110 protein-coding genes, 3 tRNA genes, 2 pseudogenes and 1 riboswitch (2 of these 116 running past the window's edge) are annotated in these 111659 nt (G+C 71.8%); of the genes and pseudogenes, 73 read left to right on the top strand and 42 right to left on the bottom strand.

Translation table 11 applies throughout. The features are described 5' to 3' along the window. The 4 genes from GJQ66_RS04425 to GJQ66_RS04410 form a co-directional block, all read right to left on the bottom strand. Positions 1-84, bottom strand: the 5' portion of a protein-coding gene (locus GJQ66_RS04425) for an NADP-dependent oxidoreductase (protein ID WP_155048134.1). 891 nt of this gene lie to the left of the window's left edge; 84 of the gene's 975 nt are visible here — the first part of the coding sequence; its start codon is at positions 82-84; its stop codon lies beyond the left edge, outside the window. Between the two features lie 95 nt (positions 85-179). After that, complete coding sequence (locus tag GJQ66_RS04420; RefSeq protein ID WP_155048133.1) at positions 180-809, bottom strand: hypothetical protein; 630 nt, start codon at positions 807-809, stop codon at positions 180-182. A gap of 155 nt (positions 810-964) precedes the next feature. Further along, positions 965-1417 (bottom strand): MarR family winged helix-turn-helix transcriptional regulator, encoded by a 453-nt coding sequence (locus GJQ66_RS04415; RefSeq protein WP_368732657.1) that lies wholly within the window; start codon positions 1415-1417, stop codon positions 965-967. Continuing rightward, positions 1414-3132 (bottom strand): MDR family MFS transporter, encoded by a 1719-nt coding sequence (locus GJQ66_RS04410; RefSeq protein ID WP_368732656.1) that lies wholly within the window; start codon positions 3130-3132, stop codon positions 1414-1416. The genes GJQ66_RS04415 and GJQ66_RS04410 overlap by 4 nt, the downstream gene beginning before the upstream one ends. A gap of 88 nt (positions 3133-3220) precedes the next feature. Here GJQ66_RS04410 and GJQ66_RS04405 point away from each other — a divergent pair, with 88 nt between their 5' ends. The 10 genes from GJQ66_RS04405 to GJQ66_RS04360 all read left to right on the top strand — a co-directional run bounded on the left by GJQ66_RS04405 (position 3221) and on the right by GJQ66_RS04360 (position 13779). Beyond that, on the top strand, positions 3221-3973 hold the full coding sequence (locus GJQ66_RS04405; RefSeq protein ID WP_155048132.1) for a YqaJ viral recombinase family protein: 753 nt from the start codon (positions 3221-3223) through the stop codon (positions 3971-3973). Between the two features lie 277 nt (positions 3974-4250). Then, entirely contained in the window at positions 4251-4766 is a 516-nt protein-coding gene (gene rplJ, locus GJQ66_RS04400) for a 50S ribosomal protein L10 (RefSeq protein ID WP_155048131.1), read from the top strand. Between the two features lie 53 nt (positions 4767-4819). Next, complete coding sequence (gene rplL, locus GJQ66_RS04395) at positions 4820-5203, top strand: 50S ribosomal protein L7/L12 (protein WP_155048130.1); 384 nt, start codon at positions 4820-4822, stop codon at positions 5201-5203. A gap of 192 nt (positions 5204-5395) precedes the next feature. Then, positions 5396-6724, top strand: a complete 1329-nt coding sequence (locus tag GJQ66_RS04390; protein WP_155048129.1) for an ABC transporter substrate-binding protein — start codon at positions 5396-5398, stop codon at positions 6722-6724. A 3-nt stretch (positions 6725-6727) separates the two neighbouring features. After that, on the top strand, positions 6728-7861 hold the full coding sequence (locus GJQ66_RS04385; RefSeq protein ID WP_166320016.1) for a carbohydrate ABC transporter permease: 1134 nt from the start codon (positions 6728-6730) through the stop codon (positions 7859-7861). After that, positions 7861-8790 (top strand): carbohydrate ABC transporter permease, encoded by a 930-nt coding sequence (locus tag GJQ66_RS04380; RefSeq protein ID WP_155048128.1) that lies wholly within the window; start codon positions 7861-7863, stop codon positions 8788-8790. The genes GJQ66_RS04385 and GJQ66_RS04380 overlap by 1 nt, the downstream gene beginning before the upstream one ends. 165 nt (positions 8791-8955) lie before the next feature. Then, a complete protein-coding gene (locus GJQ66_RS04375) occupies positions 8956-10683 on the top strand; it encodes a glycoside hydrolase family 13 protein (RefSeq protein WP_368732655.1) in 1728 nt (575 codons plus the stop codon). A gap of 37 nt (positions 10684-10720) precedes the next feature. Then, positions 10721-12337: a glycoside hydrolase family 13 protein gene (locus tag GJQ66_RS04370; RefSeq protein ID WP_155048127.1), complete on the top strand. Its 1617-nt coding sequence runs from the start codon at positions 10721-10723 to the stop codon at positions 12335-12337. Between the two features lie 88 nt (positions 12338-12425). Next, the gene (locus GJQ66_RS04365) at positions 12426-13121 is read left to right on the top strand and encodes a DUF3105 domain-containing protein (protein ID WP_155048126.1); all 696 of its coding nucleotides are present in this window, start codon (positions 12426-12428) and stop codon (positions 13119-13121) included. A 4-nt stretch (positions 13122-13125) separates the two neighbouring features. Next, positions 13126-13779 (top strand): DUF305 domain-containing protein, encoded by a 654-nt coding sequence (locus tag GJQ66_RS04360; protein ID WP_368732654.1) that lies wholly within the window; start codon positions 13126-13128, stop codon positions 13777-13779. Positions 13780-13795: 16 nt separating this feature from the next. Here the strand turns inward: GJQ66_RS04360 and GJQ66_RS15260 are convergent, their stop codons facing one another. Next, positions 13796-16417, bottom strand: a complete 2622-nt coding sequence (locus tag GJQ66_RS15260) for a sigma-70 family RNA polymerase sigma factor (RefSeq protein WP_196215811.1) — start codon at positions 16415-16417, stop codon at positions 13796-13798. Between the two features lie 444 nt (positions 16418-16861). On the opposite strand from GJQ66_RS15260, the gene GJQ66_RS04350 reads away from it, so the two are divergent. The 3 genes from GJQ66_RS04350 (at position 16862) to GJQ66_RS04340 (ending at position 21198) form a co-directional block, all read left to right on the top strand. Beyond that, positions 16862-18778, top strand: a complete 1917-nt coding sequence (locus tag GJQ66_RS04350) for a S1 family peptidase (RefSeq protein ID WP_155048124.1) — start codon at positions 16862-16864, stop codon at positions 18776-18778. A gap of 167 nt (positions 18779-18945) precedes the next feature. Beyond that, the gene (gene glyA / locus GJQ66_RS04345) at positions 18946-20244 is read left to right on the top strand and encodes a serine hydroxymethyltransferase (RefSeq protein ID WP_155048123.1); all 1299 of its coding nucleotides are present in this window, start codon (positions 18946-18948) and stop codon (positions 20242-20244) included. 66 nt (positions 20245-20310) lie between these two features. After that, entirely contained in the window at positions 20311-21198 is an 888-nt protein-coding gene (locus GJQ66_RS04340) for a bifunctional methylenetetrahydrofolate dehydrogenase/methenyltetrahydrofolate cyclohydrolase (protein ID WP_155048122.1), read from the top strand. Between the two features lie 58 nt (positions 21199-21256). On the opposite strand, the gene GJQ66_RS04335 is transcribed toward GJQ66_RS04340, so the two are convergent. After that, entirely contained in the window at positions 21257-22723 is a 1467-nt protein-coding gene (locus GJQ66_RS04335; protein WP_155048121.1) for an XRE family transcriptional regulator, read from the bottom strand. A gap of 131 nt (positions 22724-22854) precedes the next feature. On the opposite strand from GJQ66_RS04335, the gene GJQ66_RS04330 reads away from it, so the two are divergent. Beyond that, positions 22855-24711 (top strand): phosphoenolpyruvate carboxykinase (GTP), encoded by a 1857-nt coding sequence (locus GJQ66_RS04330; protein WP_155048120.1) that lies wholly within the window; start codon positions 22855-22857, stop codon positions 24709-24711. A gap of 102 nt (positions 24712-24813) precedes the next feature. Here the strand turns inward: GJQ66_RS04330 and GJQ66_RS04325 are convergent, their stop codons facing one another. From GJQ66_RS04325 to GJQ66_RS04270, 12 genes are all read right to left on the bottom strand, one after another. Continuing rightward, the gene (locus tag GJQ66_RS04325) at positions 24814-26673 is read right to left on the bottom strand and encodes an ABC transporter ATP-binding protein (RefSeq protein WP_155048119.1); all 1860 of its coding nucleotides are present in this window, start codon (positions 26671-26673) and stop codon (positions 24814-24816) included. Between the two features lie 86 nt (positions 26674-26759). Then, entirely contained in the window at positions 26760-28142 is a 1383-nt protein-coding gene (locus GJQ66_RS04320) for an MFS transporter (protein WP_155048118.1), read from the bottom strand. A gap of 237 nt (positions 28143-28379) precedes the next feature. Next, complete coding sequence (locus tag GJQ66_RS04315; protein ID WP_155048117.1) at positions 28380-28730, bottom strand: Fe-S protein; 351 nt, start codon at positions 28728-28730, stop codon at positions 28380-28382. A gap of 490 nt (positions 28731-29220) precedes the next feature. Further along, a complete protein-coding gene (ribH, locus tag GJQ66_RS04310) occupies positions 29221-29694 on the bottom strand; it encodes a 6,7-dimethyl-8-ribityllumazine synthase (protein WP_155048116.1) in 474 nt (157 codons plus the stop codon). 4 nt (positions 29695-29698) lie between these two features. Further along, positions 29699-30982, bottom strand: coding sequence for a GTP cyclohydrolase II (ribA, locus tag GJQ66_RS04305; RefSeq protein ID WP_155048115.1), 1284 nt, complete (start codon positions 30980-30982; stop codon positions 29699-29701). Next, on the bottom strand, positions 30979-31614 hold the full coding sequence (locus GJQ66_RS04300; protein ID WP_155048114.1) for a riboflavin synthase: 636 nt from the start codon (positions 31612-31614) through the stop codon (positions 30979-30981). Before GJQ66_RS04300 ends, ribA begins: the two co-directional genes overlap by 4 nt. Next, positions 31614-32633 carry a bifunctional diaminohydroxyphosphoribosylaminopyrimidine deaminase/5-amino-6-(5-phosphoribosylamino)uracil reductase RibD gene (ribD, locus tag GJQ66_RS04295; protein ID WP_155048113.1) on the bottom strand — a complete coding sequence of 340 codons (1020 nt, stop codon included), beginning with the start codon at positions 32631-32633 and terminating at the stop codon, positions 31614-31616. The genes GJQ66_RS04300 and ribD overlap by 1 nt, the downstream gene beginning before the upstream one ends. Positions 32634-32689: 56 nt before the next feature. Then, a riboswitch (FMN riboswitch) is annotated at positions 32690-32828 on the bottom strand. Positions 32829-32877: 49 nt separating this feature from the next. Then, positions 32878-33426 carry a GNAT family N-acetyltransferase gene (locus GJQ66_RS04290; RefSeq protein ID WP_368732653.1) on the bottom strand — a complete coding sequence of 183 codons (549 nt, stop codon included), beginning with the start codon at positions 33424-33426 and terminating at the stop codon, positions 32878-32880. Then, entirely contained in the window at positions 33419-34423 is a 1005-nt protein-coding gene (gene trpS / locus GJQ66_RS04285) for a tryptophan--tRNA ligase (protein ID WP_368732652.1), read from the bottom strand. The genes GJQ66_RS04290 and trpS overlap by 8 nt, the downstream gene beginning before the upstream one ends. Positions 34424-34432: 9 nt before the next feature. Next, positions 34433-35404, bottom strand: coding sequence for an NUDIX domain-containing protein (locus GJQ66_RS04280; RefSeq protein ID WP_155048254.1), 972 nt, complete (start codon positions 35402-35404; stop codon positions 34433-34435). Beyond that, positions 35404-37593 carry an RNA degradosome polyphosphate kinase gene (locus GJQ66_RS04275; protein WP_155048111.1) on the bottom strand — a complete coding sequence of 730 codons (2190 nt, stop codon included), beginning with the start codon at positions 37591-37593 and terminating at the stop codon, positions 35404-35406. The genes GJQ66_RS04280 and GJQ66_RS04275 overlap by 1 nt, the downstream gene beginning before the upstream one ends. Positions 37594-37647: 54 nt before the next feature. Beyond that, positions 37648-38361, bottom strand: coding sequence for a DNA-binding response regulator (locus GJQ66_RS04270; protein ID WP_368732651.1), 714 nt, complete (start codon positions 38359-38361; stop codon positions 37648-37650). Between the two features lie 168 nt (positions 38362-38529). Between GJQ66_RS04270 and GJQ66_RS04265 the strand changes: the two genes are divergently transcribed. From GJQ66_RS04265 to GJQ66_RS04245, 6 genes are all read left to right on the top strand, one after another. Next, positions 38530-38871 carry a hypothetical protein gene (locus tag GJQ66_RS04265; protein WP_155048110.1) on the top strand — a complete coding sequence of 114 codons (342 nt, stop codon included), beginning with the start codon at positions 38530-38532 and terminating at the stop codon, positions 38869-38871. Positions 38872-38892: 21 nt separating this feature from the next. Then, entirely contained in the window at positions 38893-39027 is a 135-nt protein-coding gene (locus GJQ66_RS15180; protein ID WP_268866060.1) for a hypothetical protein, read from the top strand. A 91-nt stretch (positions 39028-39118) separates the two neighbouring features. Next, positions 39119-39724 (top strand): FABP family protein, encoded by a 606-nt coding sequence (locus tag GJQ66_RS04260; RefSeq protein WP_155048109.1) that lies wholly within the window; start codon positions 39119-39121, stop codon positions 39722-39724. Beyond that, the gene (locus GJQ66_RS04255) at positions 39724-40827 is read left to right on the top strand and encodes a folate-binding protein YgfZ (RefSeq protein WP_155048108.1); all 1104 of its coding nucleotides are present in this window, start codon (positions 39724-39726) and stop codon (positions 40825-40827) included. The genes GJQ66_RS04260 and GJQ66_RS04255 overlap by 1 nt, the downstream gene beginning before the upstream one ends. A gap of 12 nt (positions 40828-40839) precedes the next feature. Next, positions 40840-41946 carry an aromatic acid exporter family protein gene (locus GJQ66_RS04250; protein ID WP_196215810.1) on the top strand — a complete coding sequence of 369 codons (1107 nt, stop codon included), beginning with the start codon at positions 40840-40842 and terminating at the stop codon, positions 41944-41946. Between the two features lie 31 nt (positions 41947-41977). Further along, positions 41978-42724, top strand: coding sequence for a phosphoglyceromutase (locus tag GJQ66_RS04245; RefSeq protein ID WP_155048107.1), 747 nt, complete (start codon positions 41978-41980; stop codon positions 42722-42724). 59 nt (positions 42725-42783) lie between these two features. Here the strand turns inward: GJQ66_RS04245 and phoU are convergent, their stop codons facing one another. After that, positions 42784-43467 carry a phosphate signaling complex protein PhoU gene (gene phoU / locus GJQ66_RS04240; protein ID WP_155048106.1) on the bottom strand — a complete coding sequence of 228 codons (684 nt, stop codon included), beginning with the start codon at positions 43465-43467 and terminating at the stop codon, positions 42784-42786. A gap of 194 nt (positions 43468-43661) precedes the next feature. On the opposite strand from phoU, the gene GJQ66_RS04235 reads away from it, so the two are divergent. Both GJQ66_RS04235 and GJQ66_RS04230 read left to right on the top strand, forming a co-directional pair. Further along, on the top strand, positions 43662-44855 hold the full coding sequence (locus GJQ66_RS04235; protein WP_155048105.1) for a cell wall metabolism sensor histidine kinase WalK: 1194 nt from the start codon (positions 43662-43664) through the stop codon (positions 44853-44855). Further along, positions 44852-45535 (top strand): response regulator transcription factor, encoded by a 684-nt coding sequence (locus GJQ66_RS04230; RefSeq protein ID WP_155048104.1) that lies wholly within the window; start codon positions 44852-44854, stop codon positions 45533-45535. Before GJQ66_RS04235 ends, GJQ66_RS04230 begins: the two co-directional genes overlap by 4 nt. A 63-nt stretch (positions 45536-45598) precedes the next feature. On the opposite strand, the gene GJQ66_RS04225 is transcribed toward GJQ66_RS04230, so the two are convergent. Continuing rightward, positions 45599-46132 carry a DNA modification methylase gene (locus GJQ66_RS04225; protein ID WP_196215809.1) on the bottom strand — a complete coding sequence of 178 codons (534 nt, stop codon included), beginning with the start codon at positions 46130-46132 and terminating at the stop codon, positions 45599-45601. A gap of 162 nt (positions 46133-46294) precedes the next feature. Between GJQ66_RS04225 and GJQ66_RS04220 the strand changes: the two genes are divergently transcribed. The 4 genes from GJQ66_RS04220 to rlmB all read left to right on the top strand — a co-directional run bounded on the left by GJQ66_RS04220 (position 46295) and on the right by rlmB (position 50420). Continuing rightward, positions 46295-46780 carry a CarD family transcriptional regulator gene (locus GJQ66_RS04220; RefSeq protein ID WP_155048103.1) on the top strand — a complete coding sequence of 162 codons (486 nt, stop codon included), beginning with the start codon at positions 46295-46297 and terminating at the stop codon, positions 46778-46780. Positions 46781-46845: 65 nt separating this feature from the next. After that, complete coding sequence (ispD, locus tag GJQ66_RS04215) at positions 46846-48042, top strand: 2-C-methyl-D-erythritol 4-phosphate cytidylyltransferase (RefSeq protein WP_368732650.1); 1197 nt, start codon at positions 46846-46848, stop codon at positions 48040-48042. Between the two features lie 31 nt (positions 48043-48073). Continuing rightward, positions 48074-49456, top strand: coding sequence for a cysteine--tRNA ligase (gene cysS / locus GJQ66_RS04210; RefSeq protein WP_368732649.1), 1383 nt, complete (start codon positions 48074-48076; stop codon positions 49454-49456). After that, positions 49449-50420, top strand: coding sequence for a 23S rRNA (guanosine(2251)-2'-O)-methyltransferase RlmB (rlmB, locus tag GJQ66_RS04205; protein WP_155048101.1), 972 nt, complete (start codon positions 49449-49451; stop codon positions 50418-50420). The genes cysS and rlmB overlap by 8 nt, the downstream gene beginning before the upstream one ends. 65 nt (positions 50421-50485) lie before the next feature. Here rlmB and GJQ66_RS04200 read toward each other — a convergent pair whose 3' ends face one another. Beyond that, positions 50486-51589: an ABC transporter ATP-binding protein gene (locus GJQ66_RS04200; protein WP_155048100.1), complete on the bottom strand. Its 1104-nt coding sequence runs from the start codon at positions 51587-51589 to the stop codon at positions 50486-50488. Positions 51590-51823: 234 nt separating this feature from the next. On the opposite strand from GJQ66_RS04200, the gene GJQ66_RS04195 reads away from it, so the two are divergent. From GJQ66_RS04195 to GJQ66_RS04175, 5 genes are all read left to right on the top strand, one after another. After that, a complete protein-coding gene (locus tag GJQ66_RS04195; RefSeq protein ID WP_196215808.1) occupies positions 51824-52684 on the top strand; it encodes a thioredoxin domain-containing protein in 861 nt (286 codons plus the stop codon). 27 nt (positions 52685-52711) lie between these two features. Continuing rightward, a tRNA-Thr gene (locus GJQ66_RS04190) sits at positions 52712-52784 on the top strand. Positions 52785-52899: 115 nt separating this feature from the next. Further along, complete coding sequence (locus GJQ66_RS04185; protein ID WP_155048098.1) at positions 52900-54621, top strand: nitrite/sulfite reductase; 1722 nt, start codon at positions 52900-52902, stop codon at positions 54619-54621. Then, entirely contained in the window at positions 54618-55361 is a 744-nt protein-coding gene (locus tag GJQ66_RS04180; RefSeq protein ID WP_155048097.1) for a phosphoadenylyl-sulfate reductase, read from the top strand. Before GJQ66_RS04185 ends, GJQ66_RS04180 begins: the two co-directional genes overlap by 4 nt. Positions 55362-55387: 26 nt before the next feature. Continuing rightward, positions 55388-56347, top strand: a complete 960-nt coding sequence (locus tag GJQ66_RS04175; protein WP_155048096.1) for a DMT family transporter — start codon at positions 55388-55390, stop codon at positions 56345-56347. Here the strand turns inward: GJQ66_RS04175 and msrB are convergent. Next, complete coding sequence (gene msrB, locus GJQ66_RS04170) at positions 56331-56732, bottom strand: peptide-methionine (R)-S-oxide reductase MsrB (protein WP_155048094.1); 402 nt, start codon at positions 56730-56732, stop codon at positions 56331-56333. The genes GJQ66_RS04175 and msrB overlap by 17 nt on opposite strands. A gap of 74 nt (positions 56733-56806) precedes the next feature. Between msrB and GJQ66_RS04165 the strand changes: the two genes are divergently transcribed. From GJQ66_RS04165 to groL, 5 genes are all read left to right on the top strand, one after another. Beyond that, a complete protein-coding gene (locus GJQ66_RS04165) occupies positions 56807-57775 on the top strand; it encodes a DUF2332 domain-containing protein (protein WP_155048092.1) in 969 nt (322 codons plus the stop codon). 47 nt (positions 57776-57822) lie between these two features. Beyond that, positions 57823-58107, top strand: coding sequence for a DUF3263 domain-containing protein (locus GJQ66_RS04160; protein ID WP_155048091.1), 285 nt, complete (start codon positions 57823-57825; stop codon positions 58105-58107). A gap of 22 nt (positions 58108-58129) precedes the next feature. Then, positions 58130-58675, top strand: a complete 546-nt coding sequence (locus tag GJQ66_RS04155) for a LytR C-terminal domain-containing protein (RefSeq protein WP_196215807.1) — start codon at positions 58130-58132, stop codon at positions 58673-58675. Between the two features lie 119 nt (positions 58676-58794). Beyond that, positions 58795-58998, top strand: coding sequence for a cold-shock protein (locus tag GJQ66_RS04150; protein ID WP_155048087.1), 204 nt, complete (start codon positions 58795-58797; stop codon positions 58996-58998). A gap of 184 nt (positions 58999-59182) precedes the next feature. Next, positions 59183-60805, top strand: a complete 1623-nt coding sequence (gene groL, locus GJQ66_RS04145) for a chaperonin GroEL (protein WP_155048086.1) — start codon at positions 59183-59185, stop codon at positions 60803-60805. A 73-nt stretch (positions 60806-60878) separates the two neighbouring features. Here groL and GJQ66_RS04140 read toward each other — a convergent pair whose 3' ends face one another. The 6 genes from GJQ66_RS04140 to GJQ66_RS04115 form a co-directional block, all read right to left on the bottom strand. Then, entirely contained in the window at positions 60879-61166 is a 288-nt protein-coding gene (locus tag GJQ66_RS04140) for a WXG100 family type VII secretion target (RefSeq protein ID WP_155048085.1), read from the bottom strand. Positions 61167-61286: 120 nt separating this feature from the next. Next, the gene (locus tag GJQ66_RS04135; RefSeq protein ID WP_368732648.1) at positions 61287-62966 is read right to left on the bottom strand and encodes a sensor histidine kinase; all 1680 of its coding nucleotides are present in this window, start codon (positions 62964-62966) and stop codon (positions 61287-61289) included. A 96-nt stretch (positions 62967-63062) separates the two neighbouring features. Continuing rightward, a complete protein-coding gene (locus GJQ66_RS04130) occupies positions 63063-63755 on the bottom strand; it encodes a response regulator transcription factor (RefSeq protein ID WP_155048084.1) in 693 nt (230 codons plus the stop codon). A gap of 73 nt (positions 63756-63828) precedes the next feature. Continuing rightward, on the bottom strand, positions 63829-65469 hold the full coding sequence (locus GJQ66_RS04125; protein WP_155048083.1) for a DNA repair helicase XPB: 1641 nt from the start codon (positions 65467-65469) through the stop codon (positions 63829-63831). Between the two features lie 42 nt (positions 65470-65511). Then, positions 65512-67197, bottom strand: a complete 1686-nt coding sequence (locus tag GJQ66_RS04120; RefSeq protein ID WP_368732647.1) for a helicase-associated domain-containing protein — start codon at positions 67195-67197, stop codon at positions 65512-65514. Then, positions 67194-67457, bottom strand: a complete 264-nt coding sequence (locus GJQ66_RS04115; protein WP_155048082.1) for a multidrug ABC transporter ATPase — start codon at positions 67455-67457, stop codon at positions 67194-67196. The genes GJQ66_RS04120 and GJQ66_RS04115 overlap by 4 nt, the downstream gene beginning before the upstream one ends. A gap of 112 nt (positions 67458-67569) precedes the next feature. On the opposite strand from GJQ66_RS04115, the gene GJQ66_RS04110 reads away from it, so the two are divergent. The 11 genes from GJQ66_RS04110 to GJQ66_RS04060 all read left to right on the top strand — a co-directional run bounded on the left by GJQ66_RS04110 (position 67570) and on the right by GJQ66_RS04060 (position 74878). Beyond that, positions 67570-67950, top strand: a complete 381-nt coding sequence (locus GJQ66_RS04110) for a cold-shock protein (protein ID WP_155048081.1) — start codon at positions 67570-67572, stop codon at positions 67948-67950. Beyond that, positions 67934-68464: a DUF3027 domain-containing protein gene (locus tag GJQ66_RS04105; protein ID WP_155048080.1), complete on the top strand. Its 531-nt coding sequence runs from the start codon at positions 67934-67936 to the stop codon at positions 68462-68464. The genes GJQ66_RS04110 and GJQ66_RS04105 overlap by 17 nt, the downstream gene beginning before the upstream one ends. A 25-nt stretch (positions 68465-68489) precedes the next feature. Continuing rightward, positions 68490-69599, top strand: coding sequence for a phosphoserine transaminase (gene serC, locus GJQ66_RS04100; protein WP_155048079.1), 1110 nt, complete (start codon positions 68490-68492; stop codon positions 69597-69599). A 78-nt stretch (positions 69600-69677) separates the two neighbouring features. Then, positions 69678-70376, top strand: a complete 699-nt coding sequence (locus GJQ66_RS04095; RefSeq protein WP_155048078.1) for a metal-dependent transcriptional regulator — start codon at positions 69678-69680, stop codon at positions 70374-70376. 205 nt (positions 70377-70581) lie between these two features. Next, positions 70582-71523 carry a M23 family metallopeptidase gene (locus GJQ66_RS04090; protein ID WP_230379262.1) on the top strand — a complete coding sequence of 314 codons (942 nt, stop codon included), beginning with the start codon at positions 70582-70584 and terminating at the stop codon, positions 71521-71523. 350 nt (positions 71524-71873) lie between these two features. Further along, positions 71874-72371 carry an HNH endonuclease gene (locus GJQ66_RS04085; protein WP_155048077.1) on the top strand — a complete coding sequence of 166 codons (498 nt, stop codon included), beginning with the start codon at positions 71874-71876 and terminating at the stop codon, positions 72369-72371. Between the two features lie 62 nt (positions 72372-72433). Next, complete coding sequence (locus GJQ66_RS04080) at positions 72434-72781, top strand: Lsr2 family protein (RefSeq protein WP_155048076.1); 348 nt, start codon at positions 72434-72436, stop codon at positions 72779-72781. 53 nt (positions 72782-72834) lie between these two features. Then, positions 72835-72907 (top strand) — tRNA-Arg (locus tag GJQ66_RS04075). Positions 72908-73349: 442 nt separating this feature from the next. Then, positions 73350-73898, top strand: coding sequence for a transposase (locus GJQ66_RS04070; protein WP_196215806.1), 549 nt, complete (start codon positions 73350-73352; stop codon positions 73896-73898). Continuing rightward, the gene (locus GJQ66_RS04065) at positions 73898-74509 is read left to right on the top strand and encodes an IS3 family transposase (RefSeq protein ID WP_196215815.1); all 612 of its coding nucleotides are present in this window, start codon (positions 73898-73900) and stop codon (positions 74507-74509) included. The genes GJQ66_RS04070 and GJQ66_RS04065 overlap by 1 nt, the downstream gene beginning before the upstream one ends. 126 nt (positions 74510-74635) lie before the next feature. Continuing rightward, the gene (locus tag GJQ66_RS04060; protein ID WP_155048073.1) at positions 74636-74878 is read left to right on the top strand and encodes a hypothetical protein; all 243 of its coding nucleotides are present in this window, start codon (positions 74636-74638) and stop codon (positions 74876-74878) included. Positions 74879-74907: 29 nt separating this feature from the next. Here the strand turns inward: GJQ66_RS04060 and GJQ66_RS04055 are convergent, their stop codons facing one another. Together GJQ66_RS04055 and GJQ66_RS04050 are read right to left on the bottom strand one after the other, a co-directional pair. Next, positions 74908-75309 carry an FHA domain-containing protein gene (locus GJQ66_RS04055; RefSeq protein ID WP_196215805.1) on the bottom strand — a complete coding sequence of 134 codons (402 nt, stop codon included), beginning with the start codon at positions 75307-75309 and terminating at the stop codon, positions 74908-74910. A 90-nt stretch (positions 75310-75399) separates the two neighbouring features. Further along, the gene (locus GJQ66_RS04050) at positions 75400-76239 is read right to left on the bottom strand and encodes a LuxR C-terminal-related transcriptional regulator (RefSeq protein ID WP_155048069.1); all 840 of its coding nucleotides are present in this window, start codon (positions 76237-76239) and stop codon (positions 75400-75402) included. Between the two features lie 140 nt (positions 76240-76379). On the opposite strand from GJQ66_RS04050, the gene GJQ66_RS04045 reads away from it, so the two are divergent. Further along, complete coding sequence (locus GJQ66_RS04045) at positions 76380-76730, top strand: DUF485 domain-containing protein (RefSeq protein WP_155048068.1); 351 nt, start codon at positions 76380-76382, stop codon at positions 76728-76730. Further along, a complete protein-coding gene (locus GJQ66_RS04040; RefSeq protein WP_155048065.1) occupies positions 76727-78340 on the top strand; it encodes a cation acetate symporter in 1614 nt (537 codons plus the stop codon). Before GJQ66_RS04045 ends, GJQ66_RS04040 begins: the two co-directional genes overlap by 4 nt. A 41-nt stretch (positions 78341-78381) precedes the next feature. Here the strand turns inward: GJQ66_RS04040 and GJQ66_RS04035 are convergent, their stop codons facing one another. Then, the gene (locus GJQ66_RS04035) at positions 78382-78999 is read right to left on the bottom strand and encodes a DNA-3-methyladenine glycosylase I (RefSeq protein WP_155048064.1); all 618 of its coding nucleotides are present in this window, start codon (positions 78997-78999) and stop codon (positions 78382-78384) included. 183 nt (positions 79000-79182) lie between these two features. Between GJQ66_RS04035 and GJQ66_RS04030 the strand changes: the two genes are divergently transcribed. Together GJQ66_RS04030 and GJQ66_RS04025 are read left to right on the top strand one after the other, a co-directional pair. Beyond that, positions 79183-82884, top strand: coding sequence for an AAA family ATPase (locus GJQ66_RS04030; RefSeq protein WP_368732646.1), 3702 nt, complete (start codon positions 79183-79185; stop codon positions 82882-82884). A gap of 5 nt (positions 82885-82889) precedes the next feature. Beyond that, positions 82890-83093, top strand: coding sequence for a hypothetical protein (locus tag GJQ66_RS04025; protein WP_230379261.1), 204 nt, complete (start codon positions 82890-82892; stop codon positions 83091-83093). Between the two features lie 55 nt (positions 83094-83148). Here the strand turns inward: GJQ66_RS04025 and mscL are convergent, their stop codons facing one another. The 3 genes from mscL to GJQ66_RS04010 all read right to left on the bottom strand — a co-directional run bounded on the left by mscL (position 83149) and on the right by GJQ66_RS04010 (position 84509). Then, complete coding sequence (mscL, locus tag GJQ66_RS04020) at positions 83149-83547, bottom strand: large conductance mechanosensitive channel protein MscL (RefSeq protein WP_368732645.1); 399 nt, start codon at positions 83545-83547, stop codon at positions 83149-83151. A gap of 62 nt (positions 83548-83609) precedes the next feature. Next, positions 83610-83888, bottom strand: a complete 279-nt coding sequence (locus GJQ66_RS04015; RefSeq protein WP_155048059.1) for an FmdB family zinc ribbon protein — start codon at positions 83886-83888, stop codon at positions 83610-83612. A 45-nt stretch (positions 83889-83933) separates the two neighbouring features. After that, the gene (locus GJQ66_RS04010) at positions 83934-84509 is read right to left on the bottom strand and encodes a 5-formyltetrahydrofolate cyclo-ligase (RefSeq protein WP_155048057.1); all 576 of its coding nucleotides are present in this window, start codon (positions 84507-84509) and stop codon (positions 83934-83936) included. 84 nt (positions 84510-84593) lie between these two features. Here GJQ66_RS04010 and galU point away from each other — a divergent pair, with 84 nt between their 5' ends. From galU to GJQ66_RS03995, 3 genes are read left to right on the top strand one after another with little or no spacing between them, the layout of a single operon-like run. Continuing rightward, the gene (galU, locus tag GJQ66_RS04005) at positions 84594-85481 is read left to right on the top strand and encodes a UTP--glucose-1-phosphate uridylyltransferase GalU (RefSeq protein WP_155048055.1); all 888 of its coding nucleotides are present in this window, start codon (positions 84594-84596) and stop codon (positions 85479-85481) included. A 40-nt stretch (positions 85482-85521) separates the two neighbouring features. Further along, positions 85522-86151 carry a GNAT family N-acetyltransferase gene (locus GJQ66_RS04000; protein WP_155048053.1) on the top strand — a complete coding sequence of 210 codons (630 nt, stop codon included), beginning with the start codon at positions 85522-85524 and terminating at the stop codon, positions 86149-86151. A gap of 35 nt (positions 86152-86186) precedes the next feature. Continuing rightward, positions 86187-87479, top strand: coding sequence for an amidohydrolase family protein (locus GJQ66_RS03995; protein ID WP_155048052.1), 1293 nt, complete (start codon positions 86187-86189; stop codon positions 87477-87479). 4 nt (positions 87480-87483) lie between these two features. On the opposite strand, the gene GJQ66_RS03990 is transcribed toward GJQ66_RS03995, so the two are convergent. Both GJQ66_RS03990 and GJQ66_RS03985 read right to left on the bottom strand, forming a co-directional pair. Continuing rightward, complete coding sequence (locus tag GJQ66_RS03990) at positions 87484-88431, bottom strand: PDR/VanB family oxidoreductase (protein WP_155048049.1); 948 nt, start codon at positions 88429-88431, stop codon at positions 87484-87486. Further along, the gene (locus tag GJQ66_RS03985; protein WP_155048047.1) at positions 88428-88985 is read right to left on the bottom strand and encodes a helix-turn-helix domain-containing protein; all 558 of its coding nucleotides are present in this window, start codon (positions 88983-88985) and stop codon (positions 88428-88430) included. The genes GJQ66_RS03990 and GJQ66_RS03985 overlap by 4 nt, the downstream gene beginning before the upstream one ends. A gap of 116 nt (positions 88986-89101) precedes the next feature. On the opposite strand from GJQ66_RS03985, the gene GJQ66_RS03980 reads away from it, so the two are divergent. From GJQ66_RS03980 to GJQ66_RS03935, 10 genes are all read left to right on the top strand, one after another. Continuing rightward, positions 89102-90328, top strand: a complete 1227-nt coding sequence (locus GJQ66_RS03980) for an amidohydrolase family protein (protein ID WP_155048046.1) — start codon at positions 89102-89104, stop codon at positions 90326-90328. After that, a complete protein-coding gene (locus GJQ66_RS03975) occupies positions 90325-91095 on the top strand; it encodes an ABC transporter ATP-binding protein (RefSeq protein ID WP_155048045.1) in 771 nt (256 codons plus the stop codon). Before GJQ66_RS03980 ends, GJQ66_RS03975 begins: the two co-directional genes overlap by 4 nt. After that, positions 91092-91937, top strand: coding sequence for an ABC transporter permease (locus GJQ66_RS03970; RefSeq protein ID WP_155048043.1), 846 nt, complete (start codon positions 91092-91094; stop codon positions 91935-91937). The genes GJQ66_RS03975 and GJQ66_RS03970 overlap by 4 nt, the downstream gene beginning before the upstream one ends. Before the next feature lie 29 nt (positions 91938-91966). Beyond that, complete coding sequence (locus GJQ66_RS03965) at positions 91967-93151, top strand: ABC transporter substrate-binding protein (protein ID WP_155048041.1); 1185 nt, start codon at positions 91967-91969, stop codon at positions 93149-93151. After that, positions 93148-94482 (top strand): FAD-binding oxidoreductase, encoded by a 1335-nt coding sequence (locus tag GJQ66_RS03960; protein WP_155048039.1) that lies wholly within the window; start codon positions 93148-93150, stop codon positions 94480-94482. Before GJQ66_RS03965 ends, GJQ66_RS03960 begins: the two co-directional genes overlap by 4 nt. Next, positions 94479-95258: a creatininase family protein gene (locus tag GJQ66_RS03955; protein WP_155048037.1), complete on the top strand. Its 780-nt coding sequence runs from the start codon at positions 94479-94481 to the stop codon at positions 95256-95258. Before GJQ66_RS03960 ends, GJQ66_RS03955 begins: the two co-directional genes overlap by 4 nt. Continuing rightward, positions 95255-95896, top strand: a complete 642-nt coding sequence (locus GJQ66_RS03950; protein WP_155048035.1) for a pyridoxamine 5'-phosphate oxidase family protein — start codon at positions 95255-95257, stop codon at positions 95894-95896. The genes GJQ66_RS03955 and GJQ66_RS03950 overlap by 4 nt, the downstream gene beginning before the upstream one ends. 73 nt (positions 95897-95969) lie before the next feature. Continuing rightward, entirely contained in the window at positions 95970-97685 is a 1716-nt protein-coding gene (poxB, locus tag GJQ66_RS03945) for a ubiquinone-dependent pyruvate dehydrogenase (protein ID WP_155048034.1), read from the top strand. Positions 97686-97761: 76 nt separating this feature from the next. Further along, the gene (locus tag GJQ66_RS03940) at positions 97762-98679 is read left to right on the top strand and encodes a large exoprotein (protein WP_155048032.1); all 918 of its coding nucleotides are present in this window, start codon (positions 97762-97764) and stop codon (positions 98677-98679) included. Between the two features lie 50 nt (positions 98680-98729). Continuing rightward, a tRNA-Ala gene (locus GJQ66_RS03935) sits at positions 98730-98802 on the top strand. A gap of 97 nt (positions 98803-98899) precedes the next feature. Here GJQ66_RS03935 and GJQ66_RS03930 read toward each other — a convergent pair. Then, positions 98900-99568 (bottom strand): heme oxygenase (biliverdin-producing), encoded by a 669-nt coding sequence (locus GJQ66_RS03930; protein ID WP_155048030.1) that lies wholly within the window; start codon positions 99566-99568, stop codon positions 98900-98902. On the opposite strand from GJQ66_RS03930, the pseudogene GJQ66_RS15175 reads away from it, so the two are divergent. The 3 genes and pseudogenes from GJQ66_RS15175 to GJQ66_RS03920 all read left to right on the top strand — a co-directional run. After that, positions 99477-99791 (top strand): annotated as a pseudogene (locus GJQ66_RS15175) (iron chelate uptake ABC transporter family permease subunit); the annotation flags it as partial. The gene GJQ66_RS03930 and the pseudogene GJQ66_RS15175 overlap by 92 nt on opposite strands. 82 nt (positions 99792-99873) lie before the next feature. Then, positions 99874-99963: pseudogene (locus GJQ66_RS15170) on the top strand (iron ABC transporter permease); the annotation flags it as partial. Between the two features lie 59 nt (positions 99964-100022). Next, positions 100023-100553: an ATP-binding cassette domain-containing protein gene (locus tag GJQ66_RS03920; protein ID WP_368732684.1), complete on the top strand. Its 531-nt coding sequence runs from the start codon at positions 100023-100025 to the stop codon at positions 100551-100553. Between the two features lie 93 nt (positions 100554-100646). Here GJQ66_RS03920 and bcp read toward each other — a convergent pair whose 3' ends face one another. Continuing rightward, positions 100647-101120: a thioredoxin-dependent thiol peroxidase gene (gene bcp / locus GJQ66_RS03915; protein ID WP_155048026.1), complete on the bottom strand. Its 474-nt coding sequence runs from the start codon at positions 101118-101120 to the stop codon at positions 100647-100649. Positions 101121-101143: 23 nt separating this feature from the next. On the opposite strand from bcp, the gene GJQ66_RS03910 reads away from it, so the two are divergent. After that, positions 101144-101947 carry an alpha/beta fold hydrolase gene (locus GJQ66_RS03910; protein ID WP_230379259.1) on the top strand — a complete coding sequence of 268 codons (804 nt, stop codon included), beginning with the start codon at positions 101144-101146 and terminating at the stop codon, positions 101945-101947. 10 nt (positions 101948-101957) lie between these two features. Here the strand turns inward: GJQ66_RS03910 and rsgA are convergent, their stop codons facing one another. Together rsgA and aroA are read right to left on the bottom strand one after the other, a co-directional pair. Beyond that, positions 101958-103007 (bottom strand): ribosome small subunit-dependent GTPase A, encoded by a 1050-nt coding sequence (gene rsgA / locus GJQ66_RS03905; protein WP_368732644.1) that lies wholly within the window; start codon positions 103005-103007, stop codon positions 101958-101960. Positions 103008-103018: 11 nt separating this feature from the next. Then, positions 103019-104359, bottom strand: coding sequence for a 3-phosphoshikimate 1-carboxyvinyltransferase (gene aroA, locus GJQ66_RS03900; RefSeq protein ID WP_155048022.1), 1341 nt, complete (start codon positions 104357-104359; stop codon positions 103019-103021). A 117-nt stretch (positions 104360-104476) separates the two neighbouring features. On the opposite strand from aroA, the gene GJQ66_RS03895 reads away from it, so the two are divergent. From GJQ66_RS03895 to GJQ66_RS03880, 4 genes are read left to right on the top strand one after another with little or no spacing between them, the layout of a single operon-like run. Next, complete coding sequence (locus GJQ66_RS03895) at positions 104477-105082, top strand: sigma-70 family RNA polymerase sigma factor (RefSeq protein ID WP_196215804.1); 606 nt, start codon at positions 104477-104479, stop codon at positions 105080-105082. Beyond that, a complete protein-coding gene (locus GJQ66_RS03890; protein ID WP_166320200.1) occupies positions 105079-105333 on the top strand; it encodes a zf-HC2 domain-containing protein in 255 nt (84 codons plus the stop codon). Before GJQ66_RS03895 ends, GJQ66_RS03890 begins: the two co-directional genes overlap by 4 nt. A gap of 29 nt (positions 105334-105362) precedes the next feature. Then, entirely contained in the window at positions 105363-106655 is a 1293-nt protein-coding gene (locus GJQ66_RS15355) for a GNAT family N-acetyltransferase (RefSeq protein ID WP_368732643.1), read from the top strand. 8 nt (positions 106656-106663) lie between these two features. Further along, positions 106664-107224: an MOSC domain-containing protein gene (locus GJQ66_RS03880; protein ID WP_155048020.1), complete on the top strand. Its 561-nt coding sequence runs from the start codon at positions 106664-106666 to the stop codon at positions 107222-107224. A gap of 4 nt (positions 107225-107228) precedes the next feature. On the opposite strand, the gene GJQ66_RS03875 is transcribed toward GJQ66_RS03880, so the two are convergent. Continuing rightward, positions 107229-108287, bottom strand: coding sequence for a hemolysin family protein (locus GJQ66_RS03875; protein ID WP_155048019.1), 1059 nt, complete (start codon positions 108285-108287; stop codon positions 107229-107231). Next, the gene (locus GJQ66_RS03870) at positions 108284-109618 is read right to left on the bottom strand and encodes a hemolysin family protein (RefSeq protein WP_155048246.1); all 1335 of its coding nucleotides are present in this window, start codon (positions 109616-109618) and stop codon (positions 108284-108286) included. Before GJQ66_RS03870 ends, GJQ66_RS03875 begins: the two co-directional genes overlap by 4 nt. Positions 109619-109907: 289 nt before the next feature. Between GJQ66_RS03870 and GJQ66_RS03865 the strand changes: the two genes are divergently transcribed. Then, positions 109908-111659, top strand: the start of a protein-coding gene (locus GJQ66_RS03865) for a multifunctional oxoglutarate decarboxylase/oxoglutarate dehydrogenase thiamine pyrophosphate-binding subunit/dihydrolipoyllysine-residue succinyltransferase subunit (RefSeq protein WP_368732683.1). Its footprint extends 1914 nt past the window's final position; the window shows 1752 of its 3666 coding nt (coding positions 1-1752); it begins with the start codon at positions 109908-109910; its stop codon lies off the right edge, out of view.

Here is a 111659-nt window from a genome sequence, read left to right as displayed (position 1 = left end):
GCCCGCGGCCGTCTCGACGATGCCGCGCATCGTGGCGGGTGGGGCGGAGACCGCCCGCGTCCGCGTTGGCGCCCAGTGTCTCATCCGCGTCCCCCTTCGTCGCGCGTCTGGTCTCATCCAACCGGGCGCGGGTTACGGCGGCGTCACGGGCGGCGTACGAGTTATCGTGCGCCGGGCCCCTACGGTGTCGGCAGTGTGACAACCCCGGCCCGCGCGGTGGCGAGGTTCAGCAGCGTGGCGGCGTCGATACCCGGCACGAGCCCCACGCGCCGCGCCGTGACGAAGTACCCGCCCGTGGAGGTGTCGGTGGGCAGGTCGTTGAGAACTGCGATGACGGGTGTAAGGAGGCCCTCCGCAATCCCGTTGAGAGCTGTCTCGACCGTTGCGATCTGTGTGTCTACCGGCCCTAGGTCGTCGCATGCAACGGTCGGTGCATCGGTCGCCTCCGACCACGTCCACACCGTGACGTCCGTGTTGGTGAAGAGCAACGCGTCACCGTCGTTCACGGCCGCCTGAAGCGTCAGCGTGCCCGCGATCGAGTCGCTCGTCGTGCGCATCCCGGCCAGACCGTAGGTCGGGTCGCTGGGCGTGAGGTCGGGGTTCGTGAAGGTGACGACGTTGGCGTTCGCCTGCGTCTCGCGCTCGACGAACGTGTTGTCTCCCGTGATGTCGCTCAGATCGTACGCATAGTGCTCGACCTCGCTCGATCTCGCTGCCGTCGTTGCCGTCTGCGGAGGTGGTGATCCACGCCGTGTCGGTCCAGGCGGCGAGGCTGAAGAGGCTGCCGACGGCGGCGAGGGCGGAGGCACTGACGATCGCGACGACCTTGGCCTAGCGACGCGAGCGCGAGCGCGACTGCGACATGGTGGGCTCCTGGGGTATTCGGGCCCCGCGGAACGCGGGTTAGTCCGATATACCCACATGCCAAGAGATTCGTCCAGGTTTTTCCCCGCAACACGCCAGGCTACGCGCGCGGGGGAGCCTCGTTGTTCGACAGGGCGTGGAGGAGGCGGGCGAGGAGCCGCAGCTCGTCGGAGGTCCACATGTCGACCGTGTCGCGGAGGTGCCCGGCGCGGCCCGCGCGCGCGGCGTCCAGCCGCGCGCGGGCTTCGTCGGTCGCCGACAGCAGCTGGACGCGTCCATCCTCCGGGGAGGGCGCGCGGGCGATGAGGCCCAGCTCGTCGAGCTCGCGCACCATGCGGCTCACGTGAGCCTTGTCGATCTCGACGCGCTCGACGATCTCGGTCGCCCGAATCGGGCCGTGTCGCTCGACGAACGTCAGGAGCTTGTATGCGCCGGGGTTGAGCCCCGGCGAGACCCGCTGCGCCGTCTCGGTCACGACGCGGCGGAAGTGGGCGAGGAGGTCCGAGAACTCGGATTCGAGCTCCCGGACCGCTTCGTCGTGGTCGTCGCTCACGCGCGGCCGCCCTCGGTCGCCTCGCGTGCCTGGCGGACGGCGTTCGCCGCGGGAACGGATCCGCTCGCCCCGACCGTCGGGACGGATCCTGTGGCCACGGCGCCCGCGCCGGCCAGGCTCGTGGCGGAGGCATCCTGCTCCGCGCGCTCCTCGAGGCGCTGGATGTTGTTCTGGCGGTTGAGCGGCGCGTTCGGGATGAACGCGATCGCGATGAGGCTCACGATCGCGAGCGGCACGCCGACGAGGAAGGCGTGGGAGATCGCGTTCGCCGCGATGTCCTCGATGATCGTCGCCACGACGCTCGGCATGTCGCGCGTCGTGGGCAGCGCGCCGGCGGCGAGCTCGGCGGCGATCGCCTGGCCCTGCTCGCCGAGCGAGGCGATCGCCTGCCCGATCTCGTTCATGCGGTCGGTGACCTGCTCGGTCATGCTCGCGGCGAGAACCGACCCCATCACCGCCACGCCGGCGGTGCCGCCGACGGAGCGGAAGAAGTTCACGCCCGAGCTCGCGACGCCCATCTGTGCCGGATCCGCGGCGTTCTGGACGACGAGGACGAGGTTCTGCATCGTCATGCCCGTGCCCGCGCCCAGGATGAACATGAACACGCCCACCATCCACAGCGGCGTGTCGACGTGGAGGGTCGAGAGCAGCGCCGTGCCGGCGATGAGGAAGACGCCGCCCGTGACGAGGTACGGCTTCCACACGCCCGTGCGCGAGACGATCTGGCCGACGATGGTCGACGCGCCGAGCATGCCCGCCGCCATGGGAATCGTGAGCAGGCCCGCCTCGGTCGGGCCGAAGCCGCGCGCGATCTGCAGGTACTGGCTGAGGTAGATCGCCGTGCCGAACATGGACACGCCGATGGAGATCGACGCGAGCACCGCGAGCGTGAAGGTGCGGTTGCGGAACAGCGTCATGGGGATGAGGGGCTCGGCCGTCTTGCGCTCGACGAGAACGAACACGATCGCCGCGACGACGCCGATGCCGACCATGTAGAGCGTCTCCCAGCTGGCCCAGCCGTAGTCGGAGACTTTCGAGACCCACACGAGGAGGAAGCCGGCGGCGACGCTCAGCAGGCCGATGCCGAGGTAGTCGATCCGCACCTTCCCCTGCCGCTGCTGGGAGATCTTGAGGGTGCGCATGATGACGATGAAGGCCACGATACCGAGCGGCACGCCGACGTAGAAGTTCCAGCGCCAGCCGATCGAGTCGGTGAGCAGGCCGCCGAGGAGGGGGCCGCCGACCGTGCCGATGGCCATGATGGCCGCCATGAGACCCATGTACTTGCCGCGCTCGCGGGGGCTGATGATGTCGGCCATGAGGATCTGCGCCATCGACTGCAGACCGCCGCCGCCGATGCCCTGGAGGGCGCGGAAGAAGATCAGCATCTCGACGTTCTGCGACAGGCCCGCGCCGGCGCTCGCGAGGACGAAGATCGTCAGCGCGAGGAGCATGAGGACCTTGCGGTTGAGCAGGTCGGCGAGCTTGCCCCAGATCGGGGTCGAGATCGCGGTCGTCAGCAGGGTCATCGTGACGACCCAGGTGTAGGAGGTCTGGGATCCGCCCAGCTCGGGGACGATGATCGGTAGCGACGTGCCGACGACCGTCATCGACATCATGGAGCAGAACATGGCGAGCAGGAGGCCAGAGAGGGCCTCGAGCACCTGGCGGTGCGACATGTTCGTGGAGACGGAGGTCGTGGGTGAAGAACTCACGCGCGTCCTTTCTGCGGGAGGAGACGGGAACGCGCGGCGACGCTGTCGCGCAGAAAGTTGATGAAAGTCAACTATAGGCGATTGGTTGATGTTCGTCAACCAATTCGGATCCGTCGCGTCGCTCCGGGACTTGTCGGATCCCTCGGCTATCGTCGGGGGCGTGTTCACCCCCGACCTCGAAGCCCGGATCGTCGCCGATTCGCGCGACCGGGTCGCGTGGCTGCGGGCGCGGTCGCAGGGGATCACGGCGACCGACGTCGCGCACCTCTCGACGCCCGCGTCGATCCTCCGTGCCGCGCAGCAGAAGCTGCGCCCGTCGAGCTTCTCTGGCAACGCGTATACCGACCACGGTCGGCGCCGTGAGCCCGAGATCGCGGCATGGGTGGAGCGCGAGCACGGCATCGCGCCCTCGAGCGCGCTGTTCTGCGCCGTCGTCGAGCGGCGCCACCTCGCGACCCCCGACGGGATCTCGCAGGACGCGGAGGGGCGGATCCTCCTCGCCGAGATCAAGACGACAAACAAGCCGTGGCGTACGATTCCGCGCCACTACCTGCGGCAGGTGTGGTGGCAGCAGCACGTCACGGGTGCCGAGCGCACGCTGTTCGCCTGGGAGGAGCACCGCGACTTCCGCCCGCTGCACGACGAGCCGAAGTCGGTCTGGATCGACCGCGACGACGCCGAGATCGCCACCCTCGTGACGATGGCGACTGCGCTCATCGACGAGCTCTACCGCATGACGACGGGGCAGTCGATCCCGCAGCACGACCTCTCGCCGCGCGAGCAGGCGATGCTCCGCGAGGCCACGGCCGACGCGTACCGCGCACTCGCGCTCATCGACTGACGCTGGGGGTTCGCCGGGAGCGCGCGGCCCCGATTTGGCGCAAGGCCGTGCGTGCCGTACGCTGGACGAAGCCGAAGACCGCCGGTCGTCGGTGCGTGTACACGTACCGAACGAAGCGCTGCAGATGCAGGGGCCCGCGCAGGTGTATCGAACTGCCTCCCGAATCCGGGATTCCCAGCTCCGTGCGCCTCGCGCCGGAGCTTTTTTCATGTGCGGCGGGCGGATCCGGCCGGCACCTCACCACCGTGAGGCGCCTCGTACGTATCAAGGAGTGGCCATGGCGCAGAAGGAAGCATCGGTCGCCGAGCTCACGAAGAAGTTCGAGAGCTCGACCGCCGTCCTGCTGACCGAGTACCGCGGCCTGACGGTAGCTGAGCTCAAGGAGCTCCGCACGAGCATTCGTCAGGACGCGGAATACGCCGTGGTGAAGAACACGCTGACCAAGATCGCCGCGGGCAACGCGGGGGTCGAGGGGCTCGACGACGACCTCCAGGGTCCGTCGGCGATCGCCTTCGTGCACGGTGACCCGGTCGCCGTCGCCAAGGGCCTGCGCACCTTCGCCAAGGCACACCCTCTTCTCGTGATCAAGAGCGGTTACTTCGACGGTAACCCGCTCACCGCTGAGGAAGTCGACAAGCTCGCCGACCTCGAGAGCCGTGAGGTCCTGCTGTCCAAGGTGGCAGGAATGATGAAGGCCTCGATGTCGAAGGCTGCCGCCGTCTTCCAGGCGCTGCCGTCGAAGACCGTCCGTACGGTCGAGGCGCTGCGCGAGAAGCAGGAGAACGCGGCCTAATCGCCGTCGTTCACACAGACCCCCTACCTACCTCAACAAACAGGAGATACATCATGGCGAAGCTCAGCACCGAAGAGCTGCTCAGCGCGTTCGAGGAGCTCACGCTCATCGAGCTCAGCGAGTTCGTGAAGGCGTTCGAGGAGAAGTTCGACGTCACCGCCGCGGCCCCCGCCGCCGTTGCCGTTGCGGGCGCTCCCGCCGCCGCCGCCGAGGCCGAGGAGGAGAAGACGGAGTTCGACGTCATCCTCGAGGCTGCGGGCGACAAGAAGATCCAGGTCATCAAGGTCGTGCGCGAGCTCACCTCGCTCGGCCTGGGCGACGCGAAGGGCCTCGTTGACGGCGCCCCGAAGCCGGTTCTCGAGGGCGCCGCGAAGGACGCTGCCGAGGCCGCCAAGGCGAAGCTCGAGGAGGCCGGCGCCACGGTTACCGTCAAGTAATCGAGGCTGACGCCTTTTTCGGCAGCGCCCCCGGAGCCCGACGGCTCCGGGGGCGCTGTCTGCGTTACGTGTCGGTCACGTCTCGCCCCCGGGGGGCGTGGGAGCGTTGCCACGCGCCGCCGTCGCGGCTATGTTCGTCGGCAAGGGGTGACGACGCCCCGTCAGTCAACGACAGCCGATGGGGGCACGACGATGACGCAACGACGAAACCGATGGATCCTGACGGGAGCCGGCTTCGCGGCCGCCGCTCTCACCCTCTCCGCCTGCACGGGCGGGCCGGGGACGGGCGGATCCGGTGGGTCCGGTGGTTCCGACGGGGACCAGGAAGTGACGATCTACGGCACGATCGTCGACACGGAGGCCGAGCTCCTCGAGGAGTCCTGGGCCGACTGGGAGGAAGAGACGGGGATCGACATCGTCTACGAGGGCTCCCAGGAGTTCGAGGCGCAGATCGCCGTCCGCGCACAGGGTGGAAACCCGCCGGACCTGGCCTTCTTCCCGCAGCCGGGCCTGTTCACCGACCTCGCGAGTCGCGGGTACCTCGTGCCCGTTTCGGACGGGGTCGCCTCGAACGTCGAGGAGTTCTGGAGCGAGGACTGGGCGTCCTACCTCACATACGAGGACGAGCTCTACGGATCCCCGCTGATGGCGAACATCAAGGGGTGGATCTGGTACTCGGTGCCGGCCTTCGAGGAGCACGGCTGGGAGACGCCGACCTCGTGGCAGGGCCTGCTCGACCTCACGGAACAGATCCGCCAGGACACGGGCGAGCCGCCGTGGTGCGTGGGCTTCGGATCCGACGCGGCAACCGGCTGGCCGGGCACCGACTGGATCGAGGACCTCGTGCTGCGCGCGCAGGGGCCCGACGTGTACGACCAGTGGGTCGACAACGAGGTGCCGTTCACGGACGACGCGATCGCGCAGGCGTTCGACGACGCGGGCCAGATCATGCTCGACGAGAACTACGTCAACGCGAGCTTCGGCGGCGTGAACTCGATCGACTCGACCGCGTTCGGCGACGTGTCGAACCCGCTCGTGTCGGGCGACTGCATCCTCTCGCACCAGGCTTCCTTCCTTGAGGGCTTCCTGATCGACGCGGGCGGCGAGGTCGCCGAGGACGGCGACGTGTGGGCGTTCATGACGCCGCCGTACGAGGACGGCGGCGAGACCGCCGTCACCGGCGGCGGCGAGCTCATCGGCGCGTTCAACGACGACGAGGCCACGGTCCAGGTGCAGGAGTACCTCTCGAGCGCCGAGTGGGCCAACTCCCGCGTCGAGCTCGGCGGCGTGATCAGCGCGAACTCGGGCCTCGACCCGTCGCTCGCGTCGAGCCCGATCCTCGAGGAGTCCGTCGCGCTCCTGCAGGACCCGGAGACGACCTTCCGCTTCGACGGATCCGACCTCATGCCGAGCGCCGTGGGCGCCGGCACCTTCTGGACGGGCATGCGCGACTGGGTCGGGGGATCCGACGTCGACACGGTGCTCGAGCAGATCGAGTCGGGCTGGCCGACGGGGGAGTAACCCGTGGCCTCCTTCCTCGAGTGGCTCAGCTGGCTGTCGCCCTGGGCTCAGATCCCGATCGTCATCGCGGTGTTCGCCGCCGCGGTGGGGGTGCTGCTGTTCTTCATCGAGATCGCACCGCGGCCGGGGCGGGTGTACACCCTCATCCGCCTCGCCGCGTGCGTCCTGATGCCGCTCGGGGTGCTGTGGGTCCTGCAGTCGTGGTGGTGGGCGATCCTCGCCGCCGGGGTGCTCGGGCTGCTGTTCTTCTGGCTCGACATGCGCGCGAAGGAGGGCGCGGGGTACCTGTTCCAGCTGGTCGGGTTCCTCGCGCCCGCCCTGGCGCTGCTCGCCGTGGGCCTTGTGCTCCCGGTGATCCAGACGCTCATCCAGTCGTTCATGAACTCGCGGGGCACCGACTTCATCGGGCTCGACAACTACCTCTGGATCGTGACGCAACCGCAGGGGATCCGGACCATCGCCAATACGATCGTGTGGGTGCTCGTCGCTCCCGTCGCTTCGACCGTGATCGGCCTCGTGTACGCGTACTTCATCGACAAGACGCGCGGCGAGAAGATCTATAAGACGCTGATCTTCCTGCCGATGGCGATCTCGTTCGTGGGCGCGAGCATCATCTGGCGCTTCATGTACACGGCGCGGCCGGCGGATCGCGAGCAGATTGGATTCCTCAACCAGGTGATCGTCTGGCTGGGCGGCGAGCCCGTCCGGTTCCTGCAGGTCGAGCCGTGGAACACGTTCTTCCTCATCGTCGTCTTTGTGTGGATCTACACGGGATTCGCGATGGTCGTGCTGTCGGCGGCCATCAAGGGCGTGCCGGCCGAGCAGCTCGAGGCCGCGCAGATCGACGGGGCGAACGCGTATCAGCGGTTCACGCGGATCGTCGTGCCGGGGATCCGCTCGTCGATCATCGTCGTGCTCACGACGATCGCACTGACGTCGATGAAGATCTTCGACATCGTGCGCACGATGACCGCCGGCGGCAACAACACGTCGGTCATCGCCAACGAGATGTACACGCAGTTCCGGAGCTTCGAGTCGGGGCGCGCGGCGGCCTACGCCGTGATCCTGTTCGTGCTCGTGTTGCCGCTGATCATCTACAACGCCCGCCAGATGAACAAGCAGAAGGAGGTGCGCTGATGAGTGAGACACGGAACCTCGTCACGGCGGGCACGAAGCCGCGGGCGCTCCGGGGCGCCAAAATGCGCCTGACGTCGCCGTGGGCGACGGTCGCCGCGCTCGTCATCGCGGTGATCTGGACGATCCCGACGTTCGGGATCCTCGTGTCGTCCTTCCGGCCGCGCACGGAGATCCAGACCACGGGCTGGTGGACGGCATTCGAGAACTGGGGGTGGACGTTCGAGAACTACTCCGAGGCGCTCTCGACCGCCACCGGCGGGCTGACGATGGCGCAGGCGTTCATCAACTCCTTCGCCATCACGCTGCCCGCCGCGATTATCCCGCTCATCGTCGCGACGCTCGCGGCGTACGGGTTCGCGTGGCTCGATTTCCCGGGCAAGAACGTCCTGTTCGTGTGCGTGTTCGCCCTCCAGATCGTCCCGATCCAGATGGCGTTCATCCCGCTCCTGCAGCTGTTCTCGCAGGGGGAGATCTTCGGCTTCCCCGTGATCCAGGCGTTCGGGAGCGCGGGGTACGCGCAGGTGTGGGTGGCGCACTCGATCTTCGCGCTTCCGCTCGCGATCTTCCTGCTGCACAACTTCATCGCGCAGATCCCGGCCGACGTCATCGAGGCGGCGCGCGTGGACGGCGCGGGGCACGGGCAGATCTTCTTCCGCATCGTGCTGCCGCTGTCGATGCCGGCGATCGCCTCGTTCGCGATCTTCCAGTTCCTGTGGGTCTGGAACGACCTGCTCGTGTCGTTGATCTTTGCCGACGGCAACGTCGCGCCGGTCACGAAGGTGCTCGCGCAGATGACGGGCCAGCGCGGCGAGGACTGGCACTTGCTGACCGCCGGCGCCTTCATCGCGATCATCGTCCCGCTCATCGTGTTCCTGCTCCTGCAGCGGTTCTTCGTCCGCGGCCTCCTCGCGGGCGCCGCCAAGGGCTAAGTCCACATTTCTCCGGCAAGTCTCCCCGGGATCCGGGGAGACTTGCCGGAGAAATGTGGACGTGATGGGGGTGGGGCGACACGCGGGGCGCGGCGCGTAACGCCGGCGCGCGGGCGGTGACAGGATCGGCCCTGACGCATCGCTCGCGAGCAGAGGGGGACAGCCGTGTCCGCAGCAGGATCCGAATGGTGGCGCGAGGCCGTCATCTACCAGATCTACCCGCGCTCGTTCGCGGACGCCTCGGGCGACGGCGTCGGCGACCTGGCCGGCGCGCTCCGGCGCATTGACGACCTGGCCGACCTCGGCATCGACGCCGTGTGGTTCTCGCCCTTCATGCGCTCGCCCCAGCACGACGCGGGCTACGACGTCGCCGACTACCGCGACATCGACCCGCTGTTCGGCACGCTCGCCGACTTCGACGCCTTCCTCGCCGCCGCTCACGAGCGGGGGATCCGTGTGATCGTCGATCTCGTCCCGAACCACTCCTCGGTCGAGCACGCCTGGTTCCGCGAGGCGCTCGCCGCCGCGCCCGGATCGCCCGAGCGCGACCGATACCTCTTCCAGGACGGCCGCGGCGCTCACGGCGAGCTGCCGCCCAACAACTGGGAGAGCGAGTTCGGCGGATCCGCGTGGGAGCGCATCGAGGAGCCCGACGGCACGCCCGGGCAGTGGTACCTGCACCTGTTCGACTCCTCGCAGCCGGACTTCAACTGGCGAAACCCCGTCGTGCGGGAGGAGTTCCTCTCCATCCTGCGGTTCTGGCTCGACCGCGGCGTCGACGGCTTCCGCGTCGACGTCGCCCACGGCCTCATCAAGAAGGAGGGGATGGCGGATCACCAGAAGCCCGAGAACGCGGGGCCCATGGGGAGCCGCGATGACCTGTCGCCCTACCGCGGCCAGCCCGAGGTGCACGAGATCTACCGGGAGTGGCACGACCTCCTCGCGACCTACGACGGCGACCGCGTGCTCTGCGCCGAGGCGTGGCTGCCGACGTCGGACAAGACCGCCCTGTGGGTGCGCAGCGGCGAGATGCACCAGGCGTTCAACTTCGCGTACCTCATGACGGCGTGGGACCCGGCGGCGCTGCGCGAGGTCATCACCGACTCCCTCCGCGCGTACCCGGCCGTGGGCGCGCCCGCGACCTGGGTGCTCTCGAATCACGACGTCATCCGCCACGCGACCCGCCTCATGATGCCGCCGGACCAGGACGACGGCATCGGGCCGCGCTCGCCGTTCATCCCCGCGGAGGGCTCGGGGCTCGCCCGTGCGCGCGCGGCGACGACGATCATGCTCGCGCTGCCCGGATCCGCCTACCTGTACCAGGGGGAGGAGCTGGGCCTGCCCGAGGTCGTCGACATCCCCGACGCGGACAGGCAGGATCCGACCTTCGCGCGCACCGCGGGGCGCCGGTACGGCCGCGACGGGTGCCGGGTCCCGATCCCGTGGGAGGCGGACGCGCCCGCCTACGGCTTCAGCGCGTCCGGCGAGAGCTGGCTCCCACAACCCGCGTCCTGGGCCGCACACGCCCGCGACGCGGAACGGGCGGATCCGCGCTCCACGCTGAACCTGTACCGGCGCCTCCTCGCCGAGCGGCGCGAGCACCGCCTCGGGCGCAGCGTGCTCGTCTGGGTCGACGACATGGGCGACGACGTGCTGGCGTTCCACAACCGCGACGTGACGGTCGTGGCGAACTTCGGCGCGGAGCCCCTGCCCCTGCCATCCGGGACGGTCGTCGCCGCCAGCGGGCCGCTCGTCGACCACCACCTCCCGACCGACACCGCCGCGTGGATCGACACGGGCGGCGTCCCGATCGGCCCCGAGACGGGCGGCGTCCCGATCGTGCGGGCCGACCTCGAGGACCTCCTCGAGCACTACGGCGACGGCGCGGCGTGAGCTTGCGCGCGCGGGCCCTTGCGGCGAGGATCGACGCATGACGACCCCCGGATCCGAGTGGTGGCGGACAGCCGTCATCTACCAGGTGTACCCGCGTTCCTTCGCCGACGCGGACGGCGACGGCATCGGCGATCTGCCGGGCGCGCTCGCGCGCATCGATCACCTCGCGGACCTGGGGGTGGACGCGGTGTGGTTCTCGCCGTTCATGCCCTCGCCGCAGAAGGACGCGGGCTACGACGTGTCCGACTACCGCGACATCGACCCCATGTTCGGCACGCTCGCCGACTTCGACGCGTTTCTCATCGCCGCCCACGAGCGGGGGATTCGCGTGATCGTCGACCTCGTCCCGAACCACTCGAGCGACCAGCACCCGTGGTTCCAGGAGGCGCTCGCCGCGGGTCCCGGATCCGCCGCGCGGGGCCGCTACGTGTTCGCGAAGGGGAAGGGGCGCGGCGGCGCGCAGCCACCCAACAACTGGCCGTCGTTCTTCGGCGGGCCGGCCTGGAGCCGGCTCCCGGACGGCGAGTGGTACCTGCACCTGTTCGACTCCTCGCAGCCCGACTTCAACTGGGACAACCCCGAGGTGCGGGAGGAGTTCCGCGACGTCCTGCGGTTCTGGCTCGACCGCGGGGTCGACGGCTTCCGCGTCGACGTCGCCCACGGGCTCGTGAAGGACGCGGCGCTCCCCGACCGCGTCGTCGACACCTCCGGGCAGATGGGCGGGCTCGGGAACGAGGCGCCGTACCTCGCGCAGCCCGGCGTGCACGACATCTATCGCGACTGGCGGGCGTTGCTCGACACCTACGACGGCGACCGGACGCTGTGCGCGGAGGCATGGCTGCCGACCCTCGAGCAGGTCGCCCTGTGGGTGCGCCCCGACGAGATGCACCAGGCCTTCAACATGAACTACCTCGGCACGCCGTGGGACGCCGAGCGCCTGCGCCACGTCATCGACGAGTCGCGCACCGTGTTCGGCGCCGTGGGCGCGCCGCCCACCTGGGTGCTGTCCAACCATGACGTGATCCGCCACCCGTCGCGCCTCGCGCTGCCGGAGGAGGAGCAGGCCGAGGGCATCGGGCCCGCCTCGAAGGTCCTGCCCGACCCCGTCGTCGCGCGGCGCCGGGGGCGCGCCGCGACCGCGCTGATGCTCGCGCTGCCCGGATCCGCCTACCTGTTCCAGGGGGAGGAGCTGGGGCTGCCGGAGGTCGTCGAGATCCCGGACGCGGCGCGCCAGGATCCGCGCTTCATCCGGACGGGCGGCGGCGAGTACGGCCGCGACGGGTGCCGCGTGCCCCTACCGTGGACCGCGGGCGGCCCCGCCTTCGGGTTCAACGACACGGGCGCCTCGTGGCTCCCGCAGCCCGAGGGCTGGGGCGCGCACGCCCGCGACGCGCAGGCGGGGGATCCGGCCTCCACGCTCTCGCTCTACCGTGCGCTGCTGCGGCTGCGCCGGGCGCACGGGCTCGGATCCGGCGACCTCGAATGGGACACCGACGAGGGTGACGTCCTCGCGTTCCGCAATGGCGACGTGCGGGTCGTGGCGAACCTCGGCGCGGATCCCGTCCCGCTCCCGCCGGGGGAGGTCCTCGTGCGCAGCGGCGGGCGCGCCGCGGATCCGCTCGGTACCGACGAGACCGCGTGGATCCGGGTGTGAGGAGACTCGCAGGGACGCTTTCGTTGCGTCTGCATAGAATTTAGCCAGCCCCGGATCCCCCGGGGATCGTCGACGCCCCGGGAGCGACATGGCGCAGGGACGCAGCGGAAACCCCGCGAAGCGCGCAGAGCACGAGCAGACCACGAAGCAGCGGCGCGAGGAGCGCCGGCAGGAGAAGCTGGCGGAGTATCAGCGCCAGCTGGCCCGCTCCCGGCGCACGAAGAAGTTCGCGTGGATCGGCGGATCCGTCGCGGCCGTCGCCGTGATCGCCGCGATCGTGACTCTGTACGTCACGGCTCCCGAGCCGCTCAACGACTACAGCGCGGGGTCCTCGGGCGCCGCGATCGAGGGCGTGGAGACCTTCAACAACGAGACCGAGCACGTCGAGGGCACCGTCGACTATCCGCAGTCGCCGCCCGCGGGCGGCCCGCACAACGCCTACTGGCTTAACTGCGGCGTGTACTCCGAGCCCCAGACGAACGAGAACGCCGTGCACTCGCTCGAGCACGGCGCCGTGTGGCTGACCTACGACCCCGAGCAGGTGTCCGAGGAGGACGTCGAGCTGCTCGAGTCCTACGCCCCCTCGAGCTACTCGATCCTGTCGCCGTACCCCGGCATGGACACCCCGATCGCCGTGAGCGCGTGGAACGCGCAGCTGAAGGTCGACTCGGCGAACGACGAGCGGATCCGCGACTTCTACGAGGAGTACTGGCGCTCGGGCGACGTCCCGGAGCCGGGCGCGCTCTGCTCCGGCGCCGTCGACGGCCCGGGCAAGGTGAGCTGACGCCGTGAGCGAGGGGCGGACCCGGCGCGCGGGCGTACCGCGGCTGGTCGTGCTCGTCGTGCTCGTCGCCGTCGCGGGGCTGGCGTTCACCGCGGGCCGGATCGTCGCCGTCGGAGGCGAGACCGACCAGGCGGGTCCGAACGAGGCCGACGCGGGCTTCGCGCGCGACATGCAGGTGCACCACACCCAGGCCATCGAGATGGGCATGATTGCCTATCGCGCGACCGGCGACGAGGCCGTGCGGCTCATGGCGTACGACATCGCGACGGCGCAGGCCGGCCAGCGCGGCCAGATGTATCAGTGGCTCGAGACGTGGGGGCTGCCGCAGGCGGGGGATCCGCTCATGACGTGGATGCGCGGATCCGCCCATGACCATGGGGCGCCCGCCACGGCGACCGAGGAGGAGCTGCTCGAGGAGATGGGCATGGCCTCCGCGGAGGACATGCGGCGCCTCGAGGCCGCGTCGGGCACGGAGCTCGATTGCCTCTTCGTCGACCTCATGACGACCCACCACCTCGGCGCGATCGAGATGGTCGACGCCGTGGAGGAGATGGGGTCGCGGCCCGAGGTGCTCGGCACCGCGCGCGCCATGGGCGAGACGCAGCAGGCCGAGATCGCGGCGCTCGCCTCGATCGGCGCGCGTCTCGGCTGCGGGTGAGCCCCGCGCGGGGCCGCTACACCGCGGGAGCGAGCGCCGAGATCGTCGTGGTGACGCCGTCTCCGAAGCCGAGCGCGTAGCTCAGCGTGAGATCGCGGTCGTGCGCGCGGTCGGCGACGAGCACGCGCAGCGTCGCCGTGCCGGTGGAGTTGAGGGCCCCGGCCGCGACGGAGTTCGCCATGTCGATGTTGTGCATCTGCAGCTCCACGCGCGCACCGGGGCGGCCCGTGACGGTGACCGCGTAGAACGCCGCGCCGTCGATCTCGTCCGCCCGCTCCGCCGCGACGATGGTGAGGGGCGTCTCCGCCACCTCGCGCGCGGCCGGGGCGCTGGGCGCGCTGGACGGCGCCGACGGGCCGGACGCCGTCACCGTGTAGGAGTACGTGCCCGCGGCGAGCGTCTCCTCGTCGAGGAACGACGTCTCGGCCGTGGCCCCGAGCGTCGTCGCGGCACCTTCGGGGCCGGAGCGCGTGACGACGTACTCCGCCGCGCCGTCGACCGGCGCCCACGTCACGCGCCCGGAGGAGGTGACCGCCACGTCCTGCGGGGCGCCGAGCGCCACGTCGACGGTGGCGGGGTCGGAGGCGGCGCTCTCGCGCTCGCCCGCGGTCGCGAGAACGACGTACGCGTGCGTTCCCGGGGGAACCTCGATGTCGACGGCGGTCAGCTCCGCGGTCTCGTCGACCAGCTGCGCGTCGGCGAGCGCGCCGTCGTCGGTCCGGTAGACGCGGTAGGCCTCGGCGTCGTCGACGCCCTCCCAGCGGATCGTGACGGTGTGCGGCTCCGTGGCCGTCGCCGCGACGGCCGTCGGCGCCGCGAGCGGGGCCGGCTCCTCCGGGTCCGTCGGCTCGTCGGGGTCCTCCGGGTCGACGGGTTCGGTCGGATCGACCGGGTCAGTCGGGTCGACGGGTTCAGTCGGGCCCACGGGCTCGGTTGGGTCGACGGGCTCGGCCGGGTCGACCGGCGTCACGGGTTCCTCGGGCTCCGGGCCGCCCTCGGCCTCCGCCGGCGGGGCGACGTATTCGGCCGGCGGCGCGACGGTCGCCGCGCTCCGATCGCTCTCGGCCTCCCGCCGCGGGGACGCGCGCTCCGGCTCGGGCTCGTCGGCCCGGAGCGCCTGTCGCAGCGCGTCGCGCACCCCGAGCGCGGACAGCGTCGAGCGCGCGGGTGCGTCGGCGCCGTCGGCATAGACGACCGTGATCGCGGCGTCGTCCTCGACCTGGTCGGCCGTGACCCGTACGACAAGGGTGGAGAACCCGTCGCTGTCGAGGACCGCCTCGCCGACGGCCGGGCCGCCGACGGTGCGCGCCGCGGCGAGGGCGAGGTGACCGGCGAACCCGGTCGCGACGACGGTCGTGGATCCGTCGACGTGGGCGCTGACCGGCGCCCCCGCGGAGCCCGCGACGTCGAGCGCGACCGTGCCCTCGGCGGCGTCCACGACGCGGGCGCCCGAGATGTCGAGTGCGGCGCGCGGCGCGTCTTCCTCCTGCGCGGCGGGCGGATCCGTCTCCTCGGCCTGGGTGGCCTCCGTCAAGTCGTCCGACGCGCGCGTCTCGGCGTCCTCGGTCATGCTCCCCGACGAGAACTGGTCGCTGGCGGCCGAGGACGATGCGGGGCCGCCCGTGAAGGACGAGATCGCGACCGCCGCGACGAGCACGGCGGCGCTCGCGCCGCCCACCAGCACGCCCCCCACCGTCCAGGCGGCGCCAGCGCCGGCGGATCCGCCCGAGGAGGCGTGGCCGCCGGTGGCTGCGCCGCCCGCGACGACCGCGCCCCCGGCGCCCTCGACGACGCTCGGCGGCATCGCGGCCAGGGCCACGACGGCCTCCTCGCCGCGCTGGAGCGCCGCGAGATACGCGCCGGCCGCCGGCACGCCGATCGCGAGGGGGAGGAGCACCATGGCGAGGCGGCTGCCGACGTCCTCGGCCTCGTCCGCGACGATCGCGCAGCGCGTGCACTCGCCGAGGTGCGACTCGATCCGCTTCCGGTCGCGGGAGGAGAGGTTTCCGCGCGTGCGCGCGCCGAGGCGGTCGAGCACCCAGGCGTGCTCGGATCCCTCGGCCGACGCCGAGATGTGGGCCTGGATCCACGCCTCGCGGAGCCCTTCGCGGGCGCGCACCGCGAGCTGGGCGACGGCGCCCGCGCGCATTCCCACGAGCGGCGCGATCTCGCGCGGCTTCATCTGCTCGATCTCGGTGTACCAGAGCACCTCCTGCCACCGCGTGGGCAGGGAGCGGAACGCCGTGTGCGTGAGCCCGCGGTCGAGGGCCTCCTCGGTGGCGGCGTCGGTCGTGGCGGGGTCGGCGATGAGCTCGACCTCGTCGATCGCCACCTCGTGCCGTGCGCGCCCCCAGCTCGCCGCCGTGTTGCGGATCGCGGTGAAGAGGTAGGCGCGGAAGGAGCCCGTCGGGCCCCCGCCCCGCGCGACGGTTTGGAAGATGCGCGTGTACGCCTCCTGCACGAGATCGTCGGGGTCGATGCTCGTCGTGATGCTGCGCGCGGCCGTGATGCCGGAGCGGTAATGCCGCGTCCACAACTCTCCGAAGGCGGAGGTGTCACCCTCCCGCGTGCGGGTCACGAGGTCGACGTCCGACACGTGTGACGCGTCGCTGATGCGCGCCTCGCGGGTGTCGGGCATGGGTCTCCTCGGCAGGGTAATGGCCCTCAAGATTCTGCCCGCAACCCACGCGACGTGCCAAGCCCCCGGCCAAAATCTGCGGCGATTTTCAGACTGACCTTGGGTTTGTCTCGCGCGAGAATTTTTTCTCGGGAATCGCGTGATGATCCGTGAGGCCGCGCGTCTCATGGGGGAGAGAGTGACGTGCTCGGCGTGCGGAGGGGGCCGCATCCCGAGCGGGCGAACGGCGCGGCACGTTCGCCCGGCGGGGCTGCGGCCCCGCCGAGGGCCCGCACGACAGGAGGCACCGCGAACGGTGCGCGGAGCGTGTGGGCGGGGCCGGTGGATCGCCTTGGATCGGCCGGCCCCTGCCGTGCGCGTGACGCGTGTGACAAAAGTTGCCCGTGGTGCGGGTGGGGATCCGGCGATAGCCTGGTCACTCCGCCCGTCGACACGAGGACCGTCATGCCATTGAGCCCCGCGCGCCGCACCGCCATCGCGCTCGTCGCCGCGCTCGCCGTGACGGGGGCCGGTGTCTCCGCGGCGTGGGCCGACGGGGGCACGCCCGACGCGACGCTGGAGCAGGTCGCGGCGGAGGCGTTCGCCGACCCGGGCGTGGTCGCGGTCACGTACGACGGTGCTGACGCGTCGACGATCGTCATCCACACCGACGACGCCGGCGCCTTCACGACGATGTCCGGCCTCGCGCTCTCGTACGCGAACGTCGAGCTGGCCGACGAACCGGCGGAGGAGCTCGTGACGACGGCCGCGACGGACGTCGTCGGCGGGGCCGGCACCCTCGCGAGCGACGGCGCGACGACCCACACCTGCTCGCTCGGGTTCGCGGCATGGTCGCCCGCGGGCGAGCCCGCCCTGCTCACGGCGGGGCACTGCACCCTTGACGGGGCGCTGACGGACGTGGACCGGAGCGCGCCGGCCGACGAGCCCGCCGTCGGTGGGGACGGATCCGTCGTGCTCGACGACCTCGGCACGTACGGGTTCTCGCAGTTCGGTGGACCGGGGAACACCGCGGTCGGTGCGGAGGTCCAGGGCGAGACGGACATCGCGGTGATCGACGGCCTGGCGGACGGGCTTTCGCCCGTGCCGGCCGTCGCGGACTGGTCGACCGCCCTCACAGGCGACCTGGCCGCCGGATCCGTCCCGGTCACGGGCGTCGGCGTCGCGGCCGTCGGCGACACGGTCTGGCGCAGCGGGCGCAGCACCGGGTGGCGCGCGGGCGTAGTGACCGACACGGGCTTCTTCGCGATCGACGGTCGCGTGGTCTTCGGCCACGTGGCGGAGCAGACGGGGGCGGATCCGCTGGTGCTGCGCGGCGACTCGGGCGGCCCCGTCGTCGTCGGGGAGACCGCCGTGGGGATCGTGAGCGGGGGCAACGCCGCGGGCGACCGCCTGCTCTTCGCCGACCTCGCGTATGCGCTCGACGTCGTCGCGGCCCGGGCCGGGTCGTACGCCCTCATGCTCGACCTCGTCGAGCCGCAGCTGGCCGAGGGCGCCGCCGAGCCCGGATCCGCCGTCGCCGGGACCGCGCCCGCCGGCGCGACGGTGGAGGTCACGGGGGACATCGAGGCGACGCTCGAGGCCGACGGCGCCGGCGCGTTCGCGTTCGCGGCGCCGGCGGATCCCGGGACGTACGACGTCGAGCTTGTCGCCGCGCGCGGCTACGACCGCTCGGACGCGGTGTCGGCGACCGTGACGGTCGCGGCGCCCGCCGACGTGGACGCCGGGGATGACGCGGAGGGCGCGACGGGCGACGCGCAGGGCGCTGGGGGCGCGGCAGGCGAGACGGGCGACGCCGCCGGGGCGTCGGACGGCGCCGAGGAGCCGGGCGTCGACGGGGAAGCTGACGGTGCCGAGAGCGGCAGCCCCGACGCCGCGGGCGGCGTCGGGGGCGACGGAACCGCCTCGGGCGCGGCGGACGGGACGGGCGGCGAGGCCGAGACCGAGGCGGCCGAAGGCGGCACCGCAGACACCGCGGCCGCCGCCGACGGGGACGCTACGGGCGCGCCCGCGGGCGGCGATGCCTCCGCCGAGGGCGCCGCCGCGTCGGACGCGGCCGACGGCGGCGACGGCGCCGAGGGGGGCACGACGCCGAGCGAGGAGGGCGAGGGCCTGCCGGCGAAGGAATCGTCCGCCGGAAACGAGCCCGTCGCGGAGGGCATCGCGCCCGCCGCGGCGCCCGCCGAATCCGCGTCGCCGGTTCCGGCCGATCCGCTTCCTGCAGCGGCCGAGGCGGAGGCCGCGCGCCGGCTCGAGGCGACCGGCATCGAACGCACCGCCACGCTGCCGCTGACCGCCGCCGGGGCGCTCGCGCTCCTGGCCGGCCTCGCGATGCTGGCCGCGCGCCGCCGGTGGGTCGGCTGAGCCGGATCCCCCTCGCGGTCCGGCGCCCGCGGGCGCTATGATCGACAACGTCGCGACTGGCGTCTGAGGTGGGCCACCATCGGGGAGCGACACCCAAGAACGGCATTCGACCGCGCGCCTGGGCCGAAGCGATGACCACTATTCCGCTGAGTCGTTCTGGAGCACGCATGACCGAATCGCTTTTCAACGCCCCCCTCGCCGAGGTCGACCCCGAGATCGCGCAGGTCCTGCAGCGCGAGCTCGACCGCCAGCGCGGGTTCCTCGAGATGATCGCCTCGGAGAACTTCGTTCCCGTGTCGGTCCTGCAGGCGCAGGGATCCGTCCTGACGAACAAGTACGCCGAGGGCTACCCGGGCCGCCGCTACTACGGCGGCTGCGAGGAGGTCGACGTCGCGGAGAACCTCGCGATCGAGCGCGCCAAGTCCCTCTTCGGCGCGGGCTTCGCGAACGTGCAGCCGCACTCCGGCGCGTCGGCGAACGCCGCCGTGCTCCACGCCCTCGCGCGTCAGGGCGACACCGTGCTGGGGCTCTCGCTCGACCACGGCGGGCACCTCACCCACGGCATGAAGATCAACTTCTCGGGCCGGCTCTACGACATCGTCGCCTACGGCGTCGACCCCGAGACCTCGCTCGTCGACATGGACGAGGTGCGCCGCCTGGCGCACGAGCACCAGCCGAAGGTCATCATCGCGGGCTGGTCCGCCTACCCGCGCCAGCTCGACTTCGCCGAGTTCCGGCGGATCGCCGACGAGGTCGGCGCCTACCTGTGGGTCGACATGGCCCACTTCGCGGGCCTCGTGGCGGCGGGGATCCACCCGAACCCCGTCCCGCACGCGCACGTCGTCTCCTCGACCGTGCACAAGACGATCGGCGGGCCGCGCTCCGGCTTCATCCTGTCGAACGACGCGGACATCGCCAAGAAGATCAACTCCGCGGTGTTCCCGGGGCAGCAGGGCGGGCCGCTCATGCACGTGATCGCCGCGAAGGCCACGGCCTTCAAGCTGGCGGCGTCGGAGGACTTCCGCGACCGCCAGGAGCGCACGGTCCGCGGGGCGCAGATCCTCGCGGAACGCCTCCTCCAGCAGGACGTCCAGGACGCGGGCATCTCGATCCGCTCGGGCGGCACCGACGTCCACCTCGTCCTCGTCGACCTCCGCGACGCCGCGATCAACGGTAAGGAGGCCGAGGACCTCCTCCACGAGATCCGCATCACGGTCAACCGCAACGCCGTGCCGAACGACCCGCGCCCACCGATGGTCACCTCGGGCCTGCGCATCGGTACGCCGGCGCTCGCCACGCGCGGCTTCGGCGACGAGGAGTTCACCGAGGTCGCCGACGTGATCGCGCTCGCCCTCCAGCCCGGCGCCGACATTCCGGCCCTCCGCGGCCGCGTCGCCGCGCTCGCCGACCGCTTCCCGCTCTACCCGGGCGTCGAAGAGGCTGGCCAGGGCTACGCCGGCGCCTGACCCGACCCGCACGGGCGCCCCGCGAGTCGCGGGGCGCCCGCTCGTTCTGACGAAAAGGAGGCCGCGATGACCGCGAAGGTTCTCGACGGCAGGGCGGCGTCGGCCGCCATCACCCAGGAGCTCACCGAGCGCGTCGCGGCGCTGAAGGAGCGGGGCATCACCCCCGGCATTGCGACCGTGCTCGTCGGGGCGGACCCGGCGTCCCAGCTCTACGTCGGCATGAAGCACCGGCGCTCCGAGGCGATCGGCATGAATTCGATCCAGCGCGAGCTCCCCGCCGACGCCACGCAGGCCGAGGTCGAGGCGCTCATCGACGAGCTGAACGCGGATCCGTCCTGCCACGGATACATCGTGCAGCTGCCGCTCCCGAAGCACATCGACACCGACGCAGTCCTCGAACGGATCGACCCCGCGAAGGACGCCGACGGCCTGCACCCGACGAACCTCGGGCGCCTCGTGCTCAACGTCAACCGGCCCATCGAGACGCCGCTGCCGTGCACGCCCCGCGGCGTGATCGAGCTGCTCCTCCGCAACGACTACGACCTCGCGGGCAAGCACGTCGTCGTCGTCGGCCGCGGGATCACGATCGGGCGTTCCATCGGCCTGCTGCTCACGCGCCGGGAGATCAACGCGACCGTCACGCAGGTCCACACGGGCACCGTCGATATGGGGCGCTACCTGCGCCAGGCCGACGTCATCGTGGCCTCGGCGGGCGTGAAGCACCTCATCCGGCCCGAGGACGTCGCCCCTGGCGCCGCCGTGCTCGACGTCGGGGTGACGCGCGAGGACGATCCCGCGGGCGGGAAGCCCCTGGTCTTCGGCGACGTGCACCCGGACGTGGCGGACGTGGCCGGATGGCTCTCCCCGAACCCCGGCGGCGTCGGGCCGATGACCGTCGCGCTCCTCATGACGAACGTCGTCGAGGCCGCCGAGCGCGCGGCCGAGCGGGCCTGATCCCGCAACACAGGCGCCGGGCGGATCCGCGGGATCCGCCCGGCGCCTCTGCGTTCCGTCAGCTCTCGGCGTGCCGCTCGAGGAACTCGACGACGTCGCTCTCGGAGACGCCGGGGAAGTTGCCGCGCGGCAACGGGCTGAAGATGTGCGTGTGCACGCGCGCGCTCGGCCAGGCCCGCCCCGCCCAGCGCGCCGTAACGGACGGATCCGGCCGGCGGCAGCACGACTCGTCGGGGCACGTCGAGCTCGCGCGCATCTGGGTCTCGCGCCCGCGCCACCACTTCGCGTCGTCGAAGGGGACGCCGACCGTGATCGAGAAGTCGCCCGTGTCGCGGCTCCCGGTCTGCGTCGCGCACCAGAACGTCCCGGCCGGGGTGTCCGTGTACTGGTAGTGCTCGGTCGTGCGGTTCTGCTGCTCGAACGCCGTGCGCGCGGAGAACCGGCGGCAGACGATCTGGCCCTCGACCGCGCCCGTGACGTCCTGCGGCAGGGGCAGGTCGTCGTTCTCGTAGACGCGTTCGATCTGGCCCTCGCCCCCGACGCGGAGGAAGTGGAGCGACATGCCGAGGTGCTCGGTCATGAGGTTGGTCATGCGCATGCTCGCGGCCTCGTGCGTCACGCCGAACGCGTCGCGAAAGTCCTCGACGGCGAGATTGCGGTCCTTCTTCGCCTCCCGCAGAAACGCCACGCCGGCGGTCTCGGGGACGAGGCAGCACGCGGCGAAGTAGTTGATCTCGAGGCGTTGCTGCAGGAAGTCGGCGTAGGAGGTCGGCGGCTGGTGACCGAGGAGCCGGTGGGCCATCGCCTGCAACGCCATGGAGCGCAGGCCGTGACCGCCGGGGATGGACGCCGGGGGCAGGTAGATCCGGCCGTTTTCGAGGTCGGTGATCGAGCGGGTCGTGGACGGCAGGTCGTTGACGTAGATGAGGTCGAAGCCGAGACGCTCCGCCATGATGCTCACGGTGCGGTGCGTGAGCGCTCCGCGCGTGTGCCCGGCCTGCTGCAGTTGCTGCTCCGCGAGGCGCTCGATGTCCGGGAGGTAGTTGTGGCGCTCGCGCATGCGCAGGCGCAGCTCCGTGTTGGCGCGCCGGGCCTCCTCGGGGGTCGCGTTCGCCTCGCGGTCGCGCCGCTGCAGCTCGCGGTGCAGGCCCAGCACCGTCTCGAGCGCGTCGTCGGAGAGGCCCTTCGTCACCTTCAGCGGGGCGATCCCGAGCTGGCGGAACGAATGGGCGTGCTGGGCGCGCTCCAGCTCGATCTCGAGGGCGGCCCGGCGGTTCGGCGGCTCTGAGGAGATGAGGTCCGTCATCGCGATGCCCGTGGCCTCGGCGATGGCCTGCAGCAGCGTCAGCTTGGGCTCGCGCTTGCCGTTCTCGATGAGGCTCAGCTGGCTCCCCGCGACGCCGACCGCGGCGCCGAGGTCGTCGAGCGTCATGCCGCGGTCGAGGCGGAAGTGCCGGATCCGGTGCCCGAGCGTCTTGAGCTCGATGCGGGCGGGGGTGGCGGCGCCGGGGGTGTTGAGGCTCATTCCTTGATAGTAGCGAAAGAAGGGTCATTCTTTCGGCTCAAAAGAGCATCAAGGAGCCCCGAGGATGACGGAATCTAGATCTGCGCGGCGGTCTCGCCGCGCGACCCCCGCCCGGCCCGAAGGAGCGCACGATGGCCATCGCAGACCCGCAGACCCACGCCCGGACCTCCCGCCTCGCCGCGTACGGCGCCCAGCCGCGGTACGCGTCCGCCGCGTTCTCGGAGCTCGTCGCGTGGGTGCACGAGGTGGCCGAACTCACGACGCCGGACCGGATCCACTGGGTCGACGGATCCGCGGACGAGAACCGCGCGCTCCTCGACGACATGGTCGAACAGGGAACCCTGATCGCGTTGAACGACGAGTGGCGCCCGAACAGCTACCTCGCCCGGAGCGACGCCTCCGACGTCGCGCGCCTCGAGTCGCGCACGTTCATCGCCAGCGAGCGGGAGGCCGACGCGGGCCCCACGAACAACTGGGTCGCCCCCGACGAGATGCGCGCGACGCTCACGCCGCTGTTCGCCGGATCCATGCGCGGGCGCACGATGTTCGTCGTGCCGTTCTCCATGGGCAAGGTCGGTGGCCCGCTGTCCCAGATCGGGGTCCAGATCACCGACAGCCCGTACGCGGTCGCCTCGATCGAGATCATGACCCGCGTGGGCGAGGACGTGACGCGCCTCATCGCCGAGGGTGCGAGCTGGGTGCGCACCGTGCACTCCGTCGGGGACCCGCTGGCGCCCGGCGAGGTCGACTCCGCCTGGCCGTCGAACCCCGAGAAGTACATCGCGCACTTCCCGGAGACCCTCGAGGTCTGGTCGTTCGGATCCGGATACGGCGGCAACGCGATCCTCGCGAAGAAGTGCTACGCCCTGCGGATCGCCTCCGTCCTTGGCCGCGACCAGGGGTGGCTCGCCGAGCACATGCTCCTCATCCGCATCGTGTCCCCCGAGGGGCGGGCCTACCACGTGGCCGCGGCGTTCCCCTCGGCCTGCGGCAAGACGAACCTCGCCATGCTGCGCCCCACGCTCCCGGGCTGGCGCGTGGAGACGCTCGGCGACGACATCACGTGGATCCGCCCGGGCAGCGACGGGCGCCTGTACGCGATCAACCCCGAGGCGGGGTTCTTCGGCGTTGCGCCCGGCACGGGGGAGTCGACGAACATCACCGCCGTCGAGACGCTGCACGCCAACGTCATCTTCACGAACGTCGCGCTGCGGCCCGACGGCGACGTCTGGTGGGAGGGCCTCACGGACGAGGCACCGGACCGCCTCATCGACTGGCAGGGCCGGGACTGGACCCCGGACAGCGGCCGGCCGGCCGCGCACCCCAACTCGCGCTTCACGGTCGCCGCGTCCCAGGCCCCGTCGATCGCCGTCGACTGGGACGAGGCCGTCCCACTCGATGCGATCCTCTTCGGCGGCCGCCGCGCGACCAACGTGCCCCTCGTGGTCGAGTCGTTCGACTGGACGCACGGCGCCTTCATGGGGGCGACCATCTCCTCCGAGCGCACGGCCGCGGCCGAGGGCACGGTCGGCGAGCTGCGGCGCGATCCGTTCGCCATGATGCCGTTCTGCGGCTACAACATGGCGGACTACTTCGCGCACTGGGTCGGCATGGGCGAACGCGCCGAGGCGCTGCCGCGGATCTTCCAGGTCAACTGGTTCCGCAAGGGTGAGGACGGCCGTTTCCTATGGCCGGGCTTCGGCGAGAACGCGCGCGTGATCGAGTGGATCGTGCGCCGGCTCGAGGGCGCGGCCGATGCCGACGCCACGCCCATCGGCCACGTGCCGTCGAGCGGATCCCTCAACCTCGACGGCCTCGAAGTGAGCGGCGCCGACCTAGACGAGCTCTTCCGGATCGACCCCGACTCCTGGCTCGCCGAGGCCGACCTGACGGAGGACTTCTTCGGTTCGTTCGGGGACCGCATGCCCGCGGCCCTCATCGACCAGCTCGCCGCGCTGCGCGCGCGGCTTCAGGCCACGAAGGACTGACCGCACTCGGTCCTTCGTCCGCGCCCGCCCGGCCCGCACCCGGAACGGCGCACACCAGCGGCCCGTCCCTGCCGATCCGGGGGCGGGCCGCTTCATGCGTTCTCAGACGAGCAGCTGATGGGCGGCGAGGTCGCGGTACAGCGGCACGGACTCGACGAGCTCCGCGTGCGTCCCGCGCCCGACCACCCGGCCGCCGTCGAGGACGACGATCTCGTCGCTGTCCACGACGGTCGAGAGGCGGTGGGCGATGACGATGAGCGTGCGCCCCTCCGCGACCGCGTCGATCGCCTCGCGCATGCGCTGCTCGTTGACGCCGTCCAAGGACGACGTCGATTCGTCCAGCAACAGGATCGGGGGAGCGGCAAGGAGCGCGCGGGCGATCGCGAGGCGCTGGCGCTCGCCGCCGGACAGCATGACGCCGTCTTCGCCGACGGGGGTGTGGATCCCCTCGGTCGAGCGGTCGACGACGCCGCCGAGGTTGACCGCGCGCAGCGCGGCCTCGCAGTCGGCATCGGACGCGTCGGGCGAGGCGAGGCGCAGGTTGTCCGCGAGGGTGCCCGCGAGCGTCGGCGCGTCCTGCTCCACGTAGCCGAACTGCGCCCGCAGCACGTCCCGCGGCAGGTCGCGCACGTCGCGCCCGTGCAGGCGGATCGCGCCGCCGGTCGCGTCGTAGAAGCGCTCGATGAGCGCGAGGATGGTCGACTTGCCCGCGCCGGACGGGCCCACGAGGGCGACGCGCGACCCGCGCGGAACCTCGAACGACACCCCGCGGAGCACGTCGTCGCGGGCGTCGTCGATTTCCGCGTCCAGGTGGGCGTCGCCGGCCGCCTCGCGGACCGCCTCGGTCGCGCGGCGACGCGCCTCCACGACGTGCGATGGGTAGCGGAAGCGCACGTCCTCGAACGCCAGCGCGGGGGCGTGGCCCGGTGCCGGCGCGGCCGCGGTGGGGCGGTCCTCCGCGTCCTCCTCGGGCAGGTCGAGGACCTCCTGGATCCGCCCCAGCGCGCCGAGCGCCTGGCCCACGCTCGACAGCGCGCCGAAGGCCGACGCCAGCGGCATGATCATGAGGAACAGGAACATCGCGAACGTCACGAGCGACGCGACCGAAACGGCCCCGGAGGCGACGCGCATCCCGCCCACCCCGAGCACCACGAGGAGGGACACCTGGACCGCGACTCCCGCGACGGGCACGACGAGGGCCGAGGCCCGCGCGACGTCCAGCCCCGCACGGAACGCGTCCTCCGCCTGCGCCGTCACCGCCGCCTGCTCGCGGTCCGTCGCCCCCGCGGCGCGCACCGTCCGCACGGATCCGATGGCCCGCTCGATGCCGCTGGACAGCGCGCCCACCTGCTCCTGCTGGCGCGCCGTCGCCCCGCGGATCCGCCCCGACAGCGTGACGACGGCGACAACGGCCAGCGCGAGCACGCCCGCGATCGTCGCGAGCAGGACCGGGTCGATCACGAGCATCGCCACGAGGGCGCCGGCGAAGATCAGCACGTTCCCGACGCTGTCCGCCAGGCCCTGCGTGAGGACCGCGTAGAGCATGGTCGTGTCCGTGCCGACGCGGCTGACGAGGTCGCCCGTACGCCGCGCGTCGAACTCGCTGATCGGCAGGTGCAGGATCCGCCGGATCAGCTGCCGCCGGCTCGAGAAGACGACGGCCGTCCCCGTGCGCTGCAGGAGATAGTGCTGGTAGGCGCTCACGACCGACGAGACCACGACGAACGCTACGAGGCCCCAGATGAGCCAGCCGAGCGGATCCTCCGCCTGCACTCGCGCGATGACCTCGCCGATCACGAGCGGCTGGACGAGGGTGAACACCGCGCCGAGGACCGAGAGGATCGCGACGGCGGCGATCACCGGGCGGTTCTCAAAGACGAACGGCAACAGCTGACGGAGCGAGGCGCGCGGGCCGTCGATCTTCGGGGGCCGGGCGAAGGGGGAGCGTCGTGATTCGGACATCCCTCTTATTGTCCTCCCTCGCCGATGCCCCTGGACACGCGAGAGGCGCGGACCCCACGGATCCGCGCCCCTCGCCTCACTCGTCGTCAGCGCGAGGAGATGTCGACGTCCTTCGTCTCCTTGCTGAGTACGACGGCAATAAGCGTCAGCACGCCCGCGCCGGCGAGGTACATGCCCACGAGCCAGGGGCTGCCGCCCGCGAGGCCCCACAGCCAGATCGCGATCATGGGGGCGACGGCCGCGCCGAGGATCGACGAGACGTTGTAGGCGACGGCGGATCCGGTGTAGCGCACCGCGGTCGGGAACAGCTCGGGCAGGAGCGCGCCCATCGGGCCGAACGTCATGCCCATCAGCAGGAAGCCGAATACCAGGAAGGCCTGCACGAGGGCGCCCGTGAACAGCTCGCTCGACTGCGGCGTGAGGAACACGACGTACGACAGGCCGAACACGATGATGGCGGCCGTGACCCAGATCAGCAGGCGGCGCCGGCCGATCGCGTCGGCGAGCGGCCCCGAGATGAGCGTGAACAGTCCAAAGAACACCACGCCGATGATCTGCATCAGCACGAAGTCGGTGCGCGCGAACCCGAGGCCCGGCACGGCGGCGTCCGTCGGGGTCGTCCCGTAGCTGAGCGTGAAGCTCGTCATGAGGTAGAAGAGCACGTAGGTCGCGAGCATGATGAACGTGCCGAGAATCAGCTGCCACCAGTACTTCTGGAAGACGTAGCCGACGGGAACCTTGCGGATCTCGCCCTTCTTCTCCGCCTTCTGGAACGCGTCCGACTCCACGAGCTTCAGGCGGACCCACAGGCCCACGATCACCATCACGGCCGAGAACAGGAACGGGATCCGCCAGCCCCACGCGAGGAACGCCTCGCTCGCCGCGCCGTCCTCGCCCGGCATCGCCAGGTTGATCGTCAGGAACAGCAGGTTCGCGATGATGAAGCCGATCGGCGCGCCCAGCTGCGGGAACGTGCCGTACAGCGCGCGCTTGCCCTCGGGTGCGTTCTCCGTCGCCACGAGCGCCGCGCCGGACCACTCACCGCCGAGCGCAAAGCCCTGCGCGAGGCGGCACAGGAGCAGCAGGAATGCGGCCCACGCGCCGATGTCGTTGTGCGTCGGGAGCAGGCCGATCACGAACGTCGCGATGCCCATCGTCAGCAGCGACGCGACGAGCGTGCCCTTGCGGCCGAACTTGTCCCCGAAATGGCCGAAGACGATCGCGCCAATCGGGCGCGCGACCATCGCCGCGCCAAACACGCCGAACGAGGCGAGCAGCGCCGTCGTCGGGTTCCCCGTCGGGAAGAAGAGCACGGGGAAGACGAGGGCGGCCGCCGTGGCGTACGCGTAGAAGTCGTAGAACTCGATCGTCGTGCCGACGAGGCTCGCCGTGATGACGCGGCCGCGCGAGTTGAGGGGTTTCGTGCCCGCGTCCTGCTGCGAGGACCGGGCGGGAGCTGTCGAAGTCATACTGCTACCTGAGATACGTGGATGTGCCCGAGAGGGCGGGACGGGCGATCGGCCGAAGAGGCGCAGAATCACCGCGTGCGCCGATCTGGTGATCGACGCACGATGAGCAAGCATACGCTCCTATGTGCGCACAATGAGCATCGCGCCCGCGCATCCCGGCCGAAGTGCCGGGTGCGCGGGCGCGAGACGCGGGGAAAATTGGGCAGGATGCTTAGGATCCCGCGGATCCGGGGTGCATCACCAGATGACGGCCAGTGCCGCGTTGAGCACCGTGAGCAGGCCGATGAGCCAGAAGATGGCCGCCGGCGCCGAGCCCGTACGCTTCTGCCGCGCGGCGCCGATGCCCAGTAGCGCGCCGATGACGACGACGACCACAAGCTTGATCGCGATCTTCGTGTAGTTCAGCTCGCCGTCGATGCCCCACGGCGCCGCCAGCGCCAGGCCGGCCACGAGCGCGATCGCCAGCCCCCAGTGCATCACGCGCGTGATCTCGCGGCGGCGCGACGCCACCTCGACGATCCACGCCCCGAACAGCGTGGCGAATCCGATGAGGTGAACGAGAACGACGATGCTCCGCAGGGTCTCCATGAGTTCTACTCTACGTAGAAAGTGGGGGTGGTGCCATGCGGGTGTCGCGTTGTGCGTCGCGTTTCGGGGTCGCTCCGCGCCTCGCCCCGGCGTCGCCGCGATCCCGTCGCCCTCGTTCCTCGGGCTCCCCGCCAGGCCCGAGCCAGCGGCGCCGCCGGGGCGAGGCGCTGCGCTATCGCCGAGGGAGAGCGTCGGCGAGGCGCTGCCCTGTCGCCGGGGGAAGGGGCGGACGGCGTCGCCGCGATCCCGTCGCCCTCGTTCCTCGGGCTCCCCGCCAGGCCCGAGCCAGCGGCGCCGCCGGGGCGAGGCGCTGCGCTATCGCCGAGGGAGAGCGTCGGCGAGGCGCTGCCCTGTCGCCGGGGGAAGGGGCGGACGGCGTCGCCGCGATCCCGTCGCCCTCGTTCCTCGGGCTCCCCGCCAGGCCCGAGCCAGCGGCGCCGCCGGGGCGAGGCGCTGCGCTATCGCCGAGGGAGGGGCGGCGCGGGGCGCGTCAGGCGGTAAGGGAGCGGATGGCGTCCAGGGCGCGGAGCGCCGCGTCGGCCGCCTCGTAGCCCTTGTCCTCCTTCGAGCCCGGGAAGCCCGCGCGGTCGATGCCCTGCTGTTCGTCGTCGAGGGTGAGGACGCCGAACCCGACGGGCTTGCCCGTGTCGAGCGCGAGCCGCGTGAGCCCGTCCGTCGTGCTCGCGGCGATGTACTCGAAGTGCGGGGTGCCGCCGCGGATGATCACGCCGAGCGCGATCACCGCGTCGGCGCCGCCGTCGAGCGCGGCCTTCGCCACGACGGGAAGCTCGAAGGCTCCGGCGACGCGCACGACGCGGTAGTCGGCGTTCGCCTCCTCCAGGAGGCGCTCGGATCCGGCGACGAGGCCCGACACGATCTCCTCGTGCCACGTGCCCGCCACGACGACGACGCGCGTTCCTGTCGCGTCGATCCCGCCCTGGGTGGGTTGTCCGGTTCCGGCCATGTGCTTATGCTCCTTCGTGCATGCGGGCGACGGCGGCCTGCAGCTCGGCCTCGCCGATGACGTGCCCCATGCGGTCGCGCTTGGTCTCGAGGTACTGGTGGTTGTTGGGCCCGACGCCGACGATGAGCGGCACCTGCTCCGTGACGTCGATGCCGAACCCGCGCAGCTGGTTCACCTTGTCGGTGTTGTTCGTGAGCAGGCGCAGGCGCTCGATGCCGAGGTCGGCGAGGATCGACGCGGCTGCCGCGTAGTCGCGGGCGTCGGCGGGGAGGCCCAGCTCGGTGTTCGCGTCGAGGGTGTCGAAGCCGCGCTCCTGCAGCGCGTAGGCGCGCAGCTTGTTGATGAGCCCGATGCCGCGCCCCTCGTGGCCGCGCATGTAGACGACGACGCCGCCCTCCCGGGCGATCGTGTCGAGCGCGGCGTCGAGCTGCGGCCCGCACTCGCACTTCTGGGATCCGAACGCCTCGCCCGTCAGGCACTCCGAGTGCACCCGCACGAGCGGCGCGTCGACCGTGAGGTCGCCCGCGACGATCGCGAGGTGGTCCGTGCCCGTCATGCGGTCGCGGTAGGCGAGGAAGCGCAGGTCGCCGTGGGACGTCGGCACCGTCGTGTCGGCGCGGAGGCTCACGGCGCGCTGGGCGGTCGCGGGCGCGGGGCGCGGATCCGCCTCGTCGAGGTACGCCGCCAGCTGCTCGATCGTGATGACCGGCACGTTCTCGGCGCGGCCCATCTCGAGCAGGCCCGGCAGGCGCATCATCTCGCCGTCGTCGGCGACGACCTCGCCGATGACCCCGACGGGGCTCACCCCGGCGAGGCGCATCAGGTCGACGGCCGCCTCGGTGTGGCCCGCGCGCTCCCGCACCCCGCCCGGCCGCGCGCGCAGCGGCAGCACGTGGCCCGGGCGGATGAGGCTCGCGGGCGTGGCGTCCGGATCCGCCAGCACGTTCAGCGTGTGCGCGCGGTCGCGGGCGCTGATGCCGGTCGTGACGCCCTCGGCGGCGTCCACCGAGACGGTGTATGCCGTCGAGCGCATGTCCTCGTTGCGCTCGACCATGGGTGGCAGCTCGAGGCGATCCGCCCATTCCTGCGGCATCGGCGCGCAGAGGTAGCCCGATGTGTAGCGGACCATCCAGGCGATCGTCTCCGGCGAGGCGAGCTCCGCCGAGATGATGACGTCGCCCTCGTTCTCGCGGTTCTCGTCGTCCGCCACGAGCACGGGGCGCCCGGCGCGGAGCGCGTCGATCGCGTCCTCGATGGAGGACAGCGGGGGGAGGTCGGACAGGCTCATCGCACGGATCCTTCGGTCGCAGGGGCGCTCGCGAACGCCACGAGACGCTGCACGTGGCGGGCGAGGATGTCGGTTTCGACGTTGACGCGGTCGCCCGCGCGGCGCTCGCCGAAGGTCGTGGCGCGCAGCGTCTCCGGGATAAGCGACACCTCGAGCCACGGACGCTGCGCGCTCGCGTCGCTCACGGCGCTGATCGTCAGCGATGTGCCGTCGAGGGTGACGGATCCCTTGTCGACGACGAGCGGGGCGAGCTCGGGCGCGATCTCGATCCGCACGACCTGCCACTCGTCGCCCGGCCGAACCTCCGCGACCGTGCCGGTGCCGTCGATGTGGCCCTGCACGATGTGTCCGCCGAGGCGGCCGCCGGACGCGAGCGCGCGCTCGACGTTGACGGTGCGGCCGGGGGCGACGTCGTCGAGGGTCGACATGTCGAGGGTCTGGCGCATGACGTCGGCGGTGAAGGCCTCGTCGGTCCACGCGACGACCGTCAGGCACACACCGCTGACGGCGATCGAGTCGCCGTGACGCACGCCCTCGATCGCGCCGGGGGCGTGGATCGTGAGGCGCACGCCGTCGCCCGACGGCTCGACGGCCGTGACCCGGCCGATCTCCTCGATGATTCCCGTGAACATCAGTCGGCTTCTCCTTCGGGGGAGGCGATGACCAGCAGGTCCTCGCCGAAGCGGTCGATACGGTCGATGGTGAGGCGGCGCTGCTGGGTGATGCCCGCCACGCCGACGTCGGTGAGCGCCACGCGCGGCCCGCCGAGGAGCGTCGGCGCGACATAGGCGAGGATCCGGTCGACGAGCCCCGCGGCGATGAAGGCGCTCGCGAGTGTGGGGCCGCCCTCCACGAAGACGCGGTGGTGGCCGCGGTCGGCCAGGTCCGCGAGGACGTCCTCGAGGGAATGCGTCGCATAGACGAGAGGCGCGTGCGGGTGGTCGTGGATCCGCGCGCCCGCGGGAACGGCCCGCGCCCCGATCACGATCGGGACCGGCTGGTGCGGGTGGAGGGCGTCCCCGTCGCGAGCCGTCAGGGCGGGGTCGTCGGCGAGCAGCGTGCCCGTGCCTACGACGATGGCGTCGGACGCGGCCCTTCGGCGGTGCACGTCGGCCCGCGCCGCGGCGCCCGTGATCCACTGGCTCGTGCCGTCCGCCGCCGCGGCCCGGCCGTCGAGGCTCTGCGCCCACTTGACGGTGACGTGCGGGCGCCCGAGTCGGCGCGTCTCGAGCCACGGGGCGAGGAAGGCGCGGGCCTCGGGCTCGAGGATCCCGCCCTCCACGTCGACGCCCGCGGCCCGCAGCCGCGCGGCGCCGCCGCCCTCGTGCTCACCGGGGTCGTCGAGCGCATACACGACGCGGGCAACCCCCGCCTCGATCAGCGCGAGCGCGCACGGGCCCGTGCGCCCCGTGTGATTGCAAGGCTCGAGGGTCACGACCGCCGTGGCGCCGCGCGCGGCTCCCGACGGCAGCTGCGCGAGGGCGTCGACCTCGGCGTGCGGGGTGCCGGCGCCGCGGTGCCAGCCCTCGGCGAGGACGTCGCCCGCGGGGGACAGCAGCACCGCGCCGACCTGGGGGTTCCTGCTCGCGGGGCCACGGGCCGCCAGCTCCAGCGCGCGATGCATCGCGGCGAGCTCGGGCTGCGTGACCATCCGGATCCCTCTCATGCGGGTGCGCCGGGGTTCGCAGATCAGGGCCCTGGGGCCCGCCGTGCCACCTTCCATCCGGACTCGCTGGCCGGGGCCAGCATCACCGTCGGTTCCGGATTTTCACCGGATCAACCCCTGTTCGCAGGAGGTCGCGGACTATCACCGCCGGTTCGGATTCTCACCGACCCCGGAGCACGTGCACTCAGCATAACGCCCTCCGCGACCCGGTATTCCCGCGGGCCGGTGCCTACGCGTCCCAGCGGGTCGGGGTGCGGGGATCGGTGGCGAGGAGGCCGGCAATCCAGCCATCGAACGGCGGATCCCCGTGCAGGGCCTGGCGGCGGACGCCCTCGAACTGAAACCCGAGCTTCTGCGCCACCCGGGCCGACGCGTCATTGCCCACGACGGCGTGCCACTCGAGGCGCCGCAGCCGCATCGGGCCGAAAGCGAACTCCACCACGGCGCGCGCGGCCTCCGTGATGAGGCCGGCGCCGCGCGCGGCGGGCGAGGCCCAGTACCCGAGCTCCGCCGCGCCGTTCGCGACGCGGTGGAGGCCCACCATGCCGGCGAGCGCGCCCTCGGAGCGCACCGCCCAGACGAGCTCCGCGCCGCTCTCCCAGCCGTCGACGACGGATCCGACGAACACCGCCGCGTCCTCGCGCGTATACGGCGCGGGCACGGTGGTGAACCGCTGGATCAGCGGATCCTGGCACGCCTCGTAGATCGCGTCGGCGTCGGCGGGCGTCGGCGCGGTGAGGAACAGGCGCGGGGTCCGAAGCGGGACGGGGTCACCCACGCCGCAGCAGGCCCACGCGCTCGTACACAGCGGCGAGGGTCTCCTCGGCCGCGGCAGACGCGCGGTCCGCGTTCTGCGCGAGGGTGCGGTCGAGCTCCGCCGGATCCTCGAGTAGCTCGAGCGCGCGGGCGCGCACGGGCTCGAACTCGGCCACGACGACGTCGCGCAGGCCCTTCTTGAAGTCGCCGTACCCGCGGCCCGCGTACTCGTCCTCGATCGACTCCACGGTGCGACCCGTGAGGGCCGCGTAGATCGTCAGGAGGTTCGCGACGCCCGGTTTCGCCTCGCGGTCGTAGCGCACCGTGCCGTCGTTGTCCGTGACGGCGCGCATGATCTTCTTCGCCGTGACGTTGATGTCGTCGAGCAGGTACAGCACGCCCGCCTGCGACTCCGCCGACTTCGACATCTTCGACGTCGGGGCCTGGAGGTCGTAGATCCGCGCCGTCTCCTTCTGGATCACGGGATCCGGCACTTGGAAGGTCTCCCCGAAGCGCGAGTTGAAGCGCTCGGCGAGCGTGCGCGTCAGCTCGACGTGCTGCTTCTGGTCATCGCCGACCGGGACGACCTTCGTCTGGTACAGCAGGATGTCCGCCGCCATCAGGACCGGGTACGTGAACAGCCCCACGCTCGAGGAGTCCGCGCCGTAGCGCTGGGACTTGTCCTTGAACTGCGTCATCCGCTGCGCCTCGCCGAAGCCCGTGAGGGTGGAGAGGATCCACGCGAGCTCGGCGTGCGCGGGCACCTGCGACTGCACGTACAGGGTCGACTTGTCGGGCTCGATGCCCGCCGCGATATACTGCGCGGCCGTGCGGCGGGTCTTGTCGCGCAGCTGCGCGGCGTCCTGCGGCACGGTGATCGCGTGCAGGTCCACGACCGCGAAGAACGCGTCGTAGGCGTCCTGCATGTCGCGCCACTGCATGAGCGCCCCGATGTAGTTGCCGATCTGAAGAGAGTCGGCGGAGGGCTGCATACCGGAGAAGAGACGTGCCTTGGTCACGCCTCCACCCTAAGCGCTCGGCGCGTGCGTCTCGATCGCGATGATCCCGGATCCGCCCCGCGAGACGTGCGCCACCGTGAAGGCGCCCGTGCCGAGTGATGCGGCGGCCGCGAGCTCTCGTGGGTGCGCCGTTCCGGTCGCGGATCCGAGCAGCTCCATGACGCGCGGCAGGACCGGGCCGTGGGAACAGAGCACGGCGGCCTTCTGCTTCGCCAGCCGCTTGGCGACGACGTCGGCCACCTCGTCGACGCCCGCCTCCCACGCGTCCTGGCTGAGCGCCTCGACCTCCTGGATCCGTCGCCCCGTCGCGCGCGCGAGCGGGCGCATGGTCTGCAGGCACCGGGTGGCGGGGGAGGCGAGGATCCGGCGGATCCCGAACGCGCCGAGCGGACCCACGGCGGCGCGCGCCTGCCGCTGCCCGCGGGCGGTGAGCACGCGCGCGGCGTCGGGCCCGTCCGTGTCGGACCCGGGGACGGCCTGCCCATGGCGCATGAGCACGAGCGGGAACGTGCCGAGCCCGCCCGCGGCCACGAGGCGCTCGAAGTCGTCGAGGATCTGGTGGTCGGCCGGGTAGCTCAGCCGCTCGCGCGCCTCGTCGAGCCCGACCCAGGAGACCGCGTCGATCTCGCGGTTCGGGCGGAACGTCGAGGCGCTCACCGCGGCCGGGGTCGTCTCGACGGCCCAATAGCGCACGACCTTGTCGCGGCCCGACGGGATCCGGTACTCGACCGTGCCGAGCTCGGGCCCGAGCACGCTGCGGATCCCCGTCTCCTCGTGCAGCTCCCGGACGGCGGTCTCCGGCAGCGTCTCGCCGGGATCGACCTTGCCCTTGGGGAAGGACGTGTCGCGGAACTTGCGCCGGTGCACGAGGAGGACGAGGAGCTCGCCGCCCTCGTATCGCCACATCACGCCGCCCGCGGCGTACACGGTGTTCGTCGCGGCCTTCTTCGTGAGGACCGCGGATCCGCCCCGGCGCGCCATCATCGCCTCGTCTGCCGCACGCGGCGGCGGCGCTGGATGAGCTGCATCGTCCGGTCCTGCACGTCCACGAGCGGGATGCCGGCCTCGTCGAGGTGATGCCGGGTCCACGACCCGCCCTCGCCGAGGTGCCACGTCGCGGCGGAGTCGTCCATCGCGAGGTCGAAGTAGTCGATGAGCTCCGACACGTGCTGCGGCCGCGTGACCTGGACGAGCGCCTCGACGCGGCGATCGAGGTTGCGGTGCATCATGTCGGCGCTGCCGATGTAGGCCTCGTCCGCGCCGTCGTTGTGGAACGCGAAGATGCGCGAGTGCTCGAGGTAGCGCCCGAGGACGCTGCGCACGCGGATGTTGTCGCTGACCCCCGGGAGGTCCACGCGCAGGCTGCAGATGCCGCGAACCCACACGTCGACCTTCACACCGGCCATCGAGGCGCGGTAGAGCGCGTCGATGATCTGCTCGTCGACCATGGAGTTGACCTTGATGCGGACGTGGGCGGGGCGGCCCTCCTCGGCGGCGCGGCGTTCGCGCTCGATGAGGCGCAGGAGACCGTTGCGCAGGTGCAGGGGCGCCGTCAGAAGGCGCGAGAACTTCTTCTCGATCGCGTAGCCCGACAGCTCGTTGAACAGCCGCGTGACGTCGCGCCCGACGATCGGGTCGCACGTGAACAGGCCCATGTCCTCGTAGATGCGGCTCGTCTTCGGGTTGTAGTTGCCCGTGCCGACGTGCGTGTAGTGGCGGAGCTGCCCGTTCTCCTCGCGTACGACGGAGGCGATCTTGCAGTGGGTCTTCAGCCCGACCAGGCCGTACACGACGTGTACGCCGGACTTTTCGAGGATCCGCGCCCACTCGATGTTGTTCGCCTCGTCGAAGCGCGCCTTCACCTCGACGAGCGCGAGGACCTGCTTGCCGTTCTCGGCCGCGTCGATGAGCGCCTGCACGATGGGGCTGTCGCCCGAGGTGCGGTACAGGGTCTGCTTGATCGCGAGGACCTGCGGATCCCGTGCCGCCTGCTCGAGGAACGCCTGGACGCTCGTCGCGAACGACTCGTACGGGTGGTGGACCAGCACGTCGTGCTTGCGGATGGCCGCGAACATGTCGGCCTTGGTGTGCTTCGAGTCGCTGTCGGCCGGCTGGAAGGCGAGCGGCGTGACGGGGACGTGCTTGGCGTAGCGCAGGTCGGGGCGGTCGATGCTCCCGAGCTGGAACAGCGCGCGCAGGTCGAGCGGCGCGGGCAGGCGGTAGACCTCTTGCTCCGAGATGTCGAGCTCCTCGAGCAGCAGCCCGAGCGTGACGTCGTCCATGTCCTGCGTGATTTCTAGGCGGATGGGCGGGCCGAAGCGGCGGCGCAGCAGCTCCTGCTCGAGCGCCTGAATGAGGTTTTCGGACTCGTCCTCCTCGATGACCACGTCCTCGTTCCGCGTGAGCCGGAACGCGTGGTGCTCGAGGATCTCCATGCCCGGGAACAGCTCGCCGAGGTTCTCCGCGATGAGCTCCTCGAGCGGCAGGAGGCGCACCCGCTCGCTGGCCGGATCCTTCTCCGGCACCCGCACGACGCGGGGGAGCATGGGCGGCACCTTGATGCGCGCGAACTCCTCGCGCCCCGTGCGCGCGTGCCGGATCCGCACGGCGAGGTTCAGCGACAGGCCCGAGATGTACGGGAACGGGTGGGCCGGATCCACCGCGAGCGGCATGAGGACGGGGAACACCTGTTGCTGGAAGTACTCGTAGAGGCCCGCGCGCTCGAGATCGGAGAGGTCTTCCCACGTCGTGAACGCGATGCCCTCGTCCCCGAGCGCCGGCGCGAGGGCGTCGTGCCACACGGAGGAGTGGCGCTCCTGCAGGTCGTGGGCCTCGTTGCTGATCCACTCGAGCACCCGCTGGGGCGTCGTGCCGATGTTGGTGGGGACCGCCAGGCCCGTGAGGATGCGGCGCTTGAGGCCCGCGACGCGGACCATGAAGAACTCGTCGAGGTTGCTCGCGAAGATCGCGAGGAAGTTCGTGCGCTCCAGGAGGGGCACGTTCGGGTCCTCGGCGAGCTCGAGCACGCGCTGATTGAACGCGAGCCAGCTGAGCTCGCGGTCGATGTAGCGGTGGTCGGGGAGGTCGGACTCGTCGACCTCGATGAGCTCGTCGAAGTCGTCGTCCTCGGCGTCGCCCAGGCCGGTGTCGACGATCGTGGAGTCGGTCATGCGTCCCATCCTGGCACCATCGGGGAACGTGCAGGTGAACGGATCCGCGCGGGGTTAGCGCTCGGCGCGGGGGGACCCCTCGCGCGGCCGCGACGCGCCCGCCTGGTCCTCGTCGTAGACGTTGAAGCGGTAGCCGACGTTGCGGACGGTGCCGATGAGCTGGTCGAGGTCGCCGAGCTTGGCGCGCAGGCGGCGGACGTGCACGTCGACCGTGCGCGTGCCGCCGAAGTAGTCGTAGCCCCACACCTCGCTGAGCAGCTGCTCGCGCGTGAAGACGCGCGAGGGGTGCGTCGCGAAGAAGTGCAGGAGCTGGAACTCCTTGTAGGTCAGATCGAGCGGCTTGCCGTGCACCTTCGCCGAGTACGACGATTCGTCGATCGAGATGCCGGAGGTCTGGATCCGGGTCGACTGCGGCTCGTGGGCCTGCCGGCCGATCGCCAGGCGCACCCGGGCGTCGACCTCGGCCGGGCCCGCGCCCACGAGGATGACGTCATCGACGCCCCAGTCGACCGACACGGCGGTGAGCCCGCCCTCGGTGATGACGAGGAGCAGCGGCGCGTCGAGGCCCGTGGTGGTGAGGATCTTGCAGAGCGACTTGGCGCTCACGAGGTCGCCCCGCGCGTCGACAAAGATGGCGTCGGCGTTCGGCGCGTTCACCAGCTGCGCCGGCTCGGCCGGAATCTGCCGCACGCGGTGGCTGAGGAGCTCGAGCGCGGGCAGAACGGGGTCCGAGTCGGAGGACGAGCTGAGAACGAGGAGTTGGGCCACGAGAACTTCCTTTCGGGCCGGCCGGGGGTCCGTGCCCTGCAGTGCCCCAATAATAGGGGAATTCTGAAAGGGGGCTGAGCGGGGCGGCGCGGTCGGCGCGTTCCGAGCGCGCCGGTCCGGCACAATGGGAGGGCCCCGCGCCCACGTGTGGGGCGGGAGAGGGGCGACATGGCGGACGCAGACACGCACGGCCCGCGCGGGCTGATCGGACGGATCGCTCGGAGCCAGGGGCTTCTCGTGCCGTGGGTGCTCGCGCTCGTGCTCGCCCTGGCGGTCGCGTTCGTGGCGCCCGTGGGCGTGCGCTGGTCCTGGTACGGCGCGGCGGCCGGCGTCTGCCTTATCGTCTCGTTCGTCGTGCAGATCATCATCGGCCGGAGCGACGGGTTTCTTCTCCGGACGTCGACGGCGTCGCTCGGGAGTGTCCTGATCGTGGGCCTCGTCTCGCTGGTCGAGGCGCTCCTGACTGTCGTGGCGACGGGGCTGCAGACCTTCCCCGCCGCGGGCGCGTGAGCGGCGCGGTACACTTCCGGCATGCTCGAATTCCTCGCTGACGTCGACGTGTTCGCCCTCGAGATGTTCTTCGTGGGCCTGCTCGGTCTCGCGAGCCTCGCGATCGCGTTCGTGGGCGGCTCGGTGCTCGTCAACCTCTTCCGCGGCCAGAAGTAACACGCCGCCCGCCGCGCCGGCCGCCCTCGGGGCGTCGGCGCGCTGTCGTGCCCGCCCGGATGCCGGCGGCGGCGGATACGCTGGAGACACCATGATCGAGATCCCCACCGACATCCCCGCCGACCTCGTTCCGCTGTCCTGGCTGGTCGGCGTGTGGGAGGGCACCGGCGTCATCGATTACCGCGCGGGCGAGACGCACTTCGCGGGCGAGTTCCAGTACCGCGCGAGCTTCAGCCACGATGGCGGCCCCTACCTGAACTACGCGGCCACCGCGACGCTGATCGGCGCGGACGGGCGCCCGGATCGCCCGCTCACGGCGGAGAGCGGCTTCTGGCGCGTCGCCCGCCCCGCGACGCCGGCGGCGCCGGGCCCCGGTCTGCTGCCCGCGACCGCGACGGAGGCGGCCCGCACGGCCGACGACGTGGAGGCGCTGCGGACGCCGGCGGGCGGGTTCCCGATCGAGGTCGTGCTCTCGCACTCCGACGGTGTGCAGGAGCTCTACGTCGGCGAGGTGTCCGGCCCGCGGATCGACATCGCCACCGACGCGGTCGTGCGCACCGCGAGCGCGCAGCCGTACGGCGCGGCCACGCGCCTGTATGGGCTCGTCGACGGCCACCTGCTGTGGGCGTGGGACATCGCGGCGTTCGGCGCCGAGCTCGCCTCGCACGCGTCCGCCCGTCTGGCGAAGGTCTCCTGATGGCGGGCGCGTTCGCAGCGCTGCCGGGCGTCGTCGCGGACGACGACGGCGTTATCCAGCACGCGGGCGGTCCGTGGGCCGAGCAGCGCGCTCTCGCGGCCGGCCGGGCGGTCGTCCCGCGCGCGGACCGCGTCGTCATCGAGGTCGCGGGCGCGGATCGGTTGACCTGGCTCGACTCGATCACCTCCCAGGCCCTCGGATCCCTCGCCCCGGGCGAGAGCACCGAGCTGCTCGTGCTCGACCCGCAGGGCCGCGTCGAGCACGCGGCCGCGGTCCTCGACGACGGCGCGTCGACCTGGCTGATCGCCGACCGCGGTGACGCCGCGGGTCTCGCGAAGTGGCTGACCATGATGCGGTTCCGCGCCGCCGTGACGGTCGCCGTGCGCGACGACCTCGCGGTCGTCGGCGCCATGCGCGGCGGGGTGGCGGCCGACCGGCTCGTCGGGGCCGCTCTGCGCGGCGGCGACCTGCCCCTCGTCTGGGCCGACCCCTGGGAGCGCGTGTCGCCCGGCGGGTGGCAGTACGCCCGCGCCGAGGAGCACCCCGGGGCTGACTACGCGTTCCTCGAGGCCCTCGTCGACGACGCCGGGGAGGCGTCGCTCGTCGACCTCGACGTCGCGGGCGCACTCGCCGCGGAGGCTCTGCGCATCGCCGCGTGGCGGCCGCGGTGGGCCGCCGAGGTCGACGAGCGCTCGTTGCCGCACGAGAGCGACTGGCTGCGCTCCGCGGTGCACCTCGACAAGGGGTGCTACCGCGGCCAGGAGACCGTCGCCAAGGTGCACAACCTCGGCCATCCGCCGCGCCGCCTCGCGCTCTTGCACCTCGACGGATCCGAGAACGTGCTGCCCGCGCGCGGCGACGCCGTCCTGCTGGAGGACGAGGAGGTGGGCCAGGTGACCTCGGCCGCGCACCACCACGAGCTGGGGCCGATCGCCCTCGCGATCCTCTCGCGCCGGGCGCCGGAGGACGCCGCGCTCGTCGTGCGCCACGACGACGCGGCGATCGCCGCGGCGCAGGAGATCATTGTGCCGGGCGACGCTGGCCGCACGGCCGAGGTCCCCCGGCTGACGCGGCTGTCTCGTCGCCGCCCGGCTGAGGCGTAGGCCGCACGGGCCGTGTCGGAACCGGATCCGCTCACCCAGGTCACGCCGGCGCGCTGGCACCACGGCTACCGTCCCCGCGCCGGCGTCGCCCGGCTCCGTGAGAGCTGGATCGCGATCGCGCAGATCGTCGTCGCCGCGTCGGCGGGGTACGCGCTCGCGCACCTCGTCTTGGGGCACGACACGCCGCTCCTCGCGGCGACCGTGACGATCTCGAGCCTCGGCCTGCTGCGCGATGCGCGCCCCGCGAAGGTCGCCCAGACGATCGCGGGCATGCTCACGGGAATCGCGATCTCGGAGCTCGCGCTACTCGCCATGGGCCCGGGGTGGTGGCAGCTCGCCATCGTGCTGACGATCACCCTGATCGTCGGCCGCTTCGTGTCTCCCTCGCCGCAGTTCCCGCTGGCCGCGGCGGTGCAGGCGGCGATCGCGTTCATCCTCCCCGTCGGGGACTTCGCGGGGCTCCGGCTGCTCGACGGCGCGATCGGGGGCGCCACGGCGCTGATCGTCACGGCGCTCCTGCCGCGCAACCCGATGCGCGCGATCGCCCGCGACGCCCACGAGGTCTGGGGCGGCCTGGACCACGCCATGACGCGCGTCGTGCAGGGGCTCCGTCGCGGCGATCGCCTGCGGGCCGAGCGCGGCCTGGCGCTCGCGCGCGAGCTGCAGGCGCCGGTGACGGCGTGGTCGGTAGCGCTCGAGTCGGGCCGCGCGATCTCGCGGGTGTCGCCCTTCCTCCACACGAGGCGGCTCGAGCTCGCGCGGCTCGGGCGGATCCAGCAGGCCGCCGACCTGGCCACGCGCAACTTGCGCGTGCTCGCGCGCCGCGCGCACTACGCGGTCGAGGACGGCGCGCCACGCGAGGGCCTCGCCGACCTCGTCGGGGAGGTGCAGGCCGCCGCCGCGCTCGTCGCGGGCTGCGTGACGGATCCGGGCGCGGAGAGCCGCGCGCAGGAGGCGTTGCGTGCGATCGCGCGGCGGCTGGATCCGGCGGCCCTCGTGCCGCGCGCGCAGCTCGGAGATCAGAACGTCGTCACGTCGCTGCGCCCCATGGTCGTCGACCTGCTCGTCGCCGCGGGCGTCGATCGGTCAGAGGCCGCGCATGAGCTCCCGCGCATCTGAGGCGCGCCCCGCCGCCAGTAGCATGGGGAGCATGACGCACACCCTGATCCTGCTCCGCCACGGGCAGAGCGAGTGGAACGAGAAGAACCTCTTCACCGGATGGGTCGATGTCCGGCTCACGGAGAAGGGGCGGGCCGAGGCGGCGCGCGGCGGCGAGCTGCTCGCCGAGGAGGGCGTCCTGCCCGACGTGCTGCACACGTCGCTCCTGAGCCGCGCGATCCAGACCGCGAATATCGCGCTGGAGTCGGCCGACCGCCTGTGGGTCCCCACGAAGCGTTCGTGGCGGCTGAACGAGCGCCACTACGGCGCGCTCCAGGGCAAGGACAAGGCCCAGACGCTCGCCGAGTTCGGCGAGGAGAAGTTCATGGAGTGGCGCCGGTCGTTCGACGTGCCGCCGCCCGAGATCGCGGCCGACAACGAGTTCGCCCAGACGAACGACCCCCGCTACGCGGGCATGGACGGCGAGATGCCGGCGACCGAGTCGCTCAAGCTCGTCATCGACCGCATGCTGCCGTACTGGGACAGCCAGATCGTCCCCGACCTCGCGGCCGGGAAGACCGTGCTCGTCGCGGCGCACGGCAACTCCCTGCGCGCGCTCGTGAAGCACCTCGACGGCATCAGCGACGAGGACATCGCGGGCCTGAACATCCCGACCGGCATCCCGCTGGTCTACGAGCTCGACGAGGCGATGCGTCCCGTCGCCCCCGCGCGGTACCTCGACCCCGAGGCGGCGGCCGCCGGCGCCGCGGCCGTCGCGGCGCAGGGCTCGAAGAAGTAGCCTCAGCCACGACGAAGGCCGCCCCGCGCATCGCGGGGCGGCCTTCGTCGTGAGGCGGCTTACGCCTCGCGGTCGACGATCTCGATCTGCGTGTCGTCGTGGCCCGACCAGTCGCCCGTCGAGAGGTAGACGACCTTCTTCGCGACCGAGACCGCGTGGTCGGCGAAGCGCTCGTGGTACCGGCTCGCGAGGGTCGCGTCGATCGCGCCCGGGATCTCGCCCGCGAACGAGTCGCCGAGCACGCGCTCGTACACCGACGCGTGCAGCTCGTCGATGTCGTCGTCGGTGTCGCGGATCTTCGTCGCGAACTGCAGGTCCTGCGTGCGCAGCAGGCGCGTCAGCGTCTGCGCGACCTCGACGTCCAGCTCGCCCATGCGGACGAACGTGCGCTTCAGGCCCGCGGGGATGGCGCGCTCGGGGTAGCGCGAGCGCACCAGCTGGGCGATGTGCTCGGCGAGGTCCCCCATGCGCTCGAGCGACGCGCTCGCCCGCAGCGCGGTGATGATGACGCGCAGGTCGTGCGCGACGGGCTGCTGCATCGCGAGGGTCTCGATCGCGATCTCGTCGGTCGAGATGACCAGGCGGTCGATCGTGTCGTCGTTCGCGATCACCTCCTCGGCGAGCGCGACGTCTCCCGTGGCGAAGGCCTGCGTGGCCTTCTGGATCGCCTCCGTCACGAGCTCCGAGATCTCGACGAGGCGGTTCTGGATGTCTTCGAGGGTGTCGTGGAACACTTCCCGCATTGTGGAAGGCCTTTCGGGTCGTGGTGTCTCCTGCGGCGGCCGGGCGGCTTCGCCCAGCGTCGCGCACGGCGGCGGCGATTGTGTCGAGCGAACGTTAACGGGCGGTGGAACCCGCGTGAACACTCGTCTCCCCGCCCGCGCGATCGCGTGCCCCGCGTGCACACGGGGGCGTGCGAAGACTTTACCCTGTAGACATGCCCGCAGCTCTGCTCGCCCTCTTCGTGGGGGCGCTCATCGGTGCTCTGCTGACGATCGTCGTCGTCGCCGCGATGCGGGCGCGCCAGCGCGCCGAGGCCGAGGCGCATCCGCGGCTGCCCGAGGCCGTGACCGCCATGCTCGATGTGCTCGACGACGCGGCGATCGTGACGGATCCGTCCGGCATCGTCGTGGCCACCTCGCCGTCCTCGACATGGGTGGGCGCCGTGGCGGGGGAGCGGCTCGAGCAGGAGGAGCTGCGCGACCTCATGAAGGAGGCGCGGCACGCGGGCATGTCCGAGGCGCAGACGATGCGGATCCGCGCGGGCCGGATCTCGCGCGAGCCGCGGCTGGTCGTCGCGCGCTCGGCGCAGATCGGCCAGGGGTTCATCCTCGTCTCCGTCCGGGACATCTCGGAGCAGGAGCGCCTGCAGCAGATGCGCCAGGACTTCATCCAGAACACGAGCCACGAGCTCAAGACGCCCGTCGGCGCGATCGCGCTCCTTGCCGAGGCGCTGGAGATGGCGGCGGACGACCCGGAGCAGGTGCGGCGCTTCTCCGAGCGGATGTCGGCGGAGGCCGACCGGCTGGGGCAGCTGACCGGTCGCATCATGAACCTTTCGCGCCTGCAGGCGGCCGACGAGCTCATCGACGTCGGCGACGTCGCGGTCGACGAGGTCGTGCACGCGGCCGTCGAGGCGCAGCAGGTGACCGCCGCGGGCGCGAACGTCGAGTTGGTCGTGGGCGGGGACCGCGGCCTGTTCGTGCACGGCGACGGCCGCGTCCTCATCGAGGCCGTGAGCAACCTCGTCTCGAACGCCATCGCGTACTCGCCCGCCGGGTCGCACGTCGGCGTGGGCGTGCGCGGCGTCGACAACGCGGTCGAGATCGCCGTGACCGACCAAGGGATCGGCATCGCGGAGGACGACCAGAAGCGCGTCTTCGAGCGCTTCTTCCGCGCCGACCAGGCCCGCTCCCGCCGCACGGGCGGCACGGGCCTCGGGCTCTCGATCGTGAAGCACGCGATCCAGCGCCACGGCGGCGAGGTGCGGCTCTGGTCGCGCGAGGGGCATGGGTCGACCTTCACGATCCGCCTGCCGCTCGCGGATCCGCCGGCCGCGCCCGAGAAGCCCAAACGACGGAAGAAGCGCGCGCAGAAGGCGCCCGCGACCGGAAAGGAAGACATCGCATGACGCGCGTTCTGCTCGTGGAGGACGAACCCGACCTGGCGGATCCGCTCGCCTACCTGCTGCAGCGGGAGGGGTACGAGGTGGAGATCGCGGACGACGGGGAGAAGGGCCTGCGGATGTTCCGCGAGCAGGGGGCCGACGTCATCCTCCTCGACCTCATGCTCCCCGGGATCCCCGGGACCGAGGTCTGCCGCCAGGTCCGCACCACGTCGGCCGTGCCGATCGTCATGCTCACGGCGAAGGACAGCGAGGTCGACATCGTCGTGGGGCTCGAGCTCGGGGCCGACGACTACGTCACGAAGCCCTACTCGTCGCGGGAGCTGCTCGCCCGCATGCGCGCGGTCCTGCGGCGCTCGGCGACCGCGGAGGAGGACCTCGACGAGCACGTCCTCGAGGGCGGCCGGGTGACGCTCGACATCGACCGGCACACCGTGGCCGTCGACGGCGAGCAGATCAACATGCCGCTCAAGGAGTTCGAGCTTCTCGAGCTCCTCATGCGCAACACGGGTCGCGTGCTCACGCGCGGCCAGCTCATCGATCGCGTGTGGGGCTCCGACTACTTCGGCGACACGAAGACGCTCGACGTGCACATCAAGCGGATCCGCGCGCGCATCGAGCGCGTGCCGTCCCAGCCCGTCATGCTCGTGACGGTGCGCGGCCTCGGGTACCGCTTCGAGGGCTGACCCGGAAACACCAGGGGCCGCCCGCGCGATCGCGCGGGCGGCCCCTGGTGTTTCCGGAAAGCGTCAGTGGCCCTCGGACTCGGTCTCGACCTCGGAGACGGGCTCGCAGTGTTCGCGGTCAGTGGCCGAGTCGTTCGGCGCGAGCTCCGCGTACTCCGTGAGGCAGTTGTTCAGGACGGGGATCTCGACGGTCGTGCCCTCGGCCGCGCCCGCCTGCACGTACATGCTGAGCGTGTTGCCGGGCATCGTGTCGAGCGCGCTCATCAGGATCGGATCCGCGTCGCCGCCGAGGCTGATCGTCTCGCCGGCCGGGACGGTGATGGCGGCGTTGCCCGAGGTCCAGTCGAGGTTGAGGCGCGCGTCGTCCTCACCGTCGTTGATGAGGACGGCGACGAAGTTGCCCTCGGCGCCGTCGGCGTCGGCGACGACGAGCGCGTTGCGCACGGCGACCGCGGAGTCCTCGGCGTCGGGAACGTTGACGCCATCGGACGCCGTGTAGGAAAACGTCGTGGCCTGAGGGGTGATCGCTGCGCAGCCAGAGGCCGCCAGGAGCACGGTGCCGCCAAGGGCGAGGGACGCGATGATGCGCGATTTCACGGATCCTCCAGGTGGTGCAGGCACCGCCCGGCTGCGGGCCTTCCCCTCCATCCTAGAGGGTCGACGGGGGTGCTCCCGAGGGTCCCTGGCGGACAGGAGCGGGAATCCTAGCGCATATGCGGCTGTGGTAAACTGGGTGAGGCCGGGAAGGACGTAATCTATATGCTTTTTGAGGTTGGCGAGACCGTCGTCTACCCCCATCACGGGGCAGCAACCATTACCGAAGTCAAGACGCGAGTCATCAAGGGCGAGGAGAAGACCTACCTCAAGCTCAACGTCACGCAGGGCGACCTGGTTATCGAGGTTCCGGCGGACAACGTCGACCTCGTGGGTGTTCGCGACGTGATCGGGGAGGATGGCCTGAACCAGGTTCTCGACGTTCTCAAGGCGCCGTTTACGGAGGAGCCGACCAACTGGTCGCGCCGATACAAGGCGAACCTCGAGAAGCTCGCCTCCGGCGACGTCATCAAGGTCAGCGAGGTCGTGCGCGACCTCTGGCGCCGCGACCAGGACCGCGGCCTATCGGCTGGTGAGAAGCGCATGCTCGCGAAGGCGCGGCAGGTGCTCGAGTCCGAGCTCGCGCTCGCGAAGGAGGTCTCCGAGGCGGAGGCCGCCACGATCCTCGACGAGGCGCTCGCCAGCAGCTGAGCCGCCCCGCGCGCAGATCGCCCCGCCGCCCGCTTTCGGGCGGCGGGGCGATTACTGTGTGGAACGTGAGCACCGCAGCGCCCCTTCGTACCGCCATCATCGTCGTCGCCGCCGGCAGCGGGACCCGCCTGGGGCGAGGCGCGCCCAAAGCATTCGTCGGACTCGACGAACACACGATCCTGCGGCACTGCCTGCGCGGGGTCTTCGACGCCGAGCCCGCCCAGGTGATCGTCGTCGCCCCGGAGGAGCGCGTGGGCACGGCGCTCGCCGACGCGCACGAGGCGGCCGGCCCGCGGCGCGAGCTCGTCACGGTCGTCGCTGGCGGTGCGACGCGCCAGGCCTCAGTCGCCGCGGGGCTCTCCCGCGTCTGGGCCGACATCGAGATCGTGCTTGTGCACGACGCCGCGCGCGCCCTCACCCCCGGCGACGCGATCGACCGCGTCGCGGCCGCCGTGCGACGCACGGGCCACGGCGCCGTGCCAACGCTCCCGGTCGTCGACACGATCAAGCGCGTCGACGCGGGCACGATCACGGGGGTCGTCGATCGCTCGGAGCTCGCGGCCGCGCAGACGCCGCAGGGATTCCGCCGCGACGTGCTCGTGGCGGCGTACGAGCGGGCGCACACCGAGTTCACCGACGACGCGGCGCTCGTCGCCGAGGCGGGCCACGAGATCGACAGCGTCGCGGGCTCGCCGCTGGCGTTCAAGATCACGACGCCCGCGGATCTCGACCGCGCCCGCGCGCTCGTGTCCGCGGATCCGCTCCCGGGCGTGCGGCCTCCCGCGCCCGCGCCCGCGGCGCGCGTGGGCGTGGGAACCGACGTGCACGCCTTCGGCGGCGGCGGTGAGCTCTGGCTCGCGGGCGTCGCGTGGCCGGGGGAGCCCGCGCTGTCCGGGCACTCGGACGGGGACGCCGTCGCGCACGCGATCGTCGACGCGGTGCTGGGTGCCACGGGGCTGGGGGACATCGGCACGCACTTCGGCACCGACCGGCCCGAGTTCGCGGGCGCGCACGCCGACGCCTTCCTCGCGGAGACCGCGCGGATCCTGTCGCGCGCGGGCTGGCGCGTCGAGAACGTCGCGGTGCAGGTCCAGGCTCTCCGGCCGAAGTTCACGCCGCGCCGCGGCGAGGCGGAGCGCGCGCTGACCGACGCGCTCGGCGCGCCCGTGTCCGTGTCCGCGACCACGACCGACGGGCTGGGCTTCACGGGGCGGGGCGAGGGGGTCCAGGCGATCGCCGTCGCGCTCGTGGCGCGCGCCTGACGGCGCCGGCGCGCGCGGATAGGCTGGGCGGGTGGCAGTCCGGCTCTATGACACGCGCGCGCAGGCGCCTCGCGACTTCGTTCCCCTCGACGACGGGAACGTCACGATGTACGTCTGCGGCCCGACGGTGCAGTCGGGTCCGCACGTGGGGCACGTGCGGGCCGCGCTGGCGTTCGACCTGCTCCGGCGGTGGCTCGCCCACCGGTTCGGCCGCGTCACCGTCGTGCGCAACGTGACCGACATCGACGATAAGGTCCTCCAGAACGCGACGGCCGACGAGCCGTGGTGGGCGCTCGCCTACCGGGTCGAGCGCGAGTTCCAGGCGGCGTACGACGCCGTGTCGATCCTGCCCCCGACCTACGAGCCGCGCGCGACCGCCTCGATTCCGCAGATGCAGGAGCTCATCGCCCTGCTCATCGACCGCGGTCATGCGTACGCGGCCGGGGGAGACGTCTACTTCGACGTGCGCTCCTGGCCGTCCTACGGCGCGCTCACGCGGCAGGACGTCGACGCGATGGCGGACGACGGCGAGGCGGATCCGCGGGGCAAGCGGGATCCGCACGACTTCGCGCTCTGGAAGGCGGCGAAGGAGGGCGAGCCCGACAGCGCGCGCTGGGACTCGCCGTGGGGACCGGGGCGGCCCGGGTGGCACATCGAGTGCTCCGCGATGTCGCGCCGGTACTTCGGCGGGGAGTTCGACATTCACGGCGGCGGCCTCGACCTGCGCTTCCCGCACCACGAGAACGAGCTCGCGCAGTCCGGCGCGGCGGGCGACGCGTTCGCGCGCTACTGGGTGCACAACGGCCTCGTCACCGTCGGCGGCCAGAAGATGTCGAAGTCCCTCGGCAACTTCACGCTCGCGGCCGACGTGCTGCGCGATCGCGCGCCGCGCGTCGTGCGCTACGCGCTGGCCGCCGCGCACTACCGCTCGAGCCTCGACGTCTCGGACAAGGCGTTCGAGGAGGCGGCCGCGGCGCTCGAGCGGATCGACGGGTTCCGCGCCCGCGCGGAGCGCGCGCTGGGGACGACCGACCCCGAGATCCCCGGCGCGTTCGCCGACGCGCTCGACGACGACCTGGGCGTGCCGCAGGCGCTCGCGGTCCTGCACGAGACGGTGCGCGCCGGAAACACGGCGCTCGACGGCGGTGATCTGGACGCGGCCCGTGGCGCCTTCTCAGGCGTGTCGGGCATGATGGAGATCCTCGGGTTCGACGAGCCGGGGAGCGCGGCTCCCGCGGGCGGGGCCGAGGGGCACGCGCTCGCCACCCTCGTCGAGGCACTCATCGCGCAGCGCGCCGAGGCGCGCGCCGACAAGGACTGGGCGACGGCCGACCGGATCCGCGATCACTTCGCGGCCGCGGGGGTCACCCTCGAAGACACTTCCGATGGAACGGTTTGGAGCATCGATGGCTAAGCCAGGCAGGCCCGGCGCGGGCGGCAAAGGCAAGAAGGGCGCGACCAAGGGGTCGGGCGGCCAGGGGCGCAAGAAGCTCGAGGGCCGCGGTCCCACGCCCAAGGCGGAGGACCGCGTCTACCACAAGGCGCACAAGCGCCGGGAGCTCGCGGAGCGCTCGGCCGCCAAGCGGCCGCAGCAGCGCTCGTCGGCCCCGCGCCGCCGCCCGAACGACGACAACGAGTATGTGACGGGCCGCAACAGCGTGCTCGAGGCGCTGCGCACGCGGATCCCAGCGGCCGCCCTCTACGTCGCGCAGCGCGTCGAGATGGACGACCGCGTCAAGGAGATGCTGGCGCTCGCCCGCAAGCGCGAGCTCGCGGTGCTCGAGGTCACGCGACCCGAGCTCGACCGCATGGCGGGCTTCGACGGCGTGCACCAGGGCGTCGCGCTGAAGGTGCCGCCGTACGAGTACGCGCACCCGCAGGACCTGCTCGAGCAGACCCTCGAGCAGGGATCCACGCCGCTGTTCGTCGCGCTCGACGGCATCACGGATCCGCGCAACCTCGGCGCGATCATCCGCTCCACGGCGGCGTTCGGCGGCCAGGGCGTCATCATTCCGCAACGCCGCTCGGCGGGCGTGAACTCGGCGGCGTGGAAGACGAGCGCGGGCGCCGCGGCGCGCGTGCCGGTTGCCATGGCCTCGAACCTCACGTCGACGCTGAAGGAGCTCAAGAAGCAGGGCGTGTTCGTGCTGGGCCTTGACGGCGGCGGCGACGTTCAGATGCCGGCGGTCGAGCTGTCCGACCGGCCGCTCGTGCTCGTCATCGGCAGCGAGGGCGACGGCCTGTCGCGGCTCGTGGCCGAGACGTGCGACCAGATCGTATCGATCCCGATCTCGGACGCGGCCGAGTCGCTGAACGCGGGGATCGCCGCCAGCGTCGCGCTGTATCAGGTGGCGACTCTGCGCGCCGCCCAGGGCTGACCCGGCGCAGACACGACGAGGGGGACGGCGCCTGGCGCCGTCCCCCTCGTCGTGTCCCGCGGGTGTTACGCGGAGGCGATGGCCTTGTCGATCAGGCGCTCGCCCGTCTCCGCGTCGAAGACGTGCACGCGGCCGGGCGTCGGCGAGAGCGTGACGGTGTCGCCGGCCATCGGGTGGTCGCGGCCGTCGACGCGCGCGACGAGCTCGACGTTCTCACCCTCGATCTCGGTGTGGCCGTAGAGGTACCCGTCGGCGCCGAGCTCCTCGACGAGGTCCACCTTGACGCTGAGGCCCGGCTGGCCCGGGCCCGCGACGACGAAGTCCTCGGGGCGCACGCCGATGCGGACCTTCGAGCCGTGCGCGCGGCCGAGCGCCTGGCGCTCGACGCCCACGACCTGGGTGCCCACCGTGACGCCGCCCTCGGCGATGTCGGCGGGGAAGAGGTTCATGGCGGGCGAGCCGATGAACCCGGCGACGAAGTCGTTCTGGGGGCTCTCGTAGAGGTCGCGCGGCGTGCCGACCTGCTGCAGGACGCCGTCCTTGAGGACCGCGATCCGGTCGCCCATCGTGAGCGCCTCGGTCTGGTCGTGCGTGACGTAGACCGTCGTGACGCCCAGGCGGCGCTGCAGCGACGCGATCTGCGTGCGGGTCTGGACGCGGAGCTTGGCGTCGAGGTTCGACAGCGGCTCGTCCATGAGGAACACCTGCGGCTCGCGCACGATCGCGCGGCCCATCGCGACGCGCTGGCGCTGACCGCCCGACAGGGCCTTCGGCTTGCGGTCGAGGTAGGGCTCGAGGTCGAGGAGCTTCGCGGCGTCCTGCACGCGCTTGGCCCGCTCCTCCTTGCTGACGCCCGCGATCTTGAGCGCGAAGCCCATGTTGTCGGCCACCGTCATGTGCGGGTAGAGGGCGTAGTTCTGGAAGACCATCGCGATGTCGCGGTCCTTCGGCGGCACGTCGGTCACGTCGCGATCGCCGATGCGGATGGCGCCGTCGTTGACCTCCTCGAGGCCCGCGAGCATGCGGAGCGAGGTGGACTTTCCGCAACCGGAGGGGCCCACGAGGACGAGGAACTCGCCGTCGCCGATCTCGAGGTTGAGCTTGTCGACCGCGGGGCGGACGCCGCCCGGGTAGACGCGGGTGGCGTTGTCGAACGTCACAGTGGCCATGACTGTTTCTCCTTCACCGGCAGGTACGTGCCGGACGATCCGTTGTGAATGGAAGCGGGGCGCCGGAGCGTACCGCGGGCCCGTCATTGGGCCTGGCCTGAGTATTGCATGGGAGTCACGTGGCGCGCCAGCGCGGATCCGGATATCCCGCGTACCTGGCCCTTTCCCAGCGGTCGTCACTATGCTTTCGGGGTTGTCGTCCGCACCTGGCGGACCGAGGAGACCCACCAGATCATGACGAATGAGACGCCCGAACTCCCCGAGAACTCCGCGCCTGGCGCGCGCCGCGAGGCGCTGCGCGAGAAGGCGACGGCCGTGAAGGCGCGGATCCGCCGCCGGCGGCTAATCCGCTGGGCCGTGATCGCGCTCGTCGTGATCGTCGCCGTCGGCGCCGCCGCCTGGTGGATCTGGCGCGAGGTCTCGCCGGAGATTGACCGCCCCGTCGTGACCCCCAACAACGTCACGGGCGACGCCGTCGACATGATCTCTCTCCTCCCCGAGGAGGAGCGGCCGGAGACCGTCGCGGACCCGATCGACATCGAGATCTACGTCGACTACCTCTCGCCGGACGCGGGCGACATCGAGCAGAACCTCGCGCCGGCGATCTTCGAGCTGGTCGACGAGGGCGTCGTGACGGTGGCCTACCACCCGCTCTCCCTGCTGTCGGGGCAGTCGAACGGCACGCAGTACTCGGCGCGCGCCGCCGGCGCCGCTTTGTGCGTCGTCTCGGACGCGCCGCAGACGTTCCGCGCATTCAACACGGCGCTGCTCACGAATCAGCCGGAGCCCGACACGGACGGCTACACCGACGAGGAGCTCGCGGACCTGGCCGAGGAATCCGGCGCCGAGGGCCTGGGCGGCTGCATCGCCGACCACACCTACACCCCGTGGGTGTCTGAGGCGACGGCCCGCGCGCTCGATGGCGAGCTTCCCGGCACCGACGGGGTCGCGCTGACCGGCGACGCGATGGTGCTGGTCGACGGCATGGAGTACGAGGGCGCGTTCGACGACGCCGCGGAATTCAGCCAGTTCCTCCTCACCGTGCAGAGCGAGCTGTACTACGGCGACACGGGCGATTCGGCCGACGCCGAGTAGGGTGGATCCCGCCCCGCTCGGGGCCCCGCCGGCTTAGCTCAGTTGGTAGAGCACCTGTCTTGTAAACAGGGGGTCGTCAGTTCGAACCTGGCAGCCGGCACCGTCACACCGCGGCGCCCGCGACGCCGCATTTCGTCACAGAGGGTCACGCGCCGCGCCTGGCGCGGCGGCGCTCCTTAGGCTCGTTCCATGGGCGGGCGAAGGACGGGATGGCGATGAGCGAGGACACGAACCAGGCGGCGTCGGGGCGCGGGGCGCGCACGCGCGCGCAGCGGGGCGCGAGCAAGCCGCACGGGCAGTGGAAGATCGACGGCACGGAGCCGCTGAACGCCAACGAGCAGTTCAAACAGGACGACAGCGGGCTCAACGTCCGCGCGCGCATCGAGAACGCCTATGCGAAGGGCGGGTTCGCGTCGATCGACCCGACCGACCTGCACGGCCGCTTCCGGTGGTGGGGGCTGTACACGCAGCGCAAGCCCGGCATCGACGGCGGGCGCACCGCGACCCTCGAGCCGCACGAGCTCGAGGACGAATACTTCATGCTCCGCGTCCGGATCGACGGCGGCCAGCTCACGACCGAGCAGCTGCGCGTGATCGGCACGATCTCCACGGAGTTCGCGCGCGGATCCGCGGACCTCACCGACCGGCAGAACATCCAGCTGCACTGGATCCGCGTCGAGGACGTGCCCGAGATCTGGCGGCGCCTCGAGGCGGTCGGGCTGGGGACCACCGAGGCGTGCGGCGACGTGCCGCGCGTCGTGCTCGGGTCCCCCGTTGCGGGCATCTCCTCGGAGGAGCTGATCGACCCGACGCCCCAGATCGACGAGATCACGGAGCGCTTCATCGGGGATCCGGACCTCGCGAACCTGCCCCGGAAGTTCAAGACGGCGATCACGGGCCACCCGAGCCAGGACGTCGTGCACGAGATCAACGACGTCGCGTTCGTCGCCGTGACCCACCCCGAGTACGGCGTCGGATACGACGTGTGGGTCGGCGGCGCGCTCGCCACCGTGCCGCGCCTCGGCGAGCGGCTCGGAGCCTGGGCGGCGCCCGACCAGGTGGCCGACGTCTGGCACGGCGTCGTGCGCATCTTCCGCGACTACGGCTACCGTCGCCTGCGCAACAAGGCGCGCCTGAAGTTCCTCCTCGCCGACTGGGGTGTGACGAAGTTCCGCGAGGTGCTCGAGACCGAATACCTCGGGTACCGCCTGGCCGACGGGCCCGCGCCCGTGCGGCCGACGGGGCCCGGCGACCACGTCGGCGTGCACCCGCAGAAGGACGGCCGGGTCTATGTCGGCGCGACGCCGATCGTCGGGCGCGTGTCGGGGGAGCGGCTGACGGCGCTCGCCGACCTGATCGAGGAGCACGGATCCGCGCGCCTGCGCACGACGCCGCACCAGAAGCTCGTGATCCTCGACATTCCGGCGGACCGGACGGAGTCGCTCATCGCGGGCCTCGACGGGCTCGTGCTCAGCGCGCGCCCGAGCCTCATCCGCCGCGGCACGATCGCGTGCACCGGCATCGAGTATTGCAAGCTCGCGATCGTCGACACCAAGGACACCGCCGAGCGCGCCGTGCGCGATCTGGAGGAGCGCTTCGCCGACACCGATCTGCCGGCGCCCCTGTCGCTGCACGTCAACGGCTGCCCCAACTCGTGCGCGCGGATCCAGACGGCCGACATCGGCCTGAAGGGCCAGATCATCACGGACGACGCGGGCAACCAGGTCCCGGGCTTCCAGGTGCACCTGGGCGGCGGCCTCGCCTCGCCCGACCGCGAGGAGGCGGGTCTCGGCCGCACGGTGCGCGGGTTGAAGGTCACGGCGGACGGCATCTCCGACTACGTCGAGCGCGTCGCGCGCCGCTACGCCGACGGCCGCGAGGGCGGCGAGTCCTTCGCGCAGTGGGCGCACCGGGTCGACGACGAGGTGCTCACATGAGCGTGAGCCTCGCGCCGCGGGCCACGCGGCGTACCGCCGACGAGCTCGAGGTCCTCGCGCGCGAGGCCGTCGTGGAGCTCGGGAGCGGGACGGATCGCGAGGTCGACGCGGCGGCGGCGATCGCGTGGGTCGCCCGGACCTTCGAACCGGGCGCCGTCGCGGTCGCCTCCTCGATGGCCAACACCGTGCTGCCCCGCTTCGTCTCGCAGCGGATCCCGGGTGTCGACGTGCTGTTCCTCGACACCGGCTACCACTTTGTCGAGACGCTCGCGACGCGCGACGAGGCCCAGCGCCAGCTCGACATCCGCGTCGTCGACGTCACCGCGAGCCTCTCGGTCGCGGAGCAGGACGCCGCCTACGGGCGCGACCTGTTCGCCTCGAACCCCGAGTACTGCTGCGCCATGCGCAAGGTCGAGCCGCTGCGCGACTCGCTGCGCGGATACGAGGTGTGGATCTCGGGCGTGCGCCGCGAGGAGTCCGCGACGCGCACGATGGCCCCGCTCGTGACCTTCGACCACAAGAACGGGCTCGTGAAGGTCAACCCGTTCGTGGCGTGGACGAGCGACGAGCTGTACGGCTATGCGGCGCAGCACGGCGTGCCCATGAACCTCCTTCTCGGGGCGGGATACCCGTCGATCGGCTGCGAGCCGTGCACGCAGCCGGTCGCCGAGGGCGCGGATCCGCGGTCCGGTCGCTGGGCGGGCACGGCGAAGGTGGAGTGCGGGATCCACGTGATCTGAGCAGCCGCCTGTAGCCTCGAGAGGTCATGGAACGCTCGGGGTCCGCGCGCATCGTCGCGCTCGTCGTCGGCGTCGTGGGCGCCGTCGCCGTCGGCGCGCTCACGGCCCTGCAGGCGCGCCTCAATGGCGAGCTGGGCGCCGTCCTCGCCGACGGGTTCCTCGCCGCGGCCATCTCCTTCGGCTCGGGCCTCGCGGTCCTCGTCGTGCTCGGGCTCGCGCTGCCGTCGGGGCGCGCGGGCCTGAAGCGCATCGTCGCCGAGCGGCGCGCGGGGCGCCTCGACTGGTGGCTCCTGTGCGGCGGCGCGGCCGGGGCCTTCAGCGTCGCGACGCAGGGCCTGACGGTCGGCGCGATCGGCGTGGCGCTGTTCTCCGTCGGCATGATCGCGGGGCAGACCGTCGGCGGGCTCGTCCTCGACCGCACGGGGTACAGCCCCGCGGGCGTTACTCCCGTGACCCCGGGCCGCCTCGTGGGCGCCGCGCTCGTCGTCGCGGCCGTCGTCGTCTCGCTCGGCGGCGCGGTCGGATCCGTCCCGGCCTGGATGCTCGCGCTGCCGTTCCTCGTCGGCGTCGGCGTCTCCTGGCAGACCGCGACGAACGGGAGGCTGCGGCAGCGGGCCGGATCCGCGCTCGCCGCGACGGCCGTCAACTTCGCCGGCGGAACGGCGCTCCTCGCCGTCGTCGCCGGGTTCTCGGTCGCCGTCCGCGGGTGGCCCGAACAGTTCCCCACCGCGCCCGCCGTGTACGCGGGCGGCGTGCTCGGGGTGACCTACATCTTCATCTCGGCGGCGCTCACGCCGCGGACCGGCGTGCTCGTCATGACCCTCGGGTCGGTCGTCGGCATGCTCGCGTCGTCGGTCGTGTTCGACCTCGTCTGGCCGCCCGAGGCGGACCCGGACCCGGTGCGCCAGGCGGCCATGATCGTCCTGGCCGCGGCGGGCGTCGCCGTGGCGATCGCGCCGAGGCGGGGGTTCAGGACTCGGGGGTGAAGGTGAGCGACAGCGAGTTCATGCAGTAGCGGTCGCCCGTCGGCGTGCCGAAGCCGTCGGGGAAGACGTGCCCGAGGTGCGAGCCGCATGCGGCGCACCGCACCTCGGTGCGCTGCATGCCGAGGCTGTTGTCCTCGAGCAGCTGCACCGCGTCGGGGCGCACCGACTCGTAGAAGCTCGGCCACCCGCAGTGCGAGTCGAACTTCGTGCCGCTCTGGAACAGCTCGGCGCCGCACCCCGCGCACGTGTAGAGGCCCGCGCGCTCCTCGTCCAGGAGCTCGCCCGTCCAGGCGCGCTCCGTGCCCGACTCGCGCAGCACCGCGTACTGCTCTGGGCTTAGCTCGGCGCGCCACTCGTCCTCGGACTTCTCGACCTCGTATGCCATGCCCCCAGGATACGACGCGCCGCGCGGGGCGGGCGCGGCCCGTGACGTGCCGTGACGCGGGCGAGAATGGGCGGATGGATCCCGCCCTCGCCGACGTCCTCCAGCGCTACGACCGCTTCGCGCGGGAGGAGGCGCCCGGGCGCAGCGCCCGGTACGCGGAGTGGGCCGCGGGGCTCGCGGCGGATCCGGAGACGGCGGCGATCCTCGCACCGCTTCCCGCGCCCCACCGGCAGCCGCCCGTCGTGTTCGCCGTGACGCGCATGCTCGGGGCGCCCGCCGATTACGACGCGTGGGCCGCGTTCGTGCGCGCCCACGCCGACCGCATCGTGGCCGAGTGCGCCGCGCGCACGACCCAGACCAACGAGCCGCTCCGGTGCGCGCCGCTCGCGTTCGCGCTCGCGCGCATCCCGGGGCGCGTCGCGCTCCTCGAGGTCGGCGCGTCGGCCGGTCTCTGCCTGTTTCCGGACCGCTACGCCTACCGATTCGTCGAGCCGGGCGGCGGCGCGCGGCTCCTCGGATCCGGTCCCGTCGTGCTGACCTCCGAGCTGCGCGGGGGCCTCGCCGCACCCGAGCGGATCCCCGAGATCGTCTGGCGGGCGGGCATCGACCCGCAGCCCCGCGACGCGCGTCGCGGGGAGGACCGCGCGTGGATCGAGGGCCTCGTCTGGCCGGGCGAGGACGAGCGCGCGCGGCGGATCGCGGGCGCGCTCGACATCGCGGCGGCGAATCCGCCCGAGATCCTCGCCGCGGACGCGGCAGAGGAGGGTGTACTCGCGTCGCTGGCCGCCAGGGCGCCCGCGGACGCGACGCTCGTCGTCACGACGCCGGGCGTGCTTCCGCACCTGCCCCGTCCCGCGCGCGAGCGCCTGATCTCCCAGATCCGCGACCTGGACGCCCGGTGGATCACGATCGATCACCCGCGCCTCCACGACGCGTGGACGGCGCCGATCGACGCGGAGGCGTGGCCCGGGTTCGTGCTCGCCCTCGACGGCGCCCCGATCGCCGCGACGGATCCGCTCGGTGGGTGGATCGCGCCCGCCTGACCGCGTGTCTGGGCGGACGCGCGGGGGAGGGCGCATACCCTCGAGACATGTCTGACGTGCACCTCGGCGCCCCACGTCCCGGGGCGGAGCAGGGCGGGCTCGACGAGCGCTCGCGCGCCATCCTCGCCTTCGAGGCGGAGTGGCCGCAGCACGACGGCGCCAAGGAGGAGGCCCTCCGCGCGCGCTTCGGGATGGAGCCCGCGCGCTACTACCAGGTCCTCGCGCGCCTGACGGACGACCCCCGCGCCCAGGCGCACGCGCCGCTGCTGATCGGCCGGCTGCGCCGCCTGCGCGACGCCCGCGCAGCGCGCCGCGCGCGGCTGCTCCATTGACGGGCCCGCTACCATGACCCGCGTGCCGCAGACCGACTTCCCGCAGGACCGCTTCGACGACGTCGACGAGGACCCCGCGCGGGTCGGCGCCCACCGCGCGCCGCGCCCCCGCTTCCGGTGGGTCGTCGTGCTCCTGTGGTGGCTCCTCGTTGTGGCGGTGCTGACCGGGGCGGGGATCCTGGCCTTCCTCGCGCTGTCGAGCACCGACTCGATCCGCCTCCCGTCGTCGAGCCAGACGGCGGTGGCGACGCCCTCCCCGTCGGAGATCGACACCTCGTACACGGTCCTCGTCCTCAACGGAACGGCGGACGCCGAGGCGTCCGCCGCGGTGCAGGAGGCGGTGCGCGACGCGGGGTGGGACGAGAGCGACATCGTCCCCCTGAACTCCGACGTCAACGACTTCCAGCACACGACGGTCTATTACGCAGACGCGGAGGATCAGGCGGCCGCGCAGGGCCTGGCCGACGCGCTCGAGATCGACGTCGTGCAGGAGAACGACGAGTTCGCGGCGATGAGCGACGGCGGCCTCACGATCGTCGTCGGCCTCGACCGTGTTTCGGAAGAGTAAACACCTCGCGTCAGCGCCGTCAATCCTTCGCCGATCGGCCGGAAACCGCGGATCCGCGCGGATAGCATCGCTCCCATCCCCGGCGCCACGCCGGGAGGTTCGCAGCACCAGGAGTGAGCATGACGCAGGGCACCGTGAAGTGGTTCAACGCCGAGAAGGGATACGGATTCATCACCGTCGACGCCGACGGGAAGGATGTCTTCGTGCACTACTCCAACATCGAGATGAGCGGCTTCCGCGTTCTCGAGGAGGGGCAGGCCGTGGAATTCACCGTCGGCTCCGGCCAGAAGGGGCCGCAGGCCGAGACCGTCCGGGTCGTCTGAGACTCCCCCTCATCGTCGCGCCGCCGGCGCCTCGCGTGAACCCACGCGAGGCGCCGGCGGCGTTCGTGCGGCGTCCGCGCGAAGAGGTTTGCACTCTCCCTGGTCGAGTGCCAGAATGCTCTTAGCACTCAGTGCGACTGAGTGCTAAAGACCACACGCCTACGTCCGGGAGGGACGACAACACATGGCAAAGATGATCGCTTTCGACGAGGAGGCCCGCCGTGGCCTCGAGCGCGGCCTCAACCAGCTGGCCGACGCCGTCAAGGTGACGCTCGGCCCGCGCGGCCGCAACGTCGTGCTGGAGAAGAAGTGGGGTGCCCCCACGATCACGAACGACGGTGTGTCGATCGCCAAGGAGATCGAGCTCGACGACCCGTACGAGAAGATCGGCGCGGAGCTCGTCAAGGAGGTCGCGAAGAAGACCGACGACGTCGCCGGCGACGGCACGACGACGGCCACGGTCCTCGCGCAGGCGCTCGTTCGTGAGGGCCTCCGCAACGTCGCGGCCGGCGCTGACCCCATCAGCCTGAAGCGCGGCATCGAGAAGGCCGTCGCGGCCATCACCGCCGAGCTGCTCGCGAACGCCAAGGAGATCGAGTCGAAGGAGGAGATCGGCGCGACCGCCTCGATCTCCGCCGCCGACCCCGAGATCGGCCAGCTCATCGCCGAGGCGATCGACAAGGTCGGCAAGGAGGGCGTCGTCACGGTCGAGGAGGCTCAGGCCTTCGGCACCGAGCTCGAGCTCACGGAGGGTATGCGCTTCGACAAGGGCTACCTGAACCCGTACTTCGTCACGGACCCGGAGCGCCAGGAGGCCGTCTTCGAGGACCCGTACATCCTCATCGCGAACCAGAAGATCTCGAACATCAAGGATCTCCTGCCCGTCGTCGAGAAGGTCATGCAGGCGGGCAAGGAGCTCGTCATCATCGCCGAGGACGTCGAGGGCGAGGCGCTCGCGACGCTCGTGCTCAACAAGATCCGCGGCATCTTCAAGGCCGTCGCCGTCAAGGCGCCGGGCTTCGGCGACCGCCGCAAGGCGCAGCTCCAGGACATCGCCATCCTCACGGGCGGCCAGGTCATCACGGAGGAGGTCGGCCTCAAGCTCGAGAACACCGACCTCGAGCTGCTCGGCCGTGCGCGCAAGGTCATCGTCACGAAGGACGAGACGACGATTGTCGAGGGCGCCGGTGAGGCGTCGGCGATCGAGGGTCGTGTGACGCAGATCCGCCGCGAGATCGACGCGACGGACAGCGACTACGACCGCGAGAAGCTCCAGGAGCGCCTCGCGAAGCTCGCGGGCGGCGTCGCCGTCATCAAGGCGGGTGCCGCGACGGAGGTCGAGCTCAAGGAGCGCAAGCACCGCATCGAGGACGCCGTTCGCAACGCGAAGGCGGCCGTCGAGGAGGGCATCGTCCCCGGTGGTGGCGTCGCGCTCCTGCAGGCCGCCTCGACCGCGTTCGCGAAGCTCGAGCTCGTGGGCGACGAGGCGACCGGCGCGAAGATCGTGCGCGTCGGCATTGAGGCGCCGCTCAAGCAGATCGCGCTGAACGCGGGCCTCGAGCCCGGTGTCGTGGCCGCCAAGGTCGCGGAGCTCCCGACCGGCCAGGGCCTCAACGCCGCCACGGGCGAGTACGTCGACATGCTGGCCGCCGGCATCATCGACCCCGCCAAGGTGACGCGTTCGGCTCTGCAGAACGCGGCGTCGATCGCTGGCCTGTTCCTCACGACCGAGGCCGTCGTCGCCGAGAAGCCCGAGCCGGCCGCGCCGGCCGCGGGCGGCCCCGACGCGGGCGGCATGGACTTCTAAGTCCTTCTCCCGCTCCGGCGGCGTCACGAGGCGGCCCTTCTCCCACGGGAGGAGGGCCGCCTCTCGTCGTCCGTCAGCGGAACATTCCGGCGATGTCGGCCTCGGCCTGCTGGTAGCCGGTGCCCGCGGCCTGGAGCCGCTGGGCCAGGTGCTGCAGCCCCTCCTCGACGCGCGCCTGCACCGCCTGCCATTCGGCGGCGAGGCCCTGGAACGCCTGCGACGCACCGCCCTGCCACGTCGCCTCGAGCTGGTGGATGCGCCCCATGAGGAGCGCGACCTCCGCCCGCAGCCGCTCCGAGGAGGCCTGCGCCTCCGCCTGTGCCTGGAGGAGCGCGTCGCTGTCGACCTGAAACTGGGTCATGTCGGATCCTTTCTCGTCTCGTTCCTCGACGGTAGGGATCCGCGCCCCGCCACCTTCGGCCCAGGGGCCGCCGCGCTCAGATAACCCGCGCGCCGAGCGGGGTGTGAACGCGCTCGGGTCCTACACGAGCGGGAAGGCGACCTGGAAGGTCGCGCCGCCGCCCGGGGTGTCGAAGACCGACACCGAGCCGCCGAGCCGCTCGACGATCGACGCGACGATCGCGAGGCCGAGGCCGCTGCCGCCCGTCTCGCGTGTGCGCGAGGTGTCCGCGCGCCAGAAGCGCTCGAAGATCTTGGCGCGGATCTCCGGCGGGATGCCCTCGCCGTGGTCCACGACCGAGATCCAGCCCATACAGGTATCGACGTCGACGCCGACCGTGAGCTCGATTGGCGAGTCCGCGGGGCTGTATCGGCGCGCGTTGCCCAGCAGGTTCGCGACGACCTGCTGGATCTTTTCCTCGGATCCGCGCACGATCGGGGGCACCTCGACGGGCTTGCCCGGGTCAGGGTCGGAGAAGTCGAGTGGCGCGATGGCGCGGGGGGTCTCGCCGCGCGCCGCGCGCTCGCCGCGGCGCCGCAGCAACGCGCGCTGCGCGCGCGAGAACGCCGCCGAGCCCGCGCTGAACGCGCCGCGCACGCCCGCGGCCGGGGGAGCGGGCGGCGCGTCCTCGCCGGGGGCGTCGCGGCGGGGAACCGGCGGCTCGAGCGCGTCGCGGGCGCCCTCCGACAGGATCGTGATGGGGCCCGTGAGGGCCTCGAACGTCGTGTCGTTCACGGCGATCTGGCGCGCCGGATCCGCGGCGCGCAGGTCGAGCGCCGCGTCGCGCGCGATCTGCCGGAGGTCGACGTCGCCGATCTCGAACTCGCGCCGCTCGTCGAGCCGGGCGAGCGACAGGAGGTCCTCGACGAGCGAGCTCATCCGCTTCGCCTCCTTCTCGATGCGCTCCATGGCCTTCGCGGTGTCCTCGTGCGTCTGAATCGCGCCCATCCGGAAGAGCTCCGCGTAGCCCCGGACGCTCACGAGCGGCGTGCGGAGCTCGTGGCTCGCGTCGCCGATGAAGCGGCGCATCTTGTCGACGGTCGCGTCCCGCTCGGCGAACGACTCGTCGAGGCGATCGAGCATTGTGTTGATGGCCAGCTTGAGGCGACCGACCTCCGTGCTCGGCTCGATGTCGGTCATGCGCTGCGCGAAGTCGCCGTCCGCGATCGTCATCGCCGTCGATTCGACCTGGCCGAGGCGCCGGAACGCGAGCGTCACGAGCCAGCGGGTGACGAGCGCGCCCACGAGGAGCGTGAGGATCGTCATGATCGTGAAGACCCCGACGTAGGTGCTCATGAAGGCGTCGACCTCGGACAGCGGGAGCGCCACGAGCTGGGCGTACAGCGCGCTCGTGCCGCCGACCGTGACCTGGACGGGGGCGACCGACGCGCGATACCCCGCGCCCGTGAGCGTGTCCAGGCTGAAGATCGCGTCCTGGTTGAGGAACGCGTCCTGCACCGTCAGCTCGGTGGGGAACAGCGGATCCGCTCCCGGCCCGTTCTCGCCGCCGGAGACGCCCACGAGGGCGCCCTCGGCGTCGTAGATGGCGATGATGTATTCGGTGCGCGGCTCCGGGTCCTTCGGCAGGAGGGTCGGGATCCCCTCCGCGTCCTGGACGACGTCGAAGACCGTCTCGTAGACGTCGGTTCCCGAGAGCTGCAGCGCGGAGGTGCCGACGTATCCGGACAGCATGGACTGCAGGACCGGGGTGGATCCGATGCCCGCCGACAGCAGGCCGGCCGCGAGCACGCCCACGGTCACGCCGGTGATCTTGGCGCGCAGGCTCGTGCGGCGCCACCAGCGTGTGATCGCGTCGGAGCGGGTGGCCAGGGCGCGCGCCTTTCCTCGGGGCGGGGGTTAGGGCTTGTCGACCTTGAGCATGTAGCCGAAGCCGCGCTTGGTCTGGATGAGCGACTCCGAGGCGTGCGGGTCGATCTTGCGGCGCAGGTACGAGATGTAGCTCTCGACGATGCCCGCGTCGCCGTTGAAGTCGTACTCCCACACGTGGTCGAGGATCTGGGCCTTCGAGAGCACGCGGTTCGGGTTCAGCATGAGGTAGCGCAGGAGCTTGAACTCGGTCGGGCTGAGGTCGATCGCCGTGTCGCCCACGTAGACGTCGTGCGTGTCCTGGTCCATCGTGAGCTCGCCGGAGCGGATGACCGACTCCTCCTCGTCCGACTGCATCGTGCGCCGGAGCACGGCCTGGATCCGCGCGACGATCTCGTCGAGGCTAAACGGCTTGGTGACGTAGTCGTCGCCGCCGACGTTGAGGCCCTTGATCTTGTCGTCGGTCTCGTCCTTGGCGGTCAGGAAGATGATGGGGGCCGTGTAGCCGGCGTCGCGCAGGCGCTTCGTGACGCTGAACCCGTTCATGTCGGGCAGCATCACGTCGAGCACGATGAGATCGGGCTCTTCCTCCAGCACGGCCGAGATCGTCTGGGCGCCGTTGATCACAGTCCTGACCTGGAATCCGGCGAAACGCAGGCTCTGGGAGAGCAGGTCCCGGATGTTCGGCTCGTCGTCGACTACGAGGATGCGCGGTGCGGTCATACCCCCATTATGTCGACAATGCGCCGTCGGTGGCGCTTTTGCGCGCCGAACCGCCCCTCACGCGACCCCGCGATCAGGCGGCGATGTCCTCCGTGTCGAGGATCGTGTAGCTGTATCCCTGCTCCGCGAGGAAGCGCTGGCGATTCTGCGCAAACTCCTGGTCGACGGTGTCCCGGGCGATGAGCGTGTAGAAGCTGGCCGTGTGGTCGCTGCGCTTGGGGCGAAGCAGCCGCCCGAGGCGCTGGGCCTCCTCCTGCCGGGACCCGAACGAGCCCGAGACCTGGATGGCGACGGAGGCCTCGGGGAGGTCGACGGAAAAGTTCGCGACCTTCGAGACCACGAGGATCCGCTCCGTGCCCTCGCGGAATGCCTGAAACAGCTCCTCGCGCTCGTCCACCGGCGTGGCGCCCGTGATCTGCGGCGCGCCGAGGGCGTCCGAGAGCTCCTGCAGCTGGTCGAGGTACTGCCCGATGACGAGGATCTGCTCGTCGCCGTGCCGCGCGATGATCTCGCGCGCCGCGTCGATCTTCGCGGGGGCGGTCGCCGCGATGCGGTACCGCTGGTCGTCGGCCGCGGCGGCGTATTCGAGGCGCTCGGAGGCGGGCAGGTCGATGCGCACCTCGTAGCAGGCGGCGGGGGAGATATATCCCTGCTGCTCGATCTCCTTCCACGGCGCGTCGAAGCGCTTCGGGCCGATGAGGCTGAAGACGTCCCCCTCCCGCCCGTCCTCGCGCACGAGGGTCGCCGTCAGGCCGAGGCGGCGGCGGGCCTGCAGATCGGCCGTGAGCTTGAACACGGGCGCGGGCAGGAGGTGCACCTCGTCGTAGAGGATGAGCCCCCAGTCGAGCGCGTCGAGCACGTCGAGGTGCGCGTACTGCCCCTTCCGCTTTGACGTGAGGATCTGGTAGGTCGCGATCGTGACGGGCTTGATCTCCTTGACCTGCCCCGAGTACTCGCCGATCTCGTCCTCGGTCAGCGTCGTGCGGGCGAGCAGTTCGTCGCGCCACTGGCGCGCGGAAACCGTGTTCGTCACGAGGATGAGCGTGGTCGTCTTCGTCGCCGCCATGGCGCCCGCGCCGACGAGCGTCTTGCCCGCGCCGCAGGGCAGTACGACGACGCCGGATCCGTCCGCCGAGAACGTGTCGACGGCCTGCTCCTGGTAGGGGCGCAGGCTCCACCCGTCCTCCGCGAGCGCGATCTCGTGGGGCGTCCCCGGGGTGTACCCGGCGAGGTCCTCGGCGGGCCAGCCGATCTTCAGGAGCTCCTGCTTGATCTGGCCGCGCGCCCACGCGTCGATCACGTGCGTGTCGGGATCGGGGTGCCCGATGAGGAGGTTCTGGATCCGCTTGTTGCGGGAGACCTCGGCGAGCACCGCGCGGTCGGTCGAGCGGAGCAGGAGCTCGCCCTCCTCGCCGCGCTCGATCGTCAGGCGCCCGTACCGCCCGACCGTCTCGCGCAAGTCGGTCGCGACCGAGGGCGGGACGGGGAAGCGCGTGAAGCGATCGAGGGTCTCGAGCATGCCCTCCGCCGTGTGGCCGGCGGCGCGGGCGTTCCACAGCCCAAGGCGCGTGATCCGGTAGGTGTGGATGTGCTCGGGGGCGCGCTCCAGCTCGGCGAACACGGCGAGCTCGTGCCGCGCCGCCTCCGCGTCGGGGTGCGCGACCTCGAGAAGGACCGTGCGGTCGCTCTGGACGATCAGGGGGCCATCAGCCATAGCCCACGAGTCTATCCGCGCGAGGCGAACCCGGGCCCGCGTTCAGACGCGGCGCGCGGACCGGATGAGCGAGACGGGGAGGGTGCGCTCGACGTCGGCGCCCGCGTCGCGCCCCCGGAGGCGGCCCCCGCCGAGCCCTGTCGCGTCGAGGCGCATCTCGCGCACGCTGCCGTCGGGCATGTTCACCTCGACCGCGAGCGTCGCGCGGTCCTTCACGGCCGCCTCGAGCTCGCGCTCGAGCCACGCGGCGTCGCCGTCGGCCGCGTGCCCCTCGCGGAGGCGCTCGATCAGCGCGGCGGCGTCGGCGGGCCGAGCCGGGTCGGGAAGAACCCGCCGCCGATCGCGCGGGAGCGGATCGCCCGCGGCGTCCACGCGCACGGCCGGATAGCGGGCGTCGGCGAGCGCCCAGAACACGGTGTCGGCGGCGGCGGCGGTCCGCAGGCGCTCGCCCTCGTGCACGAGGCCGAGGCTCTGGAGCGACTGGTCGACGCCGAGCGTGCGCAACAGGTGCGGATCCGTGCTCGTGACGACCGTGTGGCCGCGCTCGGGATCGGACGACACGCGGACGAGGCCGTGGCGGTCGGCGATGCGGTCGAGCAGATAAGCGAGCGGCTGGGGGACGCCGGTGAGGGAGATCTCCTCGAGGAAGGCGCGCATGGAGGCGGCCGTCTCGCCCGTGCCCAGGGCCTCGGTCAGCGACGGCTCGGAGAAGCGATACGAGGAGGCCTGAGCGTGCGACTCGCGCCGGGCCATGCGCCGCAGCCGCACGTCGAGCGCGGGGGCGAGCGGGCCGGGGCTGATCGCCGTGAGGTCGTTCTGCAGGTACACGCGGTCGACCTCGTGCGGGAGGAACTCCGCGAGCGCCGCCGTGTCGGGCGCGCCGCCGCGCCGCAGCGGCGCCGCCCAGGCCGGCTCGGTGGGCGGGTCGCCGTCGGCGACGACGCCGACCAGGCGGGCGAACTCGAGCCAGCCGCGCGCCTTATCGGGCCAGGCGTCGTCGAGCGGATAGGCGTCCGGCCACAGCGCGGGATCGATCCACCCCTCGCCCCGGCGCAGCCCGTCCGGAAGCGCATCGCGCAGCCGCGCGGCCAGCACCGCCCATCGCTCGGGCGTCGAGTGTTCGATCCACGCCGCGCCGGCGGCGGTGACGCCAAACACGCGATCGTGGCCCCGCAGGAGGCCCGTGGCGCCCGCGAGGCGCACGAGGGCGTCTGCCTCGCCCGGCGCGGCAACGATCTGTTCGTCGACGAGGCGCCGGCGCTCGGTCGCGCTGAGGGCGCCGGTCCCGACTCGCGCGAGCGGGGCGCCGAGGGCGCGCAGGAGGATGTCCGCGAGCGCCGTGATCGTCGTGAACGCGCGCTCCGCGGCATGTTCGGCGGCGGCGCCCGTCGCGGCCGGCGGCTCCTGGCCGGGCGTCGGCGTCGGGCTCGTGCCGCCGAGAGCGCGGGCGACGGCGGGAAGCGCGAGCCCCGCCTCGTCGGTGAGCGCGAGGGTGGTCAGCGGCTCGCCCGAGGCCAGGCGCCACACGGCGTCGCGGGGGAGGACCGAGAGCGCGTTCGCGACGTGCTCGGGGAGGAGGAGCCACTCGGCCGCGTCGAAGAAGTCGCGCCACGCGCCCGAGGCGGCGAGGACGTGACGCTCGGCGAACAGTGCCTCGAGCTCCCGGTCGTCGGCGGCGCGGAGCCGTTCGGCGATCAGTCGCGCCGCGGCGCCGTCCTCCGCGTTCACTGCCGGTTCGCCCGGCCCCGACGGATGAAGCTCATGATGAGCAGCGCGAGCAGCAGGAGGAACGAGATGACCGGGCCGACCATCTGCACGACGAACACGGTCGGCCAGACGCCCGACGCGTAGTCCACGCCGCCGACCGCGCCGGCGATCATCACCGCGACGAAACAGCCGATCGACAGCACGAGGATTCCCAGCGACATGGCGGCCAGGACCCGGTCGATGCGGCGCACGGGAGGGGCGCCATCGGCGTTATTGCTCATCCCTCCCACAGTAGTCCACGGACCCCCGCCGTGGCGCGCACGGTAATCTGAACGGTCGGGGGACCGAGCGGATCCCTCGTTCTTCGTTTCCGGCAGCTTCAGCGAGGTTCCCATGCCCACCGGCAAGGTCAGGTTCTACGACGAGGACAAGGGCTTCGGCTTCATCTCGTCCGACGACGGACAGGACGTTTTCCTGCACGCCAGCGCGCTCCCCGCCGGGGCGTCCCTCGTGAGCGGGACGCGCATCGAGTTCGGCATCGCCGATGGTCGGCGCGGCCCCTCCGCGCTCTCGGTCCGGGTGCTCGATGCCCCGCCGAGCGCCGTGCGCGCGCAGCGCAAGAAGCCCGACGACATGGCCGTCATCGTCGAGGATCTCGTGCGCCTCCTCGACGACATGGGCGGAGACCTCCGCCGCGGGCGCTACCCCTCGAACGCGCACGCCCGCAAGATCGCGGCCGTCCTGCGAAAGGTTGCCGATGACATCGACGCGTGAGCCCGACGAGCGCCTGACCGGCGCGGGCCCCCTCGCTCTCGCCGCGCTGGCGGAGATCACCCCCGCCGAGACCGTCGGCGCGGCCGCGGGCCACGAGGTGCACGAAGACGGCACGGTGTCGCTGCGGTTCGCGGCGAGCATGCCGGGCTACCCGGGGTGGTTCTGGACGGTCTCCGTCGCAGCCGTCGACGGCGCGGATCCGACCGTGCTCGAGGCCGAGTTGCTGCCGGGCGACGACGCGCTCGTCGCGCCCGAGTGGGTGCCGTGGTCTCAGCGCCTCGAGGAGTACAAGGCCGCGCAGGCGGCCGCCCGTGCCGCGGGCGAGGACATGGACGACGCTGAGGGCGCCTCTCCCGACGGCGACGAGGGTGAGGACGGCTCGGACGACGACGCGGAGGACGACGACGAGGCGTCGTTCCTGCACGCCGGAGACGTGGACGGCGTCGACATCGACGAGCTGGACGCGGGCGCGGAGGGCGAGTCGCCGGACGGCGCGGAGGACGACTCGGAGTGACGGGGCCGGGGCCTAGGATGGGCCCATGACGCTCCAGATCCCCGCTGACCTCCTTCCCGCCGACGGCCGCTTCGGGTGCGGCCCGTCGAAGGTGCGCGACGCGCAGGTGCAGGCGCTCGCGGCGGCGGGCGGATCCCTCCTCGGCACGTCGCATCGCCAGGCGCCGGTGAAGAACCTGGTCGGGAGCGTGCGCGAGCGCCTCGCCGCGATGCTGCGCCTGCCGGACGGCTACGAGGTCATCCTCGGCAACGGTGGATCCACGGCCTTCTGGGACGCCGCGGCGTTCGGCCTGATCCAGACCCGCAGCCAGAACCTCACCTTCGGCGAGTTCGGCGGCAAGTTCGCGGCCGCGGCCGCCGCGCCGTGGCTCGAGACCCCGGACGTGCGACAGGCGACGCCGGGCACGGTGGCGCAGCCCGTGGCGGTCCCTGGGATCGACGTGTACGCGTGGCCGCAGAACGAGACGTCCACCGGCGCGCAGGCGCGCGTGGCCCGCGTCGCAGGAGACGACGGCGCGCTCACCGTGATCGACGCGACGAGCGCGGCCGGCGGCCTCGACGTCGACGCGCGGGAGTTCGACGTCTATTACTTCGCGCCGCAGAAGAACCTTGGGTCGGACGGCGGGCTGTGGATCGCCGCCGTCTCGCCCGCCGCGATCGAGCGCATCGCCGCGATTCAGGCGTCGGGGCGATACATCCCCGCCTCCCTCGACCTCACGACGGCGCTCGACAACTCGCGCAAGAACCAGACGTACAACACGCCGGCGCTGTCGACGCTCCACCTCCTCGACAGCCAGCTGGAGTGGATCCTCGGCAACGGTGGGCTCGAGTGGGCCGCGGCGCGCACGCGGGAGTCGTCCTCGGTGCTCTACGACTGGGCGGAGGCATCCCCGGTCGCGACGCCGTTCGTGCAGAACCTGGCCGACCGCTCGAGCGTGGTCGTCACGATCGACTTCGACGAGTCGGTTGACGCCGCGGCGCTCGCGAAGACCCTGCGGGCGAACGGCATCGTCGACACGGAGCCCTACCGCAAACTGGGGCGCAACCAGCTGCGCGTGGCGACCTTCGTCTCGATCGAGCCGGACGACGTGCGCCAGCTGACCCGCAGCATCGACTACGTGCTCGCGCACGGCTGAGGCGGCTCGGCGCGCCGCGCCACGGCCCGCCGCGCGGGTTAGGATCTCCTTACCCCATTTCGCAACGAAAGCGCCGCGATGACTGATCTGATCGACACCACCGAGATGTATCTCCGCACCGTCCTCGAGCTCGAGGAGGAGGGGATCGTGCCCCTGCGGGCGCGCATCTCGGAGCGGCTCGGGCACTCGGGTCCGACCGTGTCGCAGACCGTCGGGCGCATGGAGCGCGACGGGCTCATCCGCGTGGGCGAGGACCGCCGCCTCGTGCTGACCGTGGACGGACGCCGGAAGGCGATCGAGGTCATGCGCAAGCACCGGCTGGCGGAGCGCCTGCTCAGCGACGTGATCGGGCTCGATTGGGCCTATGTGCACGAGGAGGCCTGTCGCTGGGAGCACGTCATGAGCGAGCTCGTCGAGCGCCGGCTGGTCGAGCTGCTCGGCCACCCCGACGAGTCCCCCTACGGCAACCCCATCCCCGGGCTGGGTGAGCTCGGCGACGTCGCGACGTCGGCCACCTTCGACGAGGGCGTCATCGGTGTCGTCAAGAAGCTGGACCTCGCGGGGGAGCCGATCCGCGGGACGGTGCGCCGGCTCGCCGAGCCCGCGCAGGTGGATCCCGAGCTGCTGAGCCAGCTGCGGGAGGCCGGGGTGGTCCCGGGAGGTACCGGGGCGTTCGAGTACAACGAGGGGTATGTGCTCGTCCGGATGGACGGCGCCGAGAACGGCCTCGAGCTCCCGATCGACGTCGCCTCGCACGTCTTTCTCGTCGCCGACTGACGCGCGGCCGTCAGCGGATTCTGGCCCGGGCGTGACTTTGCCGTTATCTTTCGTTACCATTTGGTGATACCCGGCGCCCGCGCCGGGGGCTCTGTGGGAAATCGCCTCGTGTGGTTCGCCCCTCCCGCAGAGAGACACTGTGCCCCCAACCAGTGCTGGCGAATCACCGCGTTCCCGACGCGCGAGGCGATGGAGGAACCCGATCTTGGCAGACGACATGACGGCGCGCGACGAGCTCGCCCCCGACGACGCGCAGGTACCCGCTGCGCAGCCCCTCACGAGCCGCAAGATGCTCGCCGCCGCCCGCAAGGACATGCGTGAGACCGAGCGCGCGGCCCGCCGCGCGGAGGCTCATCAGGCGTCGCGCCGCTTCACGCCCCTGCGTGCCGCGGGAACGCTGGCCGCGGTGTGCGCGCTCATCGCCGGCGTCGCGATCCCCGCGTATGCGGCGACGCAGCAGGACGCGTCCTCGGAGACGGCGAGCGTGCGCGAGGCCGCCGAGGGCGACGCCCAGTCGCTCGAGGTGAGCGAGGACGCCGCGTCGACCGACCTCACGGCGACGACCTACGCCGCGACCTCCTCCGAGGAGATCGAAAAGATCGAGGCCGAGCGCGACGCCCTCGAACGCGCCGAGGCCGAGCAGGCTGCCGCGGAGGAGGCCGCCGCGGAGGCGGCGGCTGCCGCCGAGACGACGGAGGCCGCCGAGACGACGGAGGCCGCCGAGACGACCGGGACCGTGGCGAGCGCCGAGGCGCCCGCGCCGACCGTCGTCGACGGCGCCGTGAACCCGCTGCCGGCGGGCTCGTACTACGTCAGCCGCTCCGTGAGCTCCGGCCACGACGGCACCGACATGGTCGCTCCGGCCATGACGCCGATCTACGCCGTCAAGTCCGGCACAGTGACCGTCTCAAGCGAGGGCTACGGCGGCTGGGGCGTGACGGTTGCGATCGATCACAACGACGGCACGCAGACCCTCTACGGCCACATGACGTACGGCACGCGCCAGGTCGCGGCGGGCCAGGCCGTGGAGGCCGGGCAGATCATCGGGTACGTCGGCTCGACCGGCCGCTCGACGGCGAACCACCTCCACATCGAGCTGCGGATCAACGGCGTGATCGTCGATCCGATGAACTACCTGCCGATCTAATCAGGCAGCTCGCGATCGAGCCCGCACCGACGACACGGTGCGGGCTCGATCGCATGTTGCACGAAATTCATTCGGCATTCGTCTCCCGGGCGTGTCCGCTGGGCTATCCTAATCGCGTCGTCGCGACGACGAGGGAGAGGAAGGCCCATGGACCAACGCCCACGCATCCGAACCACGGATGCGCTCGGACGCTATGTCCTGAGGCATTGTGCGCACACGAGCCGCGGCGCCGCCGCGGTGTGCCATCGAGGCGCTGTCATTGCGACAGCGCCTTTTTTCGTGCCCTCCGGCCCGCGCGACGACAATCCGCAACTCCCGGAAGCCATCCGGGAAGGGAAGAAAGGTCGCATATGCGCACCCTCGTGTTGAATGCCGGATTCGAGCCGCTCGCTGTGGTCTCGTTCAAGCGCGCGCTCGTGCTCGTGATGAACGACAAGGCGAATGTGATAGAGCGGATGGAGAACGCTCCCGTGTGGAGCGTTTCCGGCCCGCACGATCGCCCCGCCGTGATCGTTCTGAATAGATATGTCAGAATTCCGCACGCGCGTCGCATTCCCGTCACCCGTCGCGGAGTTCTGCGCCGCGACGGCTATCGCTGCGGGTACTGCGGTCGCGCCGCCAACACGATCGACCACGTCCTCCCGCGCTCGCGGGGTGGCGCGGACTCCTGGGAGAACCTCGTTGCGGCCTGCGTGACGTGCAACAACGTCAAGAGCGACCGGACGCCGCAGGAAATGGGCTGGAAATTGCGCCACGTCCCCGCGATTCCGCGCGGAAACAGCTGGGCGGTGCGCGGATCCGAAAAAGCGGACCCCTCGTGGGAGCGCTATTTGGAAATGGCCGCTTAGGCAGCGATTGAAATATCGCATTCGATAAGCAATTTCACGTGCACACGGGTTATGGTGTCGTTATGGCGAGAAAGATTGTTCATCAGTTGGTCGACGACATCGACGGAACCGTGCTGGAGCCGGGCGAGGGCGAGACGATTCTTTTCTCCCTCGACGGCAAGAGCTACGAGATTGACGTGAGCGCGGAAAACGCGCAGGCCGTGCGCGACGCATTCGAGCCGTTCGTGTCTTCGGCGCGGCGTATCTCGGGGGCCACGGCGGCCCCGAAGGCTCGCGGTGCGCGCTCGAGCGGCGGAAGCGGTCGCGACCTCGCGGCCGTCCGCGAGTGGGCGCGGGCGAACGGGCACACGGTCAGCGACCGCGGGCGCGTCCCCGAGGCGGTCCTGCAGGCCTACGACGCCGCGCACTGACGCGACAAGCCCACGCGCCCTCCCAGATAGACTGGGAGGGCGCGTTGGCGCATGCCCCTGTAGCTCAGTGGATAGAGCGTCGGTTTCCTAAACCGTGCGTCGCAGGTTCGAGTCCTGTCAGGGGCACTTTTTCAGACGTACTAGAACCTGAGACATCGAAAGTTGTCTTGGGTGCGGTGATTGCGGCGGGCGGTGGGGTGAGGCGGATCGTGGCCTCGCCGTCTTCTCCGATGTCGATGCCGCCGGTGAGTGCCTGGTTCGCGAGGCGTTTGCCGTGGTTGTCGGCTCGCGCGTACATTGTGGCGCAGTCGATCAGGAGGCGCAGCGCGGCGGTGAGGTGACGTCGGGTGCCTTCGCTGCCCTCGCGCTCGCGGGTTAGACGGCGGTTGATGTCGGTGAGTCCTGCCCGGATGCGGTCTTGGTGTCGTTTGAGGGTGTCCAGGTCGATGGCGTCGGCGAAGTGGGCTGCGAGCAGCTTCTCGCTCTCGTCGTGAAGGCGCTTGGAGCCTGACCCGCTTTTCCGGACACCAACTTTGAGGCGATGATCGTCTCGGAAGGAGTCCGTGAGATGCCTGCTGCCCACCCGCCGGAGTTCCGGCGTCGAGCCCTCGATCTCGTTGCCCAGGGCAACCCGGTCGCGCAGACCGCGCGTGACCTCGGGATCAGTGAGTCGTGCCTTCGGAACTGGATGAACCGTGACGCGGTCGACCCCGGCCGCAAGGCCGGGGTCACGACCGATGAGCATAAGGAGATCGTCGAGCTGCGTCGCCGGAACCGGGTGCTGGAGATTGGAGATCGAGATCCTCAAGCGCGCGTCGGCGTACTTCGCGAGGGAGAACGTGCTCCCAAAATAGGGTTCCGGCTGGTCCAGGAGTTCGCCGCCGACGGTGTTCCCGTCGCGGTGGCCTGCCGGTTCCTGAACATCTCGACCTCCGGCTTCTACGAGTGGAGCAGTCGGCCACCCTCACCGCGTGCTGTCGCGGATGCGGAGCTGACGACCACGATCCGTCAGATCCACGCCGACTCGCGGGAGACGTATGGTGCTCCGCGGGTGCTTGCCGAACTGCGGCTCGGGCTCGGGGCGCTCACGTCGGCCGCAAACGCGTCGCCCGGCTGATGCGGATCGATGGGCTCGTGGGCGTCTCGCACCGTCGAAAGCGGCGCGGGTGGAAGCCAGACACGGCCACGCACGAGGACCTCGTGAAGCGGCAGTTCCGTGCCGACGCGCCCAACCGGCTGTGGTTCTGCGACATCACGCAGCACCGCGCGAAAGACGGATGGGTCTACTGCGCCGCCGTGATCGACGCGTACTCGCGGCGGATCGTGGGGTGGTCGATCTCGGACCGGATCACCGCGGAGATCGTCGCCGACGCGCTAGAGATGGCCCGCTGGCGACGACGGCCCGAACCTGGAACCGTGGTCCACGCGGACCGAGGAGCGCAATACACGTCCTGGCTTTTCGGGCACAGGCTCCGCCAAGCCGGGCTCCTCGGATCGATGGGACGCGTCGCATCCAGCGTCGATAATGCGCTCATTGGGTCGTTCTGGTCGACCATGCAACGCGAGCTCCTCGACCGCTCCGCCTGGACCTCACGAGCCGAGTTGTCATCGGCGATGTTCGAGTGGATCGAGGCGTTCTACAACCCCACCCGCCGGCACACCGCGCTCGGCAACCTCAGCCCCGTGGAGTTCGAACGACTTCACATCCCCGCCGCAACCGCGGCATGATCAACAAAGAGAAACCGTCCGGGAAACCGGGTCAGGCTCCTCCATCGCGCTCGGAGTCGCGTCCGTCGTGGGCTTTAACGCGTCTGTGGTCGGCACCATACTGAGTATCCATTCGACGGTAGAGGCATGTTGATGAAAGACAATCCGTACACTCACCCGTTTGCCTTCGTGGCATACACCGTGTTCGCGCTGCTAGTACTCGCCTTGGCCGTCCTGTGCGCCGTCGCCGCCGTCACGGGCTTTGCTCCGTGGTACCTGTTCCTCATTCCACTGGTCCTCTCGGTTGCTTTGTCAGTTCTGGTGATATCGCGGTTCCCACGGATGATGCGTCGCAGCGAGGAGTCCGCGTCGCAGGGTGACGATGGCTAAACCCGGAGGACCTCCTCCGGGGATCGTCCTCACGGTGATGCAAGGGTGACAATGCACTCAACGTCACCCAAGAGGAGCTTTGTGCCGGCAGGGATCATGGTGGGCTCGCCGGGAGTGAGTACGCGTGGGGGAGTGGTCAGCACCTCGATGCCATTGGGGGCGTTGAGGTCGGTGACGATGATCCGCGAGCGCTCGTCGACGTCGATGGCTGCGTGGGTGCGGGAGAGCTGACGGCCGGGACTGTGGACCGTGATCGGGTGGCGCCCGTCGACGGCGCGGGGTTCGCGGCCGATGACGACGCGGGCGGGGACTGTGACGGCGCGTTGTGTGCTGAACGTCAGGTGCAGGACGGCGGGAGGGGTGGCGTGGATGCGCGTTGCTTCCGTGTCCTCGTCGAGGTTTGCGGGGTCTTCGACCGCGGGGCGATTCACCCGCCTTGCCTGATCCCACACGGTTTCCAGCCGCTCGAACCGAAGCAATTCGTTCGGTTTCAGTCCAGCAGTGAGCACCGAATCCCCGCCCTACGGCAGCAGCCCGTGGCGTCGGGCCGCCGCGACCGCGGCGTGGCGTGTCGAGGCGTCGAGGCGGGACATCGCGGATGCAAGGTACGCCTTGACGGTCGCCTCGCGCAGGCCCAGGCGCTCGGCGATCTCGGCGTTCGTCGCGCCGAGCGCGGCGCACGCGAGCACGTCCACCTCGCGCGGCGCCAGCCGGATCTCGGAGGCCCGCGGCGGGGCGTCCGCGGAGAGCGCCGCCAACCGCCGTTCGACGGCCGCGAGGCGGCCGCGGAGGCCCGCGTCGTCGACCTCGGCGGCGATGAGGCGGAGCTCCGCGTAGGTCGCGCGCAGCTCCTCTCGCTGCGCCGCGGGGAGGGGGCCGGGCGCGTCGCGCGTGTCCTCGGGTGCGCTCGGCCGATCCGCGAGCGCCGCGGCGAGGCGCTCCGCGACGCCGACCGCGGGAGCCGCGGCGACGCCGCCCACGGTGGAGGAGCCCCACGCCCCGCCGTACAGGAGGCCGCGCGGGCGTCCCGCGACGACGACGGGCACCGCGATGAGCGTGCCGATCCCCTCGCCGAGGATGAAGCCGTCGTAGTCGTGCGTGATCTGCCTGGCGGTGGCGTAGTCGCCCGTCATGCGCGGGCGCGCCTCGGCGACCGCCCGCCCGCCCAGCCCGCGGTCGGGCGCGACGGCGAGCCCCGCGAGCGCGTCCGTGCGGTTTCCCACGATGCGGGTCACGCGCGTGACCCGGTCCTCGTCCGCGAGGCCGCCAAAGGCGAGGGGGAACCGCGTGACGGCCGCGAACTCCTCGACGGCGCGGGCGAGAAGCTGCTGAGCGCTCGGGTCTGGGGGCGTCGCCGACATGGTGCCTACCGCCTTTCGGGGGTGACGGCCCGCGGGCCGAGTTCGTAGCGTCGTGGACAGCTCGGGGCCCCACGAGGGATCCCGGGTTCCCGAGGCGGCGCAACGGTGCGTCGCCCAGCGACATGCGGCAAGGAGGCCACATGACGGACAAGGATACTGCCACGACACCCGCTCGGGTCGTGGACTACATCGCGGTGGAAAAGTCGGAGACGTTCCGCGGACTGAAGCGGACGCACCGGTCGTTCGTGTTTCCCATGGCCGCGCTTTTTCTCGTGTGGTACTTCGCGTACGTGCTACTCGCCGGGTGGGCTCCCGAGTTCATGGGGCAGCGCGTCTGGGGTGACGTCACGGTCGGCCTTCTCCTCGGGCTCGGCCAGTTCGTGACGACGTTCGCCATCACGATGGGCTACGTCGCCTTCGCGAATCGCCGGCTCGACCCGGTGGCACAGCGGATTCGCGAACAGCTCGAGCGCGAGGAGGCCGGCCGATGAGCGGCGCGCTGGAGACGGCGGCGAACGTCGTTACCGAGATCGAGAACAACCCGATCCTCAACATGTCGATCTTCGCGGCGTTCGTGGCCGTGACGATGTTCATCGTCATCCGCGCGAGCCGCAACAACGCCTCGGCCGCCGACTACTACGCGGGCGGGCGATCGTTCACGGGGCCGCAGAACGGCTTCGCCATCTCGGGCGACTACCTCTCGGCCGCCTCGTTCCTGGGTATCGTGGGAGCGATCGCGGTCAACGGCTACGACGGGTTTCTCTACTCCATCGGCTTCCTCGTCGCATGGCTCGTGGCGCTCCTGCTCGTCGCGGAGCTGATGCGCAACACGGGCAAGTTCACGATGGCCGACGTGCTGTCGTTCCGCCTCCGACAGGCACCCGTGCGCATGGCGGCCGCGGTCACGACCCTGGCCGTGTGCTTCTTCTACCTCCTCGCGCAGATGGCCGGTGCGGGCGGGCTCGTGTCCCTACTGATGGGCATCGACGGCGCGATCGGGCAGTCGATCGTCATCGCTGTCGTGGGCGTGATCATGGTGCTCTACGTGCTCATCGGCGGCATGAAGGGCACGACCTGGGTCCAGATTGTCAAGGCCTTCCTCCTCATCGGCGGCGGCATCGTCATGTCGATCTGGGTGCTCGCGCTCAACGGCTTCAGCATCAACGCGCTGCTCGAGTCGGCCGTCGCAGCCTCGCCGCAGGGGGAGGCGATCCTCAGCCCCGGGCTGAAGTACGCCAACCCGCTCGACTTCCTCTCGCTCGGCCTCGCGCTCGTGCTGGGCACCGCCGGCCTGCCGCACGTGCTCATGCGCTTCTACACCGTGCCCACGGCGAAGGAGGCCCGCCGTTCCGTTGTCTGGGCGATCTGGCTGATCGGGCTGTTCTACCTGCTGACGCTCGTACTCGGCTATGGCGCGGGCGCCCTCGTGGGCCCCGAGCAGATCGAGGCCGCGCCCGGCGGGGTGAACTCGGCGGCGCCGCTGCTCGCGAACGCGCTCGGCGGGCCGCTCCTCATGGGGTTCATCTCCGCCGTGGCGTTCGCGACCATCCTCGCCGTCGTGGCCGGGCTGACGATCACCGCGTCGGCCTCGTTCGCCCACGACATCTACGCGAACGTGTGGAAGAAGGGGAAGGTCACGGGCGACGGCGAGGTGCGCGTCGCGCGGATGACGACGCTCGTCGTCGGCGCGCTCGCGATCGTCGGCGGCATCGGCGTCCAGGGCCAGAACGTCGCGTTCCTCGTGGCGCTTGCGTTCGCGGTGGCCGCCTCGGCGAACCTGCCGACGATCCTCTTCTCGCTGTTCTGGCGCGGGTTCACGACGATGGGCGCGGTCCTCAGCATGTACGGCGGCCTCGCGGCCGCCGTCATCCTGATCGTGCTCTCGCCCGTGTTCTCCGGATCCGACACGAGCGTCTTCCCGGGCATCGACATCGCCGTGTTCCCGCTGACGAACCCGGGCATCGTGTCGATCCCCGTCGGGTTCCTGCTGGGATTCGTCGGATCCTTCATCGGGCGCGGATCCGAGGATCCGAAGGTGGCGGCGGAGATGGAGGTGCGCTCGCTCACGGGCCACGGGGCCGAAAAGGCCGTCGAGCACTAGGACAGCGGCAGGCGGGGCGCGCGGCCATCGCGTCGCGCGCCCTACGTGGTCGGCCAGATCCCGCTGGAGCCGCGGCGGTGGCTGCCGACGAGGTGCGTGTCGACGATGCCGATCGCCTCCATGAGCGCGAACATCGTCGTGGGTCCGACCCACCGGAACCCGCGGCGCTTGAGCTCGCGCGAGAGGGCGATCGATTCGTCGGACGTCGACGGCACCTCGTCGGGGGTCCGCGGCGCGGGCGTGGCCGCCGGGCGGAACGACCACACGAGCTCTCCGAGGTCGGTGCCGTCCTCGCGCAGGCGCAGGGTCGCCCGGGCGTTGTCGATCGTTGCGAGGATCTTCGCGCGGTTCCGAATGATGCCCGCGTCCGCCAGAAGGCGGGAGAGATCGGCGTCGCCGAACGCGGCCACGCGCGCGGGGTCGAAGCCCGCGAACGCGTCGCGAAACGCGGGGCGCTTGCGCAGGACTGTCGCCCAGGACAGGCCGGACTGAAACGCCTCGAGGCTGAGGCGTTCGAACACGCCGCGTTCGTCGGTGACGGGCAGGCCCCACTCGTCGTCGTAGTAGGCGCGCAGCAGGTCGCTCGCCGCGGCCCAGGCGGGGCGCACGAGCCCGTCGGCGCCCTGGACGAGCCCGCGGGGGAGGGTGGTGTCGGTCATGCCCCCATCCTCTCCGGCCCGCGCCGCCGCCGCGCGGACGGGGAGCCGGATCCGGGGAGAACGGGGCGGATCCGCGCCCTGGGGACGAGCGGGAGGTCGGATCCCGACATCCGGCGCGGCGGATTGCGGCGCGCACGGCGATCCGGGGCGAGAAATGGGCGCCGCGTGCGTACCCTTGCGCCTGTGTGGCGTATCAAAGGCTCAGCGGCGCTGTCCGGGACGGAGGACGGCGTGAACCCGAGCGATCTCCAGGTGGCCGAGCCCGGCGTGCCCGTCGGCCACGCCGCCGACGTCGAGCGCGAGCGCCTGCGCGACGCCGCGTCGCGCCTCGGGGGGCGCTCGACGCTCCTCCAATATCGCGAGGTGCCCGAGTCGTTCATCGAGATCACGACCGCGCACCCCGGGAGCCTGCCGCAGTTCATCACGGGTCGCTCGACGCTCCTGTCGAACCTGTTCCGCGACGAGGTCGCCCTGCGCACGGCCCGTCTGGCGGCCGAGCGGATCGCGGCGAAGAACGTCGAGCTACGCACGGCGCGCGGCATCGACGCCGTGCGCCTCGCCGTCGGGCTCGCGTCCTGGCGCGTGGGGTCCGAGCGCTTCACGGCGCCCGTGCTGCTCCGGCCGCTCGCGCTGCGCCGCCACCACGCCGACTTCGAGCTCAAGCTCCGCGGCCACTTCCGCGTCAACCCCGAGTTGCTCCGCGCCGCGCGGGACCACTTCGGCATCGACCTCGACGGGGCGGCGCTCGCCTCGCTCGCCTACGACGACGGCCTCTTCCAGCCGCAGCCCGTCATCGACCGGTTGCGCGCCCTCACCGCCCACGTGGACACCTTCTCGGTCAAGCCGCGGCTGTTCGTGTCGACCTTCGCCGACGTCTCGGGTCCCGTCGTGCGAGACCTCGCCTCGGCCGACCATCCGCTCCTCAACGCGCTCGGCGGGCACGAGGAGGACCTGCGCGCCGTGCAGGCGCCGCGCCCCGCGCCGATCGCGTCGGGCCCCGACGACCGCGCCCCCGCGTCCGACACGCTGCTCCTCGACGCCGATGCCGAGCAGGAGGCGGTCCTGGCTCGGATCCGCGCGGGGCACTCCCTCGCCGTGCACACGCTCCCCGGCACGGGCGGGATGCAGACGGTCATCAACGCGATGGGCGAGTTCGTCCGCGCCGGCAAGCGCGTGCTCGTCGTGAGCGCGCGCCGCGCAACGCTCGAGGGCGTCGCGCACCGCCTCCGCGGTATCCACCTGGAGTCGCTCGCGGTGACGCCCACGGCGCTGCGCACGGACCTCATCCGGGCGATCGGTCGCAACGAGAAGGCGACGCAGCCGCGCGTGACGGACGTCGACGACGCGCTCGTGCGGCTGCGCACGGTGCTCCGCGACTACCGCGGCGCGCTGACGCGCCCGCGCGATCGCCTCGGGGTGTCGGTCCTCGACATCACGCGCGAGCTCACTCGGCTCGCCTCGCTGCCGGTGCCGCCTTCGTCGTCCGCGCGCCTGGGGATCCGCGCGCTCGAGAAGCTCGCCGACGATCGCTCGAGCGCCGCGCGCACGCTGGCGCTCGCCGCGCGCCTCGGCGAGTTCCGGACAGGACCCGACGACTCGCCCTGGTACGGCGTGAGCTTCGAGACCACGGAGGCCGCACGCGCGGCGCACGCCCTCGCGGGGCGCCTGCACCGCACCGACGTGCCGCAGCTGCTGGAGCGCGGGTACGAGCTCATCTCCCAGACGCGCATGCGCCCCTTTGCGACCCTCGACGAGCTGGGGGAGTACCTGCGCCTGCTGCACGGGATCCGCGACTCGCTCGATCGGTTCCAGCCGATGGCCTTCGAGCGCCCGCTCGCCGACATGATCAAGGCGCACGGGACGCGCCGCGACGCCCAGTCGATGTCCGGCGCGCAGCGGCGCCGCCTCAAGCGGCTCTCGCGCGAGCTCGTGCGCCCGGGCGTGCACGTCGCCGACATGCACGACGCCCTGACGCGGATCCAGCACCAGCGCGCGCAGTGGCAGCACCTGTCCGAGGGCGCGAGCGTCCCCGAAGTGCCGCTCGGGCTCGCCGACGCGCAGGTCGAGTGGCAACGCGTCGAGGCGGACCTGGGAGAGCTCGACCAGGCGCTGGGCCGCGGCACGCGGCTGGCCGCGCTGCCGGTGGAGCGGCTGATCCGCACGCTCGCGGGGCTCGCCGCCGAGTCCGACGTCTTCGAGAACATCGTCGAGCGCGCCGAGCTGCGCGCGACGCTCGACGAGCTCGGCCTCTCGCCGCTGCTCACCGAGCTGTCCGTGCGCCACGTGGACGAGGCGCGCGTCGGCGAGGAGCTCGAGTTCACCTGGTGGCAGTCGGCCCTGGAGCACCTGCTGCAGAGCGACAAGGCGCTGCTCGGGGCCTCGACGAGCGTCGTCGATCGCCTGGAGAAGGACTATCGACTCGTCGACGAGGCGCACGCCGCCGCCTCGGGCCCGCTTCTGGCCTGGCAGCTGGCCGCCCAGTGGAAGATCGGCATCGTGGACGAGCCGGACGAGTCCGATCGCCTGCGGCGCGCGCTCATGCGCGGCGAGGTGACGGCACGGCAGGTCCACGAGGACGCGCCGCAGCTCATGCGCACGCTCGCGCCGGTCTGGCTCGCGTCGCCGTACGACGTCCCGCAGCTTCCCGACACCGAGCGCTTCGACGCCGTCCTCCTCGTCGACTCCGCGGCGATCTCCCTCGCGGAGGCGGCCCCGGCGATCCGCCGCGCGAACCAGGTCGTCGTCTTCGGCGATCCCGTCACGCAACGCCCCACGCCGTTCGCGGTCTCCACCGCCGCCGCCGTCGAGCCCGAGCGCGAGGATCCGGCGCGCGCCGAGCGCAGCGCGTTCGAGCGGATCGCCGAGGTCCTGCCCGTCGAGACGCTGACGCGCAGCTACCGCTCGGGCGGGGAGGATCTCGCGCATCTCGTCAACGACGCGTTCTACGGCGGGGAGATCTCCTCGCTGCCGTGGGCGGGGTCCTACCTCGGCCGCGGCAGCCTCACGGTCGACTACATCGAGGGCGGCCAGGGCGCGCCCGACCCGCGCACGGGCGCGGTCGAGAGCCCGGATCCCGAGGTCCAGCGCGTCGTCACGCTCGTCGTCGAGCACGCCGTCAACCGCCCGCGCGAGTCGCTCATGGTGGTGACCGCGAGCCGCCGACACGCCGACCGCGTGCGCGCCGCGGTGACCGCCGCGTTCGCGGGCCGCGGCGACGTCGCGGACTTCGTTGGGCGCGAGACGGCCGAGCCGCTCGCGGTCCTCACGCTCGAGGAGTCGGTCGCCGAGAGCCGGGACCGCGTGATCTTCTCGCTCGGCTACGGCGTGACGCGTCACGGGCGCGTGCTGAGCGACCTCGGCGACCTGTCCGGTCCGGACGGCGAGCGCCTCCTCACGGTGGGCATGACGCGCGCGCGCCGCTCCATGGTGATCGTCACGTGCGTGCGCCCGCCGGACATCGACGACGGCCGGTTCTCCACCGGCGCCGCCCTGCTCATGGACCTGCTGCGTTCCTACGAGGAGCGCGCGCGGGAGCCGCGGCGCGAGGACGACGCGGATCCGCTGACACGGGTGCTCGCCCGCGAGCTGCGCCGCATGGGCGCCGCCGTCGAGATGGACTATCGCGGGCTGCTCCCGCTCGTCGCGCAGGCGGGCGGCAAGGCCGTCATCGTGGAGTCCGACCCGGAGACGCGCGGCGAGTCCCTGCGCGAATCGCTGCGCCTGCGCCCGCAGGTCCTGCGCCGGCTCGGCTGGCACTACGTCCGCGTGCACGCGTTCGACCTGTATAGCGACCCGCGCGCTGTCGCGGAGCGCGTCGCGGCCGTGCTGGGGATCCGCGCCGAGGTCGAGCGCGTGGACGCCGACACCGCCCCGATCATCGATTGAGCACCGTGACGGAGAAGGACCCGCGGCAGCGCGTGGAGCGGGTGCGGGGGGCGCGCCGGGCGCGGCTCACGCCCGTGCCGGACACGCTGACGGACTCGGAGGCCGAGGCGACGCTGCGGGCCAAGGATGAGCGGCCCGCGCCGCCCACGGGGACGCCGGGCGCCAACGACGACCGCCTGCGCCGCGACGTCCCGCCGCACTACGAGTGAGACGCGACACAGCGGGCGCCGGATCGGATCCGGCGCCCGCTTTCGCGCGCCGGGGTCAGGACTGCTTCTGCGCCGCGAGCAGGTCGCGGATCTCGGTGAGCAGCTCCTCCTGGCTCGGCGGGTTCACGACCTCGGGCTCGCCCTTCTTGCGGCGCTCGGCCAGCTTGTTCATGGGCATCACGAGGACGAAGTAGACCACCGCGGCGATGGCGAGGAAGTTGATGATGGCCTGGACGATCCCACCGATCCCGATCGACGCCGTGGCGAAGATGCCGGGGATCTCGATGACCCAACTGGACAGGTCGCCCGTCGGCACGAACGCGCCGAGGAGGGGGTTGACGATGTAGTCGACGAACGCCGTGACGATCGCCGTGAACGCGGCGCCGATGACGACCGCGACCGCCAATTCGACGACGTTGCCGCGCATGATGAAGTCTTTGAAGCCCTGGAACACGATCGTGCCCGCCCTTCTGGGGCGCGCATCGTGCGCCCCGCCGTGTGGATCCAGCGCCCGTCTCAGGCGCTGGCGGCGACCGCCCCCGAGCTGCCGCTCGTCGATGCCGCCTGAGACGATGATGCCGGTGCCGCGGCCGATTTCCCCTCGGCCGCGCCGGTGCTCGCGCGCGCGTCGGTGCGATAGAAGCCGGATCCGTTGAAGGTGACGCCGATGGATCCGTACTGCTTGCGCAGCGCCCCGCCGCACGCGGGGCACTCGGTGAGCGAGGCGTCGCTGAAGGACTGGACGGCGTCGAAGGCGTGGCCGCAGTCCTTGCAGGCGTAGGCGTAGGTGGGCATCTCGGGGGACCTCCGAAAGGGGATCGCCGGGCCGTGCGGGCGGGCTCAGCGATCGAACGACAGGGTGCGGGCCGGCGTGAGCGCCCCCGACATCGGCACATCGTGCGACTCGCGCGGGAGGGCGTCGACCACCTCGACATCATAAATCACGGCGTAGACCGGCGGCGGGGCCGCGAGGGCCGCGAGGGCCGCGAGGGCGCGGTCGTAGTAGCCGAGGCCCCACCCGAGGCGCGTTCCGCGCGCGTCGACGGCGGCGGCCGGCGCGAGGACGAGGTGCGCCTCCGCGAGCGGATCCCCGCCGAGCGCGGGGCCGGCGGGCTCCGGGACGCCCAGGGGGCCGGTGCGGCTCGTCCCGTCGTCGTCCGCCCACGCGAGCCGGCCGCCCGGGCGGCTGAGGGGGAGGATCACGCGGATCCCGCGCGCGCGAGCCGCCGCGAGGAAGGCGGACGTCGGGGGTTCCTGCGGAGCGGCGAGATAACAGGCGACCGTCCGCGCGCCGAGGCCGCCTGCGAGGGCGAGCGCGCGGGTCGCGATCCGGCGGTCGGCGTCGGCGACGGCGCCGGCCGACAGTGCCCGACGAGCGTCGCGAATCCGGCGGCGGATGTCCCGCTTCGTTCTCACGTCCCCCGCGTCCACGGCATCAGGCTACGCGGATCCGCGGGGCGGCGAACGCGGCGATGCCGGTGGCGTCGGTAAGGTGAAGCCATGGAACCTGCCAAGATCAAAGCTGTCATGCCGGTCGCGGGTCTCGGCACCCGCTTCCTCCCCGCCACGAAGGCGACGCCGAAGGAGATGCTCCCGGTCGTCGACAAGCCGGCCATCCAGTACGTCGTCGAAGAGGCCGTCGCCGCGGGCATCCGCGACGTGCTCATGATCATCGGGCGCAACAAGAACGCCATCGCCAACCACTTCGACTCGGTCCCCGAGCTCGAGGAGAAGCTGACCGCCAAGGGCGACGACAGCAAGCTCGGCAACGTCCGCAAGTCGAGCGACCTCGCCGACGTGCACCTCCTGCGCCAGGGCGAGCCGAAGGGCCTCGGCCACGCCGTCTACCGCGCCAAGCAGCACGTGGGCGACAGCCCGTTCGCCGTCATGCTCGGCGACGACCTGATCGACGAGCGCGACCCCCTGCTCCCGAAGATGATCCAGGTCAACGAGCAGAAGAAGGCCATGGTCGTCGCCCTCATGGAGGTCGACCCCGAGCAGATCCACCTTTATGGGTGCGCCTCGGTCGAGAAGACCGATGACCCCGACGTCGTGAAGATCCTCGACCTCGTCGAGAAGCCCGCGAAGGAGGACGCCCCGTCGAACCTCGCGATCATCGGCCGCTACCTCCTCACGCCCGAGATCTTCGACGTGCTCGAGCACACCGAGCCGGGCAAGGGCAACGAGATTCAGCTGACGGACGCGCTGAAGGAGGTCGCCGCCGACGACGAGAACGTCGACGTCTACGGCGTCATCTTCCGCGGCCGCCGCTACGACACGGGCGACAAGCTCGACTACATCAAGGCGATCATGCGCCTCGCGGCCGACCGCGAGGACCTCGGGCCCGAGCTGCGCCCGTGGTTCAAGGAGTTCGCGGCTACGCTCTAGCCACACCGGGCGTCCGCCCACACGCACCAAGGAGAGCCGGATGGACACGCTCGATCGCTCGCACGGCGACGTGTCCATCCGGCTCGTCCGTCCCCGGGACGCGCGGGTTCTCGAGTACGAGCTCGCGACCAACCGTTCGTGGCTCGTGCCGTGGGAGGCGACGAACCCCGACGGCGCGGTGTCGATGGACATGCGCGCGGGCATCCGCCGGCTCCTGCAGCAGCATCGCGACGGCGCGGGCGTCCCGTTCGTGATGGAGCATCAGCGATCCGTCGCGGGGCAGCTGAACGTGTGGGGCATCGCCCGCGGATCCCTCTCGTCGGCCACGATCGGCTACTGGGTGTCGCAGCGCTTCGCCGGGCGCGGGATCACGCCGACGGCGGTCGCGCTCGCGACCGACGCCTGCTTCCAGATGCTCGGGCTGCACCGGATGGAGATCTGCATCCGCCCGGAAAACGCGCCGAGCATTCGCGTCGTCGAGAAGCTCGGGTTCCGGTACGAGGGGTACCGGCGGCGCTATATCCACATCAACGGCGACTGGCGCGACCACTACGCCTTCGCGCTCACGCGGGAGGACGCCCCCGAGGGCGTCCTGCGGCGCTTCGTCGAGGGGCGCGCCCCCGAGGAGGCCGCGCGCGTTCCGGAACGGGACCGCCCGCACCTCGCGTGATCTGCCCGCAACGCGGCTCTGATACCTCTAGCGGCATGAGTATCACGCTGCGCGGGGCGCGCGCCGTCTGGACGCCGGGGGCCGAGCACGCCGGCGACATCCACATCCGCGGCGATCGGTTCGCCGACACGGGGGATGCGACGGGGGAGGTGATCGATGTCTCGGGCTGCGTCGTTACCCCGGGGCTGGTCAACGCGCATCACCATCTCCTGCAGAGCGGCTTTCGCACGCTTCCCGGCACGCGCGGGGTCGCGATGCGGGACTGGCTGCCGGCCATGGCTGCGGCGTATTCCGAGGCGGGCATTGACGGCTCTCTCACGGAGTCCACGGCGCTCGTGGGACTCGCCGAGGCGCTCCTCTCGGGCGTGACGACGGTCGCAGACCATCACCTGAACTGGCGGACGGGCGGCGGCGAGCACGCGGTCGATGTCGCCGAGGGCGTGGCGCGGGCCCGCGCGCGGCTGGGGGCGAGGTTGGTCTTCGTGCGCGGGACCGCCGGCGACGGGCCGGACGTCGCTGCCACCGGTGCCGACGCCATCGCGGCGGCGCTGGCCCCCGGACGGGGAGGCGTGACCCCCGACGGGCTCGTGCAGGTCGCCGTAGGCCCCGCGGGGGTGCACAGCGATCGGCCGGAGACCTTCGCCGCGCTCGCGGACGTCGCACGGGAGCGCGGGTTGCGACGGCGCACGCAGGCGAACGAGCAGGTCGACACCGAGATCGCGCTCGCGCGGTACGGCCGACGCCCGCTTGAGCTGCTCGAGGAATGGGGCTGGTTGGCACCCGACGTCACGGTCGCGCACCTGTGCGACGTGACCGACGGCGAGATCGCCCTGCTCGCCGACCGCGGCGTCACCGCGACGCACGCGCCCGGCTGCGACGTGCCCATGGGATGGGGGATCGCGCCCGTCGCCCGGCTGCTCGCGGCGGGGATCCGGGTGGGGCTCGGGACGTCGGGCGGCGGGAGCAATGACGCCGGCCACCTGCTTGCCGACGCGCGCCTGGCGATGCAGGTCTCGGGTCTCGTGGGCCCGCCGCTCGCCGCGCGCGACGTTCTCGAGGCGGCCACCGCGGCGTCCGCGGACGGGCTGGGTCGACCGGAGCTCGGCCGCATCGCTCCCGGCGCAGCGGCGGACGTGTGCGTCTGGGATGTGTCGGGCGCGGCGGATGCCGGGACCGCGGATCCGGTCGCCGGGCTCGTGTGGCTCAGCCCGGGCCGCCGGCCCCGCCACGTCATCGTGGCGGGCCGGGTCGTCGTGCGCGACTACCGCCTCGTCGGGGCCGACGAGGAGGAGCTCGTCCGGCGCCTCGCCGAGCGTGTCGGGCGCTGAGGCTTCACACGTCGAGGACGAGCCGCGGGCACGCCGCGCGCGAGACGCAGATCATCATGACGGGGCTCGTTTCCCGCTCGGCCGCGCTGAGGACGCGGTCGCGGTGGTCTACCTCCCCCTCGACGACGACGGTCTCGCACGTGCCACACGTGCCCTCGCGGCAGGACGAGACCGTGAACACGCCGCGATCCTCGAGGGTCTCGAGGATCGACCGGTCGGCGGGGACGTCGATCACCTCGCCCGTGGACATGAGCTCGACCTCGAAGGCCTCGGCGGCGCGTTCCGGCTCCGCGGGCGCCACGGCGAACGGCTCGACGTGCAGGCGCGCGGGGCCGGCGGCGGCGAGCGCCGCGAGGAGCGGATCCGGTCCGCACGCCCAGATGGGCGCGGAGCCGGCTTCCGCGACGATCGCGGCCGGGTCGGCCCGGTCGCCCTCGGCGCTCACATGTAGGCGGACGCGGTCGCCGAGCGCGGCGATCTCGGCCGCGAAGGGAACGGCGGCGCGCGTGCGGACGCTGTAGTGCAACGTCCACTCGGCGCCGGCGCGGTCCGCCGAGCGCACCATCGGCAGGATGGGCGTGATCCCGATGCCGCCCGCGACGAATACCGCGCGCTCGCCCGACCCTGGCGCGTCGAACGCGAAGTTCGAGCGCGGCCCGCGCGCGCGCACGACGGCTCCCTCGGCGAGCGCGTGCGCCGCGCGGGAACCACCGCGCCCCGCGTCCTCGCGGAGGATCGCGACGCGCCAAATATCCCGATCCTCGGGGTCCGCGCTCAGCGAATACTGCCGCTCCAGACCGTCTTCGAGCACGAGGTCGATGTGCGCGCCGGGCTCCCACGCCGGCAGCGGGCGACCGTTGGCGGCGGCCAGCGTGAGGGAGACGATGCCGGGGGTCTCCTCAACGCGGCGGCGCACGACCAGCTCGCGCTCGACGTCGCTGAAGAAGCTCATGCGCTCCTCTCCTCTCCGGCGCCGCCGCGCGGTCCGCGCTCCTTCACGACCATGAGGCGGTAGGGCGCGCCGTCGGCGCTGGCCCATCGGTGCGGGGTCCCGCCGCGGTAGTAGAGAGACCCGCCCGTCGGCACGCGCTGGGGGCCGCTGGGGCCCGCGTCGATGAGGGCCTCGCCGGCGATGACTGCGACGAACTCGTCCTCGGGGTGGGTGTAGAACTCGCCCAGGTCGGTGACGGTACCGGTGACGTCGATGACCGTGAAGCGCGTGTCGCCGGAGGTGAGGACGCGCGCGTCGGCGCCGCCGAACGACCCGACGGCCGCCTCGGGAGCGTCGAGCGACGTCCCGCTCATGAGCTCGACCTGGCTCGTGCCGAGGGCGCGGGCAAGCCGCGAGAGCGATTCCAGGCTGGGGTTCGCCCGCCCCCGCTCGAGCTGACTGACGAAGGGGTGGGACAGGTCGGCGCGCTCCGCGAGCTGAACGATCGTGAGGTCGAGGGCGCGGCGACGGGCGCGGATCGCGGCGCCGAGGCGGGCGCCGGAGGTGTCGCTCATGGGGCCTCCAGGGTGATGCACGGAAAGACAAAAAGCCGAAACGCCGGGGAAACATGTCGCGTCTAGCGTCGGCGATGTTGATCACATCAACATTTCTTCCTCACAAGGTGTACCACATGGACGTTTCCTCCCCCCGCCGCCTCCGCGGCGCCACCCTGGCCGACGGGCGCGTCGTCGACGTTGTCCTGGACGGCGAGACCGTCGACGCCGTGACCGACGCGGTCGCGGGCGCCCCCCTCGTGGATGGCGACCTCGACCTGGGCGGCTTCCTGTTGCTGGCCGCGCCGGCCGACCCCCACACGCATCTCGATAAGGCGCTGTCGTGGGACGCGATCCGCCCCGTGTCGGGCGACCTCGAAACGGCGATCGCGTCCTGGACCGACTTCATCCGCGGCACGACCGAGGACGAGATCCGCGGCCGGGCGGTGCGCGCCATCGAGCGCTACGTCGCGAACGGCACGACGGCCCTGCGCACCCACGTTGACGTGCCCTCCGAGGGCGACCCCGCGCGCGGCGTGCGCGCCGTGGCCGCCGCCCGCGCGCAGTTCGCGGGCATCGTCGACATCGAGATCGTGGCGCTCGCCGCTCGCGACATCGACCCGGCCCGCGTCGAGGCGGCGCTCGCCGAGGGCGCCGACCTGGTGGGCGGGGCGCCGCATCTCGCGACCGACGAGGACGCGGACCTCGCGCGCCTCCTGGACGTCGCGGAGCGCCACGGCGTCGGGGTCGACATACACGCCGACGAGGCGCTGCGCCACGGCGACACCCTCCGATTGATGTCGCGCCGCACCGCGGACTGGACCGTCACGCGGACGGCGAGCCACTGCGTGCGCCTGTCGATGATGACGGCCGACGAGCTGGATCCGTTGCTCGCGGAGGTCGCGGCCGCCGGCATCGGAGTGGTCGCCAATCCCCTCACAAACCTCTACCTTCAGGGCTGGGACGACCCCGTTGCCACGCCACGCGGCGTCGCCCCGGTGGGGCGGCTCCGGCGGGCCGGGGTGACGACCGCGGCCGGCGGCGACAACATGCGGGATCCGTTCAACCCGGTCGGGCGAGCCGACGCCTTCGAGACCGCCATGCTCCTCGTCGCGACGACCCACGTCTCGATCGACGAGGCCTGGGACGCGGTGACGGATGCGGCGCGCGAGGTCATGGGGCTGCCCGCGGCGGGCCCCGTGCCCGGCCGTCGCGCGGAGCTCCTCGCGGTGCGCGCCGACTCGCTCGCCGACGCCGTGGCGTTTGCGCCCGCCGAGCGGATCGTCTTCTCGCGCGGCCGCGTGGTCGCGCGTATCGACTCGACGCGCTGGATGGCCCCGCGCGCACAGGAGGAGGCCCGATGAGCACTGCGACGATCGACAAACCGCGCGAGACAGCCGACGCCCTGGTCGACTTCCGCGACGTCGGAATGACCTACGACGACGGCACCGTCGCACTCGAGCACGTCGACATCACGGTCCGGCGTGGCGAGTTCGTCACCGTCGTCGGTCCCTCCGGGTGCGGCAAGTCGACGCTGCTGCGTATCGCCGCCGGGCTCGAGAGCCACACGGCGGGGGACTGCAACACGCACACCGACCGCGTGGGCTTCGTGTTCCAGGACGCCACGCTGCTGCCCTGGCGCAACGTCCGGAAGAACGTCGAGCTGCTCGCGGAGCTGAACGGGCAAACCCCCGCCCAACGTGCCGCCGCGGGGCAGGAGGCGATCGACCTCGTGGGCCTGGCGGGCTTCGAGGGGTCGATGCCGCGTCAGCTCTCCGGCGGGATGCGGATGCGCGCCTCGCTCGCGCGCTCGCTGACGCTGAACCCCGACCTGTTCCTCTTCGACGAGCCGTTCGGCGCGCTCGACGAGATCACCCGCCAGCGCCTGAACGACGAGCTCCTCCGGCTCTTCGCTCAGCGGGGGTTTGGCGGCCTCTTCATTACCCACTCGGTCGCCGAGGCCGTATATCTCTCGACCCGCGTCGTCGTGATGTCCGGCCGACCCGGCCGCATCGTCGACGTCGTCGACGTTCCCTTTGACATGCCCCGAGACCCCGAGATCCGCTTCTCGAGCGAATTCGGCGCGCTCGTCGGGCGCGTCTCGCACGCCCTCAAGGAGGCCCACGCATGACGCAGCTGACCGCGGCGCCCGCCGCACCCGCTCCCGTCGCGACGCCCGCCAGGCGGACACCCGCGCCCGCCTGGCTGCACACCGCCTGGCCGCCGTTGGTCGTGTTCGGCATCATCCTCGTGGCCTGGTCGGTCGCGAGCGTCATGCTCGGCGACCGGAGCTTCCTCCTGCCCGCCCCGTACCGAATCTTCACGGACGGACTGTTCGACCCGATCACGGGACCGGAGATCCTCGAGGCGCTCGGTCAGACGACCCTCGTCGCCTTCATCGGTCTCGCGATCGCCGTCGTCCTCGGCATCGGGTGGGCGGTCGTGATGCTGCAAGCGAAGTGGGCGGAGCGCTCGCTGTACCCCTACGCCGTGATTCTGCAATGCATCCCGATCCTCGCGCTCGTCCCGCTCATCGGCTTCTGGTTCGGGTACGGCCTGCCCGGTCGCATCATCGTCTGCGTCCTCATCTCGTTGTTCCCCATGGTCTCGAACACACTGTTCGGGCTCCAGTCGGTGGACAAGTCGCAGAAGGAGCTGTTCCAGCTGCAGCGCGCCGGGCGCTGGACCACTCTGCGAAAACTGCAACTCCCCGCCGCGCTGCCGTCGATCTTCGTGGGGCTGCGCACCTCCGCGGGCCTGTCGATCGTGGGCGCCATCGTGGGCGACTACTTCTTCCGCCGCGGGACGCCCGGACTCGGATCCCTCATGAGCGCGTATACGTCGCGCCTGCTCGCGGCCGAGCTGTACGCGTCGGTCGTCGTCGCCGCCCTCCTCGGCGTCGCCATCTTCGTGGGCTTCGGCCTGCTCTCCCGCCTCGTCGTCGGCCGCTGGTACGACGCCACTAAGGCCTGACCCCTCCCACCCCTCCAGGAAGCGAGACAATGACCCTCATCACCCGCCGGCGCGCGCTCGCCGCCGCATCGACGCTCGGCGTCGCGACCCTCGCCCTCACCGCCTGCTCGGGCGGCACGACCGCGGACGACGCCGCGGCCGATCTCGAGGTCGGATCCCTCGACCTGTCGGCCGTCTGCCCCGCCGACATCGTCGTGCAGACCGACTGGAACCCCCAGGCCGAGCACGGCCACCTCTTCCAGCTCATCGGCGACGACTACACGATCGACGCCGACAACAAGTCCGTCTCCTCGCCGCTCGTCGTCGACGGTGAGTACACGGGTGTGAACTTCGAGGTGCGCGCCGGCGGACCCGCCATCGGGTACTCGACCGTCAACTCGATCATGTTCCAGGACGACGCGATCACCCTCGGCTACGTGCACTCGGACGCCGCGATCTCGAGCTCGGCCATCACCCCCGTCGTTGGCGTTATGGCGCAGATGGACGTCAACCCGCAGATGGTGATGTGGGATCCGGAGACCTACCCGGACGTCGAGACGATCGAGGACCTCGCCGCCGCGCTCGAGGAGTCGGGCGGCGCCTGGCGCTACTTCGGCGGCGCCGCGTACATGGAATACCTCCTGGCCGCGGGGATCGTGCCCGAGTCGATTGTGGATGGCGGCTACGACGGCACGCCCGCGTCTTTCGTGGCGGATGACGGCCTCTCCGCGCAGCAGGGCTTCGCCTCCGCCGAGCCCTACATCTACGCCAACGAGGTCGAGGCGTGGAACAAGCCGGTCGAGTATGCGCTGATCGCGGACGCGGGCTGGGACATCTACGGATCCGCCCTCTCGGTGCGCGCCGACAAGCTTGAGGAGCTCTCGCCCTGCCTCGAGGAGCTCGTGCCGATCCTGCAGCAGGCGGAGGTCGACTTCTTCGCGGATCCGTCCGACACGGTCGATCTCATCCTCGAGCTCGTCGCCGAATACAACAACGGCTGGACCTACTCCCAGGGCGTGGCTGACTACGCGGTGGAGACGCTCATCGAGGAGGGCATCGTCTCGAACGGCGACAACGGGTACATCGGCGACTTCGACGCGGAGCGCGTGAGCGAGTTCTTCGGGACGGGCATGGAGCTCTTCCAGGAGATCGCCGCAGATGTCGACCCCGACCTCGCCGCCGAGGACATCTACACGAACGAGTTCCTCGACACCTCGATCGGCCTGCCCGAATGAGCGTCGCCACCGCCGAACGCGCCTCGATAGCGGAGCTCTACGACGCGCTCGTCGAGCTCCTCGGCCCGCGGGGCGTCACGACAGACCGGCGCATGCTCGAGCGGGCCTCGGTCGACGGCGCGCGTATGTCTCCCGTCATCAGCGAGATGCTGCCCCTCGGCGTCGCGGAGATCGTCGCGTTCCCGACCACGGCCGAGGACATCGCGCGCGTCGTCGACGCGGCGGTCTCCCGCGGGGTCCCCGTCACGCCCCGTGGGAAGGGGACGGGTAACTACGGTCAGGCCATCCCCTCGCACGGCGGACTCGTGCTCGACACGTCGCGGGCCCGGGCGATCGTCGAGGTCGCCGACGGCGTCATCACGGCCGATGCGGGCGCGCCCATGGCGCAGCTGGAGCAGGCCGCGCGCGAGACCGGGCAGCAGCTGTGGATGTACCCGTCGACGATGAACTCGTCGGTCGGCGGGTTTCTCGCGGGCGGATCCGGCGGCACGGGAACGATCGCGCACGGCGCGAATCACATGGGATTCGTGGTGGCCCTCGAGGTCGTCCACGCGGACGGATCGGGCCTGCACCACGTCGTGGGGGAGGAGGCCCAGCGCTACGTGCACAACTACGGCACGGCGGGCATCATCGCCCGCGCGAGCGTGCGCCTCGAGCCCGCGGTCGACTGGCGCGCGCTCTACGCGTCCTTCGAGACGTTCGCGGGGCCGCTGTCCGTGCTCCGCGAGCTCGGCCGGCTCGAGCCGCTCCCGCGCCTCGTCTCCGCCGACACGCGGGAGGTCTCGGCCGCGCTGCCGCAAGATCCGGCCATCCCGCGCGGGCGTTCGAGCCTGCGCGCCATCCTGCACCCGGACACGGTGGCCACCGCGACGGCGCTCATCGAGGGCGCCGGCGGCCGCGTCGAAGACGTGCGGACGGGGGCCGCGGAGGGCGCGAAGCTCTCGACGCTCAGCTATAACCACCCGATCGAATGGCTCCAGAAGTCGCGGCCGGGGCACTACTACCACCTCGAGGTCGGCGGCGACATCCTTGCCGACGACATCGCCCTTGTGCACGACACGATCGGCGGGGGACTCCTGCACATCGAGGCCGGCCACACGGTGCCGATCGGCATGCTGGCGGCGGAGTACAGGGGCCCCGAGGAGGTCCTTGCCGCAATCGCGCGCCTCGAGGCCATCGGCGTCGGCGTCCACAACTGCCACCAGTGGAATGTCGACTTCGAGATGCCGCGCACGGTCGAGCTCGCGCGGTCAACGGATCCGCGAGGCCTGCTCAACCCCGGCAAGCTCAACCCCGACTACCGGGGCCCGCAGAAGGGATCCATCCGATGACCCGCGTCCTCACCGATCTGCCGCAGCCGGCCGCGCTCGAGGCGCTGTCCGACGCGTCGGTGGTCGTCCAGCCGATTGGCGCGCTCGAGCAGCACGGCGCGCACCTGCCGCTCAACACCGACCTCATCATCCCGGAGGAGATCGGGCGGCGCGCGGTGGATCGCGCCGTCGCGGCCGGCGTCGACGCGTGGCTGTTGCCGCCCATCGCGGCGAGCAAGAGCGACGAGCACCACTGGGCGCCGGGCACGATCTGGATGGAGGCCTCGACGATCTGGAACACGCTCGTCGACGTGGGCCGGTCCGTGGCGGCGACCCCCGCGCGCACGCTCGTTTTCCTGAATGGGCACGGCGGCAACTCCGCGCTCCTGCAGGTCGTCAACCGCGAAATCCGGCGCCGGTTCGGGCTGAAGACCTTCTCACTGGGATCCGGAACCCAGCGGGCGGGCGGGCAGGCTGAGGGAGGGCCGGACGAGCACGGCATGGGGATCCACGCGGGGCACTCCGAGACGAGCCTCATGCTCGCGCTCCGGCCGGAGCTCGTGGACATGTCGCGCGCGGTCCGGAATGTCCCGGAGCACATCGCCGAGTTCGAGACGATCGGGTTCAATGGCTACCCCGTGAGCTTCGGGTGGACCTCGGACGACTTCGGCCCGAGCGGCGTGATCGGCGACGCCACCGGCGCCACCGCGGCATACGGCGAGCAGCTCGCGGAGGCCGGCACAGCGTTCGTCGCGCAGGCCCTCGGCGAGATCGCGCGATTCGAGTTCGCCCGATGAGCGCACCGCGCACGCCGGGCGCCGCCGGCAACGTGCCGCCGGAGGGGCTCGATCGGCCTGTGCAGGATGGACGGGTCCCCGCGGATCCGGCCGACCTGCTCGCCGCGTGGCTGCCCGCCGACGACGACCCGGAACGCCCCGTGTGCACGCTCTCGACCGTCGACGATGAGGGGGTGCCGGACGCCCGGACCGTCCTCGTGTCGGGTCGCCGTGGGGCCGGGGTCACCTTCCACACGGAGGGATCCAGTCGGAAGGCCCGGCAGCTCGCCGCGCGCCCCGTCGCCGCCGTCGTCGTTCGGTGGCCAGAGCTCGCGCGCCAGGTCGTGCTCCGCGGCCGCGTGGAACGCACGGACCCGGGAGACGAGGCGCTCGCGTTCGCGCGCCGCAGTCGCTACCTCCAGCTCCTCGCGGGCATCAACACCGACGCGCTCGCGGCGGAGGACCGCGCGACGCGGGAGCGCGTGTACGCGCGGATCGACGCGGAGACGCCCGACCCGCCGCAGCCGGAATCGTGGACCGGATACGCGCTCGTGCCACACGAGGTGACGTTCTGGGAGGGGTCGGATGCGGCCCCCAGCCGCCGCGCGCGGTACACCCGCGCCGGCGACGGCTGGTCCGCCTCCTTCGTGGCCGGCTGATGATCCAACCCGCCCCCGGGTCCCGACTCTGGGCGTAAGGTCGGGGGCATCACCGATCGGGAGGGGGCCGATTATGGTCACTGTGGCCGCGAACATTGTCGAGACGCTTGCCGCCAGCGGGGTGAGGCGGGTCTACGGCATCCCGGGGGACTCGCTGAACGGGTTCACCGACGCCCTGCGCACGAACGGCGAGATCGAGTGGGTGCACGTGCGCCACGAGGAGGCGGCCGCGTTCGCCGCGAGCGCGGAGGCCGCCGTCACGGGCGAGCTCGCCGTCTGCGCGGGCAGCTGCGGGCCGGGCAACCTCCACCTCATCAACGGGCTCTTCGACGCGCAGCGATCACGGGTTCCCGTGCTCGCCATCGCCGCCCACATCCCGAGCGACGAGATCGGCACGGGCTACTTCCAGGAGACGCACCCGCAGGAGCTGTTCCGCGAGTGCAGCGTGTACGCCGAGCACGTCGCGACGCCCGAGCAGATGCCGCGCCTGTTGCGGATCGCGATGCGCGAGGCCGTCTCGCAGCGCGGCGTCGCCGTGCTCGTCGTCCCGGGGGACGTGGGGCTCGCGGAGATCGAGGCGGCCGCGGAGGAGATCCGGGGCCAGGAGCCGCGGGTGATCCCCGCGGAGGCCGAGATCGGCCGGGCGGCCGAGGCGCTGAACGCGGGGAAAAAGGTCACGATCCTCGCCGGCGCCGGCGTCGCGGGGGCGCACGAGGAGCTCGTCTCCTTCGCCGAGCGTCTCCAGGCGCCCGTCGTGCACGCGCTGCGCGGCAAGGAGGTCGTCGAGTACGACAACCCGTTCGACGTGGGCATGACGGGCCTGATCGGCTTCTCCTCGGGCTACCACGCCATGCGCGAGTGCGACACGCTCGTCATGCTCGGCACGGATTTCCCCTACCCCCAGTTCTTCCCTGAGGACGCGACGATCATCCAGGTGGACGTCCGGGGCGGGCAGATCGGGCGGCGCACGCGGGTGGACATCCCGCTTGTCGGCGGCGTCGCGGAGACGATCGCCGAACTGCTGCCGCGCCTCGACGCCGCCGCCGATTCCGGCCACCTCGACGCGGCCCGGAAGCACTACCGGCGCTCCCGCAAGGGGCTCGACGACCTCGCGACCCCGTCGAAGCGCACGATCCACCCGCAGTACCTTGCGCGCCTGCTCGACGAGGCGGCGTCGGACGACGCGGTGTTCCTCCCCGACGTGGGCTCGCCGGTCGTCTGGGCCGCGCGGTATCTCACGATGAACGGTCGGCGCCGGCTTATCGGATCCTTCACCCACGGATCCATGGCGAACGCCCTCTCGCAGGCGATCGGCGTGCAGGCGGTCGATCGGTCGCGCCAGGTCATCGCGATGGCGGGCGACGGCGGCCTCTCGATGCTGCTTGGCGAGCTCATCACGCTGACGCAGAACGACCTGCCGGTCAAGACAGTCGTCTTCGACAACGCGTCGCTGAATTTCGTCGAGCTCGAGATGAAGGCCGCCGGGTTCGTGAACTACGCCACGGGCCTGGACAACCCCGACTTCGCGAAGATCGCGGAGGCGATGGGGATCCGCGGGATCCGCGTGACGGACTCCGCGGACCTTGAGGACGCGGTGCGCGAGTTCCTCGCGCACGACGGGCCCGCCGTCCTCGACGTCGTCACGGAACGACAGGAGCTGTCGATGCCGCCGACGATCACGGCGGAGCAGGCGAAGGGCTTCGCGCTCTACGCGATCCGCACGGTCCTCTCGGGCCGCGGCGACGAGCTCGTCGACCTCGCGCGCACGAACCTGCGGCAGCTGCGGTAGGCCAAAACGCCCGGTCCGGGCGCGACACGCCGACGGCTCGCGGGGCCGGGCCGGGTGTTCCCCTACCGTGGAGCGCATGGGCGGGCAGATTCTCGGAGGCGGAGCGATCGCGCTCGTCGTCGCGCTGTTGTGGCTCGCCTACCTGCTCCCGTCGTGGCAGGCCAGCGTGCGCTACAACGCCGCCGAGAAGAACGCCGTGCGGTTGAACCAGGCCCTCCGCGTCCTCGCCCACACGAGCGAGGCGCCCGAGGAGCTGCGGGTCGAGCTCTCCCGCCGCGAGGCGACCAAGCAGCACCGCCTCGTGCGCCGGTTGCAGGCGGAGGAGGACCGGGTCCGCGAGGAGAACGATCGCGCCCAGGTCGAGGCCAAGAAGCGCGAGCTCGAGGCCGAGCGGATGCGGCGCGCGATTGCCGTCGAGGACGAGCGGCGCCGGCTCGCCGAGCTGCGGGCGGACCCGCGGGTGCGCCAGGCGCGCGCCCGGCGGCAGCTGCGGCTCGCGGCCACGACCCTGTCGGTGCTCGGGCTCGCGGCCGCGGGCGTCGGCGCCTGGCTGTTCGCGACGACCGGCCAGGTGCTCGTCGCCGGCATCGGTCTCGCGGCGCTCGTCGCCGGGCTCGTGACCCTGCGCCGCATGGCGGGGGTCGCGCGCCGCGCCCGCGCGCACGTGGCCGAGGCCGTCGCGCGCCCGCGCCGGCGCACGGTGTCCGAGCTCATCGACCCGGAGGACCGCGGGTGGACGCCCCGGCGCCTCCCCGCGCCCCTCACGGCGACCGCCGGATCCCGCGCGTCCGACGAGGTCATCGCGCGCGCGGCGCGCGAGGAGGCCCGGCGCTCGGCCGAGCAGGAGGCGGCGCGCGAGCGCATCGCCGAGCGCGGCCGCCCCGCCCCGATCCGCGCTGCCGAGGCGGATCGCTTCGCCGGCGTGGGCGTCGTGGACGACGCCGAGATCGAGCAGCACGTGCGCGAGCTCCTGGCGCGACGCGCCGTCGGGTAGCGCCGATTTTCCGCGCGCCGGGGCGTCTGGTAATGTCTATCTGGTTGCACGGGCCCATGGCGCAGTTGGTAGCGCGTCTCGTTCGCAATGAGAAGGTCGGGGGTTCGAATCCCCCTGGGTCCACGAAAAAATCCCCGCTCGGCGGGGATTTTTCGTTCCTGTGTTGAGACAGGCCGAAGGCCCGGATCCGCTCCCGGATCCGGGCCTTCGTGTGTCCCGGCTATGCCGCTGAGAAATCCTGGTCGCGGTCGGCGGCGAGCTCGACGAACACCTCGGTGTTGAATCGGTAGGCGTCGAGCACCTCGGCGACGACCCGCACGCGCTCCGCGTCGTCCCATGGGGCCGCGTCGAGCTCGGCGCGGTAGTGGTCCTTGAAGGCGGCCGGGTCGGCGATGTCGCCGAAGATGTAGAACCCGATGCCGTTCGTGTCGAAGCCGAACTGGCGCGCGACGACGCGGCCGATGTGCAGCCCGCCCGAGAGATCGCCGAGGTAGCGCGTGTAGTGGTGCGCGACGAAGCCGCCGGGCCACGTGGCCGCGACCTCCTCGATCCTCCGCACGTAGCGCGCGGTCGCCGGGAGCGGGGCGATCTCGTCGCGCCAGGCCGGCCCGAGGAGGAACTCCAGGTCGGCCTCGAGAGCGGGCAGGCGCGTGAGGCGCTCGGAGAGGAACCGCGCGGCGACGGGGTCGCGGCGCATGCGCCGCGCGCCGCCCTCCAGCGCGGAGTAGATCGCGTGGTGCTGCGCGACGAGGGCGATGTAGTCCTCGCGCGAGCGCTCGCCGCGCAGCAGCGACGCCATGAAGCCCGCGCCCTCGCTCGTCGAGTGCGCGCCGGCCGAGCGTTCGCGGATCAGGGCGGACAGGGGGATCGGGGCGGGGCTCGCGCTCATGATGTTCGTCGGCGACACGCAGAGCCGCGAGCAGATCACCTTCTGGCAGCTCGGATCCCTCGCCGGCGCGCGCTGGGGCGAGGTGCTCGTCGTCGCGGTGCTCGGCGGCGCCGCCGCCGTCGCGCTGCGCCTCGGGCCGCAGTACGACCTGCTGGCGCTGCGCGACCGCACCGCGGCGCACGTCGGCGTGCGCGTGGAGCGCCTGCGCGTCGGATCCGTCGTCCTCGTCGCGCTCATGACGGGCGTCGCGGTCGCCTTCGTCGGCATCATCGCGTTGGTCGGCCCGTCGTCCGCACGTCGTACGGATGCTGCTGGGCCCCGCGCACCGCCTGCTGCTCGTCGCCTCGGCGATCGGCGGATCCGCCCTCCTCGTGATCGCCGACCTCCTGGCACGGGCGCTGGTGCCGGCGTCCGACCTGCCGATCGGCATGCTCACCTCGCGCGCCGCCGCGCCGTGCTCCTCCAGGCCAACCCGGTCGCGTTCTCCTTCACGGCGCGGCAGGTCGTCGAGATGGGTCGCGCGCCCTGGCGCGGCACGGACCGCGAGGCGGCGGGCGACCGTGCGATCGCCGCGGCCGTGGCCGCCACCGACACGGCCCACCTGGCGGACCGCGCCTTCCCCTCCCTCTCGGGCGGCGAGAAGGCGCGGGTCTCGCTCGCGCGCGTGATCGCGCAGGACACGGGCATCGTGCTCCTCGACGAGCCGACCGCCGCCCTCGACATCGCCCATCAGGAGCAGGTCCTCTCCCTTGCCCGCGGGCTCGCGTCGCGCGGCCGCGCCGTCGTCGCGGTGCTGCACGACCTCTCGCTCGCGGCGGCCTACGCCGACGAGATCGCGATGCTCGGCCGGGGGCGCCTCGTCGCGCGGGGCGCGCCGCGAGCGGTGCTCACGGCCGAGCGGATCGAGGCGGTCTACGGCGCCGCCGCGCGGATCCTGCCGGACCCGGCCACGGGCGCCCCCGTCGTGCTGCCCCGCCGCGGCTGAGGGCCGGGCGCCCTACCGCGCCGCGGACGTCGATCGCGCTCACCATGGACGCGATCGACTCACCGCGGGGGGCGGCAGAAGCGCCCGGGCGGATCAGGCGATGCCGAGGTCCCGGCGGATCCGCCCGACGTGGCCCGTGGCCTTGACGTTGTAGGCCGCGAGGGCGACGCGGCCCTCCTCGTCGATCGCGAAGGTCGAGCGGATCACGCCCTCGATCTTCTTGCCGTAGTTCATCTTCTCGCCCCAGGCGCCGTAGGCGCGGTGCACGGCGGCGTCAGGGTCGCTGAGGAGGGGGTACGTCAGGCCGTCGCGGTCCGCGAAGCGGCGCAGCTTCTCCGGCTCGTCGCGCGAGATGCCCACGATGTCGTACCCGGCCGCGCGGAGGGGCTCCAGCGCGTCGCGGAAGTCGCACGCCTCGGTCGTGCACCCGGGGGTCATGGCGGCGGGGTAGAAGAAGGCCACGACGCGGCGGCCCCGGAAGCTCGCGAGGGAGACGGGCCGGCCGTCCTGGTCGGGGAGCGTGAAATCGGGCGCGGGGTCGCCGGCGGCCAGGCGGATGTCGGTCATGCCTCCAGGGTATCCGCGGCGGCATGATGGAACGCATGGCGATCCCCCTCGTGACCGAGATGCCCGACCCGCAGTTCGTGATGTCGCGGGAGGGATTCCGCATCGCGACCTACGCGTGGGGCGACGAACAGGCGCCCACCGTGCTCGCCGTGCACGGGTTCGCCTCCAGCTGCCGCGACAACTGGGTGCAGACGGGGTGGGTGCGCGAGCTGCTCCGCCAGGGGTTGCGGGTGGTCGGCATCGACCAGCGCGGCCACGGCCAGAGCGAGAAGCCCCACGAGCCGACGGACTACACGATGGACGCGCTGGTCGCGGACATCGAGGCCGTCATCGACACGCACATGATCGACCCCGTCCGCTACCTCGGGTATTCGCTGGGCGCGCGCGTGGGCTGGCACGCGGCCGCCGCGCTCCCCGAGCGCATCGAGCGCGCCGTCCTCGGCGGGATCCCGGACGGGCGTCCGCTCGGCCGCCTCGACCTGACGCAGGCGCGGGAGTTCGCCGCGAGCGGCGCGGAGGTGACGGATCCGGTCACGCGCAACTACGTCGCGCTCGCCGAGCGGGTCGCCGGCAACGACCTGAACGCGCTCGTCGCGCTCGCGGGCGGCATGCGCTTCGGCGACGCGGATCCGGACCTCGGGGACCCGCCGACGCAGCCCGTCCTGTTCGCGACGGGATCCGAGGACCGCGTGCTCGAGGATTCGCGGCGCCTCGCGGCGGCCGTCCCGACGGGGACGTTCCTCGAGATCCCCGGGCGGCACCACTTCAACACGCCGGGCGCGCGCGAGTTCCGCCGCGCGGGCGCGGAGTTCCTCGCGGCGCCGTAGGGCGCGCGGGTCAGTAGTCCTCGCGCGCCGCGAAGGTCTCTAGGAGGCGCTGCAGCGAGTCGACGCGCGACGAGCCGATGGCTCCCGCGTCGGCGGCGGCCTGGATCGCGCACTCCGGCGCGCCCGGCAGATGGGTGCAGCCGCGCGGGCAGTTCTCCGCGGCCTCCGCGAGGTCGGGGTAGGCGCCGAGGACGTTCGCGGGGTCGACGTGGCCGAGCCCGAACGAGCGCACGCCCGGGGTGTCGATCACCCAGCCGGATCCGGCCGCGCCGCGGTAGCGCAGCGACACGGTGGACGACGAGGTGTGCCGGCCGCGGCCCGTGACGGTGTTGACGTGGCCCGTTGCGCGCCCCGCGTCGGGCACGAGCGCGTTGACGAGCGTGGACTTGCCGACGCCCGAGTGCCCCACGAACACGGTCGAGTGCCCCGCCAGCGCGCGGCCGATCTCCGCCGTGGGAGCGGCGCCCTGGGCCGAGCGGAACACGCGCAGGTCGTCGAGCCCGTCGAAGTGCGTGAGGAACTCGCCCGGATCCGCGAGGTCGGTCTTCGTCACGACCATGAGGGGGCGGATCCCCGCGTCCAACGCGGCGACGAGGTAGCGGTCGACGAGCCGGGGGCGCGGCGGCGGATCCGCCGCCGCGACGACGACGAGCATCTGGTCGGCGTTCGCGACGATCACCCGCTCGACCTGGTCGGTGTCGTCGGCGGAGCGCCGGAGGAGGCTCGTGCGCTCCTCGATCCCGACGATCCGGCCGAGCGTGCCGTCGTCCCCCGAGGTGTCGCCGACCACGCGCGCGCGGTCGCCCGTCACGATCGCCGTCTTGCGCAGCTCGCGGGCGCGCGCGGCGGTCGTCTCGCGCTCCTCGGGCCCGTCCTCGTCGATCAGTACGCGGTAGCGCCCGCGATCGACGCCGAGGACGCGGCCGATCACGGCGTCCTCGTGCGCGGGGCGCCGCTTCGTGCGGGGGCGGTTGGCCTTGGGGTTCGGGCGCACGCGCACGTCGGCCTCGTCGAAGACGTCGTCCTCGTCGTCGTCGTCGTCGGCCTCCCACCAGCTCACGCGCGCCCCCGTCAGTCGGCCGCGAGCATGTGCTGCCAGAGGCCCGCGAACTGCGGCATGGTCTTGGCCGTCGTGCCGATGTCGTCGATGACGACGCCGGGGACGGCGAGCCCCACGAGCGCGCCGGTCGTCGCCATGCGATGATCGTGGAACGTGCGCCAGGTGCCGCCCGTGAGCGGGGCGGGGTGCACCCGGATCCCGTCCGGCAGCTCCTCCGCGTGCCCGCCGAGCGCGGCGAGGTTGTCGGCGAGCGCCGCGATCCGGTCGGTCTCGTGGCGCCGGATGTGGCCGATGCCCGTGAACGTCGAGGGCCCGTCGGCGAAGGCGGCGAGCCCCACGAGCGTCGGCGTCAGCTCGCTGACGGCCGACAGGTCGAGGTCGACGCCGTGGATGGTCTTGCCGCCCGTGACCGTGACGGCGCCGCCGCGGCGCGTCACGCGCGCGCCGAGGAGCGAGAGGATCTCGGTGAGCTGGCTGCCGGGCTGCGTCGAGTGCGCGGGCCAGGCCGGGATCGTCACAGACCCGCCCGCCACCATCGCGGCTGCGAGGAACGGCGCGGCGTTCGACAGGTCGGGCTCGATGTGGATGGTCTTGCCGCGCGGGGGGCTCGCCGGCACGATCCACTCGTGGGCCGAGGGGCGCTCGACGTGCACGCCGCGGTGGGCGAGCGTCTCGAGCGTCATCTCGATGTGCGGCAGGCTCGGTAGGGTGCGGCCCGTGTGCTTGAGGTGGAGGCCGACGTCGAAGCGCGGGGCCGCGAGCAGCAGGCCGGAGACGAACTGGCTCGACTCGGACGCGTCAATCTCGAGCTCGCCGCCGCGGATGTGCCCGTGGCCGTGCACCGTGAACGGGAGGCTCCAGGATCCGCCGTCGTCGATGTCGATGCCGAGGTCGCGCAGCGCCTTGATCATGGCGCCCATGGGGCGGTGAAGCGCGGTGGCGTCGGCGGTCATCCGCACGTCGCCCTCGGCGAGGCCGAGGAGCGGCGCGACGAAGCGCATGACCGTGCCGGCCTGGCCGCTGTCGACCTCGCACCCGCCCGTCAGGGCGCGCGGCGGCGTGACCTCGACGTCCTCGCCGAAGGGGCTGGATCCCGGGACCCGCTCGATCGTGACACCGAGGGCGCGCAGCGCGTCGCCCATGCGGTACGAATCGGCCGAGTGCAGCGGCGCCTCGATGCGGCTCGGGCCGTCGGCGAGGGCCGCGAGGATCAGCTCGCGGTTCGTCAGCGACTTGGACCCGGGCACCGTGACGGTCGCGTCCAGGGGGCCGGGCGCCGTCGGCGCGTCAAATCGCCCGCGCGGCGCGTCGGCCGGGGCGGTGGACGTGGGGGAATACCCTCGCGTGGTCATCGCGTTCCACCCTAGTGAGGAAACGAGACGAGGTGACGGATGACCGCTTCGGCGTGTATCACGGCTGAACGGCCGCGAACAGGGGATATCGCGGATCCCGGCGTACGCTGGGACGCCATGGACGCCCCCGAGACGACCCCGGCCCCCGCGGACGCGCGCGCGCAGTTCGCGGACCAGGCGTTGCCCTTCATGGACCAGCTCTACGGCGCGGCGATGCGGATGACCCGCAACCCGCCGGACGCGGCCGATCTGGTGCAGGACACGTTCGTCAAGGCCTACGCCTCGTGGTCGCGCTTCGAACAGGGCACGAATCTCAAGGCGTGGCTTTACCGGATCCTCACGAACACCTATATCAACGGCTACCGCAAGAAGCAGCGGGAGCCCTACCAGGGCGCGATCGACGACCTGGAGGACTGGCAGCTCGGCGGGGCGGAATCCACCACCGCGACGAGCCGGCGATCCGCCGAGGCCGAGGCCATCGATCACATGCCCGCGTCCGCCGTGAAGGACGCGCTGCAGGAGATTCCCGATGATTTCCGGATGGCGGTGTACCTCGCCGACGTCGAGGGCTTCGCCTACCAGGAGATCGCCGACATCATGAAAACCCCCATCGGAACCGTCATGAGCCGGCTGCATCGCGGCCGCCGGCTCCTGCGCGACAAGCTGAGGGACTACGCGGCCGAGCGAGGGATCGCGGCCGCCCAGACAGGAGTGAAGAAGTGAGCGACTGCGGCTGCGAGAAGGCCCGCGCGGACCTCGAGGCGTTCGTGCGCGGCGAGCTGGAGTGCTGCCGCACCCAGCACAGCGAGATCCGGGAGCACATCGAGAACTGCCCCGGCTGTCAGGACGAGGCGACCGTGCAGCGCACCCTGACGGTGGCGGTCCAGCGCGCGTGCATCGACGAGGCGGCACCGGAGGAGCTGAAGGCGCAGGTCATCGCGTCGCTCCTCGACGTGCAGTCGCGCCCGCACTGACGCGACGCGCGGGTGCGTAGGGTGGTCGGGTGACCGCTCTCGACGCCCGCACCGTGCCCGCCGACCCGACCTCCCGCGACGCGCTCGCCGCGCGCGGCCTCGACTACCGGGTCGTGGAGGCCGACGACCTCGCCGACCACCTGCGCGCCGAGTACCGCGGGTTCCTCGGCGACGAGCCGACCGAGGCCGAGGTCGCCGACGACCTGCGCACCCACGCCGAGCGGCGCGTGATCGGCGTGTACGACGCGGCGAGCCCGCAGCCGTACCCCGTCGCGACCGAGTGCGCCTGGGTGACCCCGCTCAGCGTGCCGGGCGGCGAGATCGACATGTGGGCCATCAGCGGCGTGACCGTGGCCGCGACGCATCGGCGCCGCGGCATCGCGCGCGGCATGCTCGAGGGCGACCTCCGCGCCGCGAAGGACGCGGGGCTCGCGATCGCGGGGCTCACGGCGACCGAGGCGACCATCTACGGCCGCTACGGATTCGCGCCCGCCGCGCCCGCCGCGCACGTGCGCGTGGACGCCCGCCGCGCGGGCTGGGGAGGGGTGGATCCGTCCGCCCGCCTCGAGTTCGTCGAGCGGTCCGAGCTGGCCCGCGACCTGGGGGAGCTCCACGAGCGCACGCGCGCCGCGCGCGCCGGGGATGTCGGCGCCTGGCCGCGCCGCTGGGAGCAGAAGGCGGGGCTCACCCCCGACGTCGACAAGCCCCGCCAGGTGCGCGGCGTGCGGGCGCTCGACGCGACGGGCGCCCTCGTCGGGGCCCTCGCCTTCCGTGTCCTCGAGACGGCGGAGTATCACAACCACACGCTCAAGATCGAGCACCTCGTGGCGGCCACGCCCGACGCCCACGCCGCGCTCTGGCGCTTCGCGCTGAGCTACGACCTCGTGGGCACGGTCGAGGCGCCGCTCCAGCCCGTCGACGACGCGCTCGGCTGGCTCGTGCGCGATCGCCGCGCCGTCACGAGCCGCGCGCACGATCACGGCTGGCTCCGGATCCTCGACGTGCCCCGCGCGCTCGCCGCGCGCGAGCTCTCGGGCGCCTTCGGCGTGCGCCTGGCGGTGACGGATCCGCTGGGCCTCGCGGACGGCGCGTGGACCGTCGCGCGGCTCGGCGCGGAGGGGGCGCGGAGCGAGCCGCTCGCCGAGGGCCAGGCGGCGGAGGTCACGCTCGACGTCGGCGCGCTGTCGGCCGCGTACCTCGGCGGCGTCCGCCTCGAGACGCTGCAAGCCGCGGGGCGCGTGACGGGCGATCCGGCGAAGATCCGCGCGCTCTCGGACGCGCTGTCCGCGCGGCGCGCGCCGCACCTGTCGATCTGGTATTGACTCTTACCATGGGCACGCTCCTGGCCGTCTGCGCCGTTCACCAGCTGCTCCCGGACGCCGGGACCGTCGGCACCACGGCGATTGACAAGCGCCCCGTCGCGGGCCCCGTCCGCGTCGGGCCGCTCGGCGTCTACGGCGACGTCCAGGCCGACCGCGCGCACCACGGCGGCGAGGAGCAGGCCGTCTACGCGTACGCGCAGGAGGACGCCGAGTGGTGGGAGGAGGCGCTCGGCCGCGAGATCCCGTTCGGGACCCTGTTCGGCGAGAACCTCCGCACGCAGGGCATGGACGTCTCGCGCGCCGTGGTCGGCGAAAGGTGGCGCATCGGATCCGTGCTGCTCAAGGCGACCCGCCCCCGCAACCCCTGCATGACCTTCGCGCGCCGCATGGGCCTGGAGAAGGAGGGCTGGGTCAAGCGCTTCGCCTCCGAGCGGCGCCTCGGCACGTATTTCCGCGTGCTCGAGAAGGGGCGCCTCGCCGCGGGGGACGCGATCGAGCGCGTGCACGTTCCGACGGGGGCGCCCACGGCCCGCGACCTGCTGGGCGGGCCGGGGCGCTCCTCCGACTGAGGCGTCAGCGCCGGCGCGAGCGCTCGGTCGCGTCGTGCACCTCGCCGATCAGCTCCTCGATCACGTCCTCGAGGAACAGCACCGACACGGTCCGCCCCTCCGAGTCACGCACGCGCGCGAGGTGCCGGCCCTGCTGGCGCATGAGCGCGAGCGCGTCCTCGAGGTCGGTCGAGGTGTGCACGGGCACGAGGTGGTGGATCCGCTTGGGCGGCACGGGCTCTGTGACCTTCGCGTCGGCCTCGGGGCTCGCGGCCCGCAGGACGTCCTTGAGGTGCACGTACCCGACGGGCTCGCCGCCCGCATCCGCGATGACGTAGCGCGAGTACCCGTGGGTCTGGACGGCCTTCTCGATGTCGGCGGGCGTCGTGCCCTCCGGCAGCGTCACGATGCGGGAGAGGGGGACCGCGACGTCGCCCGCGGTCTTGTCCGTGAACTCGACCGCCGCGGCGATCGTGCCGGACGCGTCGTCCAGCACGCCCTCGCGGTGCGACTGGCTCACGATCGTCGCCACCTCGTCGAGCGTGAAGGTGGAGGCGGCCTCGTTCTTCGGCTCGACGCCCACGGCGCGCAGCGCCGCGTTCGCGATGCCGTTGAGCGCCCAGATCACGGGGCGGAACACCCGCGAGACCCACACGAGCGGCGGCGCGAGGATCAGGACGGCGCGGTCCGGAACGGAGAACGCGAGGTTCTTCGCGACCATCTCGCCGAAGACGACGTGGAGGTACGACACGAGCACGAGCGCGATGATGAAGGCGACCGTGCCGATCGCGGCCTCCGGGAGCCCCGTGAGGCCGAGGGGGCCCTCGAGCAGGTGGTGCAGCGCGGGCTCGGAGACGTTGAGGATGAGCAGCGAGCAGATCGTGATGCCGAGCTGGCTCGTCGCGAGCATCGCCGTCGCGTGCTCCATCGCGTACAGCGCGGTCTTTGCGGCGCGCGACCCCTTCTCTGCGCGCGGCTCGATCTGCGAGCGCCGCGCGGAGATGACCGCGAACTCGGCGCCGACGAAGAACGCGTTGCCAATCAGCAGCACGACGAGCCAGGCGATTCCTGCCCAGTCGCTCATGTGAGGCTCCCCTCGCCGCGGGCGGGCTCTTCCGTCGCGAGCGGCGACGGGTCGGGCGTGAAGCGCACGCGGTCGACGCGCCTCCCGTCCATGCGCTGCACGACGAGGGATCCGCCCTCCACCGTGACGGTGTCGCCGACGGCGGGGATCCGCTCGAGCGTGCTCATGATGAACCCGCCGATCGTGTCGTAGTCGTCCGACTCGGGCACCTCGACGCCCGCGCGCTCGTGCGCCTCGTCGGGGCGCAGCTGCGCCGGGAGGGTGATGCCGTCGCGGTGGCGCACGACGCCGGCGCGGCGGCGGTCGTGCTCGTCGGCGACCTCGCCGACGATCTCCTCGACGAGGTCCTCGAGGGTGACGACGCCGGCGGTGCCGCCGTACTCGTCGACGACGATGGCCATCTGGTACCCGCTGCCGCGCAGATCCGCGAGGAGCTGGTCGAGGTGCACCGTCTCGGGCACGCGCAGGGGCTCCGTGCGCAGCGCGCCGACGGGCACGTCGAGGCGGCGCTCGCGCGGCACGCTCACGGCCGCCTTGATGTGCACGACGCCGACGATGTCGTCGAGGTCGTCGTCGAAGACGGGGAAGCGCGAGTGGCCCGTCTCGCGCGCGAGGCGCACGACGTCGTCGGCGACCTCGCCCACGGCGACCGCGTGCATGCGGGGGCGCGGGGTCATGACGTCGGCGGCCGACAGGCGGGAGAACGTCAGGGTGCGATCGAGCAGCGTCGCGGTGTCCTTCTCGAGCACGCCCGCCGTGGCGGAGCGCCGCACGAGGCTCGAGAGCTCCTCGGCCGTGCGCGCGCCCGAGAGCTCTTCCTGGGGCTCGATGCCGATCGCGCGCAGGATGCCGTTCGCGCTGCCGTTCAGCGCCGACACGGCCGGGCGGAACACGGTCGTGAACGCGATCTGCAGGGGGGCGACGACCTTCGCGGTCGCGAGCGGGAGCGCGAGCGCGAAGTTCTTCGGGATGAGCTCGCCGAGGATCATCGACAGGATCGTCGCGACGGCCATGCCGACGACGGTGGCGATGGCCGACACGGCCGCCTCCGGGAGCCACCCCGCGAGCAGCGGCTCGAGCAGCCGCGACATCGCGGGCTCCATCGTGTACCCCGTGAGGAGGGTCGTGAGGGTGATGCCGAGCTGCGCCGACGAGAGGTGCGTCGAGGTGTGGCGCAGCGCCTGGATCGTGAGGGCCAGGCGGGTCTCTCCCCGGGCCTGGCGCGCCTCGAGATCCGCGCGATCGAGATTGACGAGAGAGAATTCGCTGGCGACGAAGACGCCGGTGCCGACGATGAGGACGAGGCCCACGCCCAGCATGATCCAATCCATCACGGCCGCAGGTCACCGCCCGATCGATCGGGGGAGGGCGCGTCGTGGCGCGGATATCGGGGCGCGGGTCGGCTACTGGGAGGGTCGTCCATGATGTCGTCATCCTAGTCCACCGCCCGGGGCCTCCGCCCGGGAATCGGGCTCTCCCGGCGGATCCGGAACACCGGGATCCGGGAGGGATCCGAGGGGTATGCACCAGGGTGCGTGGGATAGGCTGGCGGGAGGGACGCACGCGTTAATCGCGGCGTGCGACGACCATCATTCTTCGATGAAAGTGGGCGATCTGACCGTGTCGAGTCAGGTGACGGGTACCGGAACGTCGAGCGACGAGGAGTTCGGGGCCAATCAGTGGCTGATCAACGAGCTCTTTCGTCAGTACAAGGTGAACAAGGACACCGTCGACAGGGAGTGGTGGCCGGTGATGGAGAGGCTCGCTGAGGAGCAGGGCGGCGCAGCCCCGGCATCGGCGGCCCCCGCCAAGCCGCAGCCTACCCCGGCGCCGAAGCCGCAGGCGGCCCCCGCCGCCCCGCCCGTCGCCAAGACGACGGCGAAGCCCGCGGCGGCCGCGCCGATCCCCGCGGAGCCCGAGGCGAAGAAGTCGGCGGGCGACGCGGAGCCGGCGGAGGACAAGGTCACCGTCATGAAGGGCATGACGAAAACGCTGGCCAAGAACATGGACCAGTCGATCTCCGTGCCCACGGCGACGTCGGTGCGGACGGTGCCGGCGAAGCTGATGATCGACAACCGCATCGTCATCAACAACCACATGTCGCGCACCCGCGGCGGCAAGGTCTCGTTCACGCACATCATCGGGTGGGCGCTCATCCAGGCGCTCAAGGCCTTCCCGAGCCAGAACGTCTACTACGCCGAGATCGACGGCAAGCCGAGCGTGGTCGCCCCGGCGCACGTGAACCTCGGCATCGCGATCGACCTGCCGAAGCCCGACGGCACCCGCGCGCTCATGGTGCCGAGCATCAAGAACGCCGAGTCGCTGACCTTCAGCGAGTACCTCTCGGCGTACGAGGACCTCGTCAAGCGCGCGCGGGCGAACAAGCTCACCGCGAACGACTTCGCCGGCACGACCGTGTCGCTCACGAACCCGGGCGGCATCGGCACGGTCCACTCCGTCCCGCGCCTCATGAAGGGCCAGGGCTGCATCATCGGCGCCGGCGCCCTCGACTATCCGGCCGAGTTCTCGGGCGCGAGCCAGAAGACCCTCAACGAGCTCGCGATCGGCAAGACGATCACGCTCACCTCGACCTACGACCACCGCGTCATCCAGGGCGCGGGATCCGGCGAGTTCCTGAAGGTCGTGCACCAGCTCCTCATCGGCGGCAACGGCTTCTACGAGGACATCTTCGCGGCCCTCCGGATCCCGTACGCCCCGATCCGCTGGAACGCCGACGTCTCGGTCGACATCGCGGAGCGCGTCGACAAGACCGCGCGCGTGCAGGAGCTCATCAACGCCTACCGCGTCCGCGGCCACCTCATGGCCGACATCGACCCGCTGGCCTACTCGCAGCGCGAGCACCACGACCTCGAGATCGAGTCGCACGGGCTGACCTTCTGGGACCTCGAGCGCGAGTTCGTCACGGGCGGCTTCGGCGGCAAGCGCCAGGCGAAGCTGCGCGACATCCTCGGCGTGCTGCGCGACACGTACTGCCGCACGACCGGCATCGAGTACATGCACATCGCCGACCACGAGCAGCGCGAGTGGTTCCAGGCCAAGCTCGAGCGGCCCTACGAGAAGCCCGACCACGACGAGCAGCTCCGGATCCTCGGCAAGCTCAACCAGGCCGAGGCGTTCGAGACCTTCCTGCAGACGAAGTATGTCGGCCAGAAGCGCTTCTCCCTCGAGGGCGGCGAGTCGCTCATTCCGCTGCTCGACCGCGTCATCGACGGCGCGGCCTCGGCGGGCCTCGCCGGCGCGGCCGTCGCGATGGCGCACCGCGGTCGCCTCAACGTGCTGACGAACATCGCGGGCAAGACCTACGGCGACGTCTTCAGCGAGTTCGAGGGCGCCCTGCCCGGCAACAAGCGC

Source organism: Microbacterium sp. ZXX196 (genome assembly GCF_009709595.1).
Lineage (GTDB): Bacteria > Actinomycetota > Actinomycetes > Actinomycetales > Microbacteriaceae > Microbacterium > Microbacterium excoecariae.
This window is presented reverse-complemented; position numbering and strand designations above follow the sequence as displayed.

What these genes read in the sequence shown, in the direction of transcription:
- GJQ66_RS04405 (WP_155048132.1), top strand. Translation starts at nt 3,221, where the DNA reads ATGTTCGTCAACCAATTCGGATCCGTCGCGTCGCTCCGGGACTTGTCG.
- rplJ (WP_155048131.1), top strand. Translation starts at nt 4,251, where the DNA reads ATGGCGCAGAAGGAAGCATCGGTCGCCGAGCTCACGAAGAAGTTCGAG.
- rplL (WP_155048130.1), top strand. Translation starts at nt 4,820, where the DNA reads ATGGCGAAGCTCAGCACCGAAGAGCTGCTCAGCGCGTTCGAGGAGCTC.
- GJQ66_RS04390 (WP_155048129.1), top strand. Translation starts at nt 5,396, where the DNA reads ATGACGCAACGACGAAACCGATGGATCCTGACGGGAGCCGGCTTCGCG.
- GJQ66_RS04380 (WP_155048128.1), top strand. Translation starts at nt 7,861, where the DNA reads ATGAGTGAGACACGGAACCTCGTCACGGCGGGCACGAAGCCGCGGGCG.
- GJQ66_RS04370 (WP_155048127.1), top strand. Translation starts at nt 10,721, where the DNA reads ATGACGACCCCCGGATCCGAGTGGTGGCGGACAGCCGTCATCTACCAG.
- GJQ66_RS04365 (WP_155048126.1), top strand. Translation starts at nt 12,426, where the DNA reads ATGGCGCAGGGACGCAGCGGAAACCCCGCGAAGCGCGCAGAGCACGAG.
- GJQ66_RS15260 (WP_196215811.1), bottom strand. Translation starts at nt 16,417, where the DNA reads ATGCCCGACACCCGCGAGGCGCGCATCAGCGACGCGTCACACGTGTCG.
- GJQ66_RS04350 (WP_155048124.1), top strand. Translation starts at nt 16,862, where the DNA reads ATGCCATTGAGCCCCGCGCGCCGCACCGCCATCGCGCTCGTCGCCGCG.
- glyA (WP_155048123.1), top strand. Translation starts at nt 18,946, where the DNA reads ATGACCGAATCGCTTTTCAACGCCCCCCTCGCCGAGGTCGACCCCGAG.
- GJQ66_RS04340 (WP_155048122.1), top strand. Translation starts at nt 20,311, where the DNA reads ATGACCGCGAAGGTTCTCGACGGCAGGGCGGCGTCGGCCGCCATCACC.
- GJQ66_RS04335 (WP_155048121.1), bottom strand. Translation starts at nt 22,723, where the DNA reads ATGAGCCTCAACACCCCCGGCGCCGCCACCCCCGCCCGCATCGAGCTC.
- GJQ66_RS04330 (WP_155048120.1), top strand. Translation starts at nt 22,855, where the DNA reads ATGGCCATCGCAGACCCGCAGACCCACGCCCGGACCTCCCGCCTCGCC.
- GJQ66_RS04325 (WP_155048119.1), bottom strand. Translation starts at nt 26,673, where the DNA reads ATGTCCGAATCACGACGCTCCCCCTTCGCCCGGCCCCCGAAGATCGAC.
- GJQ66_RS04320 (WP_155048118.1), bottom strand. Translation starts at nt 28,142, where the DNA reads ATGACTTCGACAGCTCCCGCCCGGTCCTCGCAGCAGGACGCGGGCACG.
- GJQ66_RS04315 (WP_155048117.1), bottom strand. Translation starts at nt 28,730, where the DNA reads ATGGAGACCCTGCGGAGCATCGTCGTTCTCGTTCACCTCATCGGATTC.
- ribH (WP_155048116.1), bottom strand. Translation starts at nt 29,694, where the DNA reads ATGGCCGGAACCGGACAACCCACCCAGGGCGGGATCGACGCGACAGGA.
- ribA (WP_155048115.1), bottom strand. Translation starts at nt 30,982, where the DNA reads ATGAGCCTGTCCGACCTCCCCCCGCTGTCCTCCATCGAGGACGCGATC.
- GJQ66_RS04300 (WP_155048114.1), bottom strand. Translation starts at nt 31,614, where the DNA reads ATGTTCACGGGAATCATCGAGGAGATCGGCCGGGTCACGGCCGTCGAG.
- ribD (WP_155048113.1), bottom strand. Translation starts at nt 32,633, where the DNA reads ATGGTCACGCAGCCCGAGCTCGCCGCGATGCATCGCGCGCTGGAGCTG.
- GJQ66_RS04280 (WP_155048254.1), bottom strand. Translation starts at nt 35,404, where the DNA reads ATGGCGCGCCGGGGCGGATCCGCGGTCCTCACGAAGAAGGCCGCGACG.
- GJQ66_RS04275 (WP_155048111.1), bottom strand. Translation starts at nt 37,593, where the DNA reads ATGACCGACTCCACGATCGTCGACACCGGCCTGGGCGACGCCGAGGAC.
- GJQ66_RS04265 (WP_155048110.1), top strand. Translation starts at nt 38,530, where the DNA reads ATGGCGGACGCAGACACGCACGGCCCGCGCGGGCTGATCGGACGGATC.
- GJQ66_RS15180 (WP_268866060.1), top strand. Translation starts at nt 38,893, where the DNA reads ATGCTCGAATTCCTCGCTGACGTCGACGTGTTCGCCCTCGAGATGTTC.
- GJQ66_RS04260 (WP_155048109.1), top strand. Translation starts at nt 39,119, where the DNA reads ATGATCGAGATCCCCACCGACATCCCCGCCGACCTCGTTCCGCTGTCC.
- GJQ66_RS04255 (WP_155048108.1), top strand. Translation starts at nt 39,724, where the DNA reads ATGGCGGGCGCGTTCGCAGCGCTGCCGGGCGTCGTCGCGGACGACGAC.
- GJQ66_RS04245 (WP_155048107.1), top strand. Translation starts at nt 41,978, where the DNA reads ATGACGCACACCCTGATCCTGCTCCGCCACGGGCAGAGCGAGTGGAAC.
- phoU (WP_155048106.1), bottom strand. Translation starts at nt 43,467, where the DNA reads ATGCGGGAAGTGTTCCACGACACCCTCGAAGACATCCAGAACCGCCTC.
- GJQ66_RS04235 (WP_155048105.1), top strand. Translation starts at nt 43,662, where the DNA reads ATGCCCGCAGCTCTGCTCGCCCTCTTCGTGGGGGCGCTCATCGGTGCT.
- GJQ66_RS04230 (WP_155048104.1), top strand. Translation starts at nt 44,852, where the DNA reads ATGACGCGCGTTCTGCTCGTGGAGGACGAACCCGACCTGGCGGATCCG.
- GJQ66_RS04220 (WP_155048103.1), top strand. Translation starts at nt 46,295, where the DNA reads ATGCTTTTTGAGGTTGGCGAGACCGTCGTCTACCCCCATCACGGGGCA.
- rlmB (WP_155048101.1), top strand. Translation starts at nt 49,449, where the DNA reads ATGGCTAAGCCAGGCAGGCCCGGCGCGGGCGGCAAAGGCAAGAAGGGC.
- GJQ66_RS04200 (WP_155048100.1), bottom strand. Translation starts at nt 51,589, where the DNA reads ATGGCCACTGTGACGTTCGACAACGCCACCCGCGTCTACCCGGGCGGC.
- GJQ66_RS04195 (WP_196215808.1), top strand. Translation starts at nt 51,824, where the DNA reads ATGACGAATGAGACGCCCGAACTCCCCGAGAACTCCGCGCCTGGCGCG.
- GJQ66_RS04185 (WP_155048098.1), top strand. Translation starts at nt 52,900, where the DNA reads ATGAGCGAGGACACGAACCAGGCGGCGTCGGGGCGCGGGGCGCGCACG.
- GJQ66_RS04180 (WP_155048097.1), top strand. Translation starts at nt 54,618, where the DNA reads ATGAGCGTGAGCCTCGCGCCGCGGGCCACGCGGCGTACCGCCGACGAG.
- GJQ66_RS04175 (WP_155048096.1), top strand. Translation starts at nt 55,388, where the DNA reads ATGGAACGCTCGGGGTCCGCGCGCATCGTCGCGCTCGTCGTCGGCGTC.
- msrB (WP_155048094.1), bottom strand. Translation starts at nt 56,732, where the DNA reads ATGGCATACGAGGTCGAGAAGTCCGAGGACGAGTGGCGCGCCGAGCTA.
- GJQ66_RS04165 (WP_155048092.1), top strand. Translation starts at nt 56,807, where the DNA reads ATGGATCCCGCCCTCGCCGACGTCCTCCAGCGCTACGACCGCTTCGCG.
- GJQ66_RS04160 (WP_155048091.1), top strand. Translation starts at nt 57,823, where the DNA reads ATGTCTGACGTGCACCTCGGCGCCCCACGTCCCGGGGCGGAGCAGGGC.
- GJQ66_RS04150 (WP_155048087.1), top strand. Translation starts at nt 58,795, where the DNA reads ATGACGCAGGGCACCGTGAAGTGGTTCAACGCCGAGAAGGGATACGGA.
- groL (WP_155048086.1), top strand. Translation starts at nt 59,183, where the DNA reads ATGGCAAAGATGATCGCTTTCGACGAGGAGGCCCGCCGTGGCCTCGAG.
- GJQ66_RS04140 (WP_155048085.1), bottom strand. Translation starts at nt 61,166, where the DNA reads ATGACCCAGTTTCAGGTCGACAGCGACGCGCTCCTCCAGGCACAGGCG.
- GJQ66_RS04130 (WP_155048084.1), bottom strand. Translation starts at nt 63,755, where the DNA reads ATGACCGCACCGCGCATCCTCGTAGTCGACGACGAGCCGAACATCCGG.
- GJQ66_RS04125 (WP_155048083.1), bottom strand. Translation starts at nt 65,469, where the DNA reads ATGGCTGATGGCCCCCTGATCGTCCAGAGCGACCGCACGGTCCTTCTC.
- GJQ66_RS04115 (WP_155048082.1), bottom strand. Translation starts at nt 67,457, where the DNA reads ATGAGCAATAACGCCGATGGCGCCCCTCCCGTGCGCCGCATCGACCGG.
- GJQ66_RS04110 (WP_155048081.1), top strand. Translation starts at nt 67,570, where the DNA reads ATGCCCACCGGCAAGGTCAGGTTCTACGACGAGGACAAGGGCTTCGGC.
- GJQ66_RS04105 (WP_155048080.1), top strand. Translation starts at nt 67,934, where the DNA reads ATGACATCGACGCGTGAGCCCGACGAGCGCCTGACCGGCGCGGGCCCC.
- serC (WP_155048079.1), top strand. Translation starts at nt 68,490, where the DNA reads ATGACGCTCCAGATCCCCGCTGACCTCCTTCCCGCCGACGGCCGCTTC.
- GJQ66_RS04095 (WP_155048078.1), top strand. Translation starts at nt 69,678, where the DNA reads ATGACTGATCTGATCGACACCACCGAGATGTATCTCCGCACCGTCCTC.
- GJQ66_RS04085 (WP_155048077.1), top strand. Translation starts at nt 71,874, where the DNA reads ATGCGCACCCTCGTGTTGAATGCCGGATTCGAGCCGCTCGCTGTGGTC.
- GJQ66_RS04080 (WP_155048076.1), top strand. Translation starts at nt 72,434, where the DNA reads ATGGCGAGAAAGATTGTTCATCAGTTGGTCGACGACATCGACGGAACC.
- GJQ66_RS04070 (WP_196215806.1), top strand. Translation starts at nt 73,350, where the DNA reads ATGCCTGCTGCCCACCCGCCGGAGTTCCGGCGTCGAGCCCTCGATCTC.
- GJQ66_RS04065 (WP_196215815.1), top strand. Translation starts at nt 73,898, where the DNA reads ATGCGGATCGATGGGCTCGTGGGCGTCTCGCACCGTCGAAAGCGGCGC.
- GJQ66_RS04060 (WP_155048073.1), top strand. Translation starts at nt 74,636, where the DNA reads ATGTTGATGAAAGACAATCCGTACACTCACCCGTTTGCCTTCGTGGCA.
- GJQ66_RS04050 (WP_155048069.1), bottom strand. Translation starts at nt 76,239, where the DNA reads ATGTCGGCGACGCCCCCAGACCCGAGCGCTCAGCAGCTTCTCGCCCGC.
- GJQ66_RS04045 (WP_155048068.1), top strand. Translation starts at nt 76,380, where the DNA reads ATGACGGACAAGGATACTGCCACGACACCCGCTCGGGTCGTGGACTAC.
- GJQ66_RS04040 (WP_155048065.1), top strand. Translation starts at nt 76,727, where the DNA reads ATGAGCGGCGCGCTGGAGACGGCGGCGAACGTCGTTACCGAGATCGAG.
- GJQ66_RS04035 (WP_155048064.1), bottom strand. Translation starts at nt 78,999, where the DNA reads ATGACCGACACCACCCTCCCCCGCGGGCTCGTCCAGGGCGCCGACGGG.
- GJQ66_RS04015 (WP_155048059.1), bottom strand. Translation starts at nt 83,888, where the DNA reads ATGCCCACCTACGCCTACGCCTGCAAGGACTGCGGCCACGCCTTCGAC.
- galU (WP_155048055.1), top strand. Translation starts at nt 84,594, where the DNA reads ATGGAACCTGCCAAGATCAAAGCTGTCATGCCGGTCGCGGGTCTCGGC.
- GJQ66_RS04000 (WP_155048053.1), top strand. Translation starts at nt 85,522, where the DNA reads ATGGACACGCTCGATCGCTCGCACGGCGACGTGTCCATCCGGCTCGTC.
- GJQ66_RS03995 (WP_155048052.1), top strand. Translation starts at nt 86,187, where the DNA reads ATGAGTATCACGCTGCGCGGGGCGCGCGCCGTCTGGACGCCGGGGGCC.
- GJQ66_RS03990 (WP_155048049.1), bottom strand. Translation starts at nt 88,431, where the DNA reads ATGAGCTTCTTCAGCGACGTCGAGCGCGAGCTGGTCGTGCGCCGCCGC.
- GJQ66_RS03985 (WP_155048047.1), bottom strand. Translation starts at nt 88,985, where the DNA reads ATGAGCGACACCTCCGGCGCCCGCCTCGGCGCCGCGATCCGCGCCCGT.
- GJQ66_RS03980 (WP_155048046.1), top strand. Translation starts at nt 89,102, where the DNA reads ATGGACGTTTCCTCCCCCCGCCGCCTCCGCGGCGCCACCCTGGCCGAC.
- GJQ66_RS03975 (WP_155048045.1), top strand. Translation starts at nt 90,325, where the DNA reads ATGAGCACTGCGACGATCGACAAACCGCGCGAGACAGCCGACGCCCTG.
- GJQ66_RS03970 (WP_155048043.1), top strand. Translation starts at nt 91,092, where the DNA reads ATGACGCAGCTGACCGCGGCGCCCGCCGCACCCGCTCCCGTCGCGACG.
- GJQ66_RS03965 (WP_155048041.1), top strand. Translation starts at nt 91,967, where the DNA reads ATGACCCTCATCACCCGCCGGCGCGCGCTCGCCGCCGCATCGACGCTC.
- GJQ66_RS03960 (WP_155048039.1), top strand. Translation starts at nt 93,148, where the DNA reads ATGAGCGTCGCCACCGCCGAACGCGCCTCGATAGCGGAGCTCTACGAC.
- GJQ66_RS03955 (WP_155048037.1), top strand. Translation starts at nt 94,479, where the DNA reads ATGACCCGCGTCCTCACCGATCTGCCGCAGCCGGCCGCGCTCGAGGCG.
- GJQ66_RS03950 (WP_155048035.1), top strand. Translation starts at nt 95,255, where the DNA reads ATGAGCGCACCGCGCACGCCGGGCGCCGCCGGCAACGTGCCGCCGGAG.
- poxB (WP_155048034.1), top strand. Translation starts at nt 95,970, where the DNA reads ATGGTCACTGTGGCCGCGAACATTGTCGAGACGCTTGCCGCCAGCGGG.
- GJQ66_RS03940 (WP_155048032.1), top strand. Translation starts at nt 97,762, where the DNA reads ATGGGCGGGCAGATTCTCGGAGGCGGAGCGATCGCGCTCGTCGTCGCG.
- GJQ66_RS03930 (WP_155048030.1), bottom strand. Translation starts at nt 99,568, where the DNA reads ATGAGCGCGAGCCCCGCCCCGATCCCCCTGTCCGCCCTGATCCGCGAA.
- bcp (WP_155048026.1), bottom strand. Translation starts at nt 101,120, where the DNA reads ATGACCGACATCCGCCTGGCCGCCGGCGACCCCGCGCCCGATTTCACG.
- GJQ66_RS03910 (WP_230379259.1), top strand. Translation starts at nt 101,144, where the DNA reads ATGATGGAACGCATGGCGATCCCCCTCGTGACCGAGATGCCCGACCCG.
- aroA (WP_155048022.1), bottom strand. Translation starts at nt 104,359, where the DNA reads ATGACCACGCGAGGGTATTCCCCCACGTCCACCGCCCCGGCCGACGCG.
- GJQ66_RS03895 (WP_196215804.1), top strand. Translation starts at nt 104,477, where the DNA reads ATGGACGCCCCCGAGACGACCCCGGCCCCCGCGGACGCGCGCGCGCAG.
- GJQ66_RS03880 (WP_155048020.1), top strand. Translation starts at nt 106,664, where the DNA reads ATGGGCACGCTCCTGGCCGTCTGCGCCGTTCACCAGCTGCTCCCGGAC.
- GJQ66_RS03875 (WP_155048019.1), bottom strand. Translation starts at nt 108,287, where the DNA reads ATGAGCGACTGGGCAGGAATCGCCTGGCTCGTCGTGCTGCTGATTGGC.
- GJQ66_RS03870 (WP_155048246.1), bottom strand. Translation starts at nt 109,618, where the DNA reads ATGGATTGGATCATGCTGGGCGTGGGCCTCGTCCTCATCGTCGGCACC.